The sequence below is a fragment of the Streptomyces barringtoniae genome (genome assembly GCF_020819595.1).
Taxonomy (GTDB): Bacteria; Actinomycetota; Actinomycetes; order Streptomycetales; family Streptomycetaceae; genus Streptomyces; species Streptomyces barringtoniae.
This window is the reverse complement of sequence record NZ_JAJHNP010000024.1, coordinates 1-113,095: the sequence shown is the minus strand read 5'-3', so window position 1 is coordinate 113,095 and position 113,095 is coordinate 1. Positions and strand designations below refer to the sequence as shown.

99 protein-coding genes, 2 tRNA genes, 3 pseudogenes and 1 riboswitch are annotated in these 113,095 nt (G+C 71.5%); of the genes and pseudogenes, 59 read left to right on the top strand and 45 right to left on the bottom strand.

Features of this window, described 5'->3' with window-relative positions; all coding sequences use genetic code 11:
- On the bottom strand, positions 1–348 hold the full coding sequence (locus LMU33_RS34090; RefSeq protein WP_228624722.1) for a hypothetical protein: 348 nt from the start codon (positions 346–348) through the stop codon (positions 1–3).
- 21 nt (positions 349–369) lie between these two features.
- On the bottom strand, positions 370–2,061 hold the full coding sequence (locus tag LMU33_RS34085) for a sodium:solute symporter family protein (protein WP_228624720.1): 1,692 nt from the start codon (positions 2,059–2,061) through the stop codon (positions 370–372).
- Positions 2,062–2,241: 180 nt separating this feature from the next.
- Between LMU33_RS34085 and galT the strand changes: the two genes are divergently transcribed.
- The 4 genes from galT to LMU33_RS34065 all read left to right on the top strand — a co-directional run bounded on the left by galT (position 2,242) and on the right by LMU33_RS34065 (position 6,592).
- Positions 2,242–3,303 carry a galactose-1-phosphate uridylyltransferase gene (galT, locus tag LMU33_RS34080; protein ID WP_228624718.1) on the top strand — a complete coding sequence of 354 codons (1,062 nt, stop codon included), beginning with the start codon at positions 2,242–2,244 and terminating at the stop codon, positions 3,301–3,303.
- Complete coding sequence (galE, locus tag LMU33_RS34075; protein ID WP_228624716.1) at positions 3,300–4,262, top strand: UDP-glucose 4-epimerase GalE; 963 nt, start codon at positions 3,300–3,302, stop codon at positions 4,260–4,262. The genes galT and galE overlap by 4 nt, the downstream gene beginning before the upstream one ends.
- On the top strand, positions 4,262–5,416 hold the full coding sequence (galK, locus tag LMU33_RS34070; protein WP_228624714.1) for a galactokinase: 1,155 nt from the start codon (positions 4,262–4,264) through the stop codon (positions 5,414–5,416). The genes galE and galK overlap by 1 nt, the downstream gene beginning before the upstream one ends.
- Positions 5,417–5,818: 402 nt before the next feature.
- Positions 5,819–6,592 (top strand): LuxR C-terminal-related transcriptional regulator, encoded by a 774-nt coding sequence (locus tag LMU33_RS34065; RefSeq protein WP_228624712.1) that lies wholly within the window; start codon positions 5,819–5,821, stop codon positions 6,590–6,592.
- On the opposite strand, the gene tamR is transcribed toward LMU33_RS34065, so the two are convergent.
- Positions 6,551–7,048: a MarR family transcriptional regulator TamR gene (gene tamR / locus LMU33_RS34060; RefSeq protein ID WP_228624710.1), complete on the bottom strand. Its 498-nt coding sequence runs from the start codon at positions 7,046–7,048 to the stop codon at positions 6,551–6,553. The genes LMU33_RS34065 and tamR overlap by 42 nt on opposite strands.
- Before the next feature lie 88 nt (positions 7,049–7,136).
- On the opposite strand from tamR, the gene LMU33_RS34055 reads away from it, so the two are divergent.
- On the top strand, positions 7,137–7,949 hold the full coding sequence (locus tag LMU33_RS34055) for a trans-aconitate 2-methyltransferase (RefSeq protein WP_228624708.1): 813 nt from the start codon (positions 7,137–7,139) through the stop codon (positions 7,947–7,949).
- 2 nt (positions 7,950–7,951) lie between these two features.
- A complete protein-coding gene (locus LMU33_RS34050; protein WP_228624706.1) occupies positions 7,952–8,332 on the top strand; it encodes a VOC family protein in 381 nt (126 codons plus the stop codon).
- On the opposite strand, the gene LMU33_RS34045 is transcribed toward LMU33_RS34050, so the two are convergent.
- From LMU33_RS34045 to LMU33_RS34030, 4 genes are all read right to left on the bottom strand, one after another.
- Complete coding sequence (locus LMU33_RS34045; RefSeq protein ID WP_228624704.1) at positions 8,307–8,555, bottom strand: type II toxin-antitoxin system RelE family toxin; 249 nt, start codon at positions 8,553–8,555, stop codon at positions 8,307–8,309. The genes LMU33_RS34050 and LMU33_RS34045 overlap by 26 nt on opposite strands.
- Positions 8,552–8,806, bottom strand: coding sequence for a type II toxin-antitoxin system Phd/YefM family antitoxin (locus tag LMU33_RS34040; protein WP_228624703.1), 255 nt, complete (start codon positions 8,804–8,806; stop codon positions 8,552–8,554). The genes LMU33_RS34045 and LMU33_RS34040 overlap by 4 nt, the downstream gene beginning before the upstream one ends.
- Positions 8,807–8,867: 61 nt before the next feature.
- Complete coding sequence (locus tag LMU33_RS34035; protein ID WP_014673198.1) at positions 8,868–9,545, bottom strand: TetR/AcrR family transcriptional regulator; 678 nt, start codon at positions 9,543–9,545, stop codon at positions 8,868–8,870.
- Positions 9,542–10,549 carry an acyl-CoA desaturase gene (locus LMU33_RS34030; protein ID WP_228624701.1) on the bottom strand — a complete coding sequence of 336 codons (1,008 nt, stop codon included), beginning with the start codon at positions 10,547–10,549 and terminating at the stop codon, positions 9,542–9,544. Before LMU33_RS34030 ends, LMU33_RS34035 begins: the two co-directional genes overlap by 4 nt.
- A 309-nt stretch (positions 10,550–10,858) precedes the next feature.
- Between LMU33_RS34030 and ppc the strand changes: the two genes are divergently transcribed.
- Positions 10,859–13,603, top strand: a complete 2,745-nt coding sequence (gene ppc, locus LMU33_RS34025) for a phosphoenolpyruvate carboxylase (protein ID WP_228624699.1) — start codon at positions 10,859–10,861, stop codon at positions 13,601–13,603.
- Between the two features lie 70 nt (positions 13,604–13,673).
- On the opposite strand, the gene LMU33_RS34020 is transcribed toward ppc, so the two are convergent.
- The 8 genes from LMU33_RS34020 to LMU33_RS33985 form a co-directional block, all read right to left on the bottom strand.
- Complete coding sequence (locus LMU33_RS34020) at positions 13,674–14,372, bottom strand: LPXTG cell wall anchor domain-containing protein (protein WP_228624696.1); 699 nt, start codon at positions 14,370–14,372, stop codon at positions 13,674–13,676.
- Between the two features lie 126 nt (positions 14,373–14,498).
- Positions 14,499–15,014, bottom strand: a complete 516-nt coding sequence (locus tag LMU33_RS34015) for a hypothetical protein (protein WP_228624694.1) — start codon at positions 15,012–15,014, stop codon at positions 14,499–14,501.
- Between the two features lie 52 nt (positions 15,015–15,066).
- Positions 15,067–15,672: an aminoacyl-tRNA hydrolase gene (gene pth, locus LMU33_RS34010; RefSeq protein ID WP_228624692.1), complete on the bottom strand. Its 606-nt coding sequence runs from the start codon at positions 15,670–15,672 to the stop codon at positions 15,067–15,069.
- A gap of 75 nt (positions 15,673–15,747) precedes the next feature.
- A complete protein-coding gene (locus LMU33_RS34005; RefSeq protein WP_228624690.1) occupies positions 15,748–16,344 on the bottom strand; it encodes a 50S ribosomal protein L25/general stress protein Ctc in 597 nt (198 codons plus the stop codon).
- A gap of 209 nt (positions 16,345–16,553) precedes the next feature.
- The gene (locus tag LMU33_RS34000) at positions 16,554–17,534 is read right to left on the bottom strand and encodes a ribose-phosphate diphosphokinase (protein WP_228624688.1); all 981 of its coding nucleotides are present in this window, start codon (positions 17,532–17,534) and stop codon (positions 16,554–16,556) included.
- Positions 17,535–17,688: 154 nt separating this feature from the next.
- Positions 17,689–19,137, bottom strand: a complete 1,449-nt coding sequence (gene glmU, locus LMU33_RS33995) for a bifunctional UDP-N-acetylglucosamine diphosphorylase/glucosamine-1-phosphate N-acetyltransferase GlmU (protein WP_228624686.1) — start codon at positions 19,135–19,137, stop codon at positions 17,689–17,691.
- Positions 19,138–19,271: 134 nt separating this feature from the next.
- A tRNA-Gln gene (locus LMU33_RS33990) sits at positions 19,272–19,342 on the bottom strand.
- An 11-nt stretch (positions 19,343–19,353) separates the two neighbouring features.
- Complete coding sequence (locus LMU33_RS33985; protein ID WP_228624684.1) at positions 19,354–20,226, bottom strand: hypothetical protein; 873 nt, start codon at positions 20,224–20,226, stop codon at positions 19,354–19,356.
- Between the two features lie 166 nt (positions 20,227–20,392).
- Here LMU33_RS33985 and LMU33_RS33980 point away from each other — a divergent pair, with 166 nt between their 5' ends.
- The gene (locus LMU33_RS33980) at positions 20,393–21,706 is read left to right on the top strand and encodes a sensor histidine kinase (protein WP_228624682.1); all 1,314 of its coding nucleotides are present in this window, start codon (positions 20,393–20,395) and stop codon (positions 21,704–21,706) included.
- Between the two features lie 19 nt (positions 21,707–21,725).
- Here LMU33_RS33980 and LMU33_RS33975 read toward each other — a convergent pair whose 3' ends face one another.
- Together LMU33_RS33975 and LMU33_RS33970 are read right to left on the bottom strand one after the other, a co-directional pair.
- A complete protein-coding gene (locus tag LMU33_RS33975) occupies positions 21,726–22,220 on the bottom strand; it encodes an SUKH-3 domain-containing protein (RefSeq protein WP_228624680.1) in 495 nt (164 codons plus the stop codon).
- A 51-nt stretch (positions 22,221–22,271) separates the two neighbouring features.
- Positions 22,272–22,787: a YwqJ-related putative deaminase gene (locus LMU33_RS33970; RefSeq protein ID WP_228624678.1), complete on the bottom strand. Its 516-nt coding sequence runs from the start codon at positions 22,785–22,787 to the stop codon at positions 22,272–22,274.
- A gap of 296 nt (positions 22,788–23,083) precedes the next feature.
- Here LMU33_RS33970 and LMU33_RS33965 point away from each other — a divergent pair, with 296 nt between their 5' ends.
- From LMU33_RS33965 to LMU33_RS33945, 5 genes are all read left to right on the top strand, one after another.
- Positions 23,084–24,103 carry an SMI1/KNR4 family protein gene (locus tag LMU33_RS33965; RefSeq protein ID WP_228624677.1) on the top strand — a complete coding sequence of 340 codons (1,020 nt, stop codon included), beginning with the start codon at positions 23,084–23,086 and terminating at the stop codon, positions 24,101–24,103.
- A 10-nt stretch (positions 24,104–24,113) separates the two neighbouring features.
- Complete coding sequence (locus tag LMU33_RS33960; protein ID WP_228624675.1) at positions 24,114–27,254, top strand: SUKH-4 family immunity protein; 3,141 nt, start codon at positions 24,114–24,116, stop codon at positions 27,252–27,254.
- A 63-nt stretch (positions 27,255–27,317) separates the two neighbouring features.
- Positions 27,318–27,524: a dihydrofolate reductase family protein gene (locus tag LMU33_RS41775; RefSeq protein WP_228624673.1), complete on the top strand. Its 207-nt coding sequence runs from the start codon at positions 27,318–27,320 to the stop codon at positions 27,522–27,524.
- Positions 27,442–27,891 carry an EthD family reductase gene (locus tag LMU33_RS33950; RefSeq protein ID WP_228624671.1) on the top strand — a complete coding sequence of 150 codons (450 nt, stop codon included), beginning with the start codon at positions 27,442–27,444 and terminating at the stop codon, positions 27,889–27,891. The genes LMU33_RS41775 and LMU33_RS33950 overlap by 83 nt, the downstream gene beginning before the upstream one ends.
- Positions 27,892–27,987: 96 nt before the next feature.
- Positions 27,988–28,875, top strand: coding sequence for a cellulose-binding protein (locus LMU33_RS33945; protein ID WP_228624669.1), 888 nt, complete (start codon positions 27,988–27,990; stop codon positions 28,873–28,875).
- A 345-nt stretch (positions 28,876–29,220) separates the two neighbouring features.
- Here the strand turns inward: LMU33_RS33945 and LMU33_RS33940 are convergent, their stop codons facing one another.
- From LMU33_RS33940 to LMU33_RS33930, 3 genes are all read right to left on the bottom strand, one after another.
- The gene (locus LMU33_RS33940; protein WP_228624667.1) at positions 29,221–30,867 is read right to left on the bottom strand and encodes a sodium/solute symporter; all 1,647 of its coding nucleotides are present in this window, start codon (positions 30,865–30,867) and stop codon (positions 29,221–29,223) included.
- On the bottom strand, positions 30,864–31,370 hold the full coding sequence (locus LMU33_RS33935) for a DUF485 domain-containing protein (protein ID WP_228624665.1): 507 nt from the start codon (positions 31,368–31,370) through the stop codon (positions 30,864–30,866). Before LMU33_RS33935 ends, LMU33_RS33940 begins: the two co-directional genes overlap by 4 nt.
- Before the next feature lie 212 nt (positions 31,371–31,582).
- A complete protein-coding gene (locus LMU33_RS33930) occupies positions 31,583–33,088 on the bottom strand; it encodes an MFS transporter (RefSeq protein ID WP_228624663.1) in 1,506 nt (501 codons plus the stop codon).
- 421 nt (positions 33,089–33,509) lie between these two features.
- Between LMU33_RS33930 and LMU33_RS33925 the strand changes: the two genes are divergently transcribed.
- From LMU33_RS33925 to LMU33_RS33900, 6 genes and pseudogenes are all read left to right on the top strand, one after another.
- Entirely contained in the window at positions 33,510–34,298 is a 789-nt protein-coding gene (locus LMU33_RS33925; protein ID WP_228624661.1) for an ABC transporter ATP-binding protein, read from the top strand.
- Positions 34,295–36,877: an ABC transporter permease gene (locus tag LMU33_RS33920; protein ID WP_228624659.1), complete on the top strand. Its 2,583-nt coding sequence runs from the start codon at positions 34,295–34,297 to the stop codon at positions 36,875–36,877. The genes LMU33_RS33925 and LMU33_RS33920 overlap by 4 nt, the downstream gene beginning before the upstream one ends.
- Before the next feature lie 251 nt (positions 36,878–37,128).
- Positions 37,129–40,662 carry a transcription-repair coupling factor gene (gene mfd / locus LMU33_RS33915; protein WP_228624657.1) on the top strand — a complete coding sequence of 1,178 codons (3,534 nt, stop codon included), beginning with the start codon at positions 37,129–37,131 and terminating at the stop codon, positions 40,660–40,662.
- Positions 40,663–40,685: 23 nt separating this feature from the next.
- Positions 40,686–40,798 (top strand): annotated as a pseudogene (locus LMU33_RS33910) (MerR family DNA-binding transcriptional regulator); the annotation flags it as partial.
- A 234-nt stretch (positions 40,799–41,032) separates the two neighbouring features.
- Positions 41,033–41,758 carry an HNH endonuclease family protein gene (locus LMU33_RS33905; RefSeq protein WP_228624655.1) on the top strand — a complete coding sequence of 242 codons (726 nt, stop codon included), beginning with the start codon at positions 41,033–41,035 and terminating at the stop codon, positions 41,756–41,758.
- Between the two features lie 36 nt (positions 41,759–41,794).
- Positions 41,795–41,914 (top strand): annotated as a pseudogene (locus LMU33_RS33900) (N-acetyltransferase); the annotation flags it as partial.
- Between the two features lie 44 nt (positions 41,915–41,958).
- On the opposite strand, the gene LMU33_RS33895 reads toward LMU33_RS33900, so the two are convergent.
- On the bottom strand, positions 41,959–42,678 hold the full coding sequence (locus LMU33_RS33895; RefSeq protein ID WP_228624653.1) for a hypothetical protein: 720 nt from the start codon (positions 42,676–42,678) through the stop codon (positions 41,959–41,961).
- A gap of 224 nt (positions 42,679–42,902) precedes the next feature.
- The gene (locus LMU33_RS33890) at positions 42,903–43,577 is read right to left on the bottom strand and encodes an Rv1352/Rv1906c domain-containing protein (protein WP_228624651.1); all 675 of its coding nucleotides are present in this window, start codon (positions 43,575–43,577) and stop codon (positions 42,903–42,905) included.
- Between the two features lie 185 nt (positions 43,578–43,762).
- On the opposite strand from LMU33_RS33890, the gene LMU33_RS33885 reads away from it, so the two are divergent.
- From LMU33_RS33885 to LMU33_RS33850, 7 genes are all read left to right on the top strand, one after another.
- Complete coding sequence (locus LMU33_RS33885) at positions 43,763–46,093, top strand: N-6 DNA methylase (RefSeq protein ID WP_228624649.1); 2,331 nt, start codon at positions 43,763–43,765, stop codon at positions 46,091–46,093.
- Positions 46,094–46,204: 111 nt separating this feature from the next.
- The gene (locus tag LMU33_RS33880; protein ID WP_228624647.1) at positions 46,205–46,843 is read left to right on the top strand and encodes a hypothetical protein; all 639 of its coding nucleotides are present in this window, start codon (positions 46,205–46,207) and stop codon (positions 46,841–46,843) included.
- Positions 46,844–46,881: 38 nt separating this feature from the next.
- Positions 46,882–48,375 (top strand): serine/threonine-protein kinase, encoded by a 1,494-nt coding sequence (locus LMU33_RS33875; RefSeq protein WP_283844259.1) that lies wholly within the window; start codon positions 46,882–46,884, stop codon positions 48,373–48,375.
- A gap of 82 nt (positions 48,376–48,457) precedes the next feature.
- Positions 48,458–49,285 (top strand): glycoside hydrolase domain-containing protein, encoded by an 828-nt coding sequence (locus tag LMU33_RS33870; protein ID WP_228624644.1) that lies wholly within the window; start codon positions 48,458–48,460, stop codon positions 49,283–49,285.
- Positions 49,286–49,424: 139 nt separating this feature from the next.
- Positions 49,425–50,078: a SurA N-terminal domain-containing protein gene (locus LMU33_RS33865; RefSeq protein ID WP_228624642.1), complete on the top strand. Its 654-nt coding sequence runs from the start codon at positions 49,425–49,427 to the stop codon at positions 50,076–50,078.
- A gap of 85 nt (positions 50,079–50,163) precedes the next feature.
- On the top strand, positions 50,164–51,231 hold the full coding sequence (locus LMU33_RS33860) for a nucleoside triphosphate pyrophosphohydrolase (RefSeq protein ID WP_228624640.1): 1,068 nt from the start codon (positions 50,164–50,166) through the stop codon (positions 51,229–51,231).
- A 624-nt stretch (positions 51,232–51,855) separates the two neighbouring features.
- On the top strand, positions 51,856–53,166 hold the full coding sequence (locus LMU33_RS33850) for a cytochrome P450 family protein (protein ID WP_228624792.1): 1,311 nt from the start codon (positions 51,856–51,858) through the stop codon (positions 53,164–53,166).
- Here LMU33_RS33850 and LMU33_RS33845 read toward each other — a convergent pair.
- A complete protein-coding gene (locus LMU33_RS33845) occupies positions 53,160–53,843 on the bottom strand; it encodes a DUF899 family protein (protein WP_228624638.1) in 684 nt (227 codons plus the stop codon). The genes LMU33_RS33850 and LMU33_RS33845 overlap by 7 nt on opposite strands.
- Positions 53,844–54,158: 315 nt before the next feature.
- On the opposite strand from LMU33_RS33845, the gene LMU33_RS33840 reads away from it, so the two are divergent.
- The 6 genes and pseudogenes from LMU33_RS33840 to LMU33_RS41765 all read left to right on the top strand — a co-directional run bounded on the left by LMU33_RS33840 (position 54,159) and on the right by LMU33_RS41765 (position 60,138).
- Positions 54,159–55,238, top strand: a complete 1,080-nt coding sequence (locus tag LMU33_RS33840) for a transglycosylase family protein (protein WP_228624636.1) — start codon at positions 54,159–54,161, stop codon at positions 55,236–55,238.
- Between the two features lie 182 nt (positions 55,239–55,420).
- Positions 55,421–55,593, top strand: a riboswitch (cyclic di-AMP (ydaO/yuaA leader).
- A 4-nt stretch (positions 55,594–55,597) separates the two neighbouring features.
- A complete protein-coding gene (locus tag LMU33_RS33835; protein WP_228624634.1) occupies positions 55,598–56,290 on the top strand; it encodes a LysM peptidoglycan-binding domain-containing protein in 693 nt (230 codons plus the stop codon).
- A 341-nt stretch (positions 56,291–56,631) separates the two neighbouring features.
- A complete protein-coding gene (eno, locus tag LMU33_RS33830; RefSeq protein ID WP_228624632.1) occupies positions 56,632–57,918 on the top strand; it encodes a phosphopyruvate hydratase in 1,287 nt (428 codons plus the stop codon).
- A gap of 114 nt (positions 57,919–58,032) precedes the next feature.
- Entirely contained in the window at positions 58,033–58,509 is a 477-nt protein-coding gene (locus tag LMU33_RS33825; protein ID WP_228624630.1) for an FtsB family cell division protein, read from the top strand.
- 27 nt (positions 58,510–58,536) lie between these two features.
- Positions 58,537–58,938, top strand: a pseudogene (locus LMU33_RS41770) (DUF501 domain-containing protein); the annotation flags it as partial.
- A gap of 204 nt (positions 58,939–59,142) precedes the next feature.
- Entirely contained in the window at positions 59,143–60,138 is a 996-nt protein-coding gene (locus tag LMU33_RS41765; RefSeq protein WP_228624790.1) for a Ppx/GppA phosphatase family protein, read from the top strand.
- A 67-nt stretch (positions 60,139–60,205) separates the two neighbouring features.
- Here LMU33_RS41765 and LMU33_RS33810 read toward each other — a convergent pair whose 3' ends face one another.
- On the bottom strand, positions 60,206–60,487 hold the full coding sequence (locus LMU33_RS33810; protein WP_228624628.1) for a hypothetical protein: 282 nt from the start codon (positions 60,485–60,487) through the stop codon (positions 60,206–60,208).
- A 559-nt stretch (positions 60,488–61,046) separates the two neighbouring features.
- Here LMU33_RS33810 and LMU33_RS33805 point away from each other — a divergent pair.
- The gene (locus LMU33_RS33805; protein ID WP_228624626.1) at positions 61,047–62,426 is read left to right on the top strand and encodes an NAD(P)/FAD-dependent oxidoreductase; all 1,380 of its coding nucleotides are present in this window, start codon (positions 61,047–61,049) and stop codon (positions 62,424–62,426) included.
- A 111-nt stretch (positions 62,427–62,537) separates the two neighbouring features.
- Here LMU33_RS33805 and LMU33_RS33800 read toward each other — a convergent pair whose 3' ends face one another.
- Complete coding sequence (locus LMU33_RS33800; RefSeq protein ID WP_228624624.1) at positions 62,538–63,185, bottom strand: hypothetical protein; 648 nt, start codon at positions 63,183–63,185, stop codon at positions 62,538–62,540.
- Positions 63,186–63,439: 254 nt separating this feature from the next.
- Between LMU33_RS33800 and LMU33_RS33795 the strand changes: the two genes are divergently transcribed.
- The gene (locus LMU33_RS33795) at positions 63,440–64,732 is read left to right on the top strand and encodes a class I SAM-dependent methyltransferase (RefSeq protein WP_228624622.1); all 1,293 of its coding nucleotides are present in this window, start codon (positions 63,440–63,442) and stop codon (positions 64,730–64,732) included.
- 59 nt (positions 64,733–64,791) lie between these two features.
- Here the strand turns inward: LMU33_RS33795 and LMU33_RS33790 are convergent, their stop codons facing one another.
- Both LMU33_RS33790 and LMU33_RS33785 read right to left on the bottom strand, forming a co-directional pair.
- Positions 64,792–67,320, bottom strand: a complete 2,529-nt coding sequence (locus LMU33_RS33790; RefSeq protein ID WP_228624620.1) for an ABC transporter permease — start codon at positions 67,318–67,320, stop codon at positions 64,792–64,794.
- Positions 67,320–68,090 carry an ABC transporter ATP-binding protein gene (locus LMU33_RS33785; RefSeq protein ID WP_228624618.1) on the bottom strand — a complete coding sequence of 257 codons (771 nt, stop codon included), beginning with the start codon at positions 68,088–68,090 and terminating at the stop codon, positions 67,320–67,322. Before LMU33_RS33785 ends, LMU33_RS33790 begins: the two co-directional genes overlap by 1 nt.
- Before the next feature lie 425 nt (positions 68,091–68,515).
- On the opposite strand from LMU33_RS33785, the gene LMU33_RS33780 reads away from it, so the two are divergent.
- The 3 genes from LMU33_RS33780 (at position 68,516) to LMU33_RS33770 (ending at position 70,991) form a co-directional block, all read left to right on the top strand.
- A tRNA-Leu gene (locus LMU33_RS33780) sits at positions 68,516–68,602 on the top strand.
- 166 nt (positions 68,603–68,768) lie between these two features.
- Entirely contained in the window at positions 68,769–69,944 is a 1,176-nt protein-coding gene (locus tag LMU33_RS33775; RefSeq protein ID WP_228624616.1) for a 4-hydroxybenzoate 3-monooxygenase, read from the top strand.
- A gap of 186 nt (positions 69,945–70,130) precedes the next feature.
- Positions 70,131–70,991: a Bax inhibitor-1/YccA family protein gene (locus tag LMU33_RS33770; RefSeq protein ID WP_228624615.1), complete on the top strand. Its 861-nt coding sequence runs from the start codon at positions 70,131–70,133 to the stop codon at positions 70,989–70,991.
- A 67-nt stretch (positions 70,992–71,058) separates the two neighbouring features.
- On the opposite strand, the gene LMU33_RS33765 is transcribed toward LMU33_RS33770, so the two are convergent.
- Positions 71,059–71,289, bottom strand: a complete 231-nt coding sequence (locus tag LMU33_RS33765; RefSeq protein WP_020940491.1) for a DUF4287 domain-containing protein — start codon at positions 71,287–71,289, stop codon at positions 71,059–71,061.
- A gap of 99 nt (positions 71,290–71,388) precedes the next feature.
- Between LMU33_RS33765 and LMU33_RS33760 the strand changes: the two genes are divergently transcribed.
- Positions 71,389–71,700 (top strand): hypothetical protein, encoded by a 312-nt coding sequence (locus LMU33_RS33760; protein WP_228624613.1) that lies wholly within the window; start codon positions 71,389–71,391, stop codon positions 71,698–71,700.
- Between the two features lie 39 nt (positions 71,701–71,739).
- On the opposite strand, the gene LMU33_RS33755 is transcribed toward LMU33_RS33760, so the two are convergent.
- From LMU33_RS33755 to LMU33_RS33745, 3 genes are all read right to left on the bottom strand, one after another.
- Positions 71,740–72,531, bottom strand: coding sequence for a hypothetical protein (locus tag LMU33_RS33755; RefSeq protein ID WP_228624611.1), 792 nt, complete (start codon positions 72,529–72,531; stop codon positions 71,740–71,742).
- Positions 72,532–72,819: 288 nt separating this feature from the next.
- The gene (locus LMU33_RS33750; RefSeq protein WP_228624609.1) at positions 72,820–74,037 is read right to left on the bottom strand and encodes an acetyl-CoA C-acetyltransferase; all 1,218 of its coding nucleotides are present in this window, start codon (positions 74,035–74,037) and stop codon (positions 72,820–72,822) included.
- Between the two features lie 199 nt (positions 74,038–74,236).
- Entirely contained in the window at positions 74,237–75,256 is a 1,020-nt protein-coding gene (locus tag LMU33_RS33745; RefSeq protein ID WP_228624607.1) for an SGNH/GDSL hydrolase family protein, read from the bottom strand.
- A gap of 159 nt (positions 75,257–75,415) precedes the next feature.
- On the opposite strand from LMU33_RS33745, the gene LMU33_RS33740 reads away from it, so the two are divergent.
- Complete coding sequence (locus tag LMU33_RS33740) at positions 75,416–76,807, top strand: cystathionine beta-synthase (RefSeq protein WP_228624605.1); 1,392 nt, start codon at positions 75,416–75,418, stop codon at positions 76,805–76,807.
- Positions 76,808–77,259: 452 nt separating this feature from the next.
- Here LMU33_RS33740 and LMU33_RS33735 read toward each other — a convergent pair whose 3' ends face one another.
- The 5 genes from LMU33_RS33735 to LMU33_RS33715 all read right to left on the bottom strand — a co-directional run bounded on the left by LMU33_RS33735 (position 77,260) and on the right by LMU33_RS33715 (position 81,051).
- On the bottom strand, positions 77,260–77,703 hold the full coding sequence (locus LMU33_RS33735) for a hypothetical protein (protein ID WP_228624603.1): 444 nt from the start codon (positions 77,701–77,703) through the stop codon (positions 77,260–77,262).
- Between the two features lie 66 nt (positions 77,704–77,769).
- A complete protein-coding gene (locus LMU33_RS33730; RefSeq protein ID WP_228624601.1) occupies positions 77,770–78,702 on the bottom strand; it encodes an ABC transporter substrate-binding protein in 933 nt (310 codons plus the stop codon).
- 12 nt (positions 78,703–78,714) lie between these two features.
- The gene (locus LMU33_RS33725) at positions 78,715–79,377 is read right to left on the bottom strand and encodes an ABC transporter permease (protein ID WP_228624599.1); all 663 of its coding nucleotides are present in this window, start codon (positions 79,375–79,377) and stop codon (positions 78,715–78,717) included.
- Position 79,378: 1 nt separating this feature from the next.
- Positions 79,379–80,020 carry an ABC transporter permease gene (locus tag LMU33_RS33720; protein WP_228624597.1) on the bottom strand — a complete coding sequence of 214 codons (642 nt, stop codon included), beginning with the start codon at positions 80,018–80,020 and terminating at the stop codon, positions 79,379–79,381.
- Complete coding sequence (locus LMU33_RS33715; RefSeq protein WP_228624595.1) at positions 80,017–81,051, bottom strand: ABC transporter ATP-binding protein; 1,035 nt, start codon at positions 81,049–81,051, stop codon at positions 80,017–80,019. The genes LMU33_RS33720 and LMU33_RS33715 overlap by 4 nt, the downstream gene beginning before the upstream one ends.
- 141 nt (positions 81,052–81,192) lie before the next feature.
- Here LMU33_RS33715 and LMU33_RS33710 point away from each other — a divergent pair, with 141 nt between their 5' ends.
- From LMU33_RS33710 to LMU33_RS33700, 3 genes are all read left to right on the top strand, one after another.
- Positions 81,193–82,710 carry an aromatic amino acid ammonia-lyase gene (locus tag LMU33_RS33710; protein WP_228624594.1) on the top strand — a complete coding sequence of 506 codons (1,518 nt, stop codon included), beginning with the start codon at positions 81,193–81,195 and terminating at the stop codon, positions 82,708–82,710.
- A complete protein-coding gene (locus tag LMU33_RS33705; protein WP_228624592.1) occupies positions 82,707–83,603 on the top strand; it encodes a MurR/RpiR family transcriptional regulator in 897 nt (298 codons plus the stop codon). The genes LMU33_RS33710 and LMU33_RS33705 overlap by 4 nt, the downstream gene beginning before the upstream one ends.
- Before the next feature lie 131 nt (positions 83,604–83,734).
- The gene (locus tag LMU33_RS33700; protein WP_228624590.1) at positions 83,735–84,319 is read left to right on the top strand and encodes a hypothetical protein; all 585 of its coding nucleotides are present in this window, start codon (positions 83,735–83,737) and stop codon (positions 84,317–84,319) included.
- Here LMU33_RS33700 and LMU33_RS33695 read toward each other — a convergent pair.
- The 5 genes from LMU33_RS33695 to LMU33_RS33675 all read right to left on the bottom strand — a co-directional run bounded on the left by LMU33_RS33695 (position 84,316) and on the right by LMU33_RS33675 (position 87,999).
- Positions 84,316–84,690, bottom strand: coding sequence for a roadblock/LC7 domain-containing protein (locus LMU33_RS33695; protein ID WP_228624588.1), 375 nt, complete (start codon positions 84,688–84,690; stop codon positions 84,316–84,318). The genes LMU33_RS33700 and LMU33_RS33695 overlap by 4 nt on opposite strands.
- Before the next feature lie 20 nt (positions 84,691–84,710).
- On the bottom strand, positions 84,711–85,232 hold the full coding sequence (locus LMU33_RS33690; protein WP_228624586.1) for a roadblock/LC7 domain-containing protein: 522 nt from the start codon (positions 85,230–85,232) through the stop codon (positions 84,711–84,713).
- A gap of 31 nt (positions 85,233–85,263) precedes the next feature.
- Entirely contained in the window at positions 85,264–86,064 is an 801-nt protein-coding gene (locus tag LMU33_RS33685) for a transcriptional regulator (protein WP_228624584.1), read from the bottom strand.
- Positions 86,061–86,447: a hypothetical protein gene (locus LMU33_RS33680; RefSeq protein WP_228624582.1), complete on the bottom strand. Its 387-nt coding sequence runs from the start codon at positions 86,445–86,447 to the stop codon at positions 86,061–86,063. Before LMU33_RS33680 ends, LMU33_RS33685 begins: the two co-directional genes overlap by 4 nt.
- Before the next feature lie 178 nt (positions 86,448–86,625).
- The gene (locus LMU33_RS33675) at positions 86,626–87,999 is read right to left on the bottom strand and encodes a type III PLP-dependent enzyme domain-containing protein (RefSeq protein ID WP_308280830.1); all 1,374 of its coding nucleotides are present in this window, start codon (positions 87,997–87,999) and stop codon (positions 86,626–86,628) included.
- Positions 88,000–88,159: 160 nt separating this feature from the next.
- On the opposite strand from LMU33_RS33675, the gene hutU reads away from it, so the two are divergent.
- The 4 genes from hutU to hutI all read left to right on the top strand — a co-directional run bounded on the left by hutU (position 88,160) and on the right by hutI (position 93,655).
- Complete coding sequence (gene hutU / locus LMU33_RS33670; RefSeq protein ID WP_228624579.1) at positions 88,160–89,824, top strand: urocanate hydratase; 1,665 nt, start codon at positions 88,160–88,162, stop codon at positions 89,822–89,824.
- 83 nt (positions 89,825–89,907) lie between these two features.
- Positions 89,908–91,110 carry an allantoate amidohydrolase gene (locus tag LMU33_RS33665; protein WP_228624577.1) on the top strand — a complete coding sequence of 401 codons (1,203 nt, stop codon included), beginning with the start codon at positions 89,908–89,910 and terminating at the stop codon, positions 91,108–91,110.
- Positions 91,107–92,459, top strand: a complete 1,353-nt coding sequence (locus LMU33_RS33660) for a formimidoylglutamate deiminase (RefSeq protein WP_372478102.1) — start codon at positions 91,107–91,109, stop codon at positions 92,457–92,459. The genes LMU33_RS33665 and LMU33_RS33660 overlap by 4 nt, the downstream gene beginning before the upstream one ends.
- A 20-nt stretch (positions 92,460–92,479) precedes the next feature.
- Entirely contained in the window at positions 92,480–93,655 is a 1,176-nt protein-coding gene (gene hutI / locus LMU33_RS33655; RefSeq protein ID WP_228624576.1) for an imidazolonepropionase, read from the top strand.
- A 42-nt stretch (positions 93,656–93,697) separates the two neighbouring features.
- Here the strand turns inward: hutI and LMU33_RS33650 are convergent, their stop codons facing one another.
- Positions 93,698–95,272, bottom strand: a complete 1,575-nt coding sequence (locus LMU33_RS33650; protein WP_228624575.1) for an RICIN domain-containing protein — start codon at positions 95,270–95,272, stop codon at positions 93,698–93,700.
- Positions 95,273–95,585: 313 nt separating this feature from the next.
- Positions 95,586–96,482: an RNA polymerase sigma factor SigF gene (locus LMU33_RS33645; RefSeq protein WP_228624574.1), complete on the bottom strand. Its 897-nt coding sequence runs from the start codon at positions 96,480–96,482 to the stop codon at positions 95,586–95,588.
- A gap of 245 nt (positions 96,483–96,727) precedes the next feature.
- Here LMU33_RS33645 and LMU33_RS33640 point away from each other — a divergent pair, with 245 nt between their 5' ends.
- From LMU33_RS33640 to LMU33_RS33610, 7 genes are all read left to right on the top strand, one after another.
- Positions 96,728–97,105: an STAS domain-containing protein gene (locus LMU33_RS33640; RefSeq protein ID WP_225822271.1), complete on the top strand. Its 378-nt coding sequence runs from the start codon at positions 96,728–96,730 to the stop codon at positions 97,103–97,105.
- 328 nt (positions 97,106–97,433) lie between these two features.
- Positions 97,434–98,003 carry an ATP-binding protein gene (locus LMU33_RS33635; RefSeq protein ID WP_228624573.1) on the top strand — a complete coding sequence of 190 codons (570 nt, stop codon included), beginning with the start codon at positions 97,434–97,436 and terminating at the stop codon, positions 98,001–98,003.
- Positions 98,004–98,420: 417 nt separating this feature from the next.
- The gene (serS, locus tag LMU33_RS33630; RefSeq protein ID WP_228624572.1) at positions 98,421–99,704 is read left to right on the top strand and encodes a serine--tRNA ligase; all 1,284 of its coding nucleotides are present in this window, start codon (positions 98,421–98,423) and stop codon (positions 99,702–99,704) included.
- Positions 99,705–99,890: 186 nt separating this feature from the next.
- Positions 99,891–100,571 carry an LPXTG cell wall anchor domain-containing protein gene (locus LMU33_RS33625; RefSeq protein ID WP_228624571.1) on the top strand — a complete coding sequence of 227 codons (681 nt, stop codon included), beginning with the start codon at positions 99,891–99,893 and terminating at the stop codon, positions 100,569–100,571.
- Between the two features lie 83 nt (positions 100,572–100,654).
- The gene (locus LMU33_RS33620; protein ID WP_228624570.1) at positions 100,655–101,620 is read left to right on the top strand and encodes a COG1470 family protein; all 966 of its coding nucleotides are present in this window, start codon (positions 100,655–100,657) and stop codon (positions 101,618–101,620) included.
- Positions 101,617–102,726 (top strand): hypothetical protein, encoded by a 1,110-nt coding sequence (locus LMU33_RS33615; RefSeq protein WP_228624569.1) that lies wholly within the window; start codon positions 101,617–101,619, stop codon positions 102,724–102,726. Before LMU33_RS33620 ends, LMU33_RS33615 begins: the two co-directional genes overlap by 4 nt.
- Complete coding sequence (locus tag LMU33_RS33610; protein ID WP_372478101.1) at positions 102,723–104,009, top strand: hypothetical protein; 1,287 nt, start codon at positions 102,723–102,725, stop codon at positions 104,007–104,009. The genes LMU33_RS33615 and LMU33_RS33610 overlap by 4 nt, the downstream gene beginning before the upstream one ends.
- A gap of 89 nt (positions 104,010–104,098) precedes the next feature.
- Here the strand turns inward: LMU33_RS33610 and LMU33_RS33605 are convergent, their stop codons facing one another.
- Positions 104,099–105,604 carry a peptide MFS transporter gene (locus LMU33_RS33605; protein ID WP_228624568.1) on the bottom strand — a complete coding sequence of 502 codons (1,506 nt, stop codon included), beginning with the start codon at positions 105,602–105,604 and terminating at the stop codon, positions 104,099–104,101.
- A gap of 518 nt (positions 105,605–106,122) precedes the next feature.
- Between LMU33_RS33605 and LMU33_RS33600 the strand changes: the two genes are divergently transcribed.
- Both LMU33_RS33600 and LMU33_RS33595 read left to right on the top strand, forming a co-directional pair.
- A complete protein-coding gene (locus LMU33_RS33600) occupies positions 106,123–106,800 on the top strand; it encodes a response regulator transcription factor (protein WP_020940464.1) in 678 nt (225 codons plus the stop codon).
- 53 nt (positions 106,801–106,853) lie between these two features.
- Positions 106,854–108,125 carry a sensor histidine kinase gene (locus LMU33_RS33595; RefSeq protein WP_228624567.1) on the top strand — a complete coding sequence of 424 codons (1,272 nt, stop codon included), beginning with the start codon at positions 106,854–106,856 and terminating at the stop codon, positions 108,123–108,125.
- A gap of 6 nt (positions 108,126–108,131) precedes the next feature.
- Here LMU33_RS33595 and LMU33_RS33590 read toward each other — a convergent pair whose 3' ends face one another.
- Complete coding sequence (locus LMU33_RS33590) at positions 108,132–108,638, bottom strand: GtrA family protein (RefSeq protein ID WP_228624566.1); 507 nt, start codon at positions 108,636–108,638, stop codon at positions 108,132–108,134.
- 182 nt (positions 108,639–108,820) lie between these two features.
- Between LMU33_RS33590 and LMU33_RS33585 the strand changes: the two genes are divergently transcribed.
- The 4 genes from LMU33_RS33585 to LMU33_RS33570 all read left to right on the top strand — a co-directional run bounded on the left by LMU33_RS33585 (position 108,821) and on the right by LMU33_RS33570 (position 113,095).
- A complete protein-coding gene (locus tag LMU33_RS33585; RefSeq protein ID WP_228624565.1) occupies positions 108,821–109,960 on the top strand; it encodes a 5-(carboxyamino)imidazole ribonucleotide synthase in 1,140 nt (379 codons plus the stop codon).
- Complete coding sequence (gene purE / locus LMU33_RS33580) at positions 109,957–110,490, top strand: 5-(carboxyamino)imidazole ribonucleotide mutase (RefSeq protein ID WP_228624564.1); 534 nt, start codon at positions 109,957–109,959, stop codon at positions 110,488–110,490. Before LMU33_RS33585 ends, purE begins: the two co-directional genes overlap by 4 nt.
- 6 nt (positions 110,491–110,496) lie before the next feature.
- A complete protein-coding gene (locus tag LMU33_RS33575; RefSeq protein WP_228624563.1) occupies positions 110,497–111,684 on the top strand; it encodes a dipeptidase in 1,188 nt (395 codons plus the stop codon).
- Between the two features lie 316 nt (positions 111,685–112,000).
- Positions 112,001–113,095: a dipeptidase gene (locus LMU33_RS33570; RefSeq protein ID WP_228624562.1), complete on the top strand. Its 1,095-nt coding sequence runs from the start codon at positions 112,001–112,003 to the stop codon at positions 113,093–113,095.

Below are 113,095 nucleotides of genomic sequence, written 5' to 3'. Positions count from 1 at the left end.
TCAGTCCCCCTGCTTCTCCTCCGGCAACCCCACGGGAGGAAGCGGCGGAGGCGTCGGGCGGAGCTTCAGCCAGGCCAGGAAGAAGATGCCCAGCAGGAGCATGCCGATGCCGGTCCAGAGGTTGATGTTGACGCCCTGGGCCTTGTCGATGGCGGACTGGGAGTCGGTGATGCCGGCGATCGTGACGATGACGCCGTACAGCACGAACAGGCCGCCGATGATGCGGCGCAGGTCGAAGATGCGGGCCGCGGTCGCGGACTTGCCCTCCAGCTCGGTGACCTCCCGCTGGACGTCCTCCTCGCTGTAGTGGAAGCCCTCGTGGCGGTCGGAATGCGAGTTGTCGCTCATGGTTTCCTCCATCCTCCCGCGTCAGAACGAGAACGGGACGTAGCAGGCGGCGGCCAGCACGACCGCGCCCCAGCCCAGCAGGGCCGGCCTGCGGTACCAGGCCTCGTCGCCGGGCGCGGGCGGTTCGGACATGCCGGGGGAGCGGGTGCCGTAGACCAGCCCCTGCAGTTCCTCCGCCGGCTTCGGCCTGGTGAACAGGGACACCGCGACCATCACGACCGCGCCGGCGACGAAGCCAGCGATCGCGGAGACGAAGTTGGCGCCCTGGTCGGAGGGGATGGAGATGATCCCCTTCTTGTAGAACACGAAGTAGTTGATCATCGCGGTGACGGTGCCCGCGAGCAGACCCCAGAAGCCGGCCTTGGCGGACGCTCGCTTCCAGAACATGCCGACGATGAACACGACGAACATCGGCACGTTGAAGAAGGAGAACAGCGTCTGCAGGTAGGCCATGATGTTCGAGAACGAGGAGGCCAGGAACGCCGTGCCGATGGAGGCGAGGACGCCGATCACGGTGATCAGACGGCCGAACCCGACGTAGTAGGCGTCCTCGCGGCCGCGCACCACGTACTTCGACCAGATGTCGTTGGTGAAGACCGTGTTGAAGGACGAGACGTTCGCCGCCATGCCGGCCATGAAGGCGGCGAGCAGACCGGTGACGGCGATGCCGAGCACGCCGTTGGGCAGCAGTTCCTGCATCAGGTACGGGATGGCGTCGTTGTACTGGTAACCGGAGCCGGCGGTGCCGAACTTCGGAATGAGCGCGGCGGCGACCAGGCCCGGGATCATCACCAGGAAGACGATGAAGATCTTCGGGTAGGCGGCGATCAGCGGGGTCCGCTGGGCGGCGGAGAGGTTCTTCGCGGACAGGGCGCGCTGCACCTCGGCGAAGTTGGTCGTCCAGTAGCCGAAGGACAGCACGAAGCCGAGGCCGAGGACGATGGTCAGCCAGTTCGCGCCGAGTGGGTTGACGTGTCCGATGCCGGTGCCGCCCCAGGCGGTGGTGAAGTTCGCCCCGTGCGTCGCGGTGAGCTTGTGGGTCAGGCCGTCCCAGCCGCCGACCTTCTTCAGGCCGAGGGCGGTGATCGGGATGAGGGCGGCCAGGATCACGAAGAACTGCAGCACCTCGTTGTAGATCGCCGAGGACAGACCGCCGAGGGTGATGTACGCCAGCACGAAGGCGCCGGCGACCACGATCGCGACCCACTGCGGCCAGCCCAGCAGGGCCTCGACGACGATCGCGAGGGCGTACAGGTTGACGCCCGCGATCAGGATGGCCGCGAACGCGAACAGGATCGAACTGAGCAGGTGGGCGGCCCGGTCGAAGCGCAGCAGCAGGAACTCGGGGACCGAGCGGACCTTGCTGCCGTAGTAGAACGGCATCATCACCAGGCCGAGGAAGACCATGGCGGGGATGGCGCCGATCCAGTACCAGTGCACGGTGTAGGCGCCGTACTGGGCGCTGTTCGCGGCCATGCCCAGGATCTCGGTGGCCGCCAGGTTCGCCGAGATGAAGGCGAGGCCGGTGATCCAGGCGGGCAGCGAGCGTCCCGAGAGAAAGAAGTCGAGGCTGGTCTTCACCGACCGGCGGGCCGCGAAGCCGATGCCGAGGACGACGACGAAGTAGATCGCCAGGATCGTGTAGTCCAGCCAGTTGGTGGGGAGCCGTAGCCCCGCCGCCAAGTACAGGGGGCCTTCTGTGGGGGTTTGCATGAGTACTCGCTTCGTTGCGCGAACTGATCCAGAGCGGAACCTACGCCTCCGCGTTCAGAAATTGAACACTTCTGTTGATGTTCTTTGTTTGATTGTGATGGTCCTGAGCGTTGTCGAGTTGTGGTCTGTTATGTTTGATTGTGTTGAGTGATTGAGTGCGGGACGTAGAGGAGTCCGGCGTTGAAGAAGACCTCGACACGGCTGGCCGACGGTCGTGAGCTGATCTACTACGACCTCCGGGACGACGCCGTGCGGGACGCCGTCGACCGCCGTCCGCTGGAGCGGACCCATACGACGTCCGAGATCCGCGCCGACGTGCTGCTCGGCGACCGCGTCGCCGTCGCCTCCCACCGGCAGGGCCGCACGTACCATCCGCCGGCCGACGAGTGCCCCCTGTGCCCCACGCGGGGCGACCGGCTGAGCGAGATCCCGGACTCCTCGTACGACGTCGTCGTCTTCGAGAACCGGTTCCCCTCCCTCGCCGGCGACTCCGGCCGCTGCGAGGTCGTCTGCTTCACCTCCGACCACGACGCCTCCTTCGCCGACCTGACCGTCGAGCAGGCGCGGCTGGTGCTGGACGCGTGGACGGACCGTACGTCGGAGCTGTCGCATCTGCCCTCCGTCGAGCAGGTCTTCTGCTTCGAGAACCGCGGTGCCGAGATCGGTGTCACGCTGGGCCACCCGCACGGACAGATCTACGCATACCCCTTCACCACCCCGCGCACCGCGCTCATGCTCCGCTCGCTCGCCGCCCACAAGGAGGCGACCGGCGGCCAGAACCTCTTCGACGCCGTCGTGGAGCGCGAACTCGCCGGTGAGCGGGTCGTCCTTGAGGGTGAACACTGGGCGGCGTTCGTGCCGTACGCGGCGCACTGGCCGTACGAGGTCCACCTGTACCCCAAGCGCCGCGTGCCCGATCTGCTCGCGCTGGACGAGGCGGCGCGCACAGAATTCCCCCAGGTCTATCTGGAACTCTTGAGGCGCTTCGACCGGATCTTCGGCGAGGGCGAGCCTCCGACGCCGTACATCGCGGGCTGGCACCAGGCCCCGTTCGGCGCGCTGGAGGAGTTCGACGGTGTCTCGCGGGACGACTTCGCGCTGCACCTCGAGCTTTTCACCATCCGCCGCACTTCCGGCAAGCTGAAGTTTCTCGCGGGTTCCGAGTCCGGCATGAGCGTGTTCATCAACGACGTGCCGCCGGAGCGCGCGGCCGAGCGACTGCGAGAGGTAGCGAGTTCATGAAGTACCTGGTGACGGGTGGCGCGGGTTACGTCGGCAGTGTCGTGGCCCAGCATCTGCTGGAGGCCGGCCACGAGGTCACCGTCCTCGACAACCTCTCCACCGGCTTCCGCGCGGGCGTGCCCGCCGGGGCGGCCTTCGTCGAGGGCGACATCCGCGACGCCGCCAAGTGGCTCGACCCCTCCTACGACGGCGTGCTGCACTTCGCCGCGTCCTCGCAGGTCGGCGAGTCGGTGGTGAAGCCGGAGAAGTACTGGGACAACAACGTCGCCGGCTCCATGGCGCTGCTCGGCGCGATGCGCGAGGCGGGCGTCCGCAAGCTCGTCTTCTCCTCCACGGCGGCGACCTACGGCGAGCCGGAGCAGGTCCCGATCGTGGAGAGCGCCCCGACGAAGCCGACCAACCCCTACGGCGCCTCCAAGCTGGCCGTCGACCACATGATCACCAGCGAGGCCAACGCCCACGGCCTGGCCGCGGTCTCCCTGCGCTACTTCAACGTGGCCGGCGCCTACGGCGCCCACGGCGAGCGTCACGACCCCGAGTCCCACCTCATCCCGCTGGTCCTCCAGGTCGCCCAGGGCCGTCGCGAGGCGATCTCGGTCTACGGCGACGACTACCCGACCCCCGACGGCACCTGCGTCCGCGACTACATCCACGTCGCGGACCTCGCCGAGGCCCACCTGCTGGCCCTGGCCGGCGCCACCCCGGGCGAGCACCTGATCTGCAACCTCGGCAACGGCGAGGGCTTCTCCGTCCGCCAGGTCATCGAGACCGTCCGGCAGGTCACCGGGCACCCGATCCCCGAGGTCGTGGCCCCGCGCCGCGGCGGCGACCCGGCCGTCCTGGTCGCCTCGGCGGACACGGCCCGCGAGAAGCTGGGCTGGAACCCGACCCGCGCGGATCTCGCGGGCATCGTCGCGGACGCGTGGGAGTTCGCGCAGAGCATCACGAAGGAGCACTAGTGGGGGCACAGCAGGTCGCGGAGCGCTTCGCCGAGCTGTACGGGGCCGCACCGGAGGGCGTCTGGGCGGCGCCCGGCCGGGTCAACCTCATCGGTGAGCACACCGACTACAACGACGGTTTCGTGATGCCGTTCGCGCTGCCGCACCGGGCGGTCGCGGCCGTCTCCCGCCGCACCGACGGCGTCCTGCGCCTGCACTCGGCGGACATCGAGGGCGGCGTAAAGGAGCTGCGGCTGGACGCCCTGGCCCCGCAGGGCGACGACGACTGGACGGCGTACCCGGCGGGCGTGGTCTGGGCGCTGCGCGAGGCGGGCCACGGCGTGACGGGCGCGGACGTCCACCTGTCCTCCACGGTCCCGACCGGCGCGGGCCTGTCCTCCTCGGCGGCCCTCGAGGTGGTGATCGCGCTCGCGCTGAACGACCTGTACGCACTGGACCTGCCGCGCTGGAGGCTGGCCCGGCTGTGTCAGCGCGCCGAGAACGTCTACGTCGGCGCGCCCACCGGGATCATGGACCAGACGGCGTCGGCCTGCTGCGAGCAGGGACACGCGCTCTTCCTGGACACCCGCGACCTGTCCCAGCAGCAGATCCCCTTCGACCTCGCGGCCGAGGGCCTGCGCCTGCTGGTGGTCGACACCCAGGTCAAGCACGCGCACAGCGGCGGCGAGTACGGCAAGCGGCGGGCGGGCTGCGAGAAGGGCGCGGCGCTGCTCGGCGTGGACGCCCTGCGGGACGTTCCGTACGCCGAACTGGACGCGGCGCTGGCCCGGCTGGGCGACGAGGAGGAGGTGCGCCGTCTGGTCCGGCACGTGGTGACGGAGGACGAGCGGGTGGAGCGGGTGGTCGGGCTGCTGCGTGCCGGCGAGACCCGCCGAATCGGCCCGGTCCTCACCGAGGGCCACGCCTCCCTGCGCGACGACTTCCGCATCTCCTGCCCGGAGCTGGACCTGGTCGTCGACACGGCCCTGTCCAACGGCGCCCTGGGCGCCCGCATGACCGGCGGCGGCTTCGGCGGCTCGGCGATCGTCCTGACGGAGGCGACGGACGTCGACACCCTCACGAAGGCCGTCGAAGAGGCCTTCGCCGCAGCGGGCTTCACGACCCCGCGGGTCTTCGAGGCGGTGCCTTCGGCGGGGGCGCGGCGGGTGGTCTGAGCCGTTCGGTGATCTCGTCGGCCCCGCACATCGGTGCGGGGCCGACGGCGTTTCCCGCACTCCGGCTCGGGACAGGGCAGAGAGCACCGGGCGAGGCGATCGCACACCGTCGGACTTTGTCGACTTCCGCCTCAGTACGAAACATGCGGCACACGATAAACATGCTGGACGGCCAGTTCTGCAAATCTCCTTCCGCTGCGTGCTCCCATCCGTACTCTGTGGAACAGCACCGGTGGGGGCCGGTGCTGATCAGGGGGCGAGACAGGCGGGTACGGCACCCGCGGTGGGGGTAACAGTTTCCGCGTCGGCGGCGGCCGCGCGGCGCGTGTCCTTTCCGTGGGTGTGCGTACCCCCGCGGGTCGTCGTTCTCCGGAGGGCCAGGCCCGGTCCGGGAGGAGTTTCGTGGTTCGTATCCGAGTCCTGGTCGTCGACGACCACCGCATCTTCGCCGAGTCGCTCGCGGCCGCCCTGGCCGCCGAGCCGGATGTCGACGTCTCCGCAGCCGGCAGCGGCCCCGCCGCGCTGCGCTGCCTGGAGCGGGCGGCCGGTGAGGGCCGCCGTTTCGACGTGCTGCTGGTCGACGCGGACCTCGGCGGCCAGGTCCCCGGGGCCCGCCCGGCTCTGCCCGTGCCGGTGCAGGAGGGCAACGAGGAGGGGCTGGTCGACGGGATCTCGCTGGTCGCCGGGGTCCGGGGCGCCCAGGCGGCCGTACGGATCGTCGTACTCGCCGAGAAGGACGATCCCCGGCGGGCGGCGCTCGCCCTGCAGGCCGGTGCCTCGGGGTGGGTCGCCAAGGACTGCTCGCTGTCCCGGCTGCTGACGGTGATCCGGGGTGTGCTGCGCGACGAGACCCATCTGCCGCCCGCCCTGCTCACCGGCGTGCTCAGGGAGATGACGGCGGCCCGCCGGCACCGTACCGAGAGCGAGCGGCTGGTGGAGTCCCTCACCCCGCGCGAGCGGGAGGTGCTGCGCTGCATGGTCGCGGGCCTGGGCCGCAAGGCCGTCGCCGAGCGGCTGTTCCTCTCCCCGCACACCGTGCGCACCCATATGCAGAACGTCCTCGGCAAGCTGGGCGTCCACTCGACGCTGGCCGCCGTCGCCCTCGCCCGCCGCGCGGGGGTCGGACCGGCCGACCTAACCGGGGATGTTGTCGAACGGGGCGGTCAACTGGCGTAGCAGACCGGCCAGTTCCACCCGCTGGGCGCGGGACAGCTCGGCGAGGATCGCCCGCTCCTGCTCCAGCAGCCCGGCCAGCGCCTGGTCGGCGCGGTCCCGGCCGGTGTCGGTCAGCCGGACCAGCACGCCCCGCCGGTCGCTCGGGTCGGGCAGCCGTTCCACCAGGCCCTTCTTGGCCAGCCGGTCGATCCGGTTGGTCATCGTGCCCGACGTGACCAGGGTCTGCGTCAGCAACTGGCCGGGGGAGAGCTGGTACGGCGTGCCCGCGCGCCTGAGCGCGGTCAGCACGTCGAACTCCCACGGCTCCAGCTGGTGCTCGGCGAAGGCGAGCCGACGCGCACGGTCCAGATGCCGGGCGAGTCGGCTCACCCGGCTGAGCACTTCCAGCGGCTCCACGTCGAGGTCCGGACGTTCCCGGCGCCACGCTGCGACCAGCCGATCGACCTCGTCCTCCATGGGATCAGTGTAGTGGTTGTGTCGACATGAAGTCTCTTGACATCAAGCCTCTTGACATCGAGATAAACTGGAGGGGACAGTGGTGGTCATGACGACACCGATCTGGGACCCCGGTCAGTACCTGCGGCACTCCGGTCACCGGGCCCGTCCCTTCGCCGACCTCATCGCCCGCGTCCCCGTCCTGCCCACGCCGACGCCCCGCATCGCCGACCTCGGCTGCGGCCCGGGCAACGTCACCGTGCTGCTCACCGAACGCTGGTCCACCGCGCACGTCACCGGCTACGACAACTCGCCCGAGATGCTGGACAGGGCCCACACCGAGCACGAGGGCCCCACGGCCGGCGGCGGACGGCTGGACTTCGCCCACGCCGACGCGCGCACCTGGGCGCCCGGCGAGCCGTACGACCTGATCGTCTCCAACGCGACCCTGCAGTGGGTGCCGGGGCACGCCGACCGCTTCGCCGACTGGATCGCGGCCCTGCGGCCCGGTGGCACCTTCGCCTTCCAGGTCCCGGACAACATCGACGCCCCGCTGCACGCCCTGATGCGCGACCTGGCCGCCACGCCCCGCTGGAAGGCCCGCCTCGCCGACGTGCTGCGCCGCACCGACTCCGTGCACACCCCCGGCGCCTATCTGGACCGCCTCGCCCGCCTCGGCTGTGCGACCGACGTGTGGCAGACGACGTACTTCCACGTCCTGCAGGGTGAGGATCCCGTTCTGGACTGGGTGAAGGGGACCGGCCTGCGGCCCGCGCTGACCGCACTCGCCGGCGACCCCGAGGCCCGGGACGCCTTCCTCGGCGAGTACCGGGAACTGCTGCGGCAGGCCTACCCCAGCGCACCGTACGGCACGGTCCTGCCCTTCCGCCGCCTGTTCGCCGTCGCCGTGAAGGAGGCCTGAGCATGCTCGCCGCGGTCGATCACGTGCAGCTGGCGGCCCCGCCCGGGTCGGAGGACGCGCTGCGGGCCTACTACGCCGACATCCTCGGCATGACGGAGATCCCCAAACCACCCGTGCTCGCGGCGCGCGGCGGCTGCTGGTTCCGGGCCGGAGCCGTGCAACTCCACCTGGGCATCGAGGGGGACTTCCGGCCCGCGAAGAAGGCCCACCCGGAGCTCAGGGTGACGGACATCGAGTCGTACGCGGCCCGGCTCACCGCGAAGGGAGCGAAGGTCACCTGGGACGACAACCTCCCCGGCCACCTGCGTTTCCACTCGGAGGATCCCGTCGGCAACCGGCTGGAGTTCCTGGAGCGGGTCAGTCCGTCCGGCCGGGATGCGTGACGAGGATGCGGACGACCTCGGTGTCGATGATGTACGGGACCCGGTATGCATCGACGCGAAGGCGACGGAGGTTCGGGCCGTATGCCCTCGATCCGGCCGGTCGCGGATCGTGGGCCAGTTCGTCGATGGCGTCCAGGACCTCTGCGAGTCCGGCCGGGCCTTCGTTCAGGAACCGTGCCGCCACGTCCAGGGCGTGCGGCTCGAAGATGATCTCGTAGGTCACGGCTTCTCGAGCCCCAGCCGCCTGCGCACCTCTGTCATGGGGATGCCTTCCCCCAGTGATCCCTCGGCCTTGCGCCGCTGGTAGTCGGCGACGGCCAGGGCGTCTTCGAGATCCTCTGTCACCTGCGGCGAGACGAGGAGCGCGGCCACGTGCCCGTGGTCGGTGAGAGCGATGGTCTCGTGGTCGTGGGCCGCACGGCGGACCAGGTCACCGAGCTGGGAACGGGCTGCGCCGATCGCGATCTTCGTCATGCGGCCATGACACCGCAAGGTGTATCCAACTGCCCCCCAGTGTCACCTTTTCCGGTGAACCTCAGCTCTTCCGGTGCCCTATCAACCGCGGCTTCTGCTCCAGCCCGTCCAGACCGTGCCACGCCAGGTTCACCAGATGGGCGGCGACCTCCGCCTTCTTCGGGCGGCGTACGTCCAGCCACCACTGACCCGTCAGCGCGACCATGCCGACCAGCGCCTGCGCGTACAGCGGGGCCAGCTTCGGATCGAAGCCGCGGGACTTGAACTCCCGGCCCAGGATGTCCTCCACCTGGGTGGCGATGTCCGAGATGAGGGAGGCGAAGGAGCCCGTGGACTGGGGGATGGGCGAGTCACGGACCAGGATGCGGAAGCCGTCCGTGTACTCCTCGATGTAGTCCAGGAGCGCGAAGGCGGCCTGCTCGCACAGCTCACGGGGGTGGCCGGCGGTCAGCGAGCTGGTCACCATGTCCAGCAGCCGCCGCATCTCGCGGTCCACCACCACCGCGTACAGGCCCTCCTTGCCGCCGAAGTGCTCGTACACCACCGGCTTGGACACCCCGGCCTTCGCGGCGATCTCCTCCACCGAGGTGCCCTCGAAACCCTTCGCGGCGAAGAGGGTGCGACCGATCTCCAGCAGCTGCTGGCGGCGCTCGGCACCGGTCATACGGGTCCGGCGGGTCCGCCGTTGCTTGTCGTTGCCGGAGGTGCTGCTGGAGTCGGTCGCCACGGCGTCAATCATGCCGCCTTCGCGCTCTCCCTCCGGCGCCCGGAGCCGCCTTCCTCGGTGTTCCGGCGCGAATCGATACGTGAGCGTGACGGCCAGCGCACGTCGTACGCCCAGCCGAGCAGCTCGAAGATGCGGATGAACCGCGCCGATGAGTCGATCTGACCGCGCATCACACCGTGCCGCGCCGAGGTCGGGTCGGCGTGGTGCAGGTTGTGCCAGGACTCACCGCACGACAGCACCGCCAGCCACCACACGTTGCCCGAACGGTCCCGTGATTTGAACGGCCGCTTGCCCACCGCGTGACAGATCGAGTTGATCGACCAGGTCACATGGTGCAGCAACGCCACCCGTACGAGTGAACCCCAGAAGAACGCGGTGAACGCGCCCCACCAGGACATCGTCACCAGGCCGCCGACCAGCGGCGGCAGGAGCAGGGAGACGCCCGTCCAGTACACGAACTGCCGGGAGATCGCCCGGATCGCCGGGTCCTTGATCAGATCCGGCGCGTACTTGTCCTGCGGGGTCTGCTCCTCGTCGAACATCCAGCCGATGTGAGCCCACCACAGGCCCTTCATCAGCGCCGGAACGCTCTCGCCGAACCGCCACGGAGAGTGCGGGTCGCCCTCCGCGTCGGAGAACTTGTGGTGCTTGCGGTGATCGGCCACCCAGCGCACCAGGGGCCCCTCGACGGCCAGCGAGCCCATGACTGCCAGCGCGATCCGCAGGGGCCGTTTGGCCTTGAACGAACCGTGGGTGAAGTACCGGTGGAAACCGATCGTGATGCCGTGGCACCCCAGGAAGTAGAAGAACACCAGCAGGCCCAGATCGAGCCAGCTCACCCCCCAGCCCCAGGCCAGCGGCACCGCCGCCACGAGCGCCAGGAACGGCACGGTGATGAACAAAAGCAGCGTGATCTGCTCGATCGAACGCTTCTGCTCGCCACCCAGCGTGGCGGTCGGGCTCGGACTGTCGTCGGCCGTACGGGCTTCTTCGATCACATCGGAACTTGAGGTCATGCGCGTCCCCTGTGGGGTCGAGGGTCGAGGGTCGAGGCAGGTGCCGGGCCGCCGGGACCGGACGGGAGACGACGACGGTTCCCTACGGTTCCGTAACCTACGGCGACGTAAGTATGGCAGCGTGTCGAGCGGCGGCAAGAGCCCCGGAGCCTGCGCGTCCCCATCGACACCTATCCTTGAACTCGGTCGGACAGCGCGGTCCGCTGAAGTTTCCTTCCCGGACGCTCCGGCCCGTATGCGGCGCCCGCCGCGCGGCAGCCGGCCGGGTTCCCTCCCAGACGAGCTTCCACACTGCAAGGAGCCGCACCTGTGAGCAGTGCCGACGACCAGACCACCACGACCAGCAGCGAGCTGCGCGCCGACATCCGCCGGCTGGGTGATCTCCTGGGCGAGACCCTCGTACGGCAGGAAGGCCCCGAGCTCCTCGACCTGGTCGAGAAGGTCCGCCGCCTCACCCGCGAAGACGGCGAAGCCGCCGCCGAGCTGCTGCGCGGCACCGAACTGGAGACCGCGGCCAAGCTGGTCCGCGCCTTCTCCACCTACTTCCACCTCGCCAACGTCACCGAGCAGGTGCACCGCGGCCGCGAACTGCGCGCCCGGCGCGCCGCCGAGGGCGGCCTCCTCGCCCGCACCGCCGACCGGCTCAAGGACGCCGACCCCGAACACCTCAAGCAGACCGTCCAGCACCTGAACGTCCGCCCGGTGTTCACCGCACACCCCACCGAGGCCGCGCGCCGCTCGGTGCTGAACAAGCTCCGGCGCATCGCCGCGCTCCTGGAGACCCCCGTCCAGGGCTCCGACCGCCGCCGCCTCGACGTCCGCCTCGCCGAGAACATCGACCTGGTGTGGCAGACCGACGAACTGCGCGTCGTACGCCCCGAGCCCGCCGACGAGGCCCGCAACGCCATCTACTACCTCGACGAGCTGCACGCCGGCGCGGTGGGAGACGTCCTGGAGGACCTCACCGCGGAGCTGGAGCGGGTCGGCGTCAAGCTCCCCGACGACACCCGCCCGCTCACCTTCGGCACCTGGATCGGCGGCGACCGCGACGGCAACCCCAACGTCACCCCCCAGGTCACCTGGGACGTCCTCATCCTCCAGCACGAGCACGGCATCAACGACGCCCTGGAGATGATCGACGAGCTGCGCGGACTGCTCTCCAACTCCATCCGCTACACCGGCGCCACCGAAGAGCTCCTGGAGTCCCTCAAGCAGGACCTGGAGACGCTCCCCGAGATCAGCCCCCGCTACAAGCGCCTCAACGCCGAGGAGCCCTACCGGCTCAAGGCCACCTGCATCCGCCAGAAGCTGCAGAACACCAAGCAGCGCCTCGCCAAGGGCACCCCGCACCAGGCGGGCCGCGACTACCTCGGCACCGGCGAACTGCTCACCGACCTCCGGCTCATCCAGGCCTCGCTGCGCGAGCACCGCGGCGGCCTCCTCGCCGACGGTCGCCTGGCCCGCACCATCCGCACCCTGGCCGCCTTCGGCCTCCAGCTGGCCACCATGGACGTCCGCGAACACGCCGACGCCCACCACCACGCCCTCGGCCAGCTCTTCGACCGCCTCGGCGAGGAGTCCTGGCGCTACGCCGACATGCCCCGCGAGTACCGGGCCAAGCTCCTCGCCAAGGAACTGCGCTCGCGCAGGCCGCTGGCGCCCACCCCGGCGCCCGTCGACGCGGCCGGACAGAAGACCCTCGGCGTGTTCGAGACCGTCAAGAAGGCCCTGGAGGTCTTCGGCCCCGAGGTCGTCGAGTCCTACATCATCTCCATGTGCCAGGGCGCCGACGACGTCTTCGCCGCCGCCGTCCTCGCCCGCGAGGCCGGCCTGATCGACCTCCACGCCGGCTGGGCGAAGATCGGCATCGTCCCCCTGCTGGAGACCACCGACGAGCTCAAGGCCGCCGACACCATCCTCGAGGACATGCTCTCCGACCCGTCCTACCGGCGCCTGGTCGCGCTGCGCGGCGACGTCCAGGAGGTCATGCTCGGCTACTCCGACTCCTCCAAGTTCGGCGGCATCACCACCAGCCAGTGGGAGATCCACCGGGCGCAGCGCCGCCTGCGCGACGTCGCCCACCGCTACGGCGTACGCCTCCGGCTCTTCCACGGCCGCGGCGGCACCGTCGGCCGCGGCGGCGGCCCCTCCCACGACGCCATCCTCGCCCAGCCCTGGGGCACCCTGGAGGGCGAGATCAAGGTCACCGAGCAGGGCGAGGTCATCTCCGACAAGTACCTCATCCCCTCCCTGGCCCGGGAGAACCTGGAACTGACCGTCGCCGCCACCCTGCAGGCCTCCGCCCTGCACACCGCCCCCCGCCAGTCCGACGAGGCCCTCGCCCGCTGGGACGCCGCCATGGACGTCGTCTCGGACGCCGCCCACGCCGCCTACCGCAGGCTCGTCGAGGACCCCGACCTGCCGGCGTACTTCTTCGCCGCCACCCCCGTGGACCAGCTCGCCGAGCTGCACCTGGGATCCCGGCCCTCCCGGCGCCCCGACTCCGGCGCCGGCCTCGACGGCCTGCGCGCCATCCCCTGGGTGTTCGGCTGGACCCAGTCCCGGCAGATCGTCCCCGGCTGGTTCGGCGTCGGCTCCGGCCTCAAGGCCCTGCGCGAGGCAGGCCTGCGGCAGGAAGGCGACACCGTCCTCGACGAGATGTACCAGCAGTGGCACTTCTTCCAGAACTTCGTCTCCAACGTCGAGATGACCCTGGCCAAGACCGACCTGCGCATCGCCCAGCACTACGTCGACACCCTCGTCCCCGACGACCTCAAGCACGTCTTCGACACCATCAGGGCCGAACACGAGCTGACCGTCCGCGAGGTCCTGCGGATCACCGGCGAGCAGGAACTGCTCGACGCCCAGCCCGTCCTCAGGCAGACCTTCGCCATCCGCGACGCCTACCTGGACCCCATCTCCTACCTCCAGGTCACCCTGCTCAAGCGCCAGCGCGACGCCGCCGCGGCCGGCCTCACCGCCGACCCGCTGCTCTCCCGCGCCCTGCTCCTGACCGTCAACGGCGTGGCAGCGGGCCTGCGCAACACCGGCTGACGGCCACCGCGCACAAGAGGGTGCCCCCGAGGTCGTACGACCCCGGGGGCACCCTTGTACGCGGCTCAGGTCAGCCGCGCGCCTTCCGGCGCCGCACCACCAGGTAGCCGCCCGCGCCCACCAGCACGGCCGCGACACCCGACAGCGCACCCACCGGAACACCGTTGCCGGTCTCGGCGAGACCGCCACCGCCCTGTGCGGACGGCGAGGACGACGGAGCCGGGGAGGACGAGGACGCCGAACCCGGGGCCGACGAGGACGGAGACACGGACGAGGACGGGGACGAGGACGGCGCCGGGGACGCGCTCGACGTCGCACCGGACGACGGACCCGACGACGGCGTACCGCCACCGCCGCCGGAGGACTGGCAGTCCGTCCAGAACACCTTGTGCTTGGCCGCGCCCTTCTCGCCGGCGAAGTTCCAGAACAGCTTGTAGTGCCCGTCCGGCAACGTCATGTCCGACGTGCGGCCGTGGCCGTCGCCGTCCAGGGACAGGGCACCCGACTTCACCGTCGTGCCCTTCGTCCCACCGGTCGGGGCCCACACCTCGATGCGCCAGTCGACCTGCTGGCCGCCGTCGAAGTGGAAGGCGTCGAGGTAGAACGAGCACACATGCGGCTGATTGCGCTCGTCGGACTCGTCCGTCGTGGACTTGTGGATCTTCACATCGCCGTTGTCACCGGGCGGAGCGGCGTGCGCCGCGGGCGCGAGAAACAGCGCTGCCGACACACCGGCGGACACCGCGCCGGCACGGATGAGGGTACGCATGGGGCTGGCCCATCTTCGAGTGGCCTACGGGAAAGATGTGGAGGGGGCGCCCCAGCTTCCAGCCCCCGCTGACCCACGGTCAATCACGAAGAGACAACACCTGCGCGCCACGACCGGCGCGCGGAGTCACGAACCGGCGGACACCGCAAGAAAAGCCCCCGTCAGCAAGGCCACCCCGCACCCCGCCAGCACCCACGCCACCCGCGACAACCGCAGCCCGCCCGCCACCACCACCGAGGCCAGCAGCAACGCCCCGCCCAACGGCACCCAGGCATACAGGATCCCCGCCGGACCCGAGCGCACCGCGTCCGCCGTACCCGGCTTCAGCACGACGTCGTACGTCCGCCCCTTGCGCACCGCCACCGGCTGCGCGATCTCCACACGCGCCCGCGCCCGCGCCCCCGGCGACGTCGGCGTGAAGGGACCACTGCATGCGTCGCCCGAACAGGACGTCACCCTCACCGTGCCCTGCTCCCGCCCCTTGGACAGCATCACGTGCTGCGCCGTCCCCCAGGAACCCCACACCCCGGCGAACAGGATCAACGCGGCAAGCGCACCCATCGCCGCGACCCGCACCGACCGCAACGCGGTCACGGAGGCCCGGCGAGCAGTGCTGGCTGTGGCAGGCATGGCCGGGATCATTGGCCATACGCGTACGGGCGGTCAACCTCGCTGTCCGCCGTACAAGCACATGTCAGGAGTTGTACGCGCTCTGCGCCCGCTCCAGCCCCTCGATCACCAGACACTCCACCGCGTCCGCCGCACGGTCCACGAAGTAGTCCAGCTCCTTGCGCTCCGCCGACGAGAAGTCCTTCAGCACGAAATCCGCCACCTGCATACGACCCGGAGGCCGCCCGATCCCGAACCGCACCCGGTGATACTCCGAACCCATCGCCTTCGTCATCGACTTCAGACCGTTGTGCCCGTTGTCCCCACCGCCCAGCTTCAGCCGCAGCGTGCCGTAGTCGATGTCCAACTCGTCATGCACGGCCACGACGTTCGCCACCGGCACCTTGTAGAAGTCCTTCAGCGCGTTCACCGGACCACCGGACAGGTTCATGTACGACATCGGCTTCGCCAGGATCACCCGCCGGTTCGCCGGCCCCGCCGGACCGATCCGGCCCTCCAGCACCTGCGCCTGCGCCTTGCCCGCCCGCTTGAACTTTCCCCCGATCCGCCCCGCGAGCAGGTCCGCCACCATGAAACCGACGTTGTGCCGGTTCATCGCATACTCCGGCCCGGGATTCCCGAGCCCGACGATCAGCCAGGGATCAGTGCTGGCGGGAGTGGTCACGTCCATGTCTCCTTGATACGCGCCAGCCGCCGCTCCCCGCGAGGGAAGCGGCGGCTGAACAACTGACGACTACGGCGAGGCTCAGGCCTCCGCCGCCTCCTCGCCCTCCTCGGCGCCCTCGCCCTCGGTCACCTCGACCTGGGCCTGCAGCACCTGCAGAACCACGGCGTCCTCGTCCACGGCCAGGGTCACACCGCTCGGCAGGGTGATGTCCTTGGCGAGGACGGAGGCACCGGCCTCCAGACCCTCGACGGAGACCGTGACGGCCTCGGGGATGTGCGTCGCCTCGGCCTCGACCGGCAGCGCGTTCAGGACGTGCTCCAGCAGGTTGCCACCGGCGGCCAGCTCGCCCTCGGCGTGCACCGGGATCTCGACCGTGACCTTCTCGCCACGCTTGACCAGCAGCAGGTCCACGTGCTCCAGGAAGCCCTTGATCGCGTCACGCTGGACGGCCTTCGGAATCGCCAGCTCGTTGGTCTTGCCGTCGATGTCCAGGGAGATCAGGACGTTCGGCGTACGCAGCGCCAGCAGCAGGTCGTGACCCGGCAGGGTCAGGTGCACCGGCTCGGTGCCGTGGCCGTACAGAACAACCGGAACCTTGCTGGCACGACGGATGCGGCGCGCGGCACCCTTGCCGAACTCGGTACGGGTCTCGGCGGTGAGCTTCACCTCGGACATGATGATCACTCCTCGTAGAACTCGGAACGGACGTGGTCACCCGGCCACGAACGGCCTGCTACGAAGAGCGCGTCGATAACGGACCGCCGTACCCCCGTCAGAAACGGAGTACGGCCTCCCTCGCCGAGCAACTGCAGCAGTCTACTCGGACCAGGAGGCCGCACCCAAAAGGATCTTCGGCTACCTCACGCAGCGAGGCCGCAGAAACCTCACTGCTCGTCGAAGAGGCTGGTCACCGAACCGTCCTCGAACACCTCACGCACCGCACTCGCGATCGTCGGAGCGATCGACAACACCGTGATCTTGTCCAGATCCCGGCCCAGCTCCGCCGGCGTCGGCAGCGTGTTCGTGAACACGAACTCACTCACCCGCGAGTTCTTCAGCCGGTCCGCCGCAGGACCGGAAAGCACACCGTGCGTCGCCGTGACGATCACGTCCTCCGCACCGTGCGCGAACAGCGCATCGGCAGCGGCACAGATCGTCCCACCAGTGTCGATCATGTCGTCCACCAGCACACACACCCGACCCTTGACCTCACCCACGACCTCGTGGACGGTCACCTGGTTCGCCACATCCTTGTCACGCCGCTTGTGCACGATGGCGAGCGGCGCACCCAGCCGGTCGCACCAGCGGTCCGCCACACGCACCCGGCCGGCGTCCGGCGACACCACCGTCAGCTTGTCCCGGTCCACCTTCTCGCCCACGTAATCGGCGAGCAGCGGCAACGCGAACAGGTGATCCACCGGCCCGTCGAAGAAACCCTGGATCTGGTCCGTGTGCAGATCCACCGTCAGAATCCGGTCGGCACCCGCCGTCTTCATCAGATCCGCGATCAGACGCGCCGAAATAGGTTCACGACCCCGGTGCTTCTTGTCCTGCCGCGCGTAACCGTAGAACGGCACAATCACCGTGATGGAGCGGGCCGACGCACGCTTCAGCGCGTCGATCATGATCAACTGCTCCATGATCCACTGGTTGATCGGAGTCGTGTGGCTCTGGATCACAAAGCAGTCCGCACCACGCGCCGACTCCTGGTAACGGACGTAGATCTCACCGTTCGCGAAGTCGAAGGCCTTCGTCGGGACAACCCCGACACCCAACTCGTGGGCGACCTCCTCGGCAAGCTCGGGGTGGGCGCGGCCGGAGAAGAACATCATCTTCTTCTCGCCGGTCGTCTTGAACCCGGTCACAGCACAGTCTCCTCAGAGGTTGTCTCAGCCAGCCGACTGCTACCCCGACCTCCCGCCTGGGCATGAGAGGCCGAATCAGCTGGTAGGGGTGCGGGTGCACGCGTGCGGATGTGCACTTATCACGGTACGCCGTGTTTGGCGCACCCGTTTCCGGTCAGTCCTCGCTCTCGCCCCTCCGGGACGCCGCCTCGGCCGCCTTCGCCGCCGCGCTCCCCGGACGCTTCCGAGCCACCCAACCCTCGATATTCCGCTGCTGACCACGGGCCACGGCCAGCGAACCGGGCGGCACATCCTTCGTGATCACAGACCCGGCGGCGGTGTAAGCACCGTCCCCGACCGTGACAGGAGCCACAAACATGTTGTCCGAACCCGTCTTGCAATGCGACCCGACCGTCGTGTGGTGCTTGCTCTCACCGTCGTAGTTCACGAACACACTCGCCGCCCCGATGTTCGTGTACTCACCGATCGTCGCGTCACCCACATACGACAGATGCGGCACCTTCGTGCCCTCACCGATCTTCGCGTTCTTCGTCTCGACGTACGTCCCGATCTTGCCCTTGGCCCCCAGCCGGGTCCCCGGCCGCAGATACGCATACGGCCCCACCGACGCCTCCGGACCCACCACGGCCCCGTCCGACACGGTGTTGTCCACCCGCGCCCCCGCACCGACCTGCGTGTCCTTCAGCCGGCTGTTCGGCCCCACCTCGGCACCCTCACCCAGCTGCGTCGACCCCGTGAGCTGCGTGTTCGGATGAACGACGACATCCCGCTCGAAGGAGACGGACACATCGACCCAGGTGGAGGCCGGGTCCACCACGGTCACCCCGTCCAGCATCGCAGCCGTCAGCAGCCGGTCATTGAGAATCCGGCGCGCCTCGGCCAACTGCACCCGGTTGTTGATACCGGCGATCTCCCGGTGATCCCCGGCCACGGAAGCGCCGACGCGATGACCGGCCTCCCGCAGGATCCCCAGCACGTCCGTGAGGTACTCCTCACCCTGGCTGTTGTCCGTCCGCACCTTCTTCAGCGCGTCCGCCAGCAACTGCCCGTCGAACGCGAACACCCCGCTGTTGATCTCCCGGATCGCCCGCTGGACCTCGGACGCGTCCTTGTGCTCCACGATCGCGGTGACGGCACCCGTCGCCTCGTCCCGGATGATCCGCCCGTACCCGGTGGCGTCCGGAACCTCGGCCGTCAGCACGGTCACGGCGTTGCCGTCGGCGGCATGGGTCCCGGCGAGCGCCCTGAGCGTGTCGGCGGTGAGCAGGGGCGTGTCCCCGCACACGACCACGACGGTCCCCGCGACGGCCCCGCCCAGCTCCTCCAGACCCATCCGCACGGCATGCCCGGTCCCGTTCTGCTCGGCCTGCACGGCGGTGCGCACCCCGGGGTCGATCTCGCTCAGGTGGGCGGCGACCTGCTCCCGGGCGTGCCCCACGACGACGACCAGGTTCTCCGGGTCCAACTCACGGGCGGCGGCCAGCACATGGCCCACGAGGGAACGACCGCAGATCTCGTGCAGGACCTTCGGTGTGGCCGACTTCATACGGGTGCCCTCACCCGCTGCGAGAACGACGACGGCTGCCGGGCGAATGGCGCTCACGGGGTTGCCCTTCGGCTGTGGGTGGTGGGGGTGACAGCCGCAGGATACCGGGGGGATTCTTGGGGGAGGTGAGAGCGGGCCCTGACGGGGGTGATACCGGTCAGGGCCCGAACCTGGGTTTTGTGTGCTGTGCGCTCCCGGAGAAGGATTCGAACCCTCATTCAACGGACCAAAACCGTTTGTCCTGCCCTTAGACGATCCGGGATTATTTGTGCGCTATGTCCGATTTGGTTGATCGGCTTCGCGCACGGCCTCCACTATGCCGTACCAAGAGCCTTCGATGCGACGGTACAAGTCAGCACCTTTCAGGACTTTGATCACGAGGCACCCACGGTAGGTGTCACCGGTGTTCTTGCGGACCGTCTTGGGGTTGTGCTTTTTGATCGTCGTCTTGTTGAAGGAGGATCGGTCGGCGTCGACAAGCTGGGCCCAGTAGCGCTCCGCGGCTTCAACGTCCGCTGTCTCGTGAATCATCACGGTGAACCGAAGGCGGTGGCGCTCCACCCCCAAGAGATCGAGCCAGGCCAGGAAGACCTCGATCATGCCGGGGTCGCTGTTGACGAATGCGACGGTCTCGCGGCGCGCGTACGGCTTGTCCTTGCCGCCTTCCGCCCAGTAGAGGCCCACGCCCAACAGGAACAGCTCGCGGGTCGACAGATCGCCGATTGCCAGCTTCGCCCTCTCTTTGGTGCCTTGCCGTTCCTCGTCGCGCAGGCGCAGCCTCTCTTCCCAGCCCTTGCGCCCGATGGCTGCCGCCTCTTCCGGTGTGCGCTTGCGCTCGAGCCTCGGCAGATCCCGCACCCACAGTGACACCGAACTCCTCGAGCACCCCAGTTCCGCCTCGATCTGGTCGTACGTCCATCCCCGGAGCCGTAGCTCACGAGCCTTCGCCCGCAGGTCGTCCTTCGCGTTCGGGCGCTTGGTCCACTCCGGCGGCGGTTCCCCCTTCACCAGCTGGTTGAGGATGTCGTTGTTGAAGATCTTCAGCTCGTCCCGGATCTGCCGGAGGCTGTGGCCGGCCCGCCGCAGGGCGATCGCCCGTTCCCGTAAGTCCTCGAAGTCGGCGTATTTGCCGATTGAATGTGCCATGGGCATACCGTCCGGCCGGAATGAGGTGTTCCGGAGTCGAACGGGAAGGGTTCACCAGTTCGAGTGATACTGGTGTGTTTCGAGGTCGCCCGGTTACGGAGTGTGGTGTGTGGAGGTCGGTGAAAGTCACCGGAAAAGCCGCAGCCGTCGCCCGTAGGCTGGAGGCATGACCACGACGGGGGAAGAGCACGCCAGGGCCCGGACGGGGCCGTGGTGGTGGACCAGGTGGCGCAGTGCGGTGCTCGACGGGAGCCTCGCGCTGGTGTCCGCCGTGGAGTGCGGAGCCGAGGGGGCGCCGTTCGCCCGGGACGCGGGGATCCCGCTGGCGGTGGGGATCGTTTTCGGCGTGATCGCCGGGTCCGTGTTGCTGGTGCGGCGGAAGTGGCCGATCGCCGTCGTGCTGGTCGCGATCGCGATCACGCCGGCGCAGATGGGGTTCCTGCTGGGTGTCGTCGGCCTGTACACGCTGGCAGCGTGTGAGCTGCCGCGCCGGATCATCGGGGCGCTGGCGGGGATGTCGCTCATGGGTACGGCGGTCGTGACGTTCGTGCGGGTGCGGCAGGACATGGCGCGGGGCGATCTGACGCTGGGTGACTGGTTCGTGCCGTTCGCGGCGGTGACGACGGCGTTGGGGCTGACGGCTCCGCCGGTGCTGCTGGGTCTGTATGTGGGGGCGCGGCGGCGGTTGATGGAGAGTCTCAGGGAGCGGGCGGACAGTCTGGAGCGGGAGCTTCAGTTGCTGGCCGAGCGGGCGGAGGAGCGGGCCGAGTGGGCGAGGAACGAGGAGCGGACTCGGATCGCGCGTGAGATGCATGACGTGGTCGCGCATCGGGTGAGTCTGATGGTGGTGCATGCGGCGGCGTTGCAGGCGGTGGCCCGGAAGGATCCGGAGAAGGCCGTGCGGAATGCGGCGCTGGTGGGGGACATGGGGCGGCAGGCGTTGACCGAGTTGCGGGAGATGCTGGGGGTGCTGCGGTCGGGGGAGGAGGCGGGGCGGCGTGCCTCCGGGGTGCCGTTGGCGGCGGTGCGGGAGGCGGCTGCGGCTGCTGCTTTCCGGGTGGCGGAGGCGGATGGTTCGGTGGACGGGCCGTGTCTGTCGGAGCTGGAGGAGTTGGTCGGGCAGTCGGCGGCTGCGGGGATGGTCGTGCGTCTGTCGGTGGAGGGGGAGGCGCGGTCGTATGCGGCGGTGGTCGAGCAGACGGCGTACCGGGTGGTGCAGGAGGCGCTGACGAACGTCCACAAGCATGCGGCGGGTGCGAAGACGCATGTGCGGCTCGCGCATCGGGTGTCGGAGATCGCGATGCAGGTGGAGAACGAGCCGCCGCCGGAGCCGGGGTCGGCGTCGGCGGCGGGGTTGCCGTCGGGTGGGAACGGCCTGGTGGGGATGCGTGAGCGGGTCGTGGCGCTGGGTGGTGTGTTTGTGTCGGGGCCGACGGATGCGGGGGGTTTCCGGGTGTCGGCGGTGATTCCGGCGGCGTAGGCGCGTTCTGTGCGGGGGTTCAGCCGGCGGTGAGGCGTACGGGTTCGATGCCGGTGACGAGGGTGGCGAGGGCGTGGTCGATGTCGGGGCCGACGTACCAGTCGCCGGTGTGGTCGAGGGTGTAGACGCGGCCTTCGGCGTCGATGGCGAGGACGGCGGTGGTGTCGGTCTCCTGGCCGAGTGGGCACAGTTCGGTGCCGAGGGCGCGGCCGAGGTCGCCGAGGGTGCGGGCGTGGTGGAGGCCGTGGAGGGGGTCGAGGTGGAGGGTGGCGGGGGCGATCTGGCGGCCGGGGCCGTTGGGTGTGATGGTCAGGCCGCCGAATTCGGCCCAGGCTTCGACGGCGGCGGGGAAGACGGTGTGCCGGTGTCCGGCGGGTGAGGTGTGTTCGCGCAGGGTGTCGGCCCAGATCTCTGCCTGCTTTATGTCCCAGCGTCCGGGTTGCCAGCCGGCGGCGCGCAGGGCGGCGTCGACGAGTACGGGGAAGCGTGTGGTGGATGTGCGGTCGGTGTGCATCGGCCCTTCGTTCGTCGAGCTGGCTGGTGTTACTGGTGTTGACGGGGGCTGTCAGCTGTCGGTTGCCGTGGGGTCGACGATGCGGATGCCGAAGTGGGCGCTGAGGGCGGTGCAGGCGCGGCAGGGGGTGGCGAAGCTGCCGTGGAGGGGGTCGCCGTCCTCGCGTATGCGGCGGGCGGTGAGTTTGGCGTTTTTCAGGGTTTTTCGGGCTTCGCCGTTGGTCATGGGTTTGCGGGCGGCGCGTTTGCTGCGTGCGGCGTCGGCGGCGGTGAGGTGCCGGGAGATGAGGATGGTTTCGGCGCAGCGTCCGGTGAAGCGGTCGCGTTCGCCGCTGGTGAGGGTGTCGAGGAAGTCCTGGACGAGGGGGTGCAGGGGTGGGGGTTGGTCGCTGCGGGCGGCGGTGCCGGTGAGGGTAGCGCCGCGGACGGAGAGGGCGGCGGCGATGGTGGGCAGGATGCCGTCGCGGCGGTGGTGGAGGGTGGGGGCGGGGGGTGTGTCGGTGCCGCTCCAGCCGATGCGTGGGTCGCCGGCCCGCACGTCGGTACCTCCGGTTCGCAAGGTATTCATGTTCGTTTTCCCCTCCCCGGGCGTTCCCCGGCATCCCCCGAAGGACACAGGGTGCCAAATGCCGTGGCGGGTGCGGAAGCTGGGGCGGTGCGACACGCCCGGGTCGGGGGAGGTCGTCACGGTGGGGTGACGGCTGGTCACGGAAGCGGGGGGTGGTTTTCCGGGGTTGTGGAGGGGTGGTTTCGCCGGGGTGTGGTGGGCCGGTGACCGGGGTTCGGGTACCGCATAGGCTGTCGGCATCCGCGATCGACAACGCCGTATTGAGGCCAGAGAGAATGCCGCAGGGGGCTACCGCCATGACGACAGGTCGGCTCGGGCAGCAAGCCGCGCCGCCGAACGCGGCCTATTCCGGGCAGGTCGTGCACTTTCCGGATCCGGTCCGGGCGGCGCGTCACCCGAGAGGGGTACGGGTCGATGAGCGTGGTTACCCGGATTTCTCCGCGTATGCGCGTGTGGCGGTGGAGATCGCCGAGCCGCCGGAGGGTTTCGGTGTCGACGAGTTGCGGCTGACGGACTATGTGTCGGCGAACGCGGCGTTGGCGGCGGAGCGGCACGAGTTGTGGGACACGGTGCCGGATGTGGCGACGCCGCACGGGTGGACGTGGCATCACGTGGCGGGGACGCGGCGGCTGGAGTTGGTTCCGGTCGAGGTGAAGGCTTTGCTGCGGCATCACGGTGGGCTGGCGACGACGGCGGTGGACCACGCGAAGCGGGGGACGCGGCCGTTGCAGGAGACCCGGCCGGCGCATTTCGGGCTGCCGAAGTCGGGTGTGGCGGTGTCGGAGGCGCAGGTGCAGGGTGTCGAGGAGGACCTGGGTTACCGGCTTCCGGGCGCGTATCGCTCGTTCTTGAAGGCTGCGGGTGGGTGTGCGCCGGTGGGTACGGCGCTGGACGCGGAGTTGGGTCTGCTGCTGGACCAGCCGTTCTTCACGGTGCGTGAGGAGGCGGCTGTCAATGACCTGGTGTATGTGAACAAGTGTCTGCGCGACCATCTGACGAAGGATTACCTCGGGGTGGCGTTCGTGCAGGGCGGGTTGCTCGCGGTGAAGGTGAAGGGGGAGCGGCCCGGTTCGGTGTGGTTCTGCGCGTACGACGACGTGCGTGATGTGGATCCGTCGTGGTCGCCGGCGGAGCGGGTGGAGCGTCTGCTGCTGCCGTGCGGTGACGATTTCGACGCCTTTCTGTCGCGGCTGGCGGGCAGTCCGCCGGAGTTGGAGACGGTGGCGAATCTGATGGTGGACGGCGGTTTCGCGTGTGTCGTTCCGGTGTCTTCCGGTTCTTCCGGTGCGGCGTCTTCCGGCCCGGTGGGGGAGTGAGCTTCAGGCGATGGTGACCTACGCGCAGGCGCAGGAGCGCGCCGAGGAGTGGATCAACGGTGATGTGCCCGCGTACCAGCATCGGGAGGTGCGGGTGCGGGAGTTCGAGCTGGGTTTCGTCGTGTGGGGCGAGGACCGGGCGGAGGGTCCGCGTTCGGACGCGGGTGCGCAGCGGCTGGTGATCGCCCGGGACAGCGGGGAGGCGACGCTGTGGCCGGGGTTGCCGGTAGGTGAGGTGATCCGCCGGTACGAGGAGGAGTACGGCCGTGCGGACGAGCCGCAGGACGCGGTTCCGGCGCCGGCTGCGGCGCGGGTGGATCTGAATCAGACGTCGTTCCTGCTGACTCCTCCGGAGTGGTTGCAGGAGGCGGCGGACAAGCTGGGCATCGGGGAGCGGCGGCCGGGGGGCGAGGGCGGTTCGGGGGCCGGTTCCGGTGCTTCTGGGGGCGTGGGTGCCGGTTCCGGCGTCGGTGGTGCTTCGTCCGGTGGTGCTTCGTCCGGTGGCGCTTCGTCCGGTGGGGCGTCGTCCGGTGGGGCGGTTCCGGCGGAGACGCAGGCCGGGGTGCCGGCGGGCGCGTCCGGGGCGCCCGCTCCTGTGGGTGTGCCTTCCGCGGATGTGCCGGTGGGGGCCACGCCCTGGGCGGGTACGGACACGAACGCGGACTCCGGTGAGGACGACCGTTCGGTGCCGTTGCCCGCGACGGTGTTCGCGCCGCCGTTGAGCGACTCCGACGAGGAGGCTCCGCGGCCGTCGGTGAGTGCGCCGGATGCGAAGACGGCGTTGATGTCGGGGGGCAGCCAGTTGCCGCCGACGGCGGTCGCGCCGGCGCTCGAGCCTTCGAACACGCCGGGCGTGCAGGGCTTCCCGCCGGGCGTGCCGGGTGGCCCGTCCGCCCCTGGTGGTGCGCTGGGCGTGCCTGGTGTGCCCGGGGCGCCCGCTGCTCCCGGTGCGCCGGGTGCTCCGCAGGGCAGTACGCCTGCGCCGCCGCCCGGCACGCCGCCGTACGGCTACCCGCAGCCGCCGGCGGTTCCCGGCGCGCCTGCGCCGGGAGCACCCGCGTACCCGCCGGCGCCCGGCACTCCGCTCGCGCCCCCCGCTCCCGGTACCCCGGGCGTCCCGCAGGGCAGTACGCCCCCGCCGCCGCCCCCGGGCGCGCCGACCTACGGCTATCCGCAGGGTCCCGGCGTTCCGCAGGGTGCTCCGGGTTACGGCTACCCGCAGGCGCCGGCGCCGGGTGGTGCGGCGGGTGTGCCGCAGTCTCCGGCCGACCCGGGTGCCTCGGCGCGGCGGCTCGCGCCGAACGCCGGGGACATCGCGGATGCCGCGACGAGCAAGGCCGCGCCGCCGCCGAAGAAGGCGCGCGGTGGTGTGGGTGCGCCGCCTCCGCCGCCGGGTGCGCCAGGTACACCGGGTGCGCGCCCGGGCAGTGCGGCGACGCCTCCCGCTCCGGGTGCGCCCGCCGGTCGGTACGTGCCGACGCAGCTGGTGTCGGCGCTCGGGCCGGAGGGGCCCGGTGGTCCGGGTGGTGCGGACGGGGCGCAGGTGCCGGGCGCACCGCAGCCTCCGGGCGCACCACAGCCTCCGGGCGCGCCGCAGCCTCCGGGTGCCCCCAATCCGCCTGCCGCGCCTCCGGGCAACGTGCATCACGCGGCCACGGTGCTGGCCGACCCCAGCCAGCTGGGCGGGGGCGCGCCGCAGCCGCCGGGCGCCCCGGGGGTTCCGGGTATGCCGGGCGCGCAGGGTGTTCCGGGCGCCCCGGCCATGCCGTATCCGCCCGGCGCCCAAGCGGCTCCGGGTGCCCCCGGCATGCCGAATCCGCCCGCAGCTCCCGCGGCTCCGGGTGCCCCGGGCATGCCTCCCGCGCCTGGCGCGCCGCAGCCTCCGGGTGCCCCTTCGGCTCCCGGTGTCCCCGGCGTGCCGCAGCCTCCGGGTGCCCCTGCCGGTCCCGGCACGCCGGGCGTGCCGGGTGGCGGGCGCGGGGCCGTGCACCACGCGGAGACCGTCCTGGCCGCGCCCCCGGTGGCTGGTCCGGGCGCACCTCCTCCGCCGCCCGCCCCCGGCGCACTCGGTGCGCCGGGCGTCCCTGGCATGCCGCCGGGCGCTCCGGGCGCCCCGCAGCCGATGCCGCCGGGCGGGCCCGGGCAGCCGCCGGCGTACGGGTATCCGCAGCAGGCGCAGCCGACCGTGGGTCCCGGCTACCAGGCCGTGCTGCGCTATCGCGCGCAGGACGGTTCGGAGCAGCAGCTGATCCGGCGTTCGGCGCCGGGTACGCCGCACCCGGAGTGGCAGATCTTCCACGAGCTGCGGGCGATGAACGTGCCGCCGGACCAGGTGCTGGAGCTGCACACGGAGCTGGAGTCGTGCGAGCTGCCGGGTGCCTACTGTGCGCGGATGATGCGGGAGCAGTGGCCGCAGGCGCGGATCACGAGCATCGCGCCGTACGGCAAGGACCACGCGAGCCGGCAGCAGGGCATGCAGCAACTGCTGGCGCACCAGGGCGAGTTGCACCAGGTGGCGGACGGTCCGGCGCGGCCCGCGCCGGTGCGGGCGCCGTTGCCGCCGGTGCAGGCGGTGCCGCCCGTCCCGCCGGAGGGCATCGGGCAGGAGCTGGCGGCGGCGTTCGGGCCGGGCGTCTTCCGGTTCGAGCAGCAGGCGGTGTCCCGGCAGGGTGTGCCGCCGATCGTGGCGCACACGCTGGTGGTGGCCGGTCTGCCGGTGGACATGGGCCCGTTCTTCTGGGCGCAGGCCCAGCCGGGCCGTCCGGTGCCGACGCTGGCGGAGCTGGCGGCCGAGCGCGGGGTGCAGCCGGCCTCGGACGCGGGCTCGTACCTCGTCATGGGCACCGACTTCGGCAAGGCGATCTGTGTGCAGTACGGCACGGCGAACATCGTGGCCGTGCCGGTCGAGGCGGGGCCGGGCGGGGCTCCGGTGCCGCCGCAGTTCGTGAACACCGGGCTGCCGGAGTTCGCGCGCTGCCTGGCGCTGCTGGGCCGGATGTGGCGCCTGCGGTTCGGGCTGAACCAGGAGCAGGCGGGCCGCTGGACCGTCGACTTCCAGGCGCAGCTGGCCGCACTGGACCCGGCGGCGCTCGGTTCGCCGGAGAGCTGGTGGTCGGTGCTGCTGGAACAGATGTGGGACGGCCTGCTGTAGGCACGTCGATCGGACCTCGGCGGATCGTGCCCTCCACGCGCGTGTGGAGGGCACGATGGGCCGGTGGACCTCGAGCGCGGGACCGCTACGACGCCACGCGCGCGTCCGTGGGACGTGGTGGACGAGGAGCGGCTGCCGACCTTCCCGGTCGTGCCGGGGCAGGGCCGGCGGCTGTTCCCGGCCGGGCGTGAGCCGGCCGGGCCGGAGTGCCTGTCGGCCGAACGGGTGGGCGCCGCCGTCCTCACGCGTCCTGGGAGGGCGGCACGGTGACGGCCGGTTTCCTCGCCCTGTACGAGACCCCTGCCGACGCCCGGGCCTTCGACGGCACCAGCGCGAGGTGCACATCCCGCTCGGCCCGCGGCTGCCCGGTCTGCGCCGCTGCAGGCTCGGCCGGGAGGCGGCGCCGGTGCGCGGGGGTGTGCCGTACTGCCTGGTCGCGACGCTGGAGTGGGACTCGGCGGCAGAGCTGCGCGCGGCGTTCGCCTCGCCCGAGGGGCGCGCGACGGCGGTGGACGCGGCGCGGCCGGCGGAGCCGGCGCCCGCCCGCAGCATGATCATCATCCTTGAGGAGGACGTGCTGCAGCCGGCCCTGTTCGCCGCACCGATCGCGAAGTACGGGACTCGGAGCGTGACGTGACTGCGGAGTGTCGCGTTATGCACACTTACACCCGATCCATCAAGATGTGCGCGAAATCATCCTGTCGTGTATGTCCGGTGGAGAGGGGTTCCCACGGTGAGCAGCGCATCGATGCCGCCGCACGGCTTCGTGACCGTCCGGGGGCGCGGCTACCGCCCCGGTCAGGTCGACGCGTACATGGAGGAGTTGTCGTACGACCGCGACGCCGCGTGGGAACGGGCCGCGCGGCTGACCGTGCTCGCCAAGGACATGGAGGCGGAGGCCGCGCGGATGCGCGAGGTCGTCGCCCAGCTCCCCCCGCAGGATTACGAGTCGCTCGGGGAGGGTGCCCGGCGTCTGTTCCAGCTGGTGGTGGAGGAGGCGGAGGACCTCCGCGAGCGCACGCGGCGTGCAGCGCACGAGCACGTCGCGCAGGCCGAAGCGCACGCCGAGAGCGTACGCCGACAGGCGCAGGAAGCGGCGGACGCGCTCCGCGCGGAAGCCGACGAATGCGCCCGCCGGCTTCTCCTTGCCGCGCGCACCGAGGCCGACGACATCCGCGTCGGCGCCCGGCGCGCAGTGAAGGAAGAACGCTCGGAGGCGCTCACCGCGTTGCGCGAGGTACGGCAGCGCACCACCGGCATGCTCGCCGAGCAGTCCCGGGTGTACGCCGAGCAGTGGGCCGAGGTCGAGCGCGAGGAGGCCCAGCGGATCGCCGCACTGGACGCCCGGCACGCCGAGCGGGCCGGCCGGGCCGAGGCCGCGCTGTCAGACGCCGAGCGGGCCCTCGGGGAGGCCGAGGAGTACGCGCGCCGCAGCCAGGAAGAGGCACACGCGCGTGCCGCCGAGATCATCGCCGGCGCGCGCGTGCGCGAGGAACGCATCGCCCGGCAGACGGAACAGGTGCTGCGCGAGCACGGCGAGACGTGGGACGTCGTCCAGGCGACCATGGACGAGGTCCGCAGCAGCCTGATCTCCCTGACCGGCGGAGCCGCCCTGGACTAGCGCCGCCCCTTGGGCCTCCGACTCCGGTCGGCCGGCACGGAGTCCGAACTTTCCGGTATCGCGCACCAGGAGTTGTGAGCCGGGGCCGCACGCTCGGTTCGTGCACCCGGGTCGGCCGCGAGGCTATCGGCGTGGTTCGCGTACCTGGGTCGGCTGTGAGGCTCCTTGCTCGGTTCGTGCACCTGGGTCGGCTGTGAGGCTCCTTGCTCGGTTCGTGCACCCGGGTCGGCTGCGAGGCTCTCCGCGGGGTTCGCGTACCCGCGCCGACCGCGAGGCTCCCGCGCCAGGCCGCGCCCCCGGTCCAGCCGAGCCCCGCGCCCAGCCCAAGCCGCCGGGCGCCTGCGATCAACTGTCCTTCCGTACCGCGCCCGCCAGGATCCGCCCCTCCACCGCCTCGTACTGGTGCCGCTGTTGCTCCGCCTTGGTGCGGCCCGAGGCGATGGTGCCGAGCCAGCCGAAGAGGAAGCCGGCCGGGATGGAGACGATGCCGGTCGTGGTGAACGGGAACCAGTTGAAGTCGGCGTGCGGGAAGGCCGAGACCGGTGAGCCGGAGACCAGGTTGGTGCCCGGCATGAGCAGCAGCACGGTCAGCGTGCCCCCGATCAGCGTCGCGAGCAGCCCGCTGCGGGTGTAGCGGCGCCAGAACAGCCCGTACACCAGGGCGGGCGCTATGGCCGAGGCGCCCAGGCAGAAGGAGAGCGTCACCAGGGGCTGCAGGCTGTGGTGCTGCACCATCGTGGCGAGCAGGATCGTCGGCACGCCTATGGCGAGCGCCGAGACGCGGGCGAGGGCCATCTCGCGCGGGGCCGGCATCTCCTGCACGCGGGCCGCGAACACGTCGTGGGCGAGGGAGTTGGCGCAGGCGAGGATCATCCCGGCGACCGACGCGAGCAGCGTCAGGAAGATCGCCGTCGTCACCATGGTGAACAGGAAGGTCTCCGCCGTGGACACGTCCGTGCCGAACACCGCCCGCGAGCCCAGCAGGTACGCGGTGTTGCCCTGCGGATCGGCCCCGGCGATCACGGCACGGCCGACCAGCGCCGTGGCGCCGAACCCGACCACCGTGATGACCAGTACGAACAGGGCGACGATCGACACCGCCCAGGACATCGAGCGGCGCACCTGGCGGGCGCTGGAGGCGGTGTACATGCGCATGGTGATGTGCGGCAGGCAGGCGCCGCCGAGCACCACCGTCAGTTCCGAGGCGATCATGTCCAGGCGTGACCTGCCCGATGTGCCGAACTGCAGCCCGGAGTTCAGGAAGGCCGGCCCCGCGCCGCTCTGCCGCGAGGCCGCGGTGAACAGCGCGCCCGGATCCCAGTCGAAGCGGCGCAGGATCAGCACGGCCACCACGGCGCCCGACCCGACCAGCATCACGATCTTCAGGATCTGGATGAGCGCGGTGCCCTTCATGCCGCCGATCGCCGCGTAGGCGATCATCAGGGCGCCCAGGCCGACGACGCACGCGGTCTTCAGCGACTCGTCGGTGAAGCCCAGGATGAACGCCATCAGCTGCCCGGTTCCGGCGAGCTGGACCAGCATCAGCGGCAGCAGCGCGGCGATCGTCACCGCGCAGGCCGTCATGCGCACGCTGCGTCCCGGCAGCCGGCGGGCGAGCGCGTCGCCCATGGTGAACCGGCCCGCGTTGCGCAGCGGTTCGGCCAGCAGGAACATCAGCAGCATCAGCGACAGCGCGGTGCTCAGGGCGAGGACGACTCCGTCGTAGCCGCACAGGGCGATCACTCCGCCGGTGCCGAGGACGGTGGCCGCGGAGATGTAGTCCCCCGCGATGGCGAGGCCGTTGCGCAGCGGGGACAGGGAGCCGTAGCCGGTGTAGAACTCGTCGAGGTCGTCGCGGTCGGGGCCGGTCATCACGCACAGCAGCAGGGTCACCGTGGCGACGGTGGAGAAGGCGACCAGGGACATGGACTGGCCCGTGCCGCTGAAACCGGCGAAGCCCCCCACGGCCGGAGTGCCGGCGGCGGCGGTCATCGGGCGGCTCCTCGGCGTGCGTTCAGTTCGGCCTCCTTGCGAATGCGGTCCGCGAGCGGGTCGACGTGCCGGCGCGCGGTGTGCTCGTACAGCGCGATCGCGAGCCAGGTGACCGGGAGTTGGATCAGGGCGAGCAGGAGACCGGCGGGGATGCCGTCGGCGACCGGGCGCGTCATCACGCCGGGCGCGGACGCGGACAGCACCAGGAACAGGGTGAAGTAGCCCAGCGCGGTGAGCGTGGCCGTACGCCGCTGCCAGCGGTAGGCGCTGCGCAGCACCCGTAGGTCGCTGTGGTGGCCGAGGGGTTCACGGGCCGGCCGGCGGTCCGGGCGGGCGGGCCGCGGGGGCGGTGGTTGCCAGGGGTAGGTGAGGGAGGCGGGGGGTGGTGGGTCGTAGGGGAGCGGTGGGCCGTAGGCGGGGTGGGGCGGGTCGTACGGCCGGTGGGGCGGCTCGTAGGACGAATGGGGCGGGGCGTACGACGGGCGCGGCGGGTCGTAGGACATCCCGGGACTCCTTGCGTGGCTCGGGTCCGTGGCGGCGGACCGCAGGGAGGGTGGGGGGTGTGGAGCCACGCACGCTACTCGCGCGTTCCGGGCCGCGCGGCGGTTTCACCAAACTGGCCAGTCGGTATGCGCTTACTACGGCGAAACCCGCTCCGAGGGGGCGAGTTACCGGCGTTAACCTGCGCTGTCGCGGTGGACACCGGCGGGCGGGGTCACTCCTCGCGCACCGGGAACCGCCGCGGCGCGACGAGAAGCAGCACCAGGAAGGCCAGAGTCGCCGCGGCCGCCGCGCCGAGGTACACCGCGTGCACCGCGTCGGCGATCGCGTGCCGGGTCGCCTCGGGGGCCGTGCCGGCGTCCAACGCGCGCGTGACGGAGTCCAGATCGCCCGCCCCGCCCAGCCGTGCGGCAAGCACCCCGTTGGCGACGGCGCCGAACAGCGAGGCGCCGAGGGTCTGTCCGGTCTGCCGGCAGAACAGCACGGACGCGGTCGTGGTGCCCCGCTCCGACCAGCCCACCGTCGACTGCACCCCGACGATCAGCGGCAGCTGGAACAGCCCGAGCGCCGCGCCCAGCAGGAGCATCAGCAGCGTCGGCTGCCACCATGAGCCGGGGTAGGGCAGGAGGGGGAACGCGCACAGGATCAGCGCGGCCGCACCGATGCCGAGCAGCGCGGTGTCGCGGAAGCCGATGCGGCGGTAGACGTGCTGGCTGAGCGCCGCGGACACCGGCCAGGTGAGCGTCCACACCGACAGCACGAAACCGGCTGCCACGGGCGTGAGTCCGAGCACCGACTGCGCGTACGTCGGCAGGAACACGCTCGGCGCCACCATCAGCAGCCCCAGCGCGCCGAGCGCCAGGTTGACCGCCGCGATCGTCCGGCGCCGCCACACCCACCCGGGGATGATCGGCTGCGCCGCCCGCCGCTCCACCACGACCACCACACCGGCCAGCGCCAGGCCCGTGCCGAAGAGCGTGAGCGAGGGCGCCGACAGCCACGGCCAGGCGACCCCGCCCTGCACCAGCGCGGTCAGCAGCGCCCCGCCGCACGCGAACACCGCGAGCGCGCCCGCCCAGTCCACGCGCGCGTGGGCGCCGTCTTCCGGTGCCTCCCGCCCGGGCTCGTGCAGATGACGGACGATCAGCCACAGGGCGGCGGCGCCGATCGGCAGGTTGATCAGGAAGATCCAGCGCCAGTCGGCGTACGCGGCGAGCACCCCGCCGAGTCCCGGCCCCGCGACCGCCGACACCGCCCACACCGTGGACAGCTTGGACTGGATCTTCGGCCGCTCGGCCAGCGGATACAGATCGGCGGCCAGCGTCTGCACGGTGCCCTGCAACGCCCCGCCGCCCAGCCCCTGCACGATCCGGAACGCGATCAGCGCCGCCATGTTCCAGGCGCCCGCGCACAGCAGCGAGCCCAGCAGGAACACGGCCGCGCCCGTCACCAGCACCGGCTTGCGGCCGAAGGTGTCGGACAGCTTGCCGTAGACGGGGAGGGTGACGGTCACGGCGAGCAGATAGCCGGAGAAGAGCCAGGAGAAGACGGAGAACCCGCCGAGGTCGCCGACGATCTGCGGTACGGCCGTGGAGACGATGGTGGCGTCGAGCGCGGCCAGTGCCATCGCCAGCATCAGCGCGGCGACGACGGCACCCCGGCGCGGGGTGTCCTGCCCGCGGACCTCGTCACCGCGTATCGCGGGTGTCGTACCCCCCACCGGATCCCCTCCCGTGCCCCTTGCACCTATTTCCGCTACGACAGCTTCCCACGGCAGCCGGAACTTGACCCTGACGCGACGGCAGGGTGGAGGCTTTCCGCGCCGAAGGGTGGAGACGACCCCGAGGACGGCTCCGCCCGGGGGTGGAGCACCCCTAGGGGTATCTCCGTACTACGGCTCGGGGAGGGTTCGTCCCGGCGGAGGACGAGAGGGGCGGGGCCTGGTCCTTAACCTGGCTTTACGCCGCTGGGGGGCGGCAGACCACACCGGCGGGGTGGGGTTTTCCCCCGGGAAAGAGGGGGCTTCGCACCAGCGCGCGAGGGCCCCGCCGCCCGCGAGACTCGACGACGTACCCAGAGACGACGCCCCGCCAAGCCGGGGCACCACTCACCGATTTGCCGACCGACATAGGAGATATACCGTGACATCGGCTGTGACCATTCCCAGGCACGGGGGCACTGGAGGGCGTACGGCCGTTGCCGCGCGGGCGCGGCAGGTCGTGAAGGCGTACGGGGCCGGCGAGACCCGTGTCGTCGCCCTCGACCACGTCGACGTGGACATCGCGCGGGGTCAGTTCACCGCCATCATGGGCCCCTCGGGGTCCGGCAAGTCCACGCTCATGCACTGCCTCGCCGGGCTCGACACCGTCACCAGCGGCAAGATCTACCTGGACGAGACCGAGATCACCGGCCTGAAGGACAAGAAGCTCACCCAACTGCGCCGGGACCGGATCGGCTTCATCTTCCAGGCGTTCAACCTGCTGCCGACGCTGAACGCCCTCGAGAACATCACGCTGCCCATGGACATCGCCGGACGCAAGCCGGACAAGGCCTGGCTGGAGCGCGTGGTGGAGACCGTCGGGCTCGCCGGACGGCTCAAGCACCGGCCGACCCAGCTCTCCGGCGGCCAGCAGCAGCGCGTCGCCGTGGCCCGCGCCCTCGCCGCCCGCCCGGAGATCATCTTCGGGGACGAGCCGACCGGAAACCTCGACTCGCGCGCCGGCGCCGAAGTCCTGGGCTTCCTGCGCCGGTCGGTGGACGAACTCGGCCAGACCATCGTGATGGTCACCCACGACCCCGTCGCCGCGTCCTACGCCGACCGCGTGCTGTACCTCGCCGACGGCCGGATCGTCGACGAGATGTACCAGCCGACGGCCGATCAGGTCCTGGACCGCATGAAGGACTTCGACGCCCGGGGGCGCACGTCATGACCGTCCTGAAGACCTCCATGCGCAACTTCTTCGCGCACAAGGGCCGGATGGCGCTGTCGGCGATCGCCGTCCTGCTGTCGGTGGCGTTCGTGTGCGGCACGCTGGTGTTCACCGACACGATGAACACCACCTTCGACAAACTCTTCCAGGCCACGTCCTCGGACGTGACGGTCAGCGCCAAGGGCTCCTCCGACACCGGTGAGACCACCTCCCGCACCGGCAAGCCGCCGGTCATGCCGGCCTCCGTCGTCGGCAGGGTCCGGCAGGCCCACGGCGTGCGCAAGGCCGAGGGCACGGTGTTCTCCACCTCGGTCACCGTCATCGACGCCAAGAAGGACAAGCTCTCGCCGAGCAGCGGTGCGCCGACCATCGTCGGCAGCTGGAACGGCAACGACGCCCGCACCATGAAGATCACCTCCGGTGCGGCGCCCAAGGGCCCGGACCAGGTCATGGTCGACGAGGACACCGCCGCCAAGCACGACCTGAAGCTCGGCGACGACATCGGCATGATCTCGGTCGTCGGCACCCACCACGCGCGCGTGTCCGGCATCGCCGCCTTCAAGGTCACCAACCCCGGCGCGGCGATCTTCTACCTGGACACCAGGACCGCCCAGCAGACGCTGGTCGGCCGGACGGGTGTGTACACCAACGTCAACGTCACCGCCGCCCAGGGCGTGACGAACGACCAGCTGAAGAAGAACGTCACAGTCGCCCTCGGCCACGGCTACAAGGTGCAGACCGCCAAGGAGGTCGCCGACGCCAACCAGAAGAGCGTCGAGAGCTTCCTGAACGTCATGAAGTACGCGATGCTCGGCTTCGCCGGGATCGCCTTCCTCGTCGGCATCTTCCTGATCATCAACACCTTCTCCATGCTGGTCGCCCAGCGCACCCGCGAGATCGGCCTGATGCGCGCCATCGGCTCCTCCCGCAAGCAGGTCAACCGGTCCGTGCTGATCGAGGCGCTGCTGCTCGGCGTGATCGGCTCCGCGCTCGGCGTCGGCGCGGGCGTCGGCATCGCGGTCGGCCTGATGAAGCTCATGGGCACGATGGGCATGCATCTGTCCACCGACGACCTGACCGTCGCCTGGACGACCCCGGTGGTCGGCCTGCTCCTCGGTGTCGTGGTCACCGTCCTGGCCGCCTACCTGCCCGCGCGGCGCGCCGGCAAGGTCTCCCCGATGGCCGCCCTGCGCGACGCCGGCGCCCCGGCCGACGCCAGGGCCGGCACCGTCCGCGCGGTGATCGGGCTGCTCCTCACCGCCGCCGGCGGCTGGAGCCTGTACGTCGCCGCGAGCGCCGACAAGGCCAAGGCCGGGTCGGGCTGGCTGGGCCTGGGCGTGGTCGCCACGCTGATCGGCTTCGTCGTCATCGGCCCGCTGCTGGCCGCCGGACTGGTCCGGATCCTCGGCGCGGTCATGCTGCGGATGTTCGGTCCCGTGGGCCGGATGGCCGAGCGCAACGCGCTGCGCAACCCGCGCCGCACCGGCGCCACCGGCGCGGCCCTGATGATCGGCCTGGCCCTGGTGGCCTGCCTGTCGGTGGTCGGCTCCTCCATGGTGGCCTCCGCCACCGACCAGCTCGACAAGACCGTCGGCACGGACTTCATCATCCAGGGCGACAACGGCCAGCGCATCAACCCGCAGGCCGTCAAGGTCATCAAGAACACCCCGGACCTCGCGCGGGTCACCGAGTACCGGACGACCGTGGCCGACTACACCACCCCGGACGGTCAGACGCTCAAGGACACCGACATCACGGCGGCCGACCCGACGTACGCGACCGACCTGCGCAAGAAGACCGTCGCCGGGAACCTCAAGGACGCCTACCTGCCCGACTCGATGTCCGTCCACGAGAAGTTCGCCAAGGCCCACGGCATCCGCCTCGGCTCGAAGATCACCGTCGCGTTCCGGGACGGCGCCACGGCCCACCTGACGGTCCGCGCGATCACCAGCAGCGACGACGTGATCGACCAGGGCGCCAAGTACACCTCCATCGCCACGCTCGCCAAGTACGTCCCCGCCGAGAGGATGCCGCTGGACGAACTGGTCTTCGCCAGCGCCAAGGAAGGCCGGCAGGCCGCCGCCTACAAGGCGCTGAAGGCGGCCCTGCACGACGACTACCCGCAGTACACCGTGCGCGACCAGACCGACTACAAGAAGGCGCTGAAGGACCAGATCGGCCAGCTGCTGAACATGATCTACGGCCTGCTGGCCCTGGCGATCATCGTCGCGGTCCTGGGCGTGGTGAACACCCTGGCCCTGTCGGTGGTCGAGCGGACCCGGGAGATCGGGCTGATGCGGGCCATCGGCCTCTCGCGCCGCCAGCTGCGCCGCATGATCCGCCTGGAGTCCGTGGTGATCGCCGTCTTCGGCGCCCTGCTCGGCCTCGGCCTGGGCATGGGCTGGGGCGCGACCGCCCAGAAGCTCCTCGCCCTCCAGGGCCTGAAGATTCTCGAGATCCCCTGGCCGACGATCACCGCCGTCTTCATCGGCTCGGCCTTCGTGGGCCTGTTCGCCGCGCTGATCCCGGCGTTCCGGGCGGGCCGCATGAACGTCCTGAACGCCATCGCGACGGAGTAGCCGCACAGGCTGGACCGGCGCCACGACCACCGCACACGGGGGTTGCGGGGGAGAAGCCCGGTGCCGGGGAGTCTTCGGACTGCCCGGCACCGGGTTCTTCTGTCGTCAACCGGGTGCTTCTGCCGTCGGGGGAAACAGGGGTTGTCCACAGGCCCCGGCGCCAATCCCGGCGGAGTCGTACGCTGGACACCCCCGGCCGTCACACGCGTCGGGTTATTCGCGTTGCCCACCACCGGACGGAAAGCCCCTCCATGAGCCTGCACGGTCTGCTCGACGCCGTCGTCAAGGACCCCGCCCTCGCGGAAGCGATCACGGCGGCCGCGGACGGCAACCGCATGCACATCGACCTCGTCGGCCCCCCGGCGGCCCGCCCCTTCACGGTCGCCGCCCTCGCCCGCGAGGCGGGCCGCCCGGTGCTCGCGGTCACGGCCACGGGCCGCGAGGCCGAGGACCTGGCGTCGGCCCTGCGCTCGCTGCTGCCCGAAGAGGGCGTCGTGGAGTACCCCTCCTGGGAGACCCTCCCGCACGAGCGGCTCAGCCCGCGCAGCGACACCGTCGGCCGCCGCCTCGCCGTCCTGCGGCGCCTGGCCCACCCCAGCACCGACGACCCCGAGACCGGCCCCGTCTCCGTCGTCGTCGCACCCGTGCGCTCCGTGCTGCAGCCGCAGGTCAAGGGCCTCGGCGACCTGGAACCGGTGTCCCTGAGGACCGGCCGGACCGCCGACCTGAACGACGTCGTGGAAGCCCTCGCGGCCGCCGCCTACGCGCGCGTGGAGCTCGTCGAGAAGCGCGGCGAGTTCGCCGTGCGCGGCGGCATCCTGGACGTCTTCCCGCCCACCGAGGAACACCCGCTGCGCGTGGAGTTCTGGGGCGACGACGTCGAGGAGATCCGCTACTTCAAGGTCGCCGACCAGCGCTCCCTGGAGGTCGCCGAGCACGGTCTGTGGGCACCGCCGTGCCGCGAGCTGCTGCTCACCGACGACGTCCGTGCACGCGCGCGTGCCCTCGCCGAGGAACACCCGGAGCTGGGCGAACTCCTGAACAAGATCGCCGAGGGCATCGCGGTCGAGGGCATGGAGTCCCTCGCCCCCGTCCTGGTGGACGACATGGAGCTGCTGCTCGACGTGCTGCCCGAGGGCGCGATGGCCGTGGTCTGCGACCCCGAGCGGGTACGCACGCGTGCCGCCGACCTCGTGGCCACCTCCCAGGAGTTCCTGCAGGCCTCCTGGGCGGCCACCGCCGGCGGCGGCGAGGCCCCGATCGACGTCGGCGCCGCCTCCCTGTGGTCCATCGCCGACGTCCGTGACCGCGCGCGCGAGCTGGACATGATGTGGTGGTCGGTGTCCCCGTTCGCCGCCGACGAGGAACTCGACGCGGACACCCTCAAGCTCGGCATGCACGCGCCCGAGACCTACCGCGGCGACACCGCGCGGGCCCTCGCCGACACCAAGGGCTGGCTCGCCGACGGCTGGCGCACCGTGTTCGTCACCGAGGGCCACGGCCCGGCCGCCCGCACGGTCGAGGTGCTCGGCAACGAGGGCATCGCCGCCCGCATGGACGCCGACCTCGGCGAGCTGAGCCCGTCGGTGGTGCACGTCTCCTGCGGCTCCATCGAGTACGGCTTCGTGGACGCGGCACTGAAGCTGGCCGTGCTCACCGAGACCGACCTGTCCGGCCAGCGCGCGACCGGCCGCGAGGGCGCCCGGATGCCGGCCCGGCGCCGCAAGACCATCGACCCGCTCACCCTGGAGTCGGGCGACTACATCGTCCACGAACAGCACGGCGTCGGCCGCTACATCGAGATGGTGCAGCGCACGGTGCAGGGCGCCACCCGCGAGTACCTGGTGGTGGAGTACGCGCCCGCCAAGCGCGGCCAGCCCGGCGACCGCCTCTACATCCCCACCGACCAGCTGGAGCAGATCACCAAGTACGTCGGCGGCGAGGCACCCACCCTGCACCGCCTGGGCGGCGCCGACTGGACGAAGACCAAGGCACGCGCGAAGAAGGCGGTCAAGGAGATCGCCGCCGACCTGATCAAGCTCTACAGCGCCCGCATGGCCGCCCCCGGACACTCCTTCGGCACCGACACCCCCTGGCAGCGCGAGCTGGAGGACGCCTTCCCCTACGCCGAGACCCCGGACCAGCTCACCACCATCGCCGAGGTCAAGGAGGACATGGAGAAGACCGTCCCCATGGACCGCCTGATCTGCGGCGACGTCGGCTACGGCAAGACCGAGATCGCGGTACGGGCCGCCTTCAAGGCCGTACAGGACGGAAAGCAGGTCGCGGTCCTGGTGCCGACGACCCTGCTGGTGCAGCAGCACTTCGGGACGTTCTCCGAGCGGTACGCGCAGTTCCCGGTGAGCGTCAAGGCACTCTCCCGCTTCCAGACCGACACCGAGGCCAAGGCCGTCCTGGAGGGACTGAAGGAGGGCGCGGTGGACGTCGTGATCGGCACCCACCGGCTGTTCTCCTCCGAGACCAGGTTCAAGGACCTGGGCCTGGTCATCGTCGACGAGGAGCAGCGCTTCGGCGTCGAGCACAAGGAGCAGCTGAAGAAGCTCCGCGCGAACGTCGACGTGCTGACGATGTCCGCGACCCCGATCCCCCGGACCCTCGAGATGGCCGTGACCGGCATCCGCGAGATGTCCACGATCACCACGCCCCCCGAGGAGCGCCACCCGGTGCTCACCTTCGTCGGGCCGTACGAGGAGAGGCAGATCGGCGCGGCCATCCGCCGCGAACTGCTGCGCGAAGGCCAGGTCTTCTACATCCACAACCGGGTCGAGTCCATCGACCGCGCGGCGGCCCGCCTGCGCGAGATCGTCCCCGAGGCACGCATCGCCACGGCCCACGGCCAGATGTCGGAGTCGGCGCTGGAACAGGTCGTCGTCGACTTCTGGGAGAAGAAGTTCGACGTGCTCGTCTCGACCACGATCGTCGAGTCCGGCATCGACATCTCCAACGCCAACACGCTCATCGTGGAGCGCGGCGACACCTTCGGCCTGTCCCAGCTGCACCAGCTGCGCGGCCGGGTCGGCCGCGGCCGCGAGCGCGGTTACGCCTACTTCCTCTACCCGCCGGAGAAGCCGCTGACGGAGACCGCGCACGAACGCCTGGCCACCATCGCCCAGCACACCGAGATGGGTGCGGGCATGTACGTGGCGATGAAGGACCTGGAGATCCGCGGCGCCGGCAACCTGCTCGGCGGCGAGCAGTCCGGGCACATCGCCGGCGTCGGCTTCGACCTGTACGTCCGCATGGTCGGCGAGGCGGTCGCCGACTACCGGCGCCAGCTGGAGACCGGCGAGATCGAGGAGGAGCCGCCGCTCGAGGTCAAGATCGAGCTGCCCGTCGACGCGCACGTCCCGCACGACTACGCGCCCGGCGAGCGGCTGCGCCTGCAGGCCTACCGCGCCATCGCCTCCGCCAACTCCGAGGAGGACATCAAGGCCGTCCGCGAGGAACTCACCGACCGATACGGCAAGCTGCCCGAACCGGTGGAGAACCTGCTGCTGGTGGCCGGGCTGCGCATGCTCGCGCGCGCCTGCGGCGTCGGCGAGATCGTCCTGCAGGGCACCAACATCCGCTTCGCGCCGGTGGAGTTGCGCGAGTCGCAGGAACTGCGGGTCAAGCGCCTGTACCCGGGCACGGTCATCAAGCCGTCCGTCCACCAGGTGCTGGTCCCGCGCCCCAAGACCGCGAAGGTCGGTGGCAAGCCGCTGGTCGGCCGTGAACTGCTGGGCTGGGTCGGGGAGTTCCTCGCCTCGATCCTGGGGTCGTAGAAGCCGGAAGGAAGAAGGGGGGCATGAGGATCGGTGAGCCGGCGGCGCGACCGGCGCGTCGCCGCGCGCCCTGCGCCACTACGAACCGGCGGACCTGATCACTTCCGAACGCGCCGCCAACGGCTACCGCGTGTTCCCCCCGGTGCGCCCGTTCGTGTCCGCCGCCGACGGCCCGTTGTGAGCGGGCTCACGCGTGGGCCGGCCGTGCTCCCCCCGTACGGCACCGCCATGCCCCAACTCGACCACCGGTCGCCCGGAAACAACGCTTCGGCCCCCGTCTGAAGTGGACCTCGCGGCGGTTACCGTAAGGGACGGAACGATTCCGCCCGTGTCCGACGGGCGGACCCGGGCGAGCAAAGGGGGACGCACCGTGGCGCGTCTGAGGGGTGGGGCGGTCGCCGCCGTGGCGGTGCTGGTCGCCGTGGCCGGCTGCAAGTCCGGGCAGAACAAGGGCACCCCCGGTGCCGGGGGCGGGGGCGGGGGCGGGGGCAACGGCGCGGTCCTGGCCGCCGTCGACGCACTGACCGTCAAGGGCCGGGCACCGAAGACCGGTTACTCCCGGACCCGCTTCGGCACCGCATGGGCGGACACCGACGCCAACTCCTGCGACACCCGCGACGACATACTCAAACGCGACCTGAAGGACGTGAAGTTCACCGGCGGCACCTGCAAGGTCTCCTACGGCCTGCTCGAGCCCGACCCCTACTCCGGCAAGGACATCACCTACCGGCGCGGCCGCAGCCAGGTCGACATCGACCACGTCGTCCCCCTCTCCGACGCCTGGCAGAAGGGCGCCAAGTACTGGGACGCGAGCAAGCGCATAGCCCTGGCCAACGACCCCCTCAACCTCATCGCGGTCGACGCGAGCACCAACCGCGGCAAGGGCGACGGCGACGCCGCCACCTGGCTCCCACCCAACGGCAGGTACCGCTGCACCTATGTGGCCGCCCAGGTCGCCGTGAAGAAGAAGTACGGCCTGTGGGTCACCGCCGCCGAGAAGGCCGCCATGAAGAAGGTCCTCGGCGGCTGCCCCGCCCAGAAACTCCCCACGGGCGGCAACCCCACCAAGGCACCGGAGCGTTTCCGCGCCCGCTGAGCCGCGCCGGCCCGAGGGACGTGAAGCCGGGAGTGACGCCGCTGGACCGGCCTGCCGTTCGACACCGCGGACGACGTCGAGGTGCCCGGTGCACTGGCCCCGGTCCGCTGCGAACCGGAGCGGGGGCGCGCCGTCTCCGCCGAGCCCAACGTGTGAATCGCGGCACCCGCTGTGAGCGGGTGCCGCGTCCACTTACCCGGTCAGGCGGTCTTCAGGCTCTTCAGGCCGTCCAGGATCCGCGTCGTCACCTTCTTCGCGGTGGCGGCTCCGTTGTCCGTGCCCGCCGTGGACAGCACGGTGATCACGGAATTGCCGGAACGAGCCGCGATGAGGGTGGAGCCGTTCTGCCACACACCGCTCGTCAGCGTCATCGTGTAGGCCTCGTCCCCGAGCCCGGCCGTGGACGTGCCCGCGAGCTTCACCTTGGCGTGCGCGTCGGTGTCCGTGAAGCCGGCGCACTCGCCGGCGACGGTCTGCAGCTGCTTCATCACCGCGTTCGCCGTGGTGCCCTGGAACGCGTCGACCTCCTGCGCCACTTCCTCGGTCTTGTCGTGGTTGACGTAGTCGTTCTGCGCGAACGACACGCCTCCCTTGAAGCCGGTCACCTGTATCCAGGACGTGCTCTCCAGCCTGGTGCAGTCCGGCTTCGCGGTGCTCCGGTCGGCGGGGGAGAGGAACTGGCCGCCGCTGTCGGAGGCGCCGTCGGCCTCGGGGGCGAACCCGGAGGGGAAGACCGACGCCGGCGCCAGCGCCTTCTTCAGCTGCGTACCGGTGGCGAGACCGGCGTTCAGGTCCTTCGCCTTGGCCGGCTTGGCGCCGGTGCCCCCGTTGTCGGACGAGGAACCGGACGAACAGGCGGTGAGGGCCAGCGGGAGCGCCGCGACGACGAGGAGCGTGGCGACACGGGGGGTGAGGCGCATGACAGTCCTTCAGGAGAGCCGGGTGGTACGGGGATGTGTGTACGGCGAGCCGAACGGCAAGTCGTACGGCGTCCGGACCGGTCCGGCTGCGCGGGGTCGGGCCCGGGCAGCCGGAGCCGGTGGGACAGGTGCGGTGCGCGTGTGCGCGGTGGGGGGCGATGCGCGGGTGCGGTGCGGTGCGCGGTTGGAGCGGTGTGCGGTGCGCGACGGTGGGACGGCCCGGGTCAGGCCGTCTTCTTCCAGTCGCCGCAGCCGTTGGTCTTGAAGTAGGCGTCACTCGGGCTGATGGTGACGACGGCCGTGCCGGTCACGTTGTCGTTGGCGATGACCGAGTTCAGCCCGTGCGCGGCGTCCTTGGTGCGCTCCCAGTAGCAGTTGTCGTCGGCCGTGTTCCCGGTCGACCGGTAGGTGCCCGGCGCGATGTCGGTGCCGACCTTGAACATGCCGCCGTCGCCGTCCATCGAGGAAGCGGGCGTGCCCTTCGCCTTGGGGTCGACGGCCTCCCAGTCCTTGCAGCCGGTGGACTTGAAGATCTTGTCGGTGGGCTTGATGGTCACGTAACTCGTACCGGTGACGTTGTCGTTGGCGAGCAGCGACTCCATCTCGCCCTTCGCGTCCTTGGCGCGCTCCCAGTAGCACATGTCGTCGGTGTTGCCGGTGGTGCGGTAGAGGCCCGGCTTCACGTCCGAGCCGACCTGGTACTCACCGTCGCCGGCGATGGCGGCGGCCTTTTTCTTGTCCTTGGCGCCGCCGTGCGTGTGCTCCGCGGAGGCGGAAGAGCCCTTGCCGCTGCCGCCGGAACCGCCGTCCTTGCCGCTGCTGCCGGCGTTCGCCGACACGGCACCGATGACGACGACCCCCACGACGGCGCCCAGCGCGACCTTGGCCTTCATGCCCATGGCGAATCCCTCCCCAAAGCGGCGGCCTCCCCCTCCGGTGGCCACTCGTTCGCTGGGTCAATAAGAGCAGAGCCTGTGAACCGAGTCAACACGGTTCACAGGCGTGGAGCAGTACACGGCGTGAATGCACGGATCATGTGTACGCCGGTATGCTCGGCACACACGGGACGAGGGGAGCGGGGCCGGTGCAGGACAACGCGACAGAGGTGACCGCGGCCGGAATCGCCCGGCTCGCCGGAGTGGGCCGGGCCGCCGTCAGCAACTGGCGCCGCAGGCACGCCGATTTCCCCAAACCGGTCGGCGGCACCGAGACCAGCCCGTCCTTCGCGCTCGCCGAGGTCGAGGCCTGGCTGCGCAAGCAGGGCAAACTCGCCGAGGTCCCGCTGCGGGAACGCGTCTGGCAGCAGCTCGTCGGACATCCCGAGGGCCCGCTGACCGCCCTGGTGCACGCCGGCTGCGTCCTGCTGCTGATCCACGAGCGCCCCACCGTCTGGCTCGACGCGAGCGCAGGCTCCGACGCGCGCCTCGCCGCGACGCTGCCGGGCGCGCTGGAGGAGGTGCTGGCGGCGCGTTTCGGCAGCGTGCGGGGGCGGCGGACCGGGCGTGGCGGTCCGGGGTCATCCGGTGTGAACTCAGGTGCCGCGGTACCGGGTGTGAACGCGACCCCTGGGACCGCCGGTGTGAACCCCGATCCCGCGACGCCGAGTGTGAACGCGGCGCTCACGCCCCCCGCTGTGAACTCCTCAGCGGCCGAGCAGCCTGTGAACACCCCACCAGCTGTTCACAGGACCACCGCCGTTCACGGTACCCCCACCACCCCCGCCACCCCCAGCACTCCCACCACCCCCACCTCAAGCGCCGCCACCGCAAACGCCCCCACCCCCCGCACCCCCGCCCTCCGCACCCCCACCGGCCCTCAACTTCTCCCCTCCGCCCCGCTCCTGCGGGGAGCGGCCGAGCTGGCCGCCGAGACCGGGGCGCGGCAGGCCTTCGAGTTCCTGCTGGGCCGGCACCTGGACGCCAACCCCCGCCAGTACACGCTCACCCCGGCCGAACTCGCCGGACTCATGGCCGACCTCGCCGGCCCCGCCCGCACCGTCCTGGACCCCGCCTGCGGCACCGGCGCCCTGCTGCGGGCCGTCGACACCCGCCCCGGCCAGGAGCTGTACGCCCAGGACAGCGCGCCCGACCTGGCCGCGCTCACCGCGCTGCGGCTCGCCCTGCACTCCCGGGCCGGCGTACGCGGAGCCGTCGGCGACACCCTTCGCGCCGACGCCCACCCCGAGCTGCGCGCCGACGCCGTGCTGTGCCATCCGCCGTTCAACGAGCGCAACTGGGGCCACGACGAACTCGCCTACGACCCCCGCTGGGAGTACGGCTTCCCGGCCCGCACCGAGTCCGAACTGGCCTGGGTGCAGCACGCGCTGGCCCGGCTGGCCGACGGCGGCTGTGCCGTGCTGCTCATGCCGCCGGCCGCCGCCTCCCGTCGCTCCGGGCGCCGCATCCGCGCCGACCTGCTGCGCCGGGGCGCGCTGCGGGCCGTGGTCGCGCTGCCGGTCGGGGCGGCACCGCCGTACAACATCCCGCTGCACGTGTGGGTGCTGCGCCGGCCCGACCGGACCCCGGCGTCGCCCGAGGTGCTGCTCGTGGACACCGGCAGGTTCGCCGGGGAGGGACGCGGCGGGCCGGACTGGCCGGCCGTGCGCGAGGCCGTGCTGGACGCCTGGCGTGCCTTCGAGCGCGCGGGGCGGCCGACGGATCGGCCGGGGCTCGCCCGTTCCGTGCCGGTCATCGAACTCCTCGACGACGACGTCGACCTGGCCCCCGCCCGCCATCTGCCCCCGGCGGCCGTGGCCGACGGCGCGGAGCAGCTCGCGGCGGTGCGCGAGCGCCTCGGTGAGACCCTGCGCCTGACCGGCGAGCTCACTCCGCCGCCCGCCGCCCCCGCACCGGGCGCGCGCTGGCCGCTCACCACCATCGGTGAACTCGCGCGCGGGGGCGCGCTGATGATGCGCACCGGAGGAAACGGCGGCCACGCGCGCGTGCCCGTCCTGACCGACCACGACGTCCTCGCCGCAGCGGCGCCCTCCGGGACGCTTCCGGAGAGCGAGGAGGAGGCTGTGCTGACCGAGCCGGGCGACGTCGTCGTACCGGTGCTGGGCGGCGGCTCGGTGGCACGCGTGATCGACGACGCGACGGGGGGCGCCGCCCTGGGGCGCAACCTCGTGCTGCTGCGCCCCGATCGCACGGCGCTCGACCCGTGGTTCCTCGCCGGGTTCCTGCGCGGCACCGCCAACAACCGGCAGGCCAGCAGCTACGCCTCCACCGCGACCCGGCTGGACGTGCGCCGACTGCAGCTGCCCCGGCTTCCGCTGGACGAACAACGGCGCTACGGCGCGCGTTTCCGCGCACTCGAGGAGTTCGAGCGGGCGCTGCGGCTTGCGGGCCGGCTCGGCGAGCAACTCGTGCGCGGGATGTACGACGGGCTGACGGACGGGACGGTGGCACCGGACTGAGGCCCCGGAGCGCGGCAACGGTTCGGTACACCCGGGACCGGCTGTCCCTGGCGGCCTATACGCTCGGACTCAGCACACACGTCCGTACGCATCAGGCCTCCAGGAGCAGCCATGCAAGGCCACGGCTACGCGCCGCCTCCGCCGCAGCCACCCTCGACCGGGGTGCTGGTCCTGTTGCGCGTGATCTTCGTGGCGTTGGCGTTCCTCAGCATCGGATTCCTGGCGTGGGCGGCCCCGCTGCGTGCGGCGATCGTGACCCGCAGGCCCGCCGAGTGGTGGTTCTTCGGCGGATCCGTGACCGTCCTCGGTATCTGCTTCGCACTCTTCAGCACCGACCACACCGACGACTTCAGCTCGGCGAACGGCAATCTGGGCATGAGCATGCTGCTGCTGAACGCCGTCGCCTGCGTCGCCTACTACCTCTACGCGGACATACGCCACTTCCATCGGCTCCGCCAGGCCTACGCCGGGCAGGTGCGGTTGGGGCCGGGCTACGCATACCCCCAGCCCGTCTCGCCGTTCACCGCGACGACCGCGCCGAGCAGGCCGAGCACGCCGCAACCCCCGTACGTCCCGGCCCCGATGCCCCACGTCCCCGCGCCCCAGCCGCACGTGCCCGCACCGCCCCAGCGCCCGGCGCCCACCCACATCGAGCAGGTCCGCGCCGAACTGGACGAGCTGAGCGACTACCTGCGCCAGCACGACGGCCGGCACGACGGCCGGCACGACGGTCACGAGGGCGGAAGGTGAGCGTGGCGGCAGGACGTGTCGTCGCCGGCCGGTACGAACTGTCCACGCTCATCGGACAGGGCGGCATGGGCCAGGTGTGGACGGCGTACGACCGGCGGCTGGACCGGCGCGTGGCCGTGAAGCTGCTGCGCCCCGACAAGGTGGCGGGCCAGGAGGCGGACGAACTGCGCCGCCGGTTCATGCGCGAGTGCCGGGTGACCGCGCAGGTGGACCACCCCGGCCTGGTGACCGTGCACGACGCGGGCAGCGAGGGCGAGGAGTTGTTCCTCGTCATGCAGTACGTCGACGGCGCCGACCTGTCCGACCACCTCGCCGAACACGATCCGTACCCGTGGCAGTGGGCGGTCGCGGTGGCCGCGCAACTGTGCGCCGTGCTGAGCGCCGTGCACGCCGTGCCGATCGTGCACCGCGACCTCAAGCCGCGCAACGTGATGGTGAAGCAGGACGGCACGGTCACCGTGCTCGACCTGGGCGTGGCCTCGGTCATGGACACCGACACCACCCGCCTGACCCACACCGGCTCCCCGATCGGCTCGCCCGCCTACATGGCGCCGGAACAGGCGATGGGCGGCGCGGTCGGCCCGTACACCGACCTGTACGCGCTCGGGGTGCTGTTGCACGAACTGCTCAGCGGCGACGTCCCGTTCGCGGGCTCGACGGCGCTCGGGGTGCTGCACCGGCACCTGTACGAGCCGCCGCTGCCCGTACGCCGTATCCGCCCCGAGGTCCCCGAGGCGCTGGAGCGGCTCGTGCTGCGCCTGCTCGCCAAGGACCCGCAGCACCGGCCGGCGTCCGCGCAGGAGGTGTACGAGGACCTGGCGGCGCTCCTGCCCGCGCGCGGGACGCCCACCGGGGCGCCCCTGGACCCCACGCGCCCCTTCCTGCGCCCGCACGCCCCCTGGCCGGACCGCGCGCGAACCCCCGCGCACCAGCCCGCCCCCGTCGCGCCGGCGCCGCCGGTGGCCGAGAAGCCCGACGTCGCCGCCGCCGTGGACGAGGTCAAGCGGCTGCTGGGGGAGGGGCGCATCACCCAGGCCGTGGACATCCTGGGCGCGATCCTGCCCGCCGCCGCCGAGCAGCACGGCGAGCACTCCCCGGTCGTGCGCACCCTGCGCAAGCAGTACGCGGCCACGCTCATGGACGACGGCCAGTACCGGCGCGCGCTGCCCGAACTGCGCCGCCTCGCCGACGAACGCGCCGCCGAGGCCGGCCAGGCCGACCCGCAGTCCCTGCGCTACCGCTACGAGGCCGCGCAGTGCCTGGAGCAGCTGGGCCAGCCGGCCGCCGCGCTCGCCGAGTACCGCGCGCTGCTGCCGTACTACGAGAACCAGTACGTCTCCGGCGACCCGCAGCTCGCCCACGACGTCCGCCGGCGCATCGGCCATCTGCTGCTCGCCCTCGGCGACCGGCCGTCCGCCCACGACACCCTCGCCCGGCTGCTGATGGACGTGGAGCGGCTGCACGGCCCCGGTTATCCGATGGCCCTGGAGATCCGGCGCACCCTGCAGTGGCTCGGACAGGTGCGCGGTTAAATATGCCGTTGCCCGGGAGGTTCCTGTGAACTGCCGTGGCACGGCATCGACGTAGGACACGCACGCACCAGGGGTGGGATTCATGGCCGGCCATCGGCAGTCGAAGAAGCGCAGATACATCACGTGGGCGGTGGCCGGGGCGGCCGTCGTCGCGGGCGCCGGTATAGCCGCCCAGACCTCCATGGCCGCCACCGCGTGGCCCGCACAGAAGACCTTCACCGGGCGTGCGTTCGACACCTGCACCGCGCCCTCGCTGTCCACGATGAAGGCCTGGCACACCGGCTTCTACGGTGCCGCCGCCGTCTACGTGGGCGGCAGGAACCGGGGCTGCGCCCAGCCCAACCTCACCGCCTCCTGGGTGAAGTCGGTCAGCTCCCTCGGCTGGAAGCTCGTCCCGATCTACGTCGGCGCGCAGCCGCCCTGCCAGTCCGGTTCCAACCCGGAGAAGCTGACCTCCGCCACCGCCGCCTCCCTCGGGGCGACGGACGCCGCCGACGCCGTGGCCAGGGCCTCCGCCCTGGGCATGAAGGCGGGCAGCGCGATCTACCTCGACATGGAGGCGTACGACACCACGAACACGTCGTGCAACGACGCCGTGCTGACGTATGTGCGCGCCTTCGACAAGGGGCTGCACGCCAAGACGTACCGCGCCGGCTACTACGGCTTCAGCAGTTCCAGCGCCAAGGCCATCGCCACCGCCACCGACAAGACGGACCTGCCGGGCAACCTCTGGTACGCGCTGTGGGACAAGAACAACACGACGACGGCGGACTGGCCGTGGGGCTCCACCCAGTTCACCAACCACAGCCGCGGCCATCAGTACATGGTCAACAGCAAGGAGTCGCACGGCGGGATCACGCTCACCGTCGACCGTGACGCGTGGGACGCGCCGGTGGCGATCACCGGCTGATCCGTGGGCGGCGCGCGCGGCGGTGCCCGAAGCGCGTGCGAATCGTTGGTCGAATGGGTTGGCCACGGCCTGCCCACTGCCTACCATCGATCACCGCAAGACTTTGTGCACCGTCGCACAATCTCCTCGGGAGGTTTCCTTGCACCGCCGCCGTCGCACCGCGCTCCTCCTCACCGCCGCGATCGCCGCCGCGGCACCCCTGCTGACCGCCTGCGGAAACGATGCGCACGCGGGTGCCGCGGCCGTCGTCGGCGGGCAGCGGATCACCGTCGCCCAGCTGGAGAGCCGGGTCGACGAGGTCCGCAGGGCACAGCGCGCCGCGGTTCCGGACGAGGCCCAGTACCAGCAGGTCCTCGCCTCCACCAGCAGTCTCACCCGGGACACCCTGCACAACATGGTCCTCGACCGGGTGCTGCACCGCGCCGCACAGGACGCGGGCATCACGGTCAGCCGCAAGGAGGTCGAGCAGATGCGCGCCGGGCTGGAGCAGCAGGCCGGCGGCGCCAAGGGGCTGCAGACGGCCTGGCTGCAGAAGTACGGCATCGCCCCGGCCCACCTCGACGACAACCTCCGGCTCCAGCTGGAGGCGCAGAAGCTGGCCCTGCAGCTCGGCACCGACACCACCCAGCCGGCCTTCTGGAAGGCACTGTCCAAGGCCTCCCGCGAACTGCGCATCGACGTCAACCCACGCTACGGCGCCTGGGACGTGCAGAAGAGCAGCCGCGTGGACGCGAAGACGCCGTGGGTGCGGGAGGTCACGACGGCGTCGGGCGGGCAGCCGGTTACGGCATAGGGCAGCCGGTCATACGTTCATATGATCGTCCCCGCCCTGTGGACAACCGAATCCGCTCTCTGCCGCCGTGGGTTACGTTCGGAGCGTGAACGCATCCAGCCCCGACCTCGCCGCCGCCGACCCCGGTCGCATCGTCCTGCTCACCACCAGCCACCGTGTCGCGCCCGGCCTGCTGTCCTGGCCCGCCTGGCAGGCCCTGCGCGGCGCCGACGCCGTACTGTGCGCGGACGGAGCGCATCCGCAGCTGCCGTATCTGCGGGAGGCCGGCATAGCGGTGGGGGAGGCGTCCCCCACCGCGCAGGAGCTGGTCGACGCCTGTGCGGGCGGTCGGACGGTGGTGGTCGTCGCCACCGGTGAGGGCGAGCCCGCGCTCACCGACGGCCTGGCCCGGCTGGCCGGCTCCGGCCGTGTCGCCATGCCGGAGCTGGAGCTGCTGCCGGCCTCCTACGACCTCCCCGGCGCCCGTCTGCTGGACCTCGTGCAGGTCATGGACCGCATTCGCGCCGAGTGCCCCTGGTCGTCCCGGCAGACCCACCAGGGGCTGGCGAAGTACGGCATCGAGGAGGCGTACGAGCTGGTCGAGGCGATCGAGGCCGGCGACCGCGAGGAGCTGCGCGAGGAACTGGGCGACGTCCTGCTCCAGGTCGTCTTCCACTCCCGGATCGCCGAGGAGCACCCCGACGCGCCGTTCTCCGTCGACGACGTGGCCGGCGGCATCGTCGCCAAGCTCGTCCACCGGCACCCGCATGTCTTCGGCGACGAGAAGGCCGAGACCCCGGAGGACGTCAAGGCGCACTGGCTGCGCACCAAGGCCGAGGAGAAGCGGCGCACCTCGGTCACGGAGGGCGTCCCGCTCGGCCAGCCCGGCCTGGCCCTCGCCGCCAAGCTCGCCTCCCGCGCGCGCGCGGCGGGCCTCGACGTGCCACTCCCGCAGGGCGAGGGCATCGGCTACCAGCTGCTGGCCCTCGCGGCCCGCGCCGAGACGCAGGGCGTGGACCCGGAGGCGGCCCTGCGCGCGGCGGCACGTGCGTACCGCGACGCCATCCGTGAGGCGGAGGGAGTACCCCCCGAGGCAATACCCACAGCCCCCGACGACCACCAGGACGCGGAGGCCCACCGGGAACCCGCTGACGGAGACGCCCCCGGACGATGACCGTGGCTCCAGGTGGTCATCGGGTTGCGGGGACTTACCGAGGCGACGACCGCGCCCCCGGCGGCTACTAGGACGCGGAGGCTCGCCGGCACCCCGCGGAGGAAGACGCCCGGAGGAGACGACCGCGGCCCCCAGCGGCCCCCGGATGCGGGCGGGATTCCCCGGGGGGAAGACGTCTCCGGCCCGGCCCGCGGAGGGACAGGCCCCGAGGCGACGACCCGGCCCGGGCGGCCACCGGGACTCGGAGGCTCGCCGGGGAGCCCGACGGGGGAAGACGCCCGGAGGAGACGACTGCGGCCCCCAGCGGCCCCCGGATGCGGAGGGGATTCCCCCGGGGGGAAGCCGCCCCCGGCCCGCCTTGCGGAGGGACACGCCGCGATGGCCTTCACCCTGCTGTTCGCCGGCTTCGAGACGACCGTCAACCTCATCGGCAACGGCACCTACGCCCTGCTCCCCCCCGCCCCGCGGAGGGACAGGCCCCGAGGCGACGACCCGGCCCGGGCGGCCGCCAGGACGCGGAAGCCACCCGCACCCCGCGGAGGAAGACGCCCCCGAGGCGATACCCACAGTCCCCGGCGGCCGCCAGGACGCGGAGGCCCGCTGGGATGCGGATACCGTCGAGGAGTGACCGACCAGCCCCGCCCCCAGACCGCCCCCGGCCCGGCCGCGGGCTCCGCTCCCGCCCTGTTCACCTGGGAGTTCGCCACCGACCCCTACCCCGCCTACGCCTGGCTGCGCGAGCACGCGCCGGTGCACCGGACGCGGCTGCCCAGCGGTGTCGAGGCCTGGCTGGTCACCCGGTACGCCGATGCCAAGCAGGCCCTCGCCGACCAGCGGCTGAGCAAGAACCCGGCGCATCACGACGAGCCCGCGCACGCCAAGGGCAAGACCGGCATTCCCGGTGAGCGCAAGGCCGAGCTGATGACCCATCTGCTGAACATCGACCCGCCGGACCACACCCGGCTGCGCCGGCTGGTCAGCAAGGCGTTCACCCCGCGCCGCGTCGCCGAGTTCGCGCCCCGGGTGCAGGAGCTGACCGACCACCTCATCGACCGGTTCGCGGCGAAGGGCTCCGCCGACCTCATCCACGAGTTCGCCTTCCCGCTGCCCATCTACGCCATCTGCGACATGCTCGGCGTCCCGCGCGAGGACCAGGACGACTTCCGGGACTGGGCCGGGATGATGATCCGGCACGGCGGAGGGCCGCGGGGCGGGGTCGCACGGTCGGTGAAGAAGATGCGCGGCTACCTCGCCGAGCTCATCCACAAGAAGCGCGAGGCGCTGCCCGCCGATCCCGTGCCCGGCGAGGACCTCATCTCCGGCCTCATCCGCGCCTCGGACCACGGCGAGCACCTCACCGAGAACGAGGCCGCCGCGATGGCCTTCATCCTGCTGTTCGCCGGCTTCGAGACGACCGTCAACCTCATCGGCAACGGCACCTACGCCCTGCTCACCCACCCCGCCCAGCGCGAGCGCCTCCAGGACTCCCTGGCCAGGAGGGAAACGGACCTCCTGGAGACCGGGGTGGAGGAACTCCTGCGCTACGACGGCCCGGTGGAGCTGGCCACCTGGCGGTTCGCCACCGAGCCGCTCACCATCGGCGGACAGGACATCGCGCCGGGGGACCCGGTGCTCGTGGTGCTCGCGGCGGCGGACCGGGACCCGCAGCGGTTCGCCGACCCGGACGTGCTGGACCTCGCCCGCCGCGACAACCAGCACCTCGGGTACGGCCACGGCATCCACTACTGCCTCGGCGCGCCGCTCGCCCGGCTGGAGGGCCAGACCGCGCTCGCCACTCTGCTCACCCGCCTGCCCGACCTGCGGCTGGCCGTCGATCCGGCCGACCTGAGATGGCGTGGCGGGCTCATCATGCGGGGCCTGCGCACCCTGCCCGTGGAGTTCACGCCGCTCCGGGCAGGCACCGCCGATCAGTAGTCCAGTCCCGCGAACCAGTCGCCACGGCCGGCCGGCGTCAGGTCGAGGAGGTGCCAGACCGGATTGAGGAGGTCGATGCCGCGCTGGTCGATGTCCTCGGCCATGCGGGGATGGGCGGAGTAGAAATGGCGGACCGTGCCGTCCGCGTCCCGGGTGAAGACGGAGACGGTGGAGTCCTGCACGCCGTTCTCGTCCTCGCTGCCCAGGTCGTACTTGAAGGTGCTGTCCCCGGCGCTCAGCAGCCGCAGCCGGGACCAGCCGCGGCCCCGGGCGTGCCGGCGCAGCGTGGGCAGGTCGGCGGCCGCGGTGACCACGAGGTCGGCGTTCCGGGCGATGTGGTGGGCGACGCCGTTGAAGCCGTCGATCCACAGGGTGCACATCGGGCACGGGTCGGTCTGCCGTTTGCCGTACATGAAGTGGTAGACGATCAACGGGCGGTCCGGGCCGGTGAACAGTTCGCTCAGCCGCACCTCGCGGACGGGAGTGTCGCCGGCGTCGAGCTCGGCGGGGCCCTCGAGGAAGACGTAGTCGTCGACCTCGGCGCCCTGCGGAAGCGCTCTGCGCAGGGCCGCGACCTGCTCGCGGTGCCGCATGAGTTCGATCTCGGCGCTGCGCAGCTCCTCGCGGGCGGCGAGGTAGTCCGCGGACTCTCCGGACAACCGGGTGTGCCGCAGCATCGTGTCCTCCTGGGTGGGAAGCCCCCCGGATCGGGTCCAGTCCATGGTTCCGGCCCGATCGCGCGCCGGGCGTGAGGCGTCGCCGTTCCCGGCGGGTGACAAAGTCGCCCTTCCCGACGGGTGACAAAGGGGACGGCAGGGGACAATCGGCCGCCGCGCAGGACGAGATGACAAACTTTCAACTCTGTGATCTTCACGTGATCTGCGCGGCATGAACTTGTGACAAGTGATCGTCTGCCGCTACGTTCACCCATCAGTGTGGCGGCCCGGCTTCGGCTGCCGCGCCGGTTCTGCTGTCGCACGAAAGGCTTCCGCATGCTCTCCGGGAACGGTCGTCACCGTCGCCCCCGTCAGGCTCCGGCCCTCCTCGTCGCGGCCGGCGTGACCGGCTCCGCCATCGCAATCCCGCTGCTCGGCGCCGCCAGTGCGCACGCGGCCGACGGAACCACGTGGGACAAGGTCGCCGAATGCGAGAGCGGCGGTTCCTGGAGCGCGGACACCGGAAACGGCTACTACGGCGGTCTGCAGATCTCGCAGGGCGACTGGGCCAAGTACGGCGGCACGCAGTACGCCGAGACCGCCGACCAGGCCAGCCGCTCCCAGCAGATAGCCGTCGCCGAGAAGATCCTCGCCGACCAGGGCACCAAGCCGTGGGCCACCTGTGCCCTGCTCTCCGGGCTGACCTCCGACTCCGCCTCGGTCGACGTCGACACCGGCGTCGGCGGCTCCGGCGGCAGTGACGGGTCGACCGGTGCGTCCGGCTCGGCCCAGGGCTCCGACTCGTCCGGTCTGCCTGATTCGTCCTCACCCGGCTCCGATTCGGGCTCGGGTTCGGACTCCGGCTCCCTCTCCGCCTCGGGTTCGGACTCCTCCGGCTCCGCCGCGGACTCCAGCGCCACGCCGACCCCGAGCCCGGGCAAGGACACCGCCGGCACCCCCGGTACGGTCGACGGCTCCGCCGGAACCAGCACCCCCAAGTCCGACAAGACAGACAAGTCAGGCTCGCACGACGGCGGAAACCCGCAGGGGTCCGACAGCTCTCCCGCGGCGACACCAGGTACCGACAACTCGGACAATTACCAGCAGAGTGCCGGTTCTTGGAGCCTGGTCGACACCGGCGCGCTCGGCAATGGCGGACGCCATCGCGGCGAAAGCGCGGACGAAAACGTGACAAACGGTCAGAACACCACTCCTTCGGGCCGTCACGCCAGCCGCGAACCGGGCACCTACACGGTCCGTGAGGGCGACTCCCTCGCCTCCATCGCCGACTCGCTTGGCGTCGACGGCGGGTGGCATGCCCTCTATGTCGGCAACGAGAAGGTCATCGGCGCCGACCCGGACCACATCGCCGCCGGTCAGACCCTGAACGTCCCTGCCGAAAAGGGCAACGACTAGCGGAAGTTGACGCCCCACTTCGCGGCTGATGTCCGGTTTGGTGAAAGTGTGGGATGAGTCTCAGAAGCCCTGATCGTCTTTGAAATTCCGTCGATCGCATGTCTACGGTCAGGACCGCTCGTCACCACGAGCCCCGGCAGCCGCAACGCCGAATCCTGCCAGCGGCTGCCCGGGAACAGTCGTCGCGTCAAGCGCCGTAGGCAGGAGCGGGGGACCCAAGGTAAGCGCCGGGCCCAGCGGTTGACGCTGGACCGGCTTGGGGTGAAGCCGCGTCTCGCGAGAGCGAGTGCGCGGCCGGGCAACTCAACCGGCCCGAACCCGACAGCTCACCTCGCAGGCGTCGGTGAGGGGATCGATCCATGCTGTTTTCCGGCAAGGGCAAGCACCGTCGCCCGTCCAAGGCCGTCCGCGCCATCACGCTCGCCGGTGTCACCGGCGCCGCCGTCGCCGCCCCGCTGATGGCGGCCGGCAACGCCTCCGCCGCCACCGCCTCCGAGTGGGACGCGGTCGCCCGGTGCGAGTCGGGCGGCAACTGGTCCATCAACACCGGCAACGGCTTCTACGGCGGTCTGCAGTTCACCAACTCCACCTGGGCCGCGTACGGCGGCACCGCCTACGCCGCGCGTGCCGACCTCGCCACCAAGGCGCAGCAGATAGCCGTCGCCGAGAAGGTCCTCGCGGGCCAGGGCAAGGGCGCCTGGCCGGTCTGCGGCACGGGCCTGTCGGGCACCCCGTACGGCGGCTCGGCCCCGGCGGCGACCACCAAGAGCACCACCACCAAGAGCACCACCACCCGCTCCACCGACCAGCAGGCCGCCACCCGCTCCACCACGCGCAAGGCCCCGTCGGCGAGCAAGACCGTCACCACTCCGACCGGCAAGAAGGTCAAGAAGGGCGACGGCGAGTACAAGGTCGTCAAGGGCGACAGCCTCAGCGCCATCGCCGAGAAGCACGGCGTGAAGGGCGGCTGGCAGAAGCTGTTCGAGCTGAACAAGGACATCGTCCAGGACGCCAACCTCATCTACCCGGGCCAGCAGCTGCACCTGAAGTGACACCTGGCCCCGAGCGGACCCAAGTGCCCTCACATCCCCGGCCCGCACACTGAAGGCCTCGTGAGGGCCACCCCCGTCCCCACGGGCTCCCCGCCCCGGCGCGTGTTCCCCCGTACGCGCCGGGGCGGGGTTTTTTCTGCCTGCTTTCCCCACTCTTCACCTCGGCCTCATCCGGAGGCCCCTTTGTTCCGTCGGTGAACAATAGGTACCGTCTGCGTGTCCTTCCCGTCCACGGGACGGTCGGTCGGTGGCCGACGGCCCGGGGACGGTTAGGCTCTAGTCGCAAGGCGCGGCCGTCAGGTACACGCCCCGCACTTCCAGCGTCACATCCCAAGAAGGAGATGCTCGTGCCGTCCATCGACGTCGTCGTAGCCCGGGAAATCCTGGACTCCCGAGGCAACCCCACGGTCGAGGTCGAGGTCGGCCTCGACGACGGCAGCACGGGTCGTGCCGCCGTCCCGTCCGGCGCCTCGACGGGCGCCTTCGAGGCCATCGAGCTGCGCGACGGTGACCCCAACCGCTACCAGGGCAAGGGCGTCGAGAAGGCCGTCCTCGCCGTCATCGAGCAGATCGGCCCGGAGCTGGTCGGCTACGACGCCACCGAGCAGCGCCTGATCGACCAGGCCATGTTCGACCTGGACGCCACCGACAACAAGGGCTCCCTCGGCGCCAACGCCATCCTCGGCGTCTCCCTCGCCGTCGCCCACGCCGCGTCCGAGGCGTCCGACCTCCCCCTCTTCCGCTACCTGGGCGGCCCCAACGCGCACCTGCTGCCGGTGCCGATGATGAACATCCTCAACGGCGGCTCGCACGCGGACTCCAACGTGGACATCCAGGAGTTCATGATCGCCCCGGTCGGCGCGGAGTCCTTCTCCGAGGCCCTGCGCTGGGGCACCGAGGTCTACCACACGCTGAAGAAGGTCCTGAAGAGCAAGGGCCTGTCCACCGGCCTCGGCGACGAGGGCGGCTTCGCCCCGAACCTCGGCTCCAACCGTGAGGCCCTCGACCTCATCATCGAGGCCGTCAAGGAGGCCGGCTACGCCCCCGGCCAGCAGATCGCCCTCGCGCTCGACGTGGCCGCCTCCGAGTTCTACAAGGACGGCAAGTACCTCTTCGAGGGCAAGGAGCGCTCCGCCGCCGAGATGACGGAGTACTACGAGGAGCTCGTCGCGGCCTACCCGCTCGTCTCCATCGAGGACCCGCTGTTCGAGGACGACTGGGCCGGCTGGAAGGTCATCACCGACCGTCTCGGCGACAAGGTCCAGCTGGTCGGCGACGACCTGTTCGTCACCAACCCCGAGCGCCTCGCCCGCGGCATCGAGGAGGGCACCGCCAACGCCCTGCTCGTGAAGGTGAACCAGATCGGCTCGCTGACCGAGACCCTGGACGCCGTCGAGCTGGCCCAGCGCAGCGGCTACAAGTGCATGATGTCCCACCGCTCCGGCGAGACCGAGGACGTCACCATCGCCGACCTCGCCGTCGCCACCAACTGCGGCCAGATCAAGACCGGCGCCCCGGCCCGCTCCGAGCGCGTCGCCAAGTACAACCAGCTGCTGCGCATCGAGGAGATCCTCGACGACGCCGCGGTGTACGCCGGCCGCAGCGCGTTCCCCCGCTTCAAGGGCTGAGCCGACCCGGGCTAAGTCTTAGCCAGTCATACGTACGTCCCCGTACCCGGTCCCGTACCGTGTCCGGGGACGTACGCACGTGTGAGACTCGGACACAAGGGGAGCGGAGGACCGATGGCCGTGAGGGACCGGGACCGTTTCTCCACCGCGACCAGGCTGCGGCTGCTCGGCGAGCAGACGGCGGCCCGGGTCTACCGCTCACAGACCAGGCGCCAGGCCCGCCGCTCCCGGCTCACCGGCCGCGCGGCGCTGCTCGCGCTGGTGCTGTGCTCGCTGATCGTCGCTCTCGCCTATCCGATGCGGCAGTACGTCTCCCAGCGCGCGCAGATCTCCGACCTCCAGCGGCAGCAGGAGCAGGCCCGCAAGCGGGTCGAGCAGCTGCGCGACCTCAAGGCGCGCTGGCAGGACGACTCCTACGCCGAGCAGCAGATCCGGCGCCGGCTGCACTATGTGATGCCCGGCGAGACCGGGTACGTCGTCATCGACCCCGGTGCGGCCAAGCAGTCCCGCACCGACCTCAGGGCCGCCCGCCGGCCCTGGTACGCGAACGTCTGGGACGGCGTCGACAAGTCCGACGCCTCCGACCAGTAATCGATAGAAAGCCGACCTGAAGCAGTCATGGAAACGCCCCCGCCCGCCACGCCGCGCACAGAGCCCACCGACGCGGACGTCGAGGCCTTCAAGCAGCAGCTGGGCCGCCCGCCGCGGGGCCTGCGGGCCATCGCGCACCGCTGCCCGTGCGGTCAGCCGGACGTCGTGGAGACCGCCCCCCGGCTGCCCGACGGCACGCCCTTCCCGACGACGTTCTACCTGACGTGCCCGCGTGCCGCCTCGGCGATCGGCACGCTGGAGGCGGACGGCGTCATGAAGGAGATGACGGAACGCCTCCAGAACGACCCCGAGTTGGCCGCGGCCTACCGTGCCGCCCACGAGGACTACATCGCGCGCCGGGACGCCATCGAGGTCCTGGAGGGCTTCCCCAGCGCCGGCGGCATGCCGGACCGTGTGAAGTGCCTGCACGTGCTGGTCGCGCACTCGCTGGCCGCCGGCCCGGGGGTCAACCCGCTGGGCGACGAGGCGATCGCGATGCTGCCGGAGTGGTGGCGCAAGGGACCGTGCGTGCAGCCGCTTCAGGCGCCCGACCCGGCGGACGAGCACCCCGGTGAGGAGGGTGCCGTCCTCGACCCCGCCGAGGTCCGCAGCGGCTTCTTCGCGTACCGGCCGATGGTTCCGGAGGGCTTCTTCAGGGTCGCCGCCGTCGACTGCGGCACGAACTCCATCCGGCTGCTCGTCGCCGACGTCAACCCGGCCACCGGTGAGCTGCTGGAGCTGGACCGGCGCATGACGATCGTGCGGCTCGGCCAGGACGTGGACCGCACCGGCCGGCTGGCGCCGGAGGCGCTGGAGCGGACCTTCGCCGCCTGCCGCGAGTACGCCGGGGTGATCCGTGAACTCGGTGCCGCCCGGGTGCGTTTCGTCGCCACCTCCGCCTCCCGCGACGCCGAGAACCGGGACGACTTCGTGCGCGGGGTGCTGGACATCCTCGGCGTCGAGCCGGAGGTGATCAGCGGCGACCAGGAGGCCGAGTTCTCCTTCACCGGTGCCACCAAGGAACTCAAGGGGCGCGAAGACCTCACCAGGCCCTACCTGGTGGTGGACATCGGCGGCGGTTCCACCGAGTTCGTCGTCGGCGACGACCGTGTGCGGGCGGCGCGGTCCGTGGACGTCGGCTGCGTACGGATGACGGAACGTCACCTGGTGCGGGACGGCAAGGTCTCCGACCCGCCCACCGAGGAGCAGGTCGCCGCCATGAGGGCCGACATCGAGGCGGCCCTGGACCTCGCCGAGGAGACGGTCCCGCTGCGCGAGGCGCACACCCTGGTGGGCCTCGCCGGGTCCGTCACCACCGTCTCGGCCATCGCGCAGGAGCTGCCCGAGTACGACTCCGAGCGCATCCACCACTCCCGCGTCTCCCGCGACCGGGTCCGCGAGATCACCGAGTGGCTGCTGCGCTCCACGCACGCCGAGCGCGCCGCGATCCCGTCCATGCACCCGGGCCGGGTCGACGTCATCGGCGCGGGCGCCCTCGTGCTGCTCGCGATCATGGAGCGGATCGGCGCCGAGGAGGTCGTGGTGAGCGAGCACGACATTCTCGACGGCATCGCCTTCAGCGCGGCCGAAGCGGCGGCATCGGGCAAGGAGGCCGCCGGCCTGCGATGACGTGGAGCGGCCCCGGTCCTCCTGGGGAGGAACGGGGCCCGTCGCCTGGGCCCGAGCGGGCCGGCCGTCAGTTGCAGAGCAGGACGATGAGGCCTTCGCACCCCCCGTCGTCGTCATCGGAGTCGTGGTGCCCGCCGGAGCCCCGGTGCTCGTCGTGGCCGCCGGAGCCCCCGTGCTCGTCATGGCCGCCTGCGGGGGCGGCGGCCTTGGCGGTGAGGTGAGTGGCGGGGGCCGCGGCGACGGCGGAGGCGGCCGTGGCGGTTCCCGCCGCGAGGGCGACACCCAGGACCGCGCCGACCGCGCCTATTCGCGAAAGGGCCTTCTTGAAGGCCGTCTGTGAAGTGCTCATGCAGGCACGCTATGTGCCACTCTGCCCTGCATCGCGCGGTGTGTGACCGACCGGGTGAACACGGGCCCGCCCAGCGGTCCGGCCGGGTGAAGCCCTGTTGTCCGGCTCTCATTTGTTACTGATGGGTAGCCACTGCTGAGCAGGTCGGATAACGTTTGAGCAGCCTCCGGGCCGCCCGTCGGGCATCCTTCGGGCCTCGCGATGACGTCGCGTCGAAAACCTTCGTGAAGTTCTTCACAAGGATTTCGGCCAGGTCGGGGCGCGGAAGGCGGTCCGTTGACCCTTTCAGGGTGCCAAGGGGCCCTTGAACATGTTCAGATTGGTGGTGTACGGCACCTTCGGATCGCGTGTCGACGGAGGTGTTTCGGGCGACTCACGCCCCCGTCCGTCACCGAGAGAGGCAGCTCACGCGGCCTTGACAACGACCCAAAGGGTGCCGCGGTTCCCCTCGCCGGTCATGATCTGCGTCACGCGGGCCGCGCAGTGTAGCACAGGCCCTGTCGGAGCTTGTGAAGGGGCGCACGAGCGACCCCCCATCCGCGGGTGGATACTCGATGGCATGAGCACCACGGAGCGTCCCAGGATCCTCGTAGTAGGCGGTGGGTACGTAGGCCTGTACGCAGCTCGGCGCATTCTCAAGAAGATGCGCTACGGCGAGGCGACCGTCACGGTCGTCGACCCCCGGTCGTACATGACCTACCAGCCCTTCCTCCCCGAAGCCGCCGCCGGCAACATCTCCCCTCGCCACGTCGTCGTCCCGCTGCGGCGCGTGCTGCCGAAGGCGGAGGTCCTCACCGGTCGGGTCACCACCATCGACCAGGACCGCAAGGTCGCCACGATCGCCCCGCTGGTCGGCGAGGCGTACGAGCTGCCCTTCGACTACCTCGTCATCGCGCTCGGCGCCGTCTCCCGCACCTTCCCGATCCCCGGCCTCGCCGAGCAGGGCATCGGCATGAAGGGCATCGAGGAGTCCATCGGCCTGCGCAACCACGTGCTGGAGCAGCTGGACAAGGCCGACTCCACGACCGACGAGGAGATCCGCCGCAAGGCGCTCACCTTCGTCTTCATCGGCGGTGGCTTCGCGGGTGCGGAGACCATCGGCGAGGTCGAGGACATGGCCCGGGACGCGGCCAAGTACTACAAGAACGTGTCCCGCGAGGACATGCGCTTCATCCTCGTCGACGCCGCCGACAAGATCCTCCCCGAGGTCGGCCCCAAGCTTGGCCAGTACGGCAAGGAGCACCTCGAGGGCCGCGGCGTGGAGATCTACCTCTCCACCTCCATGGACTCCTGCGTCGACGGCCACGTGGTGCTGAAGAACGGCCTCGAGGTCGACTCCAACACGATCGTGTGGACCGCCGGCGTCAAGCCGAACCCGGCCCTGTCCCGCTACGGTCTGCCGCTCGGCCCGCGCGGCCACGTCGACTGCGAGCCCACGCTCCAGGTCAAGGGCACGGACTACATCTGGGCCGCCGGTGACAACGCGCAGGTCCCGGACCTCGTCGGCCGCAAGGCGGGCAACGAGAACGCCTGGTGCCCGCCCAACGCCCAGCACGCGCTGCGCCAGGCCAAGGTGCTCGGCGACAACGTGGTCTCCGGCATGCGGGGCTTCCCGCAGAAGGAGTACGAGCACGCCAACAAGGGTGCGGTGGCCGGTCTCGGCCTGCACAAGGGCGTGGCGATGATCGTCATGGGCAAGATGAAGATCAAGCTCAAGGGCCGCCTCGCCTGGTACATGCACCGTGGCTACCACGGCATGGCGATGCCGACCTGGAACCGCAAGATCCGCATCTTCGCCGACTGGACGCTCGGCATGTTCCTCAAGCGCGAGGTCGTCTCCCTGGGCGCCATGGAGAACCCGCGCGAGGAGTTCTACGAGGCCGCGAAGCCCGCACCGGTCGCTGCCGCCAAGACCGAGGAGAAGGCCAAGGCCTCCTGACCCGGGCCGGCTGAACACGCCGAAGGGGCCGCCTGCCATCCGTGGTGCGGGCGGCCCCTTCGGCGTGTGCGTCCCCGGCCCCGGCCCGCCGGGGCCGGGGACGCACTCCGGTCAGATGGACACGGCGGAGCCCTCGGCCCGGGGGCCGTGCTCCGGGGCCTTGATGCTGTCGAGCACCTGCCGGTAGTCCTGGTCGACGGCGTGCCGCTGGTCGTCGGTGCCGACGATCATGACCATCATCGCCTGCTCACCGTGGTCGACCATGCGGATGTGCCCCGTCCTGCCGTCGGCGCCGACGAGCCTGGCCTCCAGATAGTGGTCGCCGTCCTTGGTGCCGTCATGGACGTCGGTGCTGCGCAGCCTGGCGCCGACATCGCCGCTGTTGTAGCCGTCCACCGCGCCCTTGAGACCCGTCTTCAGGTCCCACGGCTTGTCCGGGGCCTTGCCGGGCCCGTCGAAGACCGAGAAGCCCATGGCCCCGTATCCGGTCGGCACCAGGTAGGAGCGGCTGTTGACCCCGTGCGCGCTGTACTTCTGCACCACGGGCTTTCCCGGGAGCCGGACGGTGATGCCGCTCGGGCTGTCGGTGATCTGCTTCCACCGGGGGGCGGCATCGGGGTGGCCTGCGGTGGTGACGGCGGCGGTGTGCGGAGCCGCCGGGGCGGCGAACGCGCTGCCGGCCGACAGCCCACCTGCGGTGATCACCGTCGTCGAGGCGGCGAGCAGGGTCAGGCGCTGGAACTTGGAGAGACGAACCATGGCAATGCACATCCGTTGCGGAGAGGGGGAAGCCGGGTACGTCATCCATTACGGCCCGGTTCCCTCAGGCGCGTCATGCCCCTGCAAGTCGTGACTTGACCGACGGGCGGTGCTTCCCGCACACTCCGCGCCCCATCTGCATGGCATATGCAACTATTTTGCTCGGTTGTAACTCCTTTGCGGGACTGCGCCGAACGGCCAACGGTGTTTACGTGGTTACCGGCATCCGGGATCTCGTCTTGGAGGTGTGCGCCATGGCCGACGCCGCGTCGCGGCTGAGGAGTCTTGCCGAGCAGCTGCTGGGAACCCCGCTCCCGCTACGGATCCGTGCCTGGGACGGGTCGCAGGCCGGGCCGCCGGGTGCGCCGGCGCTCGTCGTACGCAACCGCCGGGCCCTGCGCCGCATGCTGTTCAAACCGGGCGAGCTGGGCCTCGTCCGCGCGTGGGTCGCCGGCGACCTGGACATCGAGGGCGACCTGTACACCGCGCTCGAGGCCCTGGCCGGACTGGTGTGGGAGCGCGGCGAGGACGCCCCCGGCGTTCTGCAGGCCCTGCGCGACCCCGCCGTCCGGGCCGCCGCCCGCGAGCTGCTGAGGCTGGCCGGGCCCCCGCTCCCGCCCGCCCCGCCGCGCGAGGAGGTCCGCAGGGCGCGCCGGCATCTGCACACCCGGCGCACCGACAGGCAGGCCATCAGCCACCACTACGACGTCGGCAACGACTTCTACGAGATCGTCCTCGGCTCCTCCATGGTGTACTCCTGCGCCTACTGGGAGGACGGCGGAACCCTGGAGACCGCCCAGCGCGACAAGCTCGAACTCGTCTGCGTCAAACTCGGGCTGACCCCTGGTCAGCGGCTGCTGGACGTCGGCTGCGGCTGGGGCTCGATGGCCGTCCACGCGGCCCGCGAGCACGGCGTGAACGTCGTCGGGGTCACCCTGTCGCAGGAGCAGGCGGCATACGCCCGCAAGCGCGTCGCCGACGAGGGGCTGACCGACCGGGTGGAGATCAGGGTCCAGGACTACCGGGACGTGACGGACGGCCCCTTCGACGCCATCTCCTCCATCGGCATGGCGGAGCACGTCGGCGCCGCACGCTATCTGGAGTACGCCCGCCGGTTGCACGACCTGCTCAAGCCCGGCGGGCGGCTGCTCAACCACCAGATCGCCCGCCGCCCCCAGCGCGACGAAACGGCGTACTCCGTGGACGAGTTCATCGACGCCTACGTCTTCCCGGACGGCGAACTCGCCCCCATCGGCAGCACCGTCACCCAGCTGGAGCTCGCCGGGTTCGAGGTGCGCGACGTGGAGTCCCTGCGCGAGCACTACGCCCGCACCCTGCGCCGGTGGGTCGCCAACCTGGAGGGGGAGTGGGGCCGCGCGGTCCGCCTCACCAGCCCCGGCCGGGCCCGCGTCTGGCGGCTGTACATGGCCGCCTCGGCGCTCGCCTTCGAACGCAACCGGATCGGCGTCAACCAGGTCCTGGCGGTCCGCAGCCCGGAGTCGGGCGTGTCCGGGCTGCCGCTGCGCACCCGCACCTGGAACACCTGACCCGGGTACGGCAGAAGGGGGGCCCTTTTCCCGGGCCCCCCTTCACCGTCGTACCACCGCTACTCGGCCTTGATCGCCGCCAGCATGTTCAGCCTGGCCGCGCGCCGGGCCGGCCACAGCGCGGCGAGGACGCCGACCGTGCCCGCCAGCAGCAGGAAGACCGCCATCCGGCCCCAGGGCAGGACCAGTTCGTACGTCGGCATCTTGGTGCCCAGCAGCTCACCGGCCGCCCAGCCGAAGAACACGCCCAGGCCGATGCCGAGCACCCCGCCGAACAGGGAGATCACCAGGGACTCCAGGCGGACCATCCGCTTGACCGCCTTGCGGTCCAGGCCGATCGCGCGGAGCATGCCGATCTCCTGGGCGCGCTCGAAGACCGACATGGCCAGGGTGTTGATGACCCCGAGGACAGCGACGATCACCGCCATGCCGAGCAGGCCGTAGAGCATGTTCAGCATCGTCGTGAAGATCTGCGCGATGCTGTTGGAGATGTCCTGCTTGTCCTGGATCTTGATGGCCGGGTTGGTGCCGAGGACCTTCGTCAGCCGGGTCTTCGTCGCCTCGGAGGCGCCGCCCGCCGTCTTGACCATGACCTGCATGTCGGCCGGGTCCTTCAGGTGCGGGGTGAGGACCTTGTTGTCGAGCATGATGCCGTTGATCATGTCGTTGCCCTCGTAGACGCCGGCGACGGTCAGCTGCCGTGACCGGCCGTCCTCGAAGTGCGCCGTGACGTGCGAACCGGGCGCCCAGCCGTTCTCCTTGGCCCGGTCCTTGTCCACGACGATCTGCGAGCCGCCCACCGTGAACGTGCCCTCGTCCACCTTCAGGTCGGTCAGCTTCCCGATGGCCGAGCCGTTGACGCCGGTCAGGAACTCGGTCTTGCCGTCGATGCGGGACTCGGCGTTGCGCAGCGGGCTGCTGGCGGTGACGCCGTCGGCGGCGGCGAGCCTGGTCGCCACGTCCGGGGAGAGCGGGGAGCGGTTGGCCATCGAGACGACGTAGTCCGCGCGGATCGCCGAGGAGGCCATCTTGTCGATCGCGGTCTGCAGGCTGCCCGCCATCACCGTCATGCCGGTGATCAGGGTCAGGCCGATCATCAGCGCGGAGGCGGTGGCCGCCGTACGGCGCGGGTTGCGCACCGAGTTCTGGCGGGCCAGCTTGCCCGAGACACCGAAGGCACGCAAGGCCGGGGCGGCGGCCGCGATCAGCGGTCGGGACAGCAGCGGGGTCAGGATGAACACGCCGATGATGAGCAGGACCGCGCCGATGCCCATCGGGCCCTGGGCGGAGTCGGTGTCCATCGACGTGGCCGCGAGGACCACCGCGACGCCGGCCGCCGCGAACAGCGCGCCGAGCGTGTTGCGCAGCACCAGCGACTTGGTGGTGGCCTTGGCGTGTACGCTGCTCATCGCCGCCACCGGCGGGATCTTCGCGGCCCGGCGGCCGGGCAGCCAGGCGGCCAGCATGGTGATGAGGATGCCGACCGCGAGGGCGGCCACCACGGTGCCGGGGCTGATCACCAGCGGCCCGTCGGGCACGCTCGCGCCGAAGGAGCCCAGCAGCGAGCGCAGGCCCGCGCCGATGCCGACGCCGGCGGCGAGCCCCGCCACACCGGCGACCGCGCCGACCGCGAACGCCTCGATGAGCACCGAGCGGGTCACCTGGCGGCGGGAGGCGCCGACCGCGCGCAGCAGGGCCAGTTCGCGGGTGCGCTGGGCGACCAGCATGGTGAAGGTGTTGGCGATGATGAACGTGCCGACGAACAGCGCGATACCGGCGAACACCAGCAGGGCCTGCTTCAGGCCGCTCATGGAGTCGGCGATCTGCTTGGCCTGGTCGTCGGCGAGCTGCTTTCCGGTGGTGGTCTCCGCCAGGTGCGCGGGCAGGGCCTTGTCCAGGCCGGCCTTCAGCGCGGTCTGGCTGGTGCCGGCCGCGGCCTTGACGTCGATCTCGTCGTACGTGCCCTTCTTGCCGAACAGCTTCTGCGCGGTCGGGGTGTCGAACAGGGCGAGGCTGCCGCCGGCGGAGACGTTGCCGTCGTCGGTGGTGAAGATGCCGGCGAGGGTCGGGGTGAGGACCGGGCCGTTCACGGACAGGCGCACGGTGTCGCCGACCCGGTAGCCGGCGCGCTCGGCGGTCTTGGAGTCGAGCAGCACCTCGCCCGCGCCGTGCGGGGCGTGGCCGCTGACCAGCGGGTACCGGGCGTCCTTGGTGCCCCAGTAGTTGCCGCCGTTGGACTGCCAGTCGCCGCCCGCCAGTTTGCCGTCCTTGTCGGCGACGGCGGTGAAGCCGCTGACGACACCGGTCGCGGAGGCGGCGCCCGGGACCTTCGCGGCCTTGTCCAGCGTGGCCCGGGTCAGGTCGGACAGCTTGCCGACCTGGTCGCCCCTGGACTCCTGGTACTTGGGCCGTACGGCGACGTCGACCTGGTCGAAGCCCTTGGCGGAGCTCTTCTGGTAGGCGTCGGAGATGGTGTTGGTGAAGACGAGCGTCCCGGCGACGAAGGCCACGCCGAGCATCACGGCGAGCACGGTCATCAGCAGCCGGGCCTTGTGCGCGAGGACGTTGCGCAGGGCGGTGCGGAACATCAGCTGGTACGGCCCTTCGCGTCGAACTGCTTCATGAGGTCGAGGACGGAGTCGGCCGTGGGGCCGTACATCTCGTCGACGATCCGGCCGTCCGCGAGGAAGACCACGCGGTCGGCGTAGGCGGCGGCGACCGGGTCGTGGGTCACCATGACGACGGTCTGGCCGAGCTCGCGCACGGAGTTGCGCAGGAAGCCGAGGACCTCGGCGCCGGAGCGCGAGTCGAGGTTTCCGGTCGGCTCGTCACCGAAGATGATCTCGGGCTTGGAGGCGAGGGCACGGGCGACGGCCACGCGCTGCTGCTGGCCGCCGGAGAGCTGCGCGGGCCGGTGGCTGAGCCGCCCGGACAGGCCGATCATCGCGATCACCTGGTCCAGCCAGGCCTTGTCCGGCTTCCGCCCGGCGATGTCCATCGGCAGGGTGATGTTCTCCAGGGCGGTCAGCGTCGGCAGCAGGTTGAAGGCCTGGAAGATGAAGCCGATCTTGTCCCGGCGGAGCTTGGTGAGCTGCTTGTCCTTCAGGGAGCCCAGCTCGGTGTCACCGATGCGCACGGACCCGGAGGAGAAGGTGTCGAGTCCGGCCACGCAGTGCATCAGCGTGGACTTGCCGGAGCCGGACGGGCCCATGATCGCGGTGAACTCGGCCTGCCGGAAGTCGACGGAGACCCGGTCCAGGGCGACCACCCGGGTCTCACCCTGCCCGTAGATCTTCGACAGCTCCGTGGCGCGTGCGGCCACGGCGGTGGTCCGGCCGGCGGTGGGTGTGGTGGTCACGGGAAGGTGCTCCTGTCGGGACGACGTGTGTTCCATGGGGACCGTTCCATCGTCCCGGCGCCGGGCGCGGGTGTAGTCAGTCGCTGTTCCGGTTCCGGAGGCCGACTGGGGTCGGACGGGAGAGCGCCGCGTCATACCTGGGGAGGACGGCGGACCCTGAGAGCGGTCGCCGCCGGATCACCGTCGAACCGCTGTCCAACGGTTGTCGAGAACGGGTGGAACACCCTCGTTCGGACGGTGAAATTCCGTCATTCCACGTACGGCCGTACCCCCGTCACGCCACGCTGTTGGCAAGTGCGGATGGCCCGTTCCGCGGGCTGATGCACCCTCAGACGTCAATAAAATAAGACAACATCGGTCCGCCCTTCCGCTGTTCGGGGGATGCGTCCCGATAGGCTCGAACCTCGAAGCGGAGCCCATGGCCTGCCCGGATGGTGGAATGCAGACACGGCGAGCTTAAACCTCGCTGCCCCTTCGCGGGCGTGCCGGTTCAAGTCCGGCTCCGGGCACCAACCGCACCCCTGCCGCAGGGGCGGGCGTCGCGACCGCGCATCCCCATTGACATCGCTTGCCTCCCGGCGCACACTCACGTCCACCGTCAGTGAAGGAAATTTCACCAGACGAACAGAGCACCCATCGCCGCCTGGGGCAAGGACGCCACGGGAAGGGGCAGAACCGATGCGCACCTCCGTCGGGATCATCGGAGCCGGACCGGCCGGACTGCTGCTCGCGCGGCTGCTGCACCGTGCCGGCATCGAATCGGTCGTCCTGGAGAGCCGCGACCGCCCTTACGTCGAACATCGGCAGCGCGCCGGAATCCTGGAGCAGGGCACGGTGGACGTACTGCGCGCGGCCGGCGCCGGGGAGCGGATGGACCGGGAGGGCCTGCGGCACGACGGCATCGAGCTGCGCTTCGACCGGCGCCGCCACCGCGTCGACTTCCCCGGCCTGACCGGCGGCCGGTCGGTGATGGTGTACGCCCAGACGGAGGTCTGCAAGGACCTGATCGCCCTTCAGCTGAAGGACGGTGGGCCACTGCTGTTCGAGGCCGAGGTGCTGGCGGTGGAGGGCGCCGAAGGCGACCGGCCGCGCATCCGGTTCCGGCGCCAGGGGCGCGAGGACGTGCTGGAGTGCGACTACGCCGTCGGCTGCGACGGCTTCTGGGGCGTGGCCCGCAGGGCCTTCCCGGCCGCCCTGTCCCGCGTCTTCGAACGGACGTACCCCTACGCCTGGCTGGGCATCCTCGCCGACGTCGCGCCCTCCCACGACGAACTCGTCTACGCCCGCCACGACCGCGGCTTCGCCCTCCTCTCGATGCGCTCCCCGTCCGTCTCCCGCCTCTATCTCCAGGTGCCCGCCGGCGCGGACGGCGACGACTGGACCGACGACGAGATCTGGTCGGAACTGGAACGGCGCCTGGAGACCGACGACGACTGGCGGCTGGAACGCGGCCCCATCACCCACAAGTCGGTCACGCCGATGCGCTCCTTCGTGCACGAGCCGATGCGCCACGGCAGGCTCTTCCTCGCCGGTGACGCAGCCCACATCGTGCCGCCGACCGGGGCCAAGGGGCTGAACCTCGCCGTCGGGGACGTCGTCACCCTCGCCCGCGCCCTCACCCACGAGAGGGAAACCGGCTCGGCGGACCTCCTCGACGCCTACTCCGCGACCTGCCTGCGCCGCGTCTGGCAGGCCGAGCGGTTCTCCTGCGACATGACGACGATGCTCCATCCGGCCCCGGACGCCACGCCCTTCGACGCCCGCCTCCAACTGGCCCGGCTGGAGCGGATCGCCTCCTCCCGCGCGGCCGAGACCGAGCTGGCCGAGGCGTACACCGGGTTCCCGTTGGGTTAGCGGCACGTCTCGGCGAGGTAGCAGGTTCGTCATGGAACGCGATCACCCATGGCCGGGAATCACCGGTACGCGTAGCGTGTTGGTCAGCACGGCAGGGGAAAGATCCTCCTCAGGTATTATGGTCGGTCCTTTGCCAATCCATTACTCTTGAGCCAAGGCTGCGCACGGCAGCCATGGAGGAGTGAAATGAGGAGCAGTAACCCGGTCTTCTCGCGACGGGGGTTCAGCCGCGACAACGGCTACGCCGGCTTCAACACCGCGCCGCAGGCCGGGTACGCACAGGGCAACCCGTACGCGCAGAACCCCTACGCCCAGAACCCGTACGCGCAGGCGGACCTCCAGTACGGCGCCCCGCCGCAGGCCCCCGCCACCACCGACCGGATGACCATGGACGACGTCGTCGTCCGCTCGGCCATCACGCTCGGCACCGTCGCCGTCGGCGCCGTCCTCGCCTGGGCGCTGCTGCCGGTCACGGCGACCAGCTACGGCCTGGCCATCGGCTCGGCGATCGTCGCGTTCGTCCTGGCGATGGTCCAGAACTTCAAGCGCACGCCGTCGCCCGCCCTGATCCTCGGGTACGCCGCCTTCGAGGGCGTCTTCCTGGGTGTCATCAGCGAGATGTACAACAGCCGCTGGAGCGGAGCGCCCTTCCAGGCGGTGCTCGGCACCATGGCGGTCTCGGGCGCGACCCTGCTCGTCTACAAGGCCGGCTGGATCCGCGTCACCGCCCGCTACGCCCGCATCGGCATGGCCATCGCCATGGCGTTCCTGGTGGTCATGGCGGTCAACCTGCTGCTGGTCGCGTTCGGCGTCGCCGAGAACGGCGGTCTGCGCAGCTTCGGCCCGCTCGGCGCGCTCGTCGGCATCGTCGCCATCGTGCTCGGCGCGTTCTTCCTGACCCTCGACTTCAAGCAGATCGAGGACGGCATCGCCTACGGCGCCCCGCGCAACGAGTCCTGGCTCGCCGCGTTCGGTCTCACCGTGACCCTGGTGTGGATCTACCTGGAGATGCTGCGGCTGGTGGCGATCTTCACCAACAACGACTAGCGCCTGCGCCGGTCATGAGGAGGAGGGCCCCGGGTTCCGACCCGGGGCCCTTCGCCGTGTGCGGCGGCTAGAGCAGCTTGCGCGCTGCCCTCCTCAGGTCGTACTCGTGGACGATCGCCTTCGCGTGGCCGTACGCGAGGTCGTACTCGTGCCGGAGCCAGCTGACCTTCTCCTCGAAGCGGAACAGGGCGGGGCCTTCTTCAACGGTGCGCAGCCAGTCGGAAACCTCGCGACCGGTGCAATGGGGAATGCGGGCGAGCAGATTGCGGTGGGTCTCCTCCGAGAAGAGCTGGGACATCGGCGCCTCCGAACGCAAAGGGGATGTAAGCCGGTCCTTCACGTCACGGTGCCTGAGCGTTCGCGTATTGGCAACAGTGCGGCACGTTACGCTCGGCGCGTGGTTGATACGACGCCCTTGACCCGAGCAGTGGATCACTTCGCCGACCGGTTGCGCGCGGCGCCGCAGAGCCGGCTCCAACGGGGTGCCGCGGCCGAGGCCCTCGAGCTGGCCAGGGAGTTGGCCCGGCGGGCCCAGGCCGTCGAGGAGCCCGGGAGTGAGCCCCGGCAGATGCCGGACGCCGGGATGTTCGCCGTGGCCGATCAGATTCTCGTGGCCGCGCACGACTTGGCGGTTGTGCTGAGCAGTGACGACGAAGTCGCCGAAGCGGTGCGGGTGGTTGAGGAGGCCCGTCGAAGGGCGGGGGTCTGAGGCGCCCGACGGGCGCCGTCCCGCGCCGCGTCCAGGACCTCAGAGCGACGCGATGACCCTGTCCGCCAGGATGTAGACCATGTTCCCGTCGTCCTCGCCGTAGGCGAAGGTGAGGGTGTAGGCGCCGGAGATGCCGGAGCCTCCCAGCAGGTACGGGGCCTCGCCCGCCGCCACCGCTGCCGCCAGGCGTTCGGCGGTCTCGCGGTGGCCCGGGGTCATGCACAGGGTGGTGCCGTCGGCGAAGACGTAGACGTCGAGGGTGCCGAGCGGGCCCGGGCGGACGTCGGAGAGCTCGACGCGTTCGGCGGCCAGCTGCTCCAGTGTGGTCACGGTGCGCTCGTGGTCGTTCACGGCCGGCGACTGCACCGGGACGAAGTCGGGGTGCGAGGGGTGACGGCGGCGGGCTGCGGCCAGTTCCGGGGACTCCCCGGCGAACTCGTCGGCGTCGGCGGTCGGCTCCGACACCGGCTCCAGGCCGGCGAAGTCGGTCTGCCGGGGCAGGAACACCTCGGTGTCGGGCAGGCCGAGCAGGGTCGGGGCGTCAGAGGCGTCACGGGCCTCCTGCGCGGCCCAGAAGGCACGCGCCTCGGCAAGCTCCCGCTCCCGCTCCTCGGCGAGCGCCTCGGCCACGGCGGCGCGTATCTGGTCGGCGTCGGTGCCGCTGCGGGCGTTCGGCAGCAGTGCGCGCATGGCGGCCGACTGGTTCTCGGCGAGCTGGGTCTGCAGCTCCGCCAGCTGGCGGCGCAGCTTCACAACGGTGCGCAGGACGGCGACGCCCACGGCGCCGGTGGCGGCCGTGGTGAGCAGCAGGGCGATCGGCATGGCGCTCACTGACGTACTCCCGGTTCAAAGTCGACCCCCGACTTCCTACATCAGCTTGAAGGGCGGACTATCCAGCTGTCAGTGCGTAACGTCACGAAACGGACAGGACTTTGGGTTCGTGGTGTCGTCGCGCACGGCGCCGACCTGCGCTGACCTGCACCGATGTGTCCGGGGAGCGAGATAGGTCACATCCTGGGGGAAATTGGATCACGAAAAGGCCCAGAACCTTGGGGTTTCCCCGGTCCCGGGCCGTTTCCTGACGTGACGTGCCCGTCCCGCTACGGACGGTCCATCAGCTCAGCTGAGGCGCTCGATGACCATCGCCATGCCCTGGCCGCCGCCGACGCACATCGTCTCCAGGCCGAACTGCTTGTCGTGCCACTGCAGGGAGTTGATGAGCGTGCCGGTGATCCGGGCGCCGGTCATGCCGAAGGGGTGGCCGACGGCGATGGCGCCGCCGTTGACGTTCAGCCTGTCGATGTCGATGCCGAGGTCCTGGTAGGAGGGGATCACCTGGGCGGCGAACGCCTCGTTGATCTCGACCAGGTCGATGTCGTCGATGGTGAGGCCGGCGCGCCGCAGCGCCTGCTTGCTCGCCTCGACCGGGCCGAGGCCCATGATCTCGGGGGACAGGCCGGAGACGCCGGTGGACACGATCCGGGCGAGCGGGGTCAGGCCCAGCTCGCGGGCCTTGGTGTCGCTCATGATGACGACGGCCGCCGCACCGTCGTTGAGCGGGCAGCAGTTGGCGGCGGTGACGAGTCCGTCCGGGCGGAAGACCGGCTTCAGGCCCGCGACGCCCTCCAGGGTGACGCCCGGGCGCGGACCGTCGTCCTTGCTGACGACCGTGCCGTCGGGGAGGGTCACCGGGGTGATCTCGCGCTCCCAGAAGCCGTTCTTGATGGCCTGCTCGGCCAGGTTCTGCGAGCGGACGCCGAACTCGTCCATCTCCTCGCGGGTGATGCCCTTGGCGCGGGCCAGGTTCTCGGCGGTCTGGCCCATCGCGATGTAGGGGTCGGGCAGCAGGCCGTCCTCGCGCGGGTCGTGCCAGGTGGAGCCGGTCGACTCGGCGGTGGCCACGGTGCGGGCCTCGGCCTCGGCGAACAGCGGGTTGTGGGTGCCGGGCATGTCGGAACTGCCGTGGGCGTAGCGGGAGACCATCTCGACACCGGCCGAGATGAAGACGTCGCCCTCGCCGGCCTTGATGGCGTGCAGGGCCATGCGGGAGGTCTGCAGGGACGAGGAGCAGTAGCGGGTGATCGTGCAGCCCGGCAGGTGGTCCATGCCCATCTGCACGGCGACGACACGACCGAGGTTGTGGCCCTGCTCGCCGCCGGGGAGGCCGCAGCCGAGCATCAGGTCGTCGATGTCCCTGGGGTCCAGCTCGGGGACCTTGGCGAGCGCGGCCTGGATGATCGTGGCGGTCAGGTCGTCGGGGCGCAGGTCCTTCAGGGAGCCCTTGACGGCGCGGCCGATGGGGGAGCGGGCGGTCGAGACGATGACGGCTTCGGGCATCACGGCTCCAGTGAACGGGATTTTGTTTGGGCAGGGCCGGTTGGGAAGTTACCGCTACGTATGGTCCAGGTCACCGGTGTCGGGGTGTGACACTGACCGCAGTTTACTAAGCGCTTGCTTTTGCCTCCGGCGGGTCGGCCGGCAGAAGGGCGACCCGCCCAGACTCCGCCGCTCGGCCGGCCGGCAGGGAGCTGGTGGGTCACAGGGACGGGCGGGCGGGCTCGGCCTCCGGCACGCGGCGCCGGCGCCGGCGCTTGAGCAGCGCCCACGGTCCCCGCGGACCCGTCGGCATCGCCGCCGTGACCTCCGTGCCCGCCTCCGACGCCGCCTCGGCCGCGGCGCGAGCCACCGGCAGGAAGCCCTCGCGCCGGGACACGTCAGGCCGTTCCTCCTCCGCCGGCCACAGGCCCAGTGCAGCGCAGACCGTGGGCAGGACGGCCATGGCCGCCGTCGCGTACCCCTCCGCCGAGGGGTGGTAGTTGTCCGGCCCGAACAGCTCCCGCGGGTTCGCCTCGAACTCGGGGCCCAGCAGATCACCGAGGGACACGGTCCGGCCCCCCTGCTCCACCACCCCGATCGTCTGCGCCGCCGCCAGCTGCCGCGAGGCCCGCCGGGCCAGCCAGCGCAGCGGCTGCTGCACCGGCTCGATGGTGCCGAGGTCGGGGCAGGTGCCGACCACCACCTCCGCACCGGCCGTGCGCAGCCGCCGTACCGCCGCCGACAGATGCCGTACCGAACGGGTCGGCGGCATCCGGTGGGTCACGTCGTTCGCACCGACCATGATCACGCAGATGTCCGGCACGGGCGACCCCCCCGACAGCACCAGCGCCACCTGGCGGTCCAGGTCGTCGGACCGGGCCCCCGGCTGCGCCACGTTCCGCAGCTCCACCGGGCGCTCCGCCACCGCCGCCAGGCCCGACGCCAGCAGCGCGCCCGGGGTCTGGCCCGACCGGTGCACGCCCTGCCCGGCCGCCGTGGAGTCGCCGAGCATGGTCAGGCGGAGGGGCGGTTCGCCGGGGACGTCGTAGGTGTGGCCGTAGATGCCGTCCGCGACGGGAACGCGGCCGCCGCTGTGGTTGCCCACATGGCGCCGGGCCAGCCGTACCTCCGCGAGCAGCAGACCGACCGCGGCCGCGCCGACCAGCCCGACCCCGCCACCGCCGTACGCCGCTCCGGCCGCGATGCGCCGGGCCACCCTCGCCCTCGACATGCTCGTCATGCGTCGCCGCCACCTCCTCGTAGCCGTACACCCACTCCTTGCCCCGTACAGACCGTGCGTCAATCTCAACGGGGAGTGAACGGCCGCGCCGGCCACACAGCTGGCCTTAGGCTGGCGGCACCACTAAGACCACATCTTTTGCAGCAACCGGAGACAACGGTGCAATTCCACGACTCGATGATCAGCCTCGTCGGCAACACCCCGCTGGTGCGGCTCAACAACGTGACCGAGGGCATCCAGGCCACCGTTCTGGCAAAGGTCGAGTACTTCAACCCGGGCGGCTCCGTGAAGGACCGCATCGCCCTGCGCATGATCGAGGCCGCCGAGCAGAGCGGCGAGCTCAAGCCGGGCGGGACGATCGTCGAGCCGACCAGCGGCAACACCGGTGTGGGGCTGGCCATCGTGGCCCAGCAGAAGGGGTACAAGTGCATCTTCGTGTGCCCCGACAAGGTCTCCACCGACAAGATCAACGTGCTGCGGGCCTACGGCGCCGAGGTCGTCGTGTGCCCGACCGCCGTCGCTCCCGAACACCCGGACTCCTACTACAACGTCTCCGACCGGCTGGTCCGCGAGACCCCGGGTGCCTGGAAGCCGGACCAGTACTCCAACCCCAACAACCCGCTCTCGCACTATCACTCGACCGGTCCCGAGCTGTGGGAGCAGACCGAGGGGAAGATCACCCACTTCGTGGCGGGCGTGGGCACGGGAGGCACCATCTCCGGCACCGGCCGGTATCTGAAGGACGTGAGTGACGGCCGCGTCAAGGTCGTCGGCGCCGACCCCGAGGGCTCGGTGTACTCCGGCGGGTCCGGGCGGCCGTACCTGGTCGAGGGCGTGGGTGAGGACTTCTGGCCGACCGCCTACGACCGCACCGTCGCGGACGAGATCGTCGCCGTGTCCGACAAGGACTCCTTCCAGATGACCCGCCGGCTGGCCAAGGAGGAGGGCCTGCTGGTGGGCGGCTCCTGCGGCATGGCCGTCGTCGCGGCGCTGCGGGTCGCCGAGCGGCTCGGGCCCGACGACGTCGTGGTCGTGCTGCTTCCGGACAGCGGCCGCGGCTACCTCAGCAAGATCTTCAACGACGAGTGGATGGCCGACTACGGCTTCCTGGAGGACGAGGGCCCGAGCGCCCGCGTCGGCGACGTCCTGAACGACAAGGCGGCCGGCACCATCCCCTCCCTGGTGCACATGCACCCGGAGGAGACCGTCGGCCAGGCCATCGAGGTGCTGCGCGAGTACGGCGTCTCGCAGATGCCGGTCGTCAAGCCGGGCGCCGGTCACCCGGACGTGATGGCCGCCGAGGTCGTCGGGTCCGTGGTGGAACGGGAACTGCTGGACGCCCTGTTCTCCAAGCGCGCCTCCCTCGAGGACCCGCTGGAGAAGCACATGTCCGCCCCGCTGCCCCAGGTCGGCTCCGGCGAGCCGGTCGGCGACCTGATGAGCGTGCTCGGCTCGGCCGACGCGGCGATCGTCCTCGTCGAGGGCAAGCCCACCGGCGTGGTCAGCCGGCAGGACCTGCTGGCCTTCCTCGCCAAGGGCGGAAAGCAGTAGCGAACCCCCGGTGAACTGGGGGTTCACGGGGGCCGCTTGAGTGGGCGCGGGGTTCGCGGAAGTGGTACGAGCGTGTCACGTGCGCGCAGCACCCGCTTAACACGGGTCCGGCAGATTAGTGGGTGTCGGCAGGGCGATGGGGGTGCCTCCCAGGCGTTGAGCACTGGGGGAGGCTCCCCGCCCCGGCCGGCGCCGAACGGCGCCAAGGACCTCCGGAGCGGCTCCCGGACCTCCATGGGCGCCACGGACGCGCAGCCCGGCCCTGACCCGGCCCGCGTCCCTCGCGGGGACCGCCGTCGTCCCGCCCCCCGGCAACGGGGGTGCGGCGGTCCCCGCGCAATGCTTTTCCGGGCAGCTCACCGGGCTGTGCTGGATTCCCGACTCCCCGGCAGGCCAAGGCGTCAGCCTCCGCCGGATCGTGGTCCTGCCGACCCGGCAGGCGTGAGCCCGGCTCAGTCCTGCCGGTCGGACCGGTCGCGGCGGCCGGTGAGCAGCTCCGGGTTGAGTCGTACCGCCTGGGCGAAGTTGACACCGACGATGCCCACCCAGGCGGCCACTGTCCCGGCCGTCCCGGCGACGCCGCCGGCCACGGCGGTCAGTGGGACCGCCAGGACCAGCGAGATGACCGCGAGTCCGAAGCGCTCCGCCCAGGTGTCGGCGTTCTTCGGGCGCCGCGCGCCGCGCGCGCTCTCCATCCGCTGCTCGGCCAGGTGCCGCCGCACCCGGCGGTCCACCGCGTCGTCGATCCGCTGCTCGACCTTCTCCAGGAAGGAGTCGACCAGCGCGGAGTCGTAGTCGGCGCCCAGGTCCGTGCGGGCCCGCACGGTGGCGTCGAGTTCCTTCCGCAGGTCCGGATCCTTCTTCAGGTCGCCGTTCCGCGAGTCCAGTGCGCTCATGCGCTCCACCCTAAGGAGCGCTCACACCCCGCGCACTGGGGAAAGCCCCCCTCTTCGAACCCCCGGCTACCTCACCAGACCGTGCTGCCTGGCGTAGGCGTTCGCGACGTCCTCGGGGTCCTTCTTGTCCTTGTCCACCTGCCGGTTGAGCTCGGTGAGCTGGGCCGTGGTCAGCAGGTTGCCGAGCCGGGCGAGGGCCTTGCGGACGGTGTCGTCGGCCTTGCGGTCGGCGATGAGCGGGACGATGTGCTGGCTGGGGATCAGGTGCTCGGGGTCGGTGAGCACCACCCAGTCGTTGGCCCTGATGTCGGTGTCGGTGGTGAAGAGGTTCGCCACGTCCACGTCGCCTTTCTTCAGGGCGCCCTTGACCAGCGGCCCGTCGGAGTCGAGCGACTTGAACTCCTTGAACTCCACTCCGTACACGTCCTTCAGGCCGACCGCGCCGACCTGGCGCTTCTTCACCTCGGGCGCGGCGCCGATGACCAGGTGGCCGTTCTGCTTCTTCAGGTCGGCGAGGGACGTCAGCCCGTACTTCCTCGCCGTCTCGCGGGTGACGACGAAGGCGTCGGAGTCCTCCGCCATGCCGTACGGCAGCACCTGCAGGCCGGCCGGGAGGGCCTGGGTGAGGGCGTTCTGCATCTCGCCGGACTCGGTGGCCGTGACCTTCGGGGCGAGGTAGTTGAGGAGGGCGCCCTGGTACTCGGGCAGCAGGTCGATGTCCCCGCCCCTGAGCGCCGGGATGACGATCTCGCGGGTGCCGAGGTTGGGGCGGACGGTCGTCTTCACCCCGGCGCCCTGCAGGGCGGCCGCGTAGAGGTAGCCGAGGACCTGGTTCTCGGTGAAGTTGGCCGTGCCGATGGTGACTCCGCCCTTGCTGGAGCCGGCGCCGCCGGCGGTGGAGCCGGAGCCGTTGAGGGAGGTGATGCCGCCCGCACAGGCGGAGAGGGCGGGGACGGAGGCGACCGCGAACAGGCCGCCGAGGACAGTGCGTCGGTTCATGTCAGGGGTTCCCTACGCGGTGCGGTGGCGGAAGAGGAAGCGCTGGAGGGAGGCGAGGGCCACGTCCAGGACCACGGCGACGACGGCGACCAGCACCGCGCCGCCGAGCACCTGGACCAGGTCGCGCTGGGCGAGGCCGTCGAAGACGTAGCGGCCCAGGCCGCCGAAGGAGACGTACGCGGCGATGGTCGCCGTGGCGACGACCTGGATCAGGGCCAGCCGCAGGCCGGTCATGATCAGCGGCAGCGCGAGCGGGAACTCGACCTGGAACAGGACCTGGTGGCCGCGCATGCCCTGGCCGCGTGCCGCGTCCTTCACCTCCGGGTCGACGGCCGTCATGCCGGCGTAGGTGTTGGTGACGATCGCCGGGACCGCGAGGGCGACCAGGGCGACGTAGACCGGCAGCATCGACAGGCCGCCCGCCAGGAAGACCAGGACGACCAGGCCGACGGTCGGCAGGGCGCGGCCGAAGGAGGCGAGGTTGATGGCGAGGAACGCGCCCTTGCCGGTGTGGCCGATGAGCAGCCCGAGCGGCAGGCCGATGGCGGCGGCGATGAGCGTGGCCAGCAGGGAGTACTGGAGGTGTTCGGCGAGGCGGTGGGCGATGCCGTCCGGGCCGGTCCACTGGGAGCCGCTGGTCAGCCAGGTGCCGAGGTTCTTGAAGAGCTCGTACATCTCAGGCTCGCCTCCTGGTCCAGGGGGTGAGGGCGTACTGGACGGCGACCAGGGCCGCGTCCGCGACGACCGCGAGGAGCAGGGTGAGGACCACTCCGGCGATCACCGGGGTGGGGAAGTCGCGCTGGAAGCCGTCGGTGAAGAGCTGGCCGAGGCCGCCGTCGCCGATGTAGGTCGCGACGGAGACCAGGGAGATCGACATGACGGTGGCGATGCGGACCCCGGCCATGATCACGGGGAGCGCGAGCGGGAACTCGACCGTGAGGAGGGTGCGCAGGGGGCGCGTGCCCATCGCCTTCGCCGCCTCCTTGACCTTCACGGGGACCGAGTCCAGGCCCTCGACGGTGTTCCGCAGCAGGACGACCAGGGTGTAGACGGTCAGGCCGGTCACGGTGGTGGTGCGGGTCAGGCCGCTGACCGGCAGCAGCAGCACGAAGATCGCGATCGACGGGATCGTGAACAGGACGTTGGAGGCGCCGAGCAGGAAGCCGCGCAGCCGGGGGATGCGGTGGGCGACCACGGCCAGCGGGAGCGAGACCAGCAGGCCGAGGGCGACGGCCGTCAGGGCGGCCTGGAGGTGGGAGAGGGTGAGGGTGGTGAGGTCGTCGGTGTGGGCCGATATCCAGGACCAGTCGATCGTCATGCGGCCACCCTCACTTCGGCGTGGGCGCGGCCGGCGTGCTCGTGGATGTCGTCGCGGGAGGAGACGCCGGTGAGGACGCCCTCGGCGTCGACCCGGGCGATCAGGCCGGTGGGGGAGGCGAGCGACTCGTTGAGGGCGGAGAGGAGGGAGTCGGTGCCCCTGAGCGGGCGGACCGGGAGTTCGGTGTCCTTCGAGGCCCAGTGGAGGGGCTTGTTCCCTGCGTCGAGCACGAGGGTCCAGGCGCCGCCTTCCGGTGCCGGGCCCTGGGGGACGTCCGCGAGGGTCTTCAGGGACAGCAGCTTCAGTCCGCGTTCGGCGCCGAGGAAGCCGGCCACGAAGTCGTCGGCCGGGCGGGCCAGGAGTTCGGCGGGCGGGGCGCACTGGACGAGGTGGCCGCCGGTGCGGAACACGGCGATCCGGTCGCCCAGCCGTACGGCCTCGTCGATGTCGTGCGTGACGAACACGATGGTCTTGCTCAACTCGGCCTGCAGCCTGAGCAGTTCGTCCTGAAGCTGGGTGCGGACGACCGGGTCCACCGCGCCGAACGGCTCGTCCATGAGCAGGACCGGCGGGTCGGCGGCGAGGGCGCGGGCGACGCCGACGCGCTGCTGCTGGCCGCCGGACAGCTGGTGCGGGTAGCGCTTGCCGGCCTCGGGTGCCAGGCCGACGGTCTCCAGGAGTTCGGCGGCGCGGGCCCGGGCCTTCCTGCGGTTCCAGCCGAGCAGGAGCGGGACGGTGGCGATGTTGTCGAGCACCGTGCGGTGCGGGAAGAGGCCGGCCTGCTGGATGACATAGCCGATGGAGCGGCGCAGCTCGGCCGCGTCCTGCCGGGTGACGTCCCTGTCGCCGACGCGGATGGTGCCGGAGGTCGGCTCGACCATCCGGTTGATCATCCGCAGGGTGGTGGTCTTGCCGCAACCGGAGGATCCGACCAGGACGGTGATACCGCCTTCCGGCATCTCCAGGCTGAGGTCGTGGACTGCTGTGGTGCCGTTGGGGAAGCGCTTGTGGACCGCATCGAACTGGATCATGAGATGTCCCTTGCCCGGCTGCATAACGTCATGCAGAGTTCTTGGTGTGTGAATAGGTTGTCAACGGTTTGGCGTTAATCCGCTGTAACGGATGACCGAGGGGCAAGATCGGATATCCGGATTGAGGGGAGAATGGGCTTGATGTCGTCTCGCATCGTGGACGCGCCGGTGTCCGTGCCGTCCGCGCGGTCCGCGGCCGTGGTCCTGGACGGATCCGGACTCGGCGTCGAGGACCTCGTACGGCTCGCCGACGGCGCCGCGCATCCCGTCCCCGAGGCCGGCGCGATGCGGCGCGTGGAGCACTCCTGGAACGCCGCCCGGCAGATCGCCGCGACCGGACGCGTCTACGGCCGCTCCACCGGCGTCGGCGCCAACCGGAACGAGGACGTGCCCACCGAGGCCGCCGCCGGCCACGGCCTGCGCCTGCTGCGCAGCCACGCCGGCGCCATCGGCGAGGAGCTCCCCGCCCGCCAGGTGCGCGCCATGCTCGCCGTCCGCGCCAACCAGCTGCTGGCCGGCGGCGCGGGCCTCAGGCCCGGCGTGGTCACCGCCCTGTGCGAGGCCCTGGAGACCGGCGCCCACCCGGTCGTCAACGAGTTCGGCTCCGTCGGCACCGGCGACATAGCCGCGCTGGCCCAGGTCGGGCTCGCGCTCGCCGGGGAGCACCCCTGGCGCGGCGCCGGCGCGCCCGCCGCCCAGCCCCTCGACAACAACGACGCCCTCGCCCTGATCAGCAGCAACGCCCTCACACTCGGCCAGTCCGCGCTCGCCCTGCGCGAACTGCGCGGGCTCATCGGCGCCACCCAGGTCGTCGCGGCCCTGTCCCTCATCGCCGTCGACGGCTCCCACGAGGCGTACGCCGCCCCCGTGCACGCCGCCCGCCCGCACCGGGGCAGCACCGAGGTGGCCCGCCGGATGCGGGAGCTGATCGGCGCCGCCGACCGGCCGACCCCGCCGCTCGGCCGGATCCAGGACCCCTACGGCTTCCGCTGCCTGCCCCAGATCCACGGCCCCGCGCACGACGCGGCCGACGCCCTGGAGCAGGTGCTGACCGTGGAGATCAACGCGGCCGCCGAGAACCCGCTCATCGCCCCCGAGGACCAGGCCGCCTACCACCACGGCGGCTTCTACCAGGCCCAACTCGCCCTCGCCCTGGACCACTTCAGGCTCGCGCTGACCCAGGTGGCCCGGCTGTCCACGTCCCGACTGTCCACGCTCAACGAGCCCGCCTACACCCGGCTGCGCCCCTTCCTCGCCGCCCCCGAGCCGGCCTCCTCCGGCGTGATGATCCTGGAGTACGCGGCCGGAGCGGCCCTCGGCGATCTGCGGGCCTTCTCCGCGCCCGCCTCGCTCGGCCACGCTGTACTCTCCCGGGGCGTCGAGGAACAGGCGAGCTTCGCCTCGCTCGCCGCGCGGCAGACCCTGCGCGCGTGCGGTGCGTATCGTCTGGTGGTCGGCTGCGAACTCGTCGCCGCCGTCCGGGCGCTGCGCCAGCGCGACCTGCGGCCCGACCCCGGGCTGCCGGCCGGCCGGGCGTTCGCGCTCGCCGAGTCGGTCCTGGACGCCGACCCGGCCGACCGGCCGCTCACGGACGACGTGACGCAGGCGGCGGCACTGCTCGACCGGTTCACGGACATCTGGAGGGGGAGCGCGTCATGAGCGTGGACAGGAGTACTGATACGACGGAGAGTGTTCCGTCCGGTACGGCGTCCGGTGCCACGGACAGCCCCGCGAACCGGCTGCAGGCGCTCTTCGAGGGCCACCGGCTCACACCGACCCAGCGCCGCATCGCGCACAGCATGGTCCGTCGGGCCGCCGACGTGCCCTTCCTGTCCAGCGTGGAGCTCGCCGAACTGGCCGGGGTCAGCCAGCCCTCGGTCACCCGGTTCGCCGTCGCGCTCGGCTTCGACGGCTATCCGGCGCTGCGCAAGCACCTGCGCGAGGTCGTCCCCGCCGAACCGGCGGCCGAAGCGGGCGCCTTCAACGAGTACCAGCAGGCCGTCGAGGCCGAGATCGAGAACCTCAGGCATCTCGCCGACCTGCTCGCCGACCCTCGCCCGGTGCAGCGGGCCGGCCGGATCCTGGCCGCCTCCCGCCCGCTGCCGGTGCTCGGCCTGCGTGCCGCCGCCTCCCAGGCGTACGGCTTCGCCTACTTCGCCGCCAAGGTCCACCCGGACGTCCGGCTGCTCAACGAGGGCGGCACCATGATCCAGGACCGGATCGACGCGGCCGTCCGCGCCGGCGCCTCCGCGCTGCTGTGCTTCGCGCTGCCCCGGCACCCGCGGGAGGTCGTCGACACCCTCGCCTACGCCAAGGACGTCGGCCTGACGACCGTCACGGTCGCCGACTCCGCGTTCGCGCCGGTCGCCAAGTACTCCGACCTGCTGCTGCCCGCCGCCGTCGGCACCGGGCTCGCCTTCGACACCGCGTGCGCGCCGATGCTGCTCGGACGGGTGCTGCTGGAGGCGGTCTGCGACGACCTGCCCGAGGCGCAGGCCCGGCTGGAGGAGTTCGACGCCAAGGCGGCGACGCGGGGCCTGTTCGTGGAGTGAGCCCTTCGCACGCGAGTGGTCGCGGGGCTCTCAGATTCGTCTCACCTTCTGCCACTAACTTCCCCTGAAGTCGTCGACGAGGTCGTCGGCGGGACACAGACGCATGCGGACACGTGACACGGGAGGCTGACGTGGCGCGCGGAGGACAGGGACTGGCCCGGGTGGCCGTCGTCGTACGGGCGGGGGCCGCTCCGCTGTGGTGGTTCGGGGTGTGCGCGGCCGGGGTCGGGGTGCTGCCGTCCGGGCTGACCGGGCGCCGGACCGGGGCGCTCGCCGGGGCCGTGCTGTTCGTCGTCGGCGCGGCGGTCGTGGCACTGGTGCGGCGGGGCCGGTACGGCGCCCTCGCGCGCGGTGCGGTCCGCGCGGGCAAGTACGACGTGCTGCAGGACCGGGCGGTGACCGTGCGCAACTGGCGCCGTGGTCACCGCTGGTGGCTGCTGTCGGCCTTCGTCATGGCGCTCGGCTCCGCCTTCGCGGTGCCCGCGGCCGGCGGCATGCTGCTGGCCGGGCTGGGCACCGGGCTGCGGCTGAAGGCCGCCTGGATCGGGCGGCGCGAACGCGCCGGGGACACGCTGCTGTGGGTGCGCGTCGACTGGCTCGACCGGCGCGGCGGGAACCCGGCGGGCAAGGCCGTCAAGGGCCTGCGCGGTACGGGCATCGCGGCCGGCGACGCGGCCCCGGGCGGGGCCCGCCGCCGTACCGCCGCACTGGTCTAGATCTCCAGCTCCGCTTCGATCTTCTTGAGCTGGTGCCGCGCCATCGCCAGGTTGGCCCGGCCGGAGTCCAGGACCAGGTACAGGAACAGGCCGTTGCCGCCGCGGCTCTTGAGCAGGCGGATGAGGTGGTACTGGCCCGTCAGCGTGATCAGGATGTCCTCGATCTCGCCCTTGAGGCCCAGCATCTCCATCGTGCGCATCTTGGCGCGGACCACGTCGGTGTTGCCCGCGGCGGCCACGTTCAGGTCGAAGGTCTTGCTGCCGCCCATCGTGCCCAGCGCCATCCCGCTGGTGTAGTCGACGAGCGCGACGCCGGTGGCGCCCTCGATGGAGGTGAGGGCTTCCTTCAGCGCGGTCTCGGTGTTGGCCATGGTGGATCCTCTCGAACGGTTCAACTGTCGGTTGCGGTGTGCGCGTCGGCGCTCGTGGCGCGGGGCGTGCGGGGTGTGCGGGTCGTGCGGGTGCGGACCGGGGGTGCGGTGCTGACGGCGCCCAGCGGCCGTCCGGTCCGGCCGGCCTCCCGGGCGGTGGCGTCGGCGGCGTCGAGCAGCTCCCCGATGCGGGCCCCGGAGCGGCGGCCCTCCAGATGCAGCCGGCCGACGTTGACCCTGCCTTCGGCGAGCAGGGTCAGTACGGCCGTGCGGCCGGCCGCGTAGGTGGAGACATAGCCGTGCTCGCCGCGCACCAGCAGCTCCCGGAAGCCGCCGTTGCCGGTGGCGTCGGCGACCCGCACGGCGACGCCGAGCGCGGCGGCGGTGAGCGCGGCGAGGCCCTCCGGGTCGACGCCGGGCGTGTCGTGGGCGACGACGAGACCGTCGACGCCGGCCGCCAGGGCGCCGGTGAGCTGCGGCACCCGGTTGCGCAGCCGGTGCAGCTCGTCCAGGACGGCCCCCAGGTCCTCCTCGGACACCATCAGCTCTCTCCTCTCGGCGGGGCGGTGCCGTTCAAAGCGCCTCCAGCGCATCCCTGAGCCTCTTCAGCAGCGCGATGTCGGGGTCGGTGACCGGGGGTGGGGGCGGCGGGACGGGCGCCGCCGGCCGGGGCGCGACATGGCCGGCCGCCACGAGCCGGCGCACGTCGACCAGCGTGTGGAAGGCCTGCCGGCCCAGGTTCCGGGCGATCTGGGTGGCCGTGCGGACGCCGTCCACGCGGTCCAGGACCGCCCGCTGCCGGGGCGCGACCGGCGCGGCGGCGGGTCCGGCGGCCGGGTCCGCGCGGATCAGCGGGGCGCTGTCGGCGGCCGGGTCGGGCCACAGCCGGTGCAGCAGCAGCCGGCGGCGCAGCGTCTCGCGTTCCAGGGCGACGACCGGGACGGAGGGCAGCGGGCCGAGGCGGGGGCCGCTGTCGTAGCGGAAGCGGCCGGGGGCGCTGCTCGGCGCCAGCGCGAAGTACCCGGCGTCGTAGAGCGCGTCGAGATGGCACAGCTCCAGCGCGCCCGCGGGCAACAGCCCGGAGGCCAGCAGGAGTTCGGCGGCGTGCAGCGGGCCGGCGGTGCGGTCGGCGGCCCGCTGCCAGGCGGTGGCCGCCAGGGTGCCGTGGGCCGTGAGGAGCACGTCGAGACCGGGGGCGAACGGGCTCTCGGCGTGCACCACCCGGCCCTCGGCGAGGTACAGGGTGCCGTGCTCGCGGACCAGGACGCCGGTGGCCCGCTCCTCGGCGAGCCGGGTCAGCATCGGCGACAGTGCCCGCGTGGCCGACTTGTCCCGCACCGGCAGCGGGGGCGGAGGTATCTGCACCACGGTCATCCCAGCACCAGCCGGGCCGCCATCTCGCCGAGCCGGATCCGGGCGAGCGCGAGGTTGCCCTCCTCGCGGCCGAGCCACAGGTGCAGGAAGACGCTGCTGTCGAAGGACGTGTCCACGAATCTCAGCAGGTGGTAGCTGTCGTGGTTACTGACGATCAGGTCCTCGACGGGCGGCTGCCCGTCGTCGGCCTGGGCCGCGAAGGCGCCGTGCTCGGCGGCCATCCGGGCCAGTTCGGCGGCCTCGGCTGCGGTCGTCTCGTGATCGCCGCCGGGCGCCTCCCCGACCGTGCCGAGAGCCAGGCCGCTCGTCCAGTCCACCAGTGCCGCTCCCCGGGCACCGGGCAATCGCATCGCTTCCAGCAGGCACTCGTCGATTCCGGGCACCGGTGGCTCCCCTCCCGCCTGGTTCTCCGGCTGAGTGACAGCGACACTACGCACCGTACGCGGGGAAGGTGGAGCCTTTGGCATTTTCCAGTGGAACATGCGTCCGGCGTACTAGTGTGGGTCAACTGACCCCTGTGTCAGGCGACTTGATCCATTTGTTCGAGGGGTGCGGGGTGCGTCAACGGCTTCCCGGTGCCCCGAGGGTGGTGAGCGCGTCCGCGTGCGCCCCGCCGGACTCCGCCACCACCTCGGCAATGGTCTGCGGCTCCCGTACGGTCGCGAAGCCGACCCCCGCCGAGCCGTCCGGAGCGAAGCCGTAGATTCCCGGCCGGACGAGGGAGTTGTAGGCGTAGTGGTGGGCGAAGTAGTACGCGCCCGTGTCGAGAGCGGCCGCGTAGTCGCCCTGCTCCAGCAGCGGCAGCGCGCGCCCCTCCGCCAGCAGGTCGCCCGAGAAACAGGCCGGCCCGGCCACGTCCTGCACCACCTCCGGTCCCGGCTTCGGCCGCCCCTTGGCGTCGTACGCGGCGATCCGCAGCGGCCATGCCTCCGGCGCGTACACGGTCCGCGTCGCCACCTGCACGCCGGCGTGCGTCACCGCGATCCGCCGCCCGCCCGCGCTCTTGGCGTACTCCACCCGGGCCACCACCGTCCCGTGCTTGGCCAGCAGCGACCGGCCGAACTCGGTCACCAGGCCGTACCGCCCGCCGAAGAGCCCCGGCACCCGCTCGGCCAGCAGCCGGGCGAACCGCGCGTACGAGGGTTCCGTCGCCTCGGCCGCGAAGTTCACCGGCAGTCCGCCGCCGATGTCGAGCGTGTCGATCTGCCGCCGCCCCGCCCGCTCGTTGATCTCCTCCGCGAGCGCGTACGTCTCCGCCACGCCCCGCGTCAGCAGCTCCGGCGGGATGCCCTGCGACCCGGTGTGCGCGTGCAGCCGGGTCAGCCACGGCCGGTCCAGATACGCCCGTACGACCCACTCGCGCGCCCCCTCGTCGCGCAGCGCCACCCCGAACTTGGAGGTCGCCGTCGCCGTCGAGGTGGCCCCGATCGTGCCGCCGCCGACCTGCGGGTTCACCCGGATGCCGAGCGGGGACCCGGTCGGGGCGGAGCGCACCAGGGCGTCCAGGCGGTCCAGCTCCTGCGGGTTGTCGGCGTTCACCGCGATGCCCAGGGCCAGCGCCTCACGCAGCTCTGCCGGGGTCTTGGCGGGCGAGTCCAGCACGGTCCGGTCCGCCGGCACCCCGGCCGCCCGCGCCAGCGCCAGCTCGCCCGGGCTCGCCACCTCCGCGCCGATGCCCGCCTCGCGCAGCAGCCGCAGCACGGGCACCAGCGGGGTCGCCTTCACCGCGAACGCGTGCAGCACCGGTGTGCCGGGCGGCACGACCGCGTCGAACGCCGCCCGCAGGGCTGCCGCGGACCGACGGATCCCGGTCACGTCCAGCAGCCCGGCCACGGCCGCGTCCGGCCCCAGCAGCCCCTGCTCCACGGCGGCCCGCACCGCCTCGTCCCGCCGTGCGGCGCGCTCCCGCGCCGCCCTTTCGAGGTCCCGGTCCACGGCCTCTCCCCTCGTGGTCCCCTCGTGGTCCCCTCGTGTCCGTCTCGCGTACATCCAGCCAAACACCGACGGCGCGCGGACGGGGCCGCCCCGATGTATTGACTAGTTCTATTCAGGACGACAGGATGTGAATAGACATAGCTACAGGAGGAGGCAGACGATGTCGGGACCCCGCCCCGTACGAGCACCGCGCGGCACGGAACTGAGCGCCCTGGGATGGCAGCAGGAAGCCGCCCTGCGCATGCTGCAGAACAATCTCGACCCGGAGGTCGCGGAGCACCCCGACAAGCTCGTCGTCTACGGCGGCACCGGCAAGGCCGCCCGTGACTGGCGCTCCTTCGACGCCATGGTCCGCACCCTGCGGACCCTCAAGCAGGACGAGACCATGCTGGTCCAGTCCGGCCGCCCCGTCGGCGTGATGCAGACCCACGAGTGGGCCCCGCGCGTCCTCATCGCCAACTCCAACCTCGTCGGCGACTGGGCCAACTGGGAGGAGTTCCGCCGCCTGGAGGCCCTCGGCCTGACCATGTACGGCCAGATGACCGCCGGCTCCTGGATCTACATCGGTACCCAGGGCATCCTCCAGGGCACCTACGAGACCTTCGCCGCCGTCGCCGCGAAGAAGTTCAACGGCACCCTCGCCGGGACCATCACCCTGACCGCCGGCCTCGGCGGCATGGGCGGCGCCCAGCCGCTCGCCGTGACGATGAACGACGGCGTCGCCATCTGCATCGACTGCGACCCGCGCGCCATCGAGCGCCGCATCGAGCACCGGTACCTCGATGTCAAGGCCGACAGCCTGGACCACGCCCTTCAGCTGGCGGTGGAGGCCCGCGACGCCCGCCGCCCGCTGTCCATCGGCGTCCTCGGCAACGCGGCCGACCTGGTCCCGCAGCTGCTCGCGATGAACGCCCCCATCGACATCGTCACCGACCAGACCTCCGCCCACGACCCGCTGTCCTACCTGCCGGTCGGCGTGGCCTTCGAGGACATGGCGTCCGAGGCGATGAAGGACCCGGCGGGCTTCACCACCCGGGCCCGCGAGTCCATGGCGAAGCACGTCGAGGCCATGGTCGGCTTCATGGACGCCGGCGCCGAGGTCTTCGACTACGGCAACTCCATCCGCGGCGAGGCCCAACTCGCCGGTTACGGCCGGGCGTTCGCCTTCCCCGGCTTCGTCCCCGCCTACATCCGCCCGCTGTTCTGCGAGGGCAAGGGCCCCTTCCGCTGGGCGGCCCTGTCCGGCGACCCCGCCGACATCGCCAAGACCGACAAGGCGATCCTGGAGCTGTTCCCGGAGAACGAGTCCCTGGCCCGCTGGATGAAGATGGCCGGCGAGCGCGTCCACTTCCAGGGTCTGCCCGCGCGCATCTGCTGGCTCGGCTACGGCGAGCGCGACAAGGCCGGCGAGCGCTTCAACGACATGGTGGCCTCCGGCGAGCTGGCGGCCCCGCTGGCGATCGGCCGCGACCACCTGGACTGCGGGTCGGTGGCCTCGCCGTACCGCGAGACCGAGGCCATGCTCGACGGTTCGGACGCGATCGCCGACTGGCCGCTGCTGAACGCCATGGTGAACGTGGCCTCCGGTGCGTCGTGGGTTTCCATCCACCACGGTGGCGGCGTGGGCATGGGCCGGTCCATTCACGCCGGGCAGGTGACCGTGGCCGACGGCACGAAGCTCGGCGGCGAGAAGATTCGCCGGGTGCTGACGAACGACCCGGGCATGGGTGTCATCCGGCACGTGGACGCGGGGTACGACATCGCGGAGTCCGTTGCGCAGGAGCGGGGCGTGCGGGTTCCCATGCGCGAGGGTGACGACGCGTGACGCAGGATGCAGGCACCCGTTCCGCCCTGCGGAACGACTGCCCACAGCCTGGACGGCCCGCCGCTTCGCGTTCCTTTCACGAGATGTGGCGCGAGTTGCTCCCCATCGGCCGGCACGCCGACTCCGGCGGATACCGGCGTTACGCCTGGACCGGTGCCGATGTCGACTGCCGGGCCTGGTTCAAGGAGCAGGCCGAGGCGCGCGGGCTGACGTACGAGGTGGACCGGAACGGCAACCAGTGGGCCTGGCTCGGTGACCCCGCTGCCGGGGACGCCGTCGTCACCGGGTCCCACTTGGACTCCGTGCCCGACGGCGGTGCCTTCGACGGCCCTCTCGGTGTGGTGTCCTCCTTCGCGGCCCTCGACGAGCTGCGGAGCAGGAACGTGCAGTTCGCCAGGCCCCTGGCCATCGTCAACTTCGGGGACGAGGAAGGGGCCCGGTTCGGGCTCGCCTGTGTCGGGTCGCGGCTCACTGCCGGGCAGCTGACCGTGGAGCAGGCCCACCGGCTCACCGACGCCGACGGGGTCAGCCTCCCGCAGGCCATGGAGGCCGCCGGGTACGACCCCGAGGGCATCGGGGCCGACCCGGAGCGGCTGGCCCGGATCGGCGCCTTCGTCGAGCTGCACGTCGAGCAGGGGCGTGCGCTGGACCTGTCCGGCGACCGGGTCGGCATCGCCAGCGCCATCTGGCCGCACGGCCGCTGGCGGTTCGACTTCCGCGGCGAGGCCAACCACGCCGGCACCACCCGGCTGGTCGACCGCCGCGACCCGATGCTGTCCTACGCCGAGACCGTCCTCGCCGCCCGCCGCGAGGCCGAACTCGCCGGTGCCGTCGCCACCTTCGGCAAGATCGCCGTGGAGCCCAACGGGGTCAACGCGATCCCCTCCCTCGTGCGTGGCTGGCTCGACTCCCGCGCCGCCGACCAGGACACCCTGGACACGGTGGTCGGCGGGATCGAGAAGGCGGCCCGGGAGTACGCGGACGCCCACGGCATCGACCTGGACGTCGTCCGGGAGTCCTTCACCCCGGTCGTCGAGTTCGACCACGCCCTGCGCGACGAGCTCGCCCGCATCCTGGGCAAGGACACCGGCCTGAAGGTGCCCGTCCTCGGGACCGGGGCAGGACACGACGCCGGAATCCTCTCCGGCAGCATTCCGACCGCCATGCTGTTCGTGCGCAACCCCACCGGTGTCTCCCACTCCCCGGCCGAGTTCGCCGCCGAGGACGACTGCGTGGCCGGGGTGCGCGCACTCGCCGACGTACTGGAAGGGCTGGTCTGCAGGTGACCAAGCGGACCTACTGGTTGGAGCACGCCTGGCTCGGCACGAACGTCGAGCCGGGCGTGGCCCTCGACACCGAGGACGGCCGGATCAGCGCCGTCCGCACCGGCACGCCCGCTCCGCCGCCCGGCGCCGAGGTGCTGCGCGGGCTCACCCTGCCGGGGCTCGCCAACGCCCACAGCCACGCCTTCCACCGGGCGCTGCGCGGCACCGTCCAGGTCGGCTCCGGCACCTTCTGGACCTGGCGCGAGGTGATGTACTCCGTCGCCGACCGCCTCACCCCGGACACCTACCACGCCCTGGCGCGCGCGGTCTACGCCGAGATGGCCCTGGCCGGCATCACCTGTGTCGGCGAGTTCCACTACGTGCACCACGCGCCCGGCGGCACCCCCTACGCCGACCCCAACGCCATGGGTGAGGCGCTGATCGACGCCGCCGCCGAGGCCGGCATCCGGATCACCCTCCTCGACACCTGCTACCTGTCCTCCGCCATCTTGAACAAGCACAGTGGCGAGCCGCCCAACACCCACCAGCTGCGGTTCTCCGACGGCAGCGCGGAGGCCTGGGCCGAACGCTGTGCAGTTCTCAAGGAGCGGGACCACGCGCGGATCGGGGCGGCGATTCACTCCGTACGGGCCGTGCCGGCCGGGCAGTTGGCGACCGTGGCGGGGTGGGCCGAGCAGCGGCGGGCCCCGCTGCACGTGCACCTGTCGGAGCAGACCGCCGAGAACGACGCCTGCCTCGCCGCGCACGGCTGCACGCCCACCCGGCTGCTCGCCGACCACGGCGTGCTCGGGCCGCGCACCACCGGCGTGCACAACACCCACCTCACCGACGAGGACATCGCCCTGCTCGGCCGCTCCGGCACCGGCACCTGCATGTGCCCGACGACCGAGCGGGACCTGGCCGACGGCATCGGCCCGGCCGTCGCCCTGCAGCGGGCCGGTTCCCCGCTCTCCCTCGGCTCCGACAGCCACGCCGTCATCGACCTGCTCGAAGAGGCGCGCGCGATGGAGCTGAACGAGCGGCTGCGCTCCCGCACCCGGGGGCACTGGACTGCGCTCGCCCTGCTGCGGGCCGCCACCGCCGACGGCCACGCCGCCCTCGGCTGGGACCGGGCCGGCACCCTCGAAACCGGCGCCCTCGCCGACTTCACGACGATCGCCCTGGACTCGGTCAGGACAGCGGGCCCGCTGCCCAGGCTGGGCGCCGAGACGGCCGTATTCGCCGCGACGGCAGCGGACGTACGGCATACGGTCGTCGGCGGACGGCATGTCGTACGGGACGGGGCGCACACGCTCGTACCCGACGTGCCACAGGCCCTCGCGCGGGCAGTCGAAGCCCTTCGCTCCTGACCACCACCCACGAGGACACCATGAGCAGCAGCACCGTCATCACCAACATCGCCACGCTGGTCACCAACGACTCCTCCCTCGGTGACGGCTCCCCTCTCGGTCTGATCCAGGACGCGGCCGTCGTCATCGAAGGCGACCGCGTCGCGTGGACCGGTGAATCCAGCAAAGCACCCGCCACTGACAACCGGGTCGACGCGGGCGGCCGGGCGGTGCTGCCGGGCTTCGTGGACTCCCACTCGCACCTGGTCTTCTCCGGAGACCGCACGCAGGAGTTCAACGCCCGCATGTCCGGCCGCTCCTACACGGCCGGCGGCATCCGCACCACGGTCGCGGCCACCCGGGCGGCGAGCGACGCGGAACTGGAGGCCAACCTCACCCGTTACCTCGACGAGGCCCTCCGCCAGGGCACGACGACGTTCGAGACCAAGTCGGGCTACGGCCTGACCGTCGAGGACGAGTCCCGCGCGCTGCGCATCGCGGCGCGGCACACCGACGAGGTGACGTACCTGGGCGCGCACATCGTCCCGCCCGACCACGCCGAGGACCCGGCGGCCTACGTCGCCCTGGTCACCGGCGAGATGCTGGACGCCTGCGCGCCGCACGCCCGCTGGATCGACGTGTTCTGCGAGAAGGGCGCCTTCGACGGCGACCAGGCCCGTGCGATCCTCACCGCGGGCAAGGCCAAGGGCCTCCACCCGCGCGTCCACGCCAACCAGCTCTCCTACGGCCCCGGCGTCCAGCTGGCCGTCGAACTGGACGCGGCGAGCGCCGACCACTGCACCCACCTCACGGACGCGGACGTCGACGCCCTGGCCGGCGGCAACACGGTGGCCACGCTGCTGCCCGGCGCCGAGTTCTCCACCCGCGCCGAGTGGCCGGACGCCCGCCGCCTGCTGGACGCGGGCGTGACGGTGGCCCTGTCCACGGACTGCAACCCGGGCTCGTCCTTCACCTCCTCCGTCCCCTTCTGCATCGCCCTGGCCGTCCGCGACATGCGGATGACCCCGGACGAGGCGGTCTGGTCGGCCACGGCGGGCGGCGCGGCGGCCCTGCGCCGCACCGACATCGGCCGCCTGACCCCCGGCACCCGAGCCGACCTGACCCTCCTGGACGCCCCCAGCCACGTCCACCTGGCATACCGGCCGGGGGTGCCGCTGGTCAGCGGGGTGTGGCGCGGCGGCGTACGGGTCGTCTGAGCAGGAGTCACCGCCTGGCACAACGCTTCCCCGGGGAAGGCGTCACCGCGCCCCCGCCCGCCACCGCTGCTCCCCGCTGTCGTCCAGGGGCTGAAGGGACACGCCGTATCTGCCGTACGGGGTCACCGCCGTCTCGATGGCGATGTTCGGGCGGATCGTGCCGTCGGGGTCGACGGTGAAGCGGAGGTTGTCGCCGTTGCCGCCGTAGACCGAGTCGCAGGTCCAGATGCCCAGGCCGCGGTCGGTCGAGCCCCGGCTGTCCAGGCAGAAGGTGTCGTCGGCGCCGGAGCGCAGCACGCCCAGGTAGGTGTCGAACCTCCAGCGCTGGGTGTCGGCGGAGGAGCAGGGGGCCGTGATGACGTCGTTGCCCTGCGACAGATCGCCGTCGCGGATGTCCAGGCAGCGGCCCGTCGCCAGGTTCACCACCTGGGCGAAGGAGGTGCCCGGCGGCGCGAACGAGGGCGTCGGCGTGGGAGTGGGCTTCCGGGTGCGCGGCGGGTGTGTGGCCGGGCGGGACGGACCGGGCGTGGGGGAAGAGGACACGGGTGAGGGGGAAGTCGTGGGGGAGGGGGACGGGGACGGGGACGGTGTGACGGAGACCGTGGCCGTCACCGTCACGGGGGGCGGCGTGGGCGTCGCGGCCGTCGGCTGCTGGTCGTCGCTGTGGGCCGGGGTGAGGACGAACACCAGCAGCGGTGTCAGGGCCACGCCCAGGGCCGCCGAGGCCAGCAGGAGGCGCCGCCGGGGCGGCCAGGACGGACGTACGGCAGGAGCGCCGGGGGCGGCCGGGGGCTCCCCGGCGCGTATGTACGCCGTTCCGCTCCACGGCAGCAGGCCCTCCGCCAGGGCCTGCCGGGGCGCGTCCCGCAAGGACCGCAGGTCGTCGAAGGCGGCCGTGCAGTGCGGGCAGCGGGCCATGTGGGCGTCCAGGTCGGGGCTGCGGCGCGGGCCGTCCGGCCGTACCGCCTCCTCGATCAGCCGGCGGAAGTCGGCGCAGCGCGGGTCGTCGGAGGCGGCGAGACGGTCGCGCAGGCATGCCTGGGCCAGGGCCTTGAGGGCCTGCGGGGTGCCGTAGGCCACGTCGACGCCGCTCAGGCCGAGGAAGGCGGCGGTGCGGCCCTGCGGCTCCGCCTCCAGCACGCCGTACCAGATCAGGCCCTGGGTGCGGGAAGGCAGCGAGCGGAACGCCGGGAGCAGGGGCGGGGTGGGGCCCTCGGGCAGGCCGGAGGCGTTCAGGACGAGCAGCAGCCCGGGGTCGACGCCGGCGGAGCGCTCGTCGCCCGCCCAGTCGGCCGCCAGCCGTGCGGTGAGCAGCAGCAGCCGGTGGCGCAGCGGGACGGCCGGGTCGACGCCCCGGGCCGTCTCGCGGGCCGCCGTGGTGAGGACCTCGGTCGCCAGCCGGCGGGCGGCGGACTCGCCCGCCGCGCACAGCCGGGCGTAGGCCAGGACCGCCGGGTGGTGCCGGCGGCGCAGTTCCTGCAGGGCGGGGTACGCCGTCGCCGTGGGGGAGCGGAGCAGCTCGGTCAGCCGGGCGTCCGGCACGTCCTCGTACTCCCCGGCCGTCCCGGTGCCACTCGCCTCGGTTCCGCCCGTCCCGGCCCCGTCCTCCTCAGCCATGTGTCCAGCCTCCTCGTACCACCGGGCACCGCGCCGTTGCGGCCCCGGGCCTGACATACCGGCCAGTAGCCAGTTCGGGGGGCCATAGTGGTCGAGGGGGACGGCCGGGGAAAGAGGTTTCCGCCGGTAACCGCATAACGGTTGGGACCACGGGGGCAGTTGGCCCGAAGGGGCGCCAAGGATCCGGTATGGGGGGGCGGATTCGTGGATACCCGCGTCAACCGGAGGGGTGGGACCCGCGGCGAGAACGCCGCGGCGGCCCGGCACCGGTGGCCGGGCCGCCGTCAGGGCGTCACCGCAGCGGACGCGGAGGTCACTCCTCGATCGTCAGACCCTTGCGCAGTCGTACCAGCGTGCGGGACAGCAGCCGGGACACGTGCATCTGGGAGATGCCGAGTTCCTCGCCGATCTCCGACTGGGTCATGTTCGCCACGAACCGCAGGGAGAGGATCTTCCGGTCCCGTTGCGGCAGTTCGGCGATCAGCGGCTTGAGGGACTCCACGTACTCGATGCCCTCCAGCCCGTGGTCCTCGTACCCGATGCGGTCCGCGAGTGCGCCCTCGGTCTCGTCCTCCTCGGGCTGGGCGTCCAGCGAGGAGGCGGTGTAGGCGTTCGAGGCGGCCATGCCCTCCACGACCTCGTCGTTGGAGATGCCGAGTTTCTCGGCCAGCTCCTGGACGGTCGGGGCCCGGTCCAGCCGCTGGGCCAGCTCGTCCCCGGCCTTGGCCAGGTCCAGGCGCAGCTCCTGCAGTCTGCGCGGAACGCGCACGGACCACGAGGTGTCGCGGAAGAAACGCTTGATCTCGCCGATGATCGTCGGCATCGCGAAGGTGGGGAATTCCACCCCGCGGGTGAGTTCGAAGCGGTCGATCGCCTTGATCAGGCCGATGGTGCCGACCTGGATGATGTCCTCCATCGGCTCGCTGCGGGAGCGGAAGCGGGAGGCGGCGAACTTGACGAGCGCGAGGTTGAGCTCGACGAGGGTGTTGCGGACGTACGAGTACTCGTGCGTCCCTTCCTCCAGCGACTGAAGGCGCTCGAAGAGGGTCTTGGACAGGGCCCGCGCGTCGACCGGGCCGATCTCGTCGTACGGGGGGATCTCCGGGAGTCCCTCGAAGGGGTCGAGGGGGTCGATGGGATGATCCAGTTTTACCGGTGGGGGTGTCGACGTCGCGACCGGGGTATGCGATGCGTCGAGCCGGGGTGACATGGTGTCCTCCATCGTTCTCGGCATATGGCTGCCGATGCCATGCGTGCACTGCGGTGTGCGGCGCCTCCGAAGCCGGCGTGTAGGGGTAGGTGTACTTACTAGCCCTACCTGCTCGACCGAGGCGATCGCAAGTGCGTTCTGTTGTGATATGTCCGGTTCCGTGAGGTTCTTCGGGTGCCGGAGTGCGCATGGAGGGCGTAATGTTCGAGAGCAGTCAGCGTCCACGACCTCGGGAGAGAGACGGCATGGACCACGGGACGGTCGGCAGCGCACAGTCGGGCCGGCTTCTGGTGGAGGTGCGGGAAGAGGGCTCCAGCGCCGTTGTGACACCGGCGGGTGAGCTCGATCACCACACCGCCGATCTACTGCGTGAGCCCCTCGACGACCTCCTGGCCAAGGGCTTTTCGCGCCTCGTCGTGGACTGCACGCGCCTGGAGTTCTGTGACTCCACGGGGCTGAACGTCCTGCTCGGCGCCCGGCTGAAGGCGGAGGCCGCCGGTGGCGGGGTCCATCTGGCGGGGATGCAGCCGGTGGTCGCCCGTGTGTTCGAGATCACCGGGGCCGAGGCGGTCTTCACCGTGCACGACTCCGTGGAGGCGGCCCTGGCCGACGGCGCCGACTGAGTCCGCCGTCCCAGCCCTCCCGCACGCCGCCGGTCCCGGGCGTCCGCGCCCGGCACGCCGAAATCAGGGGTGTTGTGCCGGATCGGCCGGGCAGGAGAGGGCAGGAGAAGGCGGGGCACACCCTGACGAACGCCGGTCCCGGACCGCCCCGGCACCGGCGAAACGACTGGACGGGACGTACGTGCGACGGACGGGCGAGCGGGACACCCCGCGCGGACATCGGCCGGCCGGCCTGCGCACAGCGGGCGGACGACGTACGGACCGGCCGGCACGCAGCAGTGCCGGCCCTTTGAATCATGAACTGGTGAATCGGTGAGGTGAAGCGCTGATGAGCACCACCCGGCCTTACTCGCCGGGCGACCGCGGCCCGGAGCCCAGCGGCGCTTCCGGGGCGTCCGAGGAGGGTGCGCCGACGGCAGACGCGCCCACGGGGGCAGCCGCGCCGTCCGTGCCGCCCGGGACCGCCGGCGGTACTCGGAGTACCGGCGGGCCGCACGTCCGCAGAATCGGCCTCGCGGGCGAGAGCGGGGTCGTCCCGCTCGCCCGCGACTTCGCCCGCCAGGCGCTGTACACATGGGGCTGGCTGCCCGCCGCCGGCGCCGACCAGCGGGCCGCGGCCGAGGACGTGCTGCTCGTCGTCTCCGAACTGGTCACCAACGCCTGCCTGCACGCCGAGGGCCCCGAAGAGCTGCTCCTGGCCTGCGACAACAAGGTGATCCGGATCGAGGTCTCCGACCGCGGCACCGGCCAGCCCGCCCCTCGCACCCCCCACCGCGCCGGCCGCCCCGGCGGCCACGGCATGTTCATCGTGCAGCGGCTCTGCCTGGACTGGGGCGTCGTCCGCACCGCGGGCCGCCCGGGCAAGACGGTGTGGGCGGAGCTGGGCGCCCCCGCGTGAGTGCTCCGGAGTGAGGGCTCCGGTGAGCGTCCCGGCATGGTGAGCGTCCCGGCATGAGCGTTCCGCTTCGGCGGCGCCCGCGGAAATTCGCTTCCTTGTGGGTACGGCCCTTCCTACCCTGGGCGCAACGCGCTGACGGAGACGAGTAGCCCGGGACTCAGCGAGCCGAGAGAGCCGCCACCCGCTGTGAAGGCGGCCTCGCACCCCGGAGTGAATCCCCTCCCGAGTGCGGGGAGGAACGGACCGCCGCGCCACGACGGCCCCCATGCCCCGCCGGCCGGCCCCCGTCATCGGGCCCGAAGAGGCCGTCGTACGACGGCGAAGGCGTGGTGGCACCGCGAGCACCCTCTCGCCCGCGCCCCGAGGGAACCGACCCGGGGCGGACCGTGTCGCCCCGCCGACCAGTTGGGCAGCACCATGCTTGACGTCACCCTCATCCGACAGCACCCCCGGCACGTCCGCGAAGGCCTAGCCAAACGCGGCCTGGACGTGGACCTCGACGCCTTCCTCGCCCTCGACGAACGGCTGCGCGAGGCCCGTACGGCCCTGGAACGGCTGCGCGGCCAACGGCGCCGCGTCTCGGCGGACATCGCGGCCCGCCGCCGGGCCGGCACACCGGCGGACGAACTCCTCGACACGGCCGCGGAACTGGCCGACCGGGTAGCGCAGGCCACCGTCGCGCACGGCCGGCTGGACGCCGAACACCGCGCCTTCCTCGACGGCCTGCCGAACCTCCCCGACCCGGACGTGCCCGCGGGCGGCAAGGAACACAACGAGGTCGTCCGCACCGAGGGCACCCGCCCGGAGTTCGGTTTCCCGCCCCGCGACCACGTGCGGCTCACCGAGGAACTCGGACTGGTCGACCACCGGCGCGGCGCCGCGCTCGCCGGCAGCGGGAACTGGGTCTACCGGGGCGAGGGCGCCGCGCTGGAGTGGGCCCTGCTCAACCACTTCCTGGACAGCCACCGCCGGGCGGGCTACACCTTCGTGCTGCCGCCCCACCTGCTCACCTGGGAGGCCGGCTACACCGCGGGCCAGTTCCCGAAGTTCGCCGACGACGTCTTCGTCACGGACCGCGGGGCCGACGGCCGTCCCGAGCGCTTCCTGCTGCCCACCGCCGAGACCGCGCTGGCCGCCCTGCACCACGGCGAGACCCTCGACGAGCGCGAGCTGCCGCTCAAGTACGTCGCCTACACGCCCTGTTACCGCAAGGAGGCCGGCGCCTACCGCACCGCCGAGCGGGGCACCCTGCGCGGCCACCAGTTCAACAAGGTCGAGTTGTTCCAGCTCACCCGGCCCGCAGACTCGGACGCGGCCCAGCGGGAACTCCTCGGCCGGGCGGAGGAGCTGGTGGCCGGCCTCGGCCTGCACCACCGGGTCACCCGGCTCGCTGCCGGGGACACCAGCGCCGCGCAGGCCAGGACGTACGACGTCGAGGTGTGGCTGCCCAGTCTGGGCGCCTACGCCGAGGTCAGCTCGGTGTCGAACGCCCGCGACTACCAGGCCCGGCGCGGCGGCGTCCGGTACCGCCCGGCCGGGGGCGGCCGGGCGGCGTACGTCCACACCCTCAACGCCTCGGGCCTGGCCACCAGCCGTCTGGTGCCGGCCCTCCTGGAACAGCACCAGCGGGCCGACGGCACGGTCGCCGTGCCCGAGGTGCTGCGGCGCTGGGGCCTGCCGGAGGTGCTGCGCAGGCCGTAGGGCATCCCGGGCCCCCGGGCCCACCCTCCACTCCAGCCACGCGTCACACACGCCGGATCGCCACAACTCCGGCGTGTGATGCGTCTTCCCTCCTCGCGACGCCGGGCGTACCTTGACGGCCAAATCTGATACGCCGTCAGGAACTGCTCGTCCGAACGAATCCGGAACGAATGGGGTGGACCGACCGTGTCGTACCCGAAACGAACCGCCGCGCTCGCGTCCGCCGCGGCCCTGGCCGGCTCGGTGGTGCTGCTGTCCGCGCCGGCCGCCCATGCCGACGTGGTCGACGTGAACTACCGCTGTCAGACCCCGATCGGCGTCAAGAGCGCCGTCTCGCCCATCGACATGACGGGCGTCAGGAGCGGCAGCGGCTACAAGATCACCATGTCCTGGCAGAAGGGCGTCTCCTCCAGCCCCGTCGAGCTGGGCAAGGGCGCGATGACCCCGAGCGCGAGCATCGTGCTCGGCGGCGCCGACAGCGGCACGCTGCCGGTCAGCGGGCCCGCCAACGCGGCCGCGATCCCCGCCAACACCCCCATCAAGATCAGCGACTTGAGCGGCACCTACACGCCGAAGAAGACCGGCAAGGTCACCTTCACGCCGGGCACGCTGATCATCAAGGCGCTCGGTACGACGACGACCTGCACGCCGACCAACAGCCCGAAGCCGGGGCTCACGCTGGACGTGACCGCGGCCGGCGGCTCGTCGTCGGCCTCCTCCGGCGGTTCCTCGCCCTCCGGCGGACAGCTCCCGCAGACCGGCCCCGAGGACAACGCGATCGCCCTCGGCACCCTCGGCGGCACGGTGCTCCTCGCCGGTGCGGCGGGCACGCTCTGGCTGACCCGCCGCCAGGCCGCACGGCGCTGAGCCGGACCGACGACCGCTGGAACCCAGACCGACCGCCGAAGCCGAGCCACCGCCGCAACCCAGGCCAACCGCCGGAGCCGCCCATGCCGTCCGCCGCCCGCGCCCTGACCCGCCATCGGTGCTCGCCCCGGACCCACGCATCGCTTCCGGCTCGCGCCGTACTGCCTGCGGCCCTGTGCCTGTGCGCCGCATGGGGCGCTGTGGCGGGCGCCGCCCCCGGCGCCTTCGCCGCGTCCGCGCAGTGGTCCATCGCGCCCGCGGGCGGCGGCCGCCCGTCCTTCTACGCCGAGGGCCCACCGGGGACGGTCCTGCAGGACACGGTGTCCGTCACCAATCCCGGGCGGGCACCGGTCGTCGTACGGCTGTCCGGAACCGGACTGCGCACGGTCTTCGCGGAGAAGGCCGAGAACGGGATACGCGTCCCGGCCCGCACCCGCGCCGAGGTGCCCTTCACGGTGACCGTGCCGGCCGGGACCGCGCCCGGCGACCGCTCCGGTGCCGTCGTCGCGCGGGACACGCGGGGGCGTACGGCGACCGTGCCGGTCCGGCTGCGCGTCGGTGGCCCGGCGCTCGCCGCGCTGACCGTCGAGCACCTCGCCGTGCACGCCGACCGCATCACGTACGAGCTGGTCAACCGCGGTACGACCGTCCTGGTGCCGAGGCTCGCGGTGCGCGCGGACGGCGTTCTCGGCCGGGTCCTGGACCGTGCGCCGCGCACCCTCCCCGTCCACCTGCGCCCCGGCGCCCGCGTGCAGCTGACCGAGCCCTGGCCCGACCGGCCCGCGCTGGACGCGGTCGACGTACGGCTGACGGTCACGGCCCCGGGCGGAGCCCACGACACGGCCACCACGTCGGCCCGGTTCGTGCCGTGGCCGACGGTGGCGGGGACGAGCGGCGCGCTGCTCGCGGGGACGGTCGCGGTGCTCGCCGTGCGCAGGCGGCCGAGCCGTACCGCGGCCGGGGGGCCGATGACTGAGGGCCCACCGGGCGCTGCCGTCGCCGAGGCCCCCCACCCCCGAGGTGAGTTGACGGAAGGCGCAGTGAAGTGAGCGGGAAGGTGAGGGGACTGCGGGTGCCGGCCGTGGCGGCGGTGGTCGCGCTGCTTCTGCTGCCGTTCACCGGCCGTCCGGCGGGCGCGGTGGAGGCGGCGCGCGGGCCTGTCGTGACGTTGTCGGCGGCTCAGGCCGGTGCCGGTGGCTCGGTCACCGTCAGGGGCAGCGGCTGGCGGTCGCACACGTTGCTGATGCTGCTGGTGTGCGGACGGGCCACACCGGCCCGTGGTGTCGTCGGCGGCACCAACTCCTGTGCGAACGGCGACGGCCGCGCCGTGACCACGGACGCCCAGGGTGCCTTCAGCCGGAAACTCCCCGTCGCCGAACCGCCCGTGCCCTGCCCCTGTGTGGTGCACGTGGCCACCGTCACCGGTGCCAGGGCGGAGGCGGACGCCGTCCTGCAGGTCGCCGGGCATCCCGTCGCCCCGCTGCCCGCCGAACGGTCCGGGGGCCGGCTGGCGGTTCTCTCCGACACGCGGCTCACCGGGTCGAGCGGACTGCTCACCTGGTTCGGCGCCCCACCGGGCCGCACCCTCGTCTTCACCGTCGGCAACACCGGTTCCGGCGCGATCGAGGACCCGGTGTTCCAAGTCGGCTCCGCACACGGCGTCTTCGCCCCGCAGTGGGACGACCGGCAGTGGCACGGCACCCTGGCCCCGGGCAGGAAGGCCGAGGTCAGGCTGCCGGTCGAGCTGTCCGCCGGGGCCCACGGCGACTACACCGTCTCGCTGAAGTACGACGGCAGGGTGCTCGCCGAACAGCCGTGGGGTGTGGAGCGCCCCTGGGGCGTGACGCTGTTCTGGATCCTGCTCTGCCTGGTCGTCCCGGCCGCGCTGTTCCGCATCGGCATGGCCGTGGTGGACCGGCTGCGGCCACGCCGCCCGGGCGGTCCCCGCCGTACCGGCCCGTCGACCCTGCCCCGGCCGGCTCTGCGCCTGCCCCGGCTGCCGCGCTCGCGCACCGAAGAACCGCACCCCACGAACCCGACCCTGCCGTGGTTCGCCCCGGACGCCGTCCCGGGCGATGCGGCCGGCCGGCTCTCCGCACCGCACACCGACAGCCCGACGAGTCCCACGACTCCCACCACGAAAGGACCGACGTGAGCATCCGAAGGAGAGGTACGGCCGCGGGCGCCGCGCTGGCGCTGAGCGGTGCGGGCGTCCTGCTGGGCCTCGCCGCGAGCCCCGCGCAGGCGGCAGAGGTGTCGTACGCCACCCACTGCGTGCCGCCCGCGGGCATCAGCCCGATCGACGGCACCACGAAGGTCGAGATCACCGCGCCGGCCACGGCGAAGGTCGGCGACACGGTGGACGTCGTGTGGAAGTTCGTCCAGGCCGCGTCCAAGAACCCGGACATCATCGACCTGCCCGCCAACTCGGTCCAGCCGTCCGGGACTCTGAAGGCGGCCGGTGCCCAGGTCGCCGACATCGCGATGCAGGGGACGCGCACGAACCCCGCGATCCCCAAGGGCGGTGCCATGGTGCTGTCCGACATGAAGGGCAGCATCAAGCTGACGACGGCCGGCGAGGTGACGCTGACGCCGGACGCGTACACCGTCAACGCGATGTCGACCGACACCAAGTGCACGCCCAAGGAGACCGTGCAGAAGGCGGCGACCATCCAGGTGACGGGCGGGGACGGGGGCGGCACGTCCAGCAGCACGCCCACCCCGTCGACGACACCGACCCGGTCGAGCACCCCCACCCAGTCCGCCAGTCCGACGGCGACCTCGAGCGGCGGCAGCGGGCAGACCGACTTCACCGGCAAGGAGGTGCAGATCCCCTACGCCTGCAAGACCCCGATCGGCGACAAGAACGCGACCTCGCCGGTGCAGATCAACGCGAAGAAGAACAGCGGGAACTTCGACCTCACCGTGCAGTTCAAGAAGTCGGTGATGAACAGCCCCGCCGACATCCCGAAGGGGTCCGTGAAGCCGTCCATGGAGGTGGTGCTGGGCGGCGCCGACAAGGGCACGGTGCATGTGGAGGGGCCGACGAACGCCAAGGACATCAAGTCCGGCGACCCGATCGAGATCCCCGACCTCACCGGCACCTACAAGCCCGGCGCGAGCGGCACCTCGACGCTGTCCCCGGGCGTCCTCACGGTCAAGGCGCTCGGTACGACCACGACGTGCACCCCGACCAGGACCGAGGTCTCCCTCACCCTGGACACCAGCCGGCAGCCGGGCGGCTCGTCCGGAGGCACGTCGACGTCGGGAGGCACCTCCTCGACCGGCGGCAGCGGCGGCACCTCCGGCTCCGGCGGTCTCGCCCAGACCGGCGCGAGCGACCACGGCGCCCTGAAGGCCCTCGGCCTGGTGGCGGGCACGGCGATCCTGCTGGGCGGCGCGGTGTTCACATTCATGCCGAAACGAAGGACCCGCTGACCCTCCTGACAGGGCCGGCCCTCCTGACATGAAAGAGGGCCGCCGCACCCACCGGGGTGCAGCGGCCCTCTCTCGGCCGGTCCGGACGACTAGTGCACGTCGCCCATCAGCTTGTTGACCTTGCTGCGGTACATCCACACCGCCACACCGGCGAGGACGGCGAGCACGGCCTCCAGGGCGACGAAGCCCATCTTGTCGAGGTTGACGCCGCCGACGGCCGGGTTGGACACCAGCGCGGTGATCGAGTCGCCCGCGGTGACCGCGAGGAACCAGACACCCATCATCTGCGAGGCGTACTTCTTCGGCGCCATCTTCGTCGTCACCGACAGACCCACCGGCGACAGCGTCAGCTCACCGACGGTCTGCACGAAGTAGATCGCGACCAGCCACATCGCCGCGGCCTTGTGACCGCCCTCGGCGATCGACAGCGGGGCGAGGAAGAGGAAGAAGGACGCACCGATCAGCACCAGGCCGGAGGCGAACTTCACGATCGTGCTCGGCTCCTTGCCGCGCCGGTTCAGCCACAGCCACAGCCAGGCGAAGACCGGGGCCAGCGCCATGATCATGACCGGGTTGACCGACTGGTACCAGGAGACCGGGAACGTCCAGCCCGCGATCGAGTTCTTGGCCGAGCTGTCCGCGAAGAGCGACAGGGTCGAACCGCCCTGGTCGTAGATCATCCAGAAGGCGGCGGCGGCGACGAAGAACCAGATGTACGCCGACACCTTCGACTTCTCGCCTGCGTCCAGGTCCTTGTCCCGGCGGATGCGGGCGATGACCAGGATCGGCACGAGCAGACCGACGAGGGTGAGCGGGATCAGCGCCCAGTTCAGGGTGAAGTGGCCGGTGCCGCCGACGACGCCGTAGAAGACCGCGGCGATGGCGAGCCAGGTCAGGCCCTTGCGCAGGGTGGCGGACTTCTCCGCGGGGGACAGCGGGGTCGGGACCTCGCTGCTCTTCGGGTTCAGGTGGCGGCCGCCCAGCAGGTACTGGGCCAGACCGAGCGCCATGCCGAGCGCGGCGAGGGCGAAGCCCAGGTGCCAGTTGACGTTCTCACCGACGGTGCCGATGACCAGCGGCGCGGCGAAGGCGCCCAGGTTGATGCCGATGTAGAAGAGGGTGAAGCCACCGTCCCGGCGCGGGTCGTCCGGGCCCTTGTAGAGGTGGCCGACCATCGTGGAGATGTTGGCCTTGAGCAGACCCGAACCGATGGCGACGAGACCCAGGCCGACGAAGAAGCTCGCGGCCACGGGCAGCGCGAGGCACAGGTGGCCGAGCATGATGATCAGGCCTGCGACGGCGACCGTCTTGCGGGGGCCGAGGAAGCGGTCCGCGACCCAGCCGCCGGGCAGGGCGAGCAGGTACACGAGCGACACGTACACCGAGTAGATGGCGGTCGCCGTGCCCGCGCTCAGGTGCAGGCCGCCCGGGGCCACCAGGTACAGCGGGAGCAGAGCCCTCATGCCGTAGTAGGAGAATCGCTCCCACATCTCGGTCATGAAGAGAGTGGCCAGGCCGCGGGGGTGGCCGAAGAAGGTCTTCTCGGAACCGGGGGTGCCCGGGCGGACCGAGTCCTTCGTCAGGCTGGACGCCATGGTCGTTCCTTGCTGGTCGGGACGCGCGCTGGAGCGTTGCGCGCCCGGTGGGGGTGCGGCCGGCACCGGCAGGGCCGCCCGTCCGCCCCCAACGCCCGGGGGGAGTCCGCCTCCGGGTCTCGGAAGCGGTGGACGGCGACCACCGGGATCCACGCCCCGTCGCGCGTCGATGCGCTGCGGAGCCCGGCCAGAGGTCATTCCTTTCAAGGCAGACCAGGACGGATCTTGGTCGGCCCGCACACAAAAGAGACCTTCAGCGTCGTCTGCCCGCCGAAGGTCCCCTGGTGTACTACAGGCGTTAAGGTCACTGTAAGGCAGGACACTGCCGGATATGGAAGGACTTGAGACACGGATCACAGGTGTCGGAGGAACCGCAGGACCGGAATCGAAGGCCTCTCCTACGATCGCATCCCCAGAGCGATGGTCCGTACCAGTGACACTCCGGCGGCGTACGAAGGTAAGAGTTCCTGGAACCGATCACACCCCAGCACCGCACGCGGGCGGTCTACCATCACTGCATGACCCGTGTACTGCTCGCCGAGGACGACGCGTCCATCTCGGAGCCGCTGGCCCGCGCCCTGCGCCGGGAAGGTTACGAGGTCGAGGTGCGCGAGGACGGACCCACCGCGCTCGACGCCGGAATGCAGGGCGGCGTCGATCTGGTCGTACTGGACCTGGGCCTGCCGGGCATGGACGGCCTGGAGGTCGCCCGCCGGCTGCGGGCCGACGGCCACACCGTGCCGATCCTCATCCTGACCGCGCGGGCCGACGAGGTGGACACCGTCGTCGGCCTGGACGCGGGCGCCGACGACTACGTCACCAAGCCCTTCCGGCTCGCCGAACTGCTCGCCCGGGTACGGGCCCTGCTCCGGCGCGGTGCCGCCGAGCCGCAGCAGCCGCCGGCCACGCACGGGGTGCGGATCGACGTCGAGTCGCACCGGGCGTGGATGGGCGACGAGGAACTCCAGCTCACCGCCAAGGAGTTCGACCTGCTGCGCGTGCTCGTGCGGGACGCCGGCCGGGTCGTCACCCGCGACCAGTTGATGCGCGAGGTCTGGGACACCACGTGGTGGTCCTCCACCAAGACCCTCGACATGCACATCTCCTGGCTGCGCAAGAAGCTCGGCGACGACGCGGCGAACCCCCGCTACATCGCCACGGTGCGTGGAGTGGGCTTCCGCTTCGAGAAGAGCTGAGCCCCTCCCCGGGGGCCCTTCCCAGGGCCAGTGATCACCTCAGGTAACGGAACATGCGCCGACGTCTCATCCAGTCCACCCTCGCCGTCGTCCTCGTGGTGATCGCCGTCTTCGGCATCTCCCTGGTGATCGTCGAGACCCGGACGATCAGCAACAGCGCCCAGGAGCGGGTGGACTCCGAGGCGGTGCGGCTGGCCAGCATCGTGGACAGCCGGATCCTCGCCGCGGAGAACGTCAACGCGGGCGTGCTGCGCAATCCGGTCGCCAAGGACCAGTACGCGGTCATCCGCATGCCCGGCCACCAGCCGATAGAGATCGGCACCAAGCCGCAGGGCGATGTCATCCACGCCAGCCAGCAGGGCGAGGAGGGCGAGACCGTCACCGTGCAGGAGCCGCGCTCCGCGGTCACCCGCGAGGTCGGCCGGACCCTGCTGATCATCGGCCTCGTGGCGCTGCTCGCGGTGGTCGCGGCCGTGCTGCTCGCCGTACGCCAGGCCAACCGGCTCGCCTCCCCGCTCACCGACCTCGCGGAGACCGCCGAGCGCCTCGGCTCCGGCGACCCGCGCCCGCGGCACAAGCGGTACGGCGTCCCCGAGCTGGACCGGGTCGCCGATGTGCTGGACTCCTCCGCCGAGCGGATCGGGCGCATGCTGACCGCCGAGCGGCGTCTGGCCGCCGACGCCTCCCACCAGCTGCGCACCCCGCTGACCGCGCTGTCCATGCGGCTGGAGGAGATCACCCTCACGGACGACCCGGACATCGTGAAGGAGGAGGCGAACGTCGCGCTCACCCAGGTCGAGCGGCTCACCGACGTGGTCGAGCGGCTGCTGACGAACTCCCGCGACCCGCGCACCGGCTCCGCCGTCACCTTCGACCTGGACGAGGTCATCCAGCAGCAGCTCGCCGAGTGGCGGCCCGCCTACCGCAGCGCCGGCCGCGCCATCGTCAGCTCCGGCAAGCGGCATCTGCAGGCCGTCGGCACGCCCGGGGCGGTCGCCCAGGTGCTGGCGGCGCTGATCGAGAACTCCCTCATGCACGGTGGCGGCACCGTCGCGCTGCGCACCCGGGTCACGGGCAACCAGGCCGTGGTCGAGGTCACCGACGAGGGCCCCGGCGTCCCCGCCGACCTCGGCGCGCGGATCTTCGAGCGGACGATCAGCGGGCGGAACTCCACCGGGATCGGCCTGGCCGTCGCCCGCGACCTCGCGGAGGCCGACGGCGGCCGCCTGGAGCTGCTCCAGGCCCAGCCGCCGGTGTTCGGCCTGTTCCTCTCGCGTACGCCGCCGGCCCGCAAGACGGAGGAGGAGCGGCCGACGGTGCGCTGATCCGGGTTACGGAACGCGCTGGGACTTCGGCTCGGGCTCGGAGTGGGGCCTCTTCGACTCGGCCACCAGGATCGACTCCGCCTCCTGCGTCGGCTGCACGCGGAACACCCAGGTGCGGTACGACCAGAAGCGGAACAGGGTCGCGACGCCGATGCCGACGAACTTGAAGACGTTGCTCTGCAGCGGACTGTCCCAGCCGAAGCCGTAGGTCGCCGCGTACAGCACGCCGTTCTCGATCACCAGGCCGATCGCGCTGAACAGGAGGAAGAGCGTGAGCTCCTTGGTGCGGCCGTTCTTGTCGCGGTCCCGGTACGTCCAGTAACGGAACCCGACGTAGTTGAACGCGATGGCGACCACCGTCGCGATGATGCTGGCCCGCACCACCGGCAGATCGGAGACGTGGCGGACCAGGTTGAACACGCCGAGGTTGACGAAGATGCCCGCAACGCCGACGGTGCCGAACTTGGCCACCTCGCGTACGAGCCGTTGCAGCCCCGAGGAACGAGGTTCCATGGCTGTGCAGCTCCCGTCGGTAGGTTTCGTCAGCCCAGCCATGCTATCCGGGTGAATCCTCCGTCGCCTGTGCACAAGCCCAAGACCAGGAAACAGATCGGAAAGAGGGTGGAAAGCGACCGGTAAGAGTTCGTGTGAGGGACGCGATCGGGCCGCCCCGGCGTGGCCGATACGCTAGGGGTGTGACGTTCCCGGTAGTCGGCATGGTCGGCGGGGGGCAGCTCGCGCGTATGACGCACGAGGCGGGCATCCCGTTGGGCATCAGGTTCAAGCTTCTCAGTGACACCCCTCAGGACTCGGCGGCGCAGGTCGTGAGCGATGTCGTCATCGGCGACTATCGCGATCTCGACACGCTGCGTGAGTTCGCGCGCGGTTGCGATGTGATCACCTTCGATCACGAACATGTACCCACCGAGCACCTCAGGGCCCTCGAGGCGGACGGCATCCCCGTGCGTCCGGGTCCCGACGCGCTGGTGCACGCCCAGGACAAGGGCGTGATGCGCGCGAAACTCGACTTGATCGGCATCCCGTGCCCGCGGCACCGGATCGTCGCCGACCCGGAGGACGTGGTCCGCTTCGCGGCCGAGGGGGACGGCTTCCCGGTCGTGCTGAAGACCGTGCGCGGCGGCTACGACGGCAAGGGCGTGTGGGTCGTGGAGACCGCCGAGGAGGCCTCCGACCCGTTCCGGGCCGGCGTCCCGGTCCTCGCCGAGGAGAAGGTCGACTACGTCCGCGAGCTCGCCGCCAACGTCGTACGCTCCCCGCACGGCCAGGCCGTCGCCTACCCGGTGGTGGAGTCCCGGCAGGTGAACGGCGTCTGCGACACGGTCATAGCCCCCGCGCCCGGCCTGGACGAGTCCCTCGCCCTCCAGGCCGAGCGGATGGCCCTGACCATCGCCAAGGAACTCGGCGTCGTCGGGCACCTCGCGGTCGAGCTGTTCCAGACCCGCGACGGCCGCATCCTCGTCAACGAGCTGGCCATGCGCCCGCACAACTCCGGCCACTGGACCCAGGACGGCGCGATCACCTCGCAGTTCGCCAACCACGTCCGCGCGGTCCTCGACCTCCCGCTCGGCGACCCGCGCCCGCGCGCCGCGTGGACCGTGATGGTCAACGTCCTGGGCGGCGACTACCCGGACATGTACTCCGCGTACTTGCACTGCATGGCCCGCGACCCCAAGCTCAAGATCCACATGTACGGCAAGGACGTGAAGCCCGGCCGTAAGGTCGGACACGTCAACACCTACGGCGACGACCTGGACGACGTGCTGGAGCGCGCCCGTCACGCAGCCGGCTATCTGAGAGGCACCATCACCGAATGAGCATCGCTGCCGGCCCCGTCGTGGGCATCGTCATGGGGTCGGACTCCGACTGGCCCGTCATGGAGGCCGCCGCCAAGGCCCTGGACGAGTTCGAGATCGGTTACGAGGTCGACGTCGTCTCCGCGCACCGCATGCCCCGCGAAATGATCACCTACGGCGAGCAGGCCGCCGACCGCGGGCTGAAGGTGATCATCGCCGGTGCGGGCGGCGCCGCCCACCTGCCCGGCATGCTCGCCTCCGTCACCCCGCTGCCGGTCATCGGCGTGCCGGTGCCGCTGAAGTACCTGGACGGCATGGACTCGCTGCTGTCCATCGTGCAGATGCCGGCCGGTGTCCCGGTCGCCACGGTCTCCGTCGCCGGTGCCCGCAACGCCGGTCTCCTCGCGGCCCGCATCCTCGCCGCGCACGACGAGGACCTGCTGCACAAGATGCGCGACTTCCAGCACGACCTCAACGACCAGGCCGCCGAGAAGGGCAAGCGGCTTCGTGCCAAGGTCGAGGGGTCGAGCGGCTTCGGCTTCGGGAAGTAACAGGCAATGACCTCACTGGACGAAGCACGGTCCCTGCTGCGCGAGTTCCCGGTCGTCGACGGCCACAACGACCTGCCGTGGGCGCTGCGCGAGCAGGTCCGCTACGACCTCGCCGCCCGCGACATCGCCGTACGGCAGGACGCCCATCTGCACACCGACATCCCGCGCCTGCGCGCGGGCGGGGTCGGGGCGCAGTACTGGTCGGTGTTCGTGCGCTCGGACCTGCCCGGGGCGGTGCCGGCGACCCTGGAACAGATCGACTGCGTACGGCAGCTCATCGCCCGGCACCCCGCCGATCTGCGGGCCGCGCTGACCGCCGCCGACATGGAGGCGGCGCGCGCGGAGGGACGTATCGCCTCCCTCATGGGCGCGGAGGGCGGGCACTCGATCGACAACTCCCTCGGCACCCTGCGCGGCCTGTTCGAGCTGGGCGTGCGCTACATGACGCTCACCCACAACGACAACAACGACTGGGCGGACTCGGCGACCGACGAGCCGAAGGTCGGCGGCCTCTCGGCCTTCGGCCGCGAGGTGGTCCGCGAGATGAACCGCCTCGGCATGCTGGTCGACCTCTCCCACGTGGCCGCCACGACCATGCGGGCCGCGCTGGACACCACGTCCGCGCCGGTGATCTTCTCGCACTCCTCCGCGCGGGCCGTGTGCGACCATCCGCGCAACATCCCCGACGACGTGCTGGAGCGGCTGCCCGCCAACGGCGGTGTGGCGATGGTGACCTTCGTGCCGAAGTTCGTTTTCCAGGCGGCCGTCGACTGGACGGCGGCGGCCGACGAGAACATGCGCGCCCACGGCCTGCACCACCTCGACACCAGCCCCGAGGCGATGAAGATCCACGCGGCCTTCGAGGAGCGCACCCCGCGCCCGGTCGCCACGGTGTCCACGGTCGCGGACCACCTGGACCACATGCGCGAGGTCGCCGGCATCGACCACCTGGGCATCGGCGGCGACTACGACGGCACCGCCTTCACCCCGGACGGCCTCAGCGACGTCTCCGGCTACCCGAACCTGCTCGCCGAGCTGCTGCACCGCGGCTGGTCCAGGACCGACCTGGCCAAGCTGACCTGGCAGAACGCGGTGCGGGTGCTGGGCGCGGCGGAGGACGTGGCCCGTGACCTTCAGGCCACCCGTGCCCCGTCCAATGCCACCATCGAGTCGCTGGACGGCGGCCCCGCCTGATCCGTCGGGGCGGGGTGGCCGTTGCAGCCGGCGGCTCCGCCCACGTACGTGAAGTACCGGTCCCGGACCATCCGGGAGCCGTACGCGGCCGGGCTGCGAGAGGATCCGCCGGCTCCTGCCCGTCGTGCCCGACCGACCCCCGTCCGGGAGACCCCGGACGGGGTGGTCCGCACCGCGCGGGACGCCTGACCGTTCGTACCCCCGAACGCCCCACTCACCAGGAAGCCGTCCTTCCCCCCGTGCGACCGTGGCGATACGACCCAGCACGACGCAGCTCACGACCGGCGTAAGCAACGACGACGTACGGAGCCCCGCCATGGCCGACCTCCAGGACGACATCCCGGACACGACCGAGGTCGGCGAGGACGACGCCCTGCCGGAGGACCCCTTCCCTTCGCAGCCCGCGTCCCTGCGGCGTGCCCACACCCTGCTCGCCGCCCACCCCGTCGCCGACGGCTACAGCGGACTGCCGTGGGCCCTGCGCCATCTGCCCTGGTACGACCTGGAGCTGGGCGAGGCGGCCATCGACACCGACATACCCCGGATGCGTGCCGGCCACGTGGGCGCGCTGTTCTGGTCGCTGCACCTGCCCGAGGGCCCCGGCGGTGACCGTGCGACGACCGCGACCCTGGAACAGCTGGACCAGGCGAACTCGGTGATCGAGGCCCATCCGGAGGGCCTGCGCCGGGTGCGCACCGCCGGGCAGATCATCGACGCCCGGAACTGCGGCCGGGTCGCCGTGGTGCTGGGCCCCGCGCACGCCACCGCGCTCGACGACTCCCTCGGCATCCTGCGCGTCCTGCACGCCCTCGGCCTGCGCGTGCTCACGCTCGCGGGCACGGCCTGGGCGGGGGAGCGGGGGCTGACCCGGTTCGGCGAGGAGGTGGTGCGCGAGATGAACCGGCTCGGTGTGCTCGCCGATGTCTCCGGCGCCTCCCGGGCCACCACCGAACGTGCCCTCGCGCTGTCCAAGACCCCGGTACTGTGCACCCGCTCCGCCGCCCGCGCCCTGCGCCCGCACCCGGCCAACCTGCCCGACGAACTGCTCACCTCGCTGGGTGCGGCGAGGGGCCTGTGCATGGTGCCGCTGACCGCCGAGCAGACCGGGCCGACGGTCCATGACGTCGCCGACCACCTCGACCGCGTCCGCGACGTGGCCGGCCCGGACTGCGTGGGCCTGTCCGGCACCTACGACTCCGGCGCCGCCCACCCCCGCGACCTCGCCGACGCCTCCCGCTACCCCCACCTGATCGCCGAACTGCTCAGGCGCGGTTGGTCCGACACCGAGCTGGCCCTGCTGACCTGGGGCAACGTCCAACGGGTGCTGCGCAGCGCGGACTTCACGGCCCGCGCCGCGCAGCACCGCCGGGAGGCGTCGAACGCGAAGATCGGGGAACTGGACGCGCCCTAG

What these genes read in the sequence shown, in the direction of transcription:
- LMU33_RS34090 (WP_228624722.1), bottom strand. Translation starts at nt 348, where the DNA reads ATGAGCGACAACTCGCATTCCGACCGCCACGAGGGCTTCCACTACAGC.
- LMU33_RS34085 (WP_228624720.1), bottom strand. Translation starts at nt 2,061, where the DNA reads ATGCAAACCCCCACAGAAGGCCCCCTGTACTTGGCGGCGGGGCTACGG.
- galE (WP_228624716.1), top strand. Translation starts at nt 3,300, where the DNA reads ATGAAGTACCTGGTGACGGGTGGCGCGGGTTACGTCGGCAGTGTCGTG.
- tamR (WP_228624710.1), bottom strand. Translation starts at nt 7,048, where the DNA reads ATGGAGGACGAGGTCGATCGGCTGGTCGCAGCGTGGCGCCGGGAACGT.
- LMU33_RS34055 (WP_228624708.1), top strand. Translation starts at nt 7,137, where the DNA reads ATGACGACACCGATCTGGGACCCCGGTCAGTACCTGCGGCACTCCGGT.
- LMU33_RS34050 (WP_228624706.1), top strand. Translation starts at nt 7,952, where the DNA reads ATGCTCGCCGCGGTCGATCACGTGCAGCTGGCGGCCCCGCCCGGGTCG.
- LMU33_RS34040 (WP_228624703.1), bottom strand. Translation starts at nt 8,806, where the DNA reads ATGACGAAGATCGCGATCGGCGCAGCCCGTTCCCAGCTCGGTGACCTG.
- LMU33_RS34035 (WP_014673198.1), bottom strand. Translation starts at nt 9,545, where the DNA reads ATGATTGACGCCGTGGCGACCGACTCCAGCAGCACCTCCGGCAACGAC.
- LMU33_RS34030 (WP_228624701.1), bottom strand. Translation starts at nt 10,549, where the DNA reads ATGACCTCAAGTTCCGATGTGATCGAAGAAGCCCGTACGGCCGACGAC.
- LMU33_RS34020 (WP_228624696.1), bottom strand. Translation starts at nt 14,372, where the DNA reads ATGCGTACCCTCATCCGTGCCGGCGCGGTGTCCGCCGGTGTGTCGGCA.
- LMU33_RS34015 (WP_228624694.1), bottom strand. Translation starts at nt 15,014, where the DNA reads ATGATCCCGGCCATGCCTGCCACAGCCAGCACTGCTCGCCGGGCCTCC.
- pth (WP_228624692.1), bottom strand. Translation starts at nt 15,672, where the DNA reads ATGGACGTGACCACTCCCGCCAGCACTGATCCCTGGCTGATCGTCGGG.
- LMU33_RS34005 (WP_228624690.1), bottom strand. Translation starts at nt 16,344, where the DNA reads ATGTCCGAGGTGAAGCTCACCGCCGAGACCCGTACCGAGTTCGGCAAG.
- LMU33_RS33985 (WP_228624684.1), bottom strand. Translation starts at nt 20,226, where the DNA reads ATGGCACATTCAATCGGCAAATACGCCGACTTCGAGGACTTACGGGAA.
- LMU33_RS33980 (WP_228624682.1), top strand. Translation starts at nt 20,393, where the DNA reads ATGACCACGACGGGGGAAGAGCACGCCAGGGCCCGGACGGGGCCGTGG.
- LMU33_RS33975 (WP_228624680.1), bottom strand. Translation starts at nt 22,220, where the DNA reads ATGCACACCGACCGCACATCCACCACACGCTTCCCCGTACTCGTCGAC.
- LMU33_RS33970 (WP_228624678.1), bottom strand. Translation starts at nt 22,787, where the DNA reads ATGAATACCTTGCGAACCGGAGGTACCGACGTGCGGGCCGGCGACCCA.
- LMU33_RS33965 (WP_228624677.1), top strand. Translation starts at nt 23,084, where the DNA reads ATGACGACAGGTCGGCTCGGGCAGCAAGCCGCGCCGCCGAACGCGGCC.
- LMU33_RS33960 (WP_228624675.1), top strand. Translation starts at nt 24,114, where the DNA reads ATGGTGACCTACGCGCAGGCGCAGGAGCGCGCCGAGGAGTGGATCAAC.
- LMU33_RS33940 (WP_228624667.1), bottom strand. Translation starts at nt 30,867, where the DNA reads ATGACCGCCGCCGCCGGCACTCCGGCCGTGGGGGGCTTCGCCGGTTTC.
- LMU33_RS33935 (WP_228624665.1), bottom strand. Translation starts at nt 31,370, where the DNA reads ATGTCCTACGACCCGCCGCGCCCGTCGTACGCCCCGCCCCATTCGTCC.
- LMU33_RS33920 (WP_228624659.1), top strand. Translation starts at nt 34,295, where the DNA reads ATGACCGTCCTGAAGACCTCCATGCGCAACTTCTTCGCGCACAAGGGC.
- mfd (WP_228624657.1), top strand. Translation starts at nt 37,129, where the DNA reads ATGAGCCTGCACGGTCTGCTCGACGCCGTCGTCAAGGACCCCGCCCTC.
- LMU33_RS33895 (WP_228624653.1), bottom strand. Translation starts at nt 42,678, where the DNA reads ATGCGCCTCACCCCCCGTGTCGCCACGCTCCTCGTCGTCGCGGCGCTC.
- LMU33_RS33890 (WP_228624651.1), bottom strand. Translation starts at nt 43,577, where the DNA reads ATGGGCATGAAGGCCAAGGTCGCGCTGGGCGCCGTCGTGGGGGTCGTC.
- LMU33_RS33880 (WP_228624647.1), top strand. Translation starts at nt 46,205, where the DNA reads ATGCAAGGCCACGGCTACGCGCCGCCTCCGCCGCAGCCACCCTCGACC.
- LMU33_RS33870 (WP_228624644.1), top strand. Translation starts at nt 48,458, where the DNA reads ATGGCCGGCCATCGGCAGTCGAAGAAGCGCAGATACATCACGTGGGCG.
- LMU33_RS33845 (WP_228624638.1), bottom strand. Translation starts at nt 53,843, where the DNA reads ATGCTGCGGCACACCCGGTTGTCCGGAGAGTCCGCGGACTACCTCGCC.
- LMU33_RS33840 (WP_228624636.1), top strand. Translation starts at nt 54,159, where the DNA reads ATGCTCTCCGGGAACGGTCGTCACCGTCGCCCCCGTCAGGCTCCGGCC.
- LMU33_RS33835 (WP_228624634.1), top strand. Translation starts at nt 55,598, where the DNA reads ATGCTGTTTTCCGGCAAGGGCAAGCACCGTCGCCCGTCCAAGGCCGTC.
- eno (WP_228624632.1), top strand. Translation starts at nt 56,632, where the DNA reads ATGCTCGTGCCGTCCATCGACGTCGTCGTAGCCCGGGAAATCCTGGAC.
- LMU33_RS33825 (WP_228624630.1), top strand. Translation starts at nt 58,033, where the DNA reads ATGGCCGTGAGGGACCGGGACCGTTTCTCCACCGCGACCAGGCTGCGG.
- LMU33_RS41765 (WP_228624790.1), top strand. Translation starts at nt 59,143, where the DNA reads ATGGTTCCGGAGGGCTTCTTCAGGGTCGCCGCCGTCGACTGCGGCACG.
- LMU33_RS33810 (WP_228624628.1), bottom strand. Translation starts at nt 60,487, where the DNA reads ATGAGCACTTCACAGACGGCCTTCAAGAAGGCCCTTTCGCGAATAGGC.
- LMU33_RS33805 (WP_228624626.1), top strand. Translation starts at nt 61,047, where the DNA reads ATGAGCACCACGGAGCGTCCCAGGATCCTCGTAGTAGGCGGTGGGTAC.
- LMU33_RS33800 (WP_228624624.1), bottom strand. Translation starts at nt 63,185, where the DNA reads ATGGTTCGTCTCTCCAAGTTCCAGCGCCTGACCCTGCTCGCCGCCTCG.
- LMU33_RS33795 (WP_228624622.1), top strand. Translation starts at nt 63,440, where the DNA reads ATGGCCGACGCCGCGTCGCGGCTGAGGAGTCTTGCCGAGCAGCTGCTG.
- LMU33_RS33790 (WP_228624620.1), bottom strand. Translation starts at nt 67,320, where the DNA reads ATGTTCCGCACCGCCCTGCGCAACGTCCTCGCGCACAAGGCCCGGCTG.
- LMU33_RS33775 (WP_228624616.1), top strand. Translation starts at nt 68,769, where the DNA reads ATGCGCACCTCCGTCGGGATCATCGGAGCCGGACCGGCCGGACTGCTG.
- LMU33_RS33770 (WP_228624615.1), top strand. Translation starts at nt 70,131, where the DNA reads ATGAGGAGCAGTAACCCGGTCTTCTCGCGACGGGGGTTCAGCCGCGAC.
- LMU33_RS33765 (WP_020940491.1), bottom strand. Translation starts at nt 71,289, where the DNA reads ATGTCCCAGCTCTTCTCGGAGGAGACCCACCGCAATCTGCTCGCCCGC.
- LMU33_RS33750 (WP_228624609.1), bottom strand. Translation starts at nt 74,037, where the DNA reads ATGCCCGAAGCCGTCATCGTCTCGACCGCCCGCTCCCCCATCGGCCGC.
- LMU33_RS33745 (WP_228624607.1), bottom strand. Translation starts at nt 75,256, where the DNA reads ATGACGAGCATGTCGAGGGCGAGGGTGGCCCGGCGCATCGCGGCCGGA.
- LMU33_RS33735 (WP_228624603.1), bottom strand. Translation starts at nt 77,703, where the DNA reads ATGAGCGCACTGGACTCGCGGAACGGCGACCTGAAGAAGGATCCGGAC.
- LMU33_RS33730 (WP_228624601.1), bottom strand. Translation starts at nt 78,702, where the DNA reads ATGAACCGACGCACTGTCCTCGGCGGCCTGTTCGCGGTCGCCTCCGTC.
- LMU33_RS33725 (WP_228624599.1), bottom strand. Translation starts at nt 79,377, where the DNA reads ATGTACGAGCTCTTCAAGAACCTCGGCACCTGGCTGACCAGCGGCTCC.
- LMU33_RS33720 (WP_228624597.1), bottom strand. Translation starts at nt 80,020, where the DNA reads ATGACGATCGACTGGTCCTGGATATCGGCCCACACCGACGACCTCACC.
- LMU33_RS33715 (WP_228624595.1), bottom strand. Translation starts at nt 81,051, where the DNA reads ATGATCCAGTTCGATGCGGTCCACAAGCGCTTCCCCAACGGCACCACA.
- LMU33_RS33710 (WP_228624594.1), top strand. Translation starts at nt 81,193, where the DNA reads ATGTCGTCTCGCATCGTGGACGCGCCGGTGTCCGTGCCGTCCGCGCGG.
- LMU33_RS33705 (WP_228624592.1), top strand. Translation starts at nt 82,707, where the DNA reads ATGAGCGTGGACAGGAGTACTGATACGACGGAGAGTGTTCCGTCCGGT.
- LMU33_RS33695 (WP_228624588.1), bottom strand. Translation starts at nt 84,690, where the DNA reads ATGGCCAACACCGAGACCGCGCTGAAGGAAGCCCTCACCTCCATCGAG.
- LMU33_RS33690 (WP_228624586.1), bottom strand. Translation starts at nt 85,232, where the DNA reads ATGGTGTCCGAGGAGGACCTGGGGGCCGTCCTGGACGAGCTGCACCGG.
- LMU33_RS33685 (WP_228624584.1), bottom strand. Translation starts at nt 86,064, where the DNA reads ATGACCGTGGTGCAGATACCTCCGCCCCCGCTGCCGGTGCGGGACAAG.
- hutU (WP_228624579.1), top strand. Translation starts at nt 88,160, where the DNA reads ATGTCGGGACCCCGCCCCGTACGAGCACCGCGCGGCACGGAACTGAGC.
- LMU33_RS33665 (WP_228624577.1), top strand. Translation starts at nt 89,908, where the DNA reads ATGTGGCGCGAGTTGCTCCCCATCGGCCGGCACGCCGACTCCGGCGGA.
- hutI (WP_228624576.1), top strand. Translation starts at nt 92,480, where the DNA reads ATGAGCAGCAGCACCGTCATCACCAACATCGCCACGCTGGTCACCAAC.
- LMU33_RS33650 (WP_228624575.1), bottom strand. Translation starts at nt 95,272, where the DNA reads ATGGCTGAGGAGGACGGGGCCGGGACGGGCGGAACCGAGGCGAGTGGC.
- LMU33_RS33645 (WP_228624574.1), bottom strand. Translation starts at nt 96,482, where the DNA reads ATGTCACCCCGGCTCGACGCATCGCATACCCCGGTCGCGACGTCGACA.
- LMU33_RS33640 (WP_225822271.1), top strand. Translation starts at nt 96,728, where the DNA reads ATGGACCACGGGACGGTCGGCAGCGCACAGTCGGGCCGGCTTCTGGTG.
- LMU33_RS33635 (WP_228624573.1), top strand. Translation starts at nt 97,434, where the DNA reads ATGAGCACCACCCGGCCTTACTCGCCGGGCGACCGCGGCCCGGAGCCC.
- serS (WP_228624572.1), top strand. Translation starts at nt 98,421, where the DNA reads ATGCTTGACGTCACCCTCATCCGACAGCACCCCCGGCACGTCCGCGAA.
- LMU33_RS33620 (WP_228624570.1), top strand. Translation starts at nt 100,655, where the DNA reads ATGCCGTCCGCCGCCCGCGCCCTGACCCGCCATCGGTGCTCGCCCCGG.
- LMU33_RS33605 (WP_228624568.1), bottom strand. Translation starts at nt 105,604, where the DNA reads ATGGCGTCCAGCCTGACGAAGGACTCGGTCCGCCCGGGCACCCCCGGT.
- LMU33_RS33600 (WP_020940464.1), top strand. Translation starts at nt 106,123, where the DNA reads ATGACCCGTGTACTGCTCGCCGAGGACGACGCGTCCATCTCGGAGCCG.
- LMU33_RS33595 (WP_228624567.1), top strand. Translation starts at nt 106,854, where the DNA reads ATGCGCCGACGTCTCATCCAGTCCACCCTCGCCGTCGTCCTCGTGGTG.
- LMU33_RS33590 (WP_228624566.1), bottom strand. Translation starts at nt 108,638, where the DNA reads ATGGAACCTCGTTCCTCGGGGCTGCAACGGCTCGTACGCGAGGTGGCC.
- purE (WP_228624564.1), top strand. Translation starts at nt 109,957, where the DNA reads ATGAGCATCGCTGCCGGCCCCGTCGTGGGCATCGTCATGGGGTCGGAC.
- LMU33_RS33575 (WP_228624563.1), top strand. Translation starts at nt 110,497, where the DNA reads ATGACCTCACTGGACGAAGCACGGTCCCTGCTGCGCGAGTTCCCGGTC.
- LMU33_RS33570 (WP_228624562.1), top strand. Translation starts at nt 112,001, where the DNA reads ATGGCCGACCTCCAGGACGACATCCCGGACACGACCGAGGTCGGCGAG.